The 115,343-nt window shown below is 57.0% G+C and carries 105 protein-coding genes (2 of these 105 running past the window's edge); 53 read left to right on the top strand and 52 right to left on the bottom strand.

The features are described from left to right. Positions 1-12 carry the 3' end of a YceI family protein gene (locus tag CDH48_RS02080; protein WP_100687209.1) on the top strand. The gene continues 570 nt to the left of window position 1, outside the view, so 12 of the gene's 582 nt are visible here — the last part of the coding sequence; its start codon lies off the left edge, out of view; it ends in the stop codon at positions 10-12. 134 nt (positions 13-146) lie between these two features. Here CDH48_RS02080 and CDH48_RS02085 read toward each other — a convergent pair whose 3' ends face one another. Continuing rightward, entirely contained in the window at positions 147-410 is a 264-nt protein-coding gene (locus CDH48_RS02085; protein WP_100687031.1) for a hypothetical protein, read from the bottom strand. A gap of 282 nt (positions 411-692) precedes the next feature. Between CDH48_RS02085 and parC the strand changes: the two genes are divergently transcribed. Together parC and serB are read left to right on the top strand one after the other, a co-directional pair. Beyond that, complete coding sequence (gene parC / locus CDH48_RS02090; protein WP_100687032.1) at positions 693-2,987, top strand: DNA topoisomerase IV subunit A; 2,295 nt, start codon at positions 693-695, stop codon at positions 2,985-2,987. Next, positions 2,980-4,212 (top strand): phosphoserine phosphatase SerB, encoded by a 1,233-nt coding sequence (gene serB, locus CDH48_RS02095; protein WP_100687033.1) that lies wholly within the window; start codon positions 2,980-2,982, stop codon positions 4,210-4,212. The genes parC and serB overlap by 8 nt, the downstream gene beginning before the upstream one ends. Before the next feature lie 22 nt (positions 4,213-4,234). On the opposite strand, the gene CDH48_RS02100 is transcribed toward serB, so the two are convergent. The 3 genes from CDH48_RS02100 to epmB all read right to left on the bottom strand — a co-directional run bounded on the left by CDH48_RS02100 (position 4,235) and on the right by epmB (position 9,596). Then, the gene (locus CDH48_RS02100) at positions 4,235-6,319 is read right to left on the bottom strand and encodes an EAL domain-containing response regulator (protein ID WP_100687034.1); all 2,085 of its coding nucleotides are present in this window, start codon (positions 6,317-6,319) and stop codon (positions 4,235-4,237) included. A gap of 193 nt (positions 6,320-6,512) precedes the next feature. Further along, positions 6,513-8,321, bottom strand: a complete 1,809-nt coding sequence (locus tag CDH48_RS02105) for a GTPase (protein ID WP_100687035.1) — start codon at positions 8,319-8,321, stop codon at positions 6,513-6,515. Positions 8,322-8,546: 225 nt separating this feature from the next. Then, positions 8,547-9,596 carry an EF-P beta-lysylation protein EpmB gene (gene epmB, locus CDH48_RS02110; protein ID WP_100687036.1) on the bottom strand — a complete coding sequence of 350 codons (1,050 nt, stop codon included), beginning with the start codon at positions 9,594-9,596 and terminating at the stop codon, positions 8,547-8,549. Positions 9,597-9,641: 45 nt separating this feature from the next. On the opposite strand from epmB, the gene efp reads away from it, so the two are divergent. Together efp and epmA are read left to right on the top strand one after the other, a co-directional pair. Next, a complete protein-coding gene (efp, locus tag CDH48_RS02115) occupies positions 9,642-10,217 on the top strand; it encodes an elongation factor P (protein WP_100687037.1) in 576 nt (191 codons plus the stop codon). A 7-nt stretch (positions 10,218-10,224) separates the two neighbouring features. Then, positions 10,225-11,193 carry an EF-P lysine aminoacylase EpmA gene (epmA, locus tag CDH48_RS02120; protein ID WP_100687038.1) on the top strand — a complete coding sequence of 323 codons (969 nt, stop codon included), beginning with the start codon at positions 10,225-10,227 and terminating at the stop codon, positions 11,191-11,193. A gap of 166 nt (positions 11,194-11,359) precedes the next feature. On the opposite strand, the gene asd is transcribed toward epmA, so the two are convergent. After that, entirely contained in the window at positions 11,360-12,217 is an 858-nt protein-coding gene (asd, locus tag CDH48_RS02125) for an archaetidylserine decarboxylase (RefSeq protein ID WP_100687039.1), read from the bottom strand. A 196-nt stretch (positions 12,218-12,413) separates the two neighbouring features. Here asd and motA point away from each other — a divergent pair, with 196 nt between their 5' ends. Together motA and motB are read left to right on the top strand one after the other, a co-directional pair. Next, positions 12,414-13,265, top strand: coding sequence for a flagellar motor stator protein MotA (motA, locus tag CDH48_RS02130; RefSeq protein WP_100687040.1), 852 nt, complete (start codon positions 12,414-12,416; stop codon positions 13,263-13,265). Positions 13,266-13,290: 25 nt separating this feature from the next. Next, the gene (gene motB, locus CDH48_RS02135) at positions 13,291-14,250 is read left to right on the top strand and encodes a flagellar motor protein MotB (RefSeq protein ID WP_100687041.1); all 960 of its coding nucleotides are present in this window, start codon (positions 13,291-13,293) and stop codon (positions 14,248-14,250) included. Positions 14,251-14,269: 19 nt separating this feature from the next. On the opposite strand, the gene rsgA is transcribed toward motB, so the two are convergent. Beyond that, positions 14,270-15,325, bottom strand: a complete 1,056-nt coding sequence (gene rsgA, locus CDH48_RS02140; protein ID WP_100687042.1) for a small ribosomal subunit biogenesis GTPase RsgA — start codon at positions 15,323-15,325, stop codon at positions 14,270-14,272. 323 nt (positions 15,326-15,648) lie between these two features. Between rsgA and orn the strand changes: the two genes are divergently transcribed. Then, entirely contained in the window at positions 15,649-16,191 is a 543-nt protein-coding gene (orn, locus tag CDH48_RS02145; protein WP_100687043.1) for an oligoribonuclease, read from the top strand. On the opposite strand, the gene queG is transcribed toward orn, so the two are convergent. Further along, positions 16,186-17,265 carry a tRNA epoxyqueuosine(34) reductase QueG gene (gene queG / locus CDH48_RS02150; protein ID WP_100687210.1) on the bottom strand — a complete coding sequence of 360 codons (1,080 nt, stop codon included), beginning with the start codon at positions 17,263-17,265 and terminating at the stop codon, positions 16,186-16,188. The two genes, orn and queG, sit on opposite strands and share 6 nt — an antisense overlap. 147 nt (positions 17,266-17,412) lie before the next feature. Here queG and CDH48_RS02155 point away from each other — a divergent pair, with 147 nt between their 5' ends. The 11 genes from CDH48_RS02155 to CDH48_RS02205 all read left to right on the top strand — a co-directional run bounded on the left by CDH48_RS02155 (position 17,413) and on the right by CDH48_RS02205 (position 30,492). After that, positions 17,413-18,993 (top strand): NAD(P)H-hydrate dehydratase, encoded by a 1,581-nt coding sequence (locus CDH48_RS02155; RefSeq protein WP_100687044.1) that lies wholly within the window; start codon positions 17,413-17,415, stop codon positions 18,991-18,993. Next, positions 18,990-19,487, top strand: coding sequence for a tRNA (adenosine(37)-N6)-threonylcarbamoyltransferase complex ATPase subunit type 1 TsaE (tsaE, locus tag CDH48_RS02160; protein WP_100687045.1), 498 nt, complete (start codon positions 18,990-18,992; stop codon positions 19,485-19,487). The genes CDH48_RS02155 and tsaE overlap by 4 nt, the downstream gene beginning before the upstream one ends. A gap of 56 nt (positions 19,488-19,543) precedes the next feature. Continuing rightward, positions 19,544-20,881 carry an N-acetylmuramoyl-L-alanine amidase gene (locus CDH48_RS02165; protein ID WP_227520890.1) on the top strand — a complete coding sequence of 446 codons (1,338 nt, stop codon included), beginning with the start codon at positions 19,544-19,546 and terminating at the stop codon, positions 20,879-20,881. Between the two features lie 33 nt (positions 20,882-20,914). Continuing rightward, on the top strand, positions 20,915-22,831 hold the full coding sequence (mutL, locus tag CDH48_RS02170; RefSeq protein ID WP_100687047.1) for a DNA mismatch repair endonuclease MutL: 1,917 nt from the start codon (positions 20,915-20,917) through the stop codon (positions 22,829-22,831). Between the two features lie 4 nt (positions 22,832-22,835). Beyond that, positions 22,836-23,900: a tRNA (adenosine(37)-N6)-dimethylallyltransferase MiaA gene (gene miaA, locus CDH48_RS02175; protein WP_100687048.1), complete on the top strand. Its 1,065-nt coding sequence runs from the start codon at positions 22,836-22,838 to the stop codon at positions 23,898-23,900. Between the two features lie 34 nt (positions 23,901-23,934). After that, on the top strand, positions 23,935-24,186 hold the full coding sequence (gene hfq / locus CDH48_RS02180; RefSeq protein ID WP_100687049.1) for an RNA chaperone Hfq: 252 nt from the start codon (positions 23,935-23,937) through the stop codon (positions 24,184-24,186). Between the two features lie 116 nt (positions 24,187-24,302). Continuing rightward, positions 24,303-25,601: a ribosome rescue GTPase HflX gene (gene hflX, locus CDH48_RS02185; RefSeq protein ID WP_100687050.1), complete on the top strand. Its 1,299-nt coding sequence runs from the start codon at positions 24,303-24,305 to the stop codon at positions 25,599-25,601. Positions 25,602-25,680: 79 nt separating this feature from the next. Then, positions 25,681-26,871: an FtsH protease activity modulator HflK gene (hflK, locus tag CDH48_RS02190; protein WP_100687051.1), complete on the top strand. Its 1,191-nt coding sequence runs from the start codon at positions 25,681-25,683 to the stop codon at positions 26,869-26,871. Between the two features lie 2 nt (positions 26,872-26,873). Next, entirely contained in the window at positions 26,874-27,749 is an 876-nt protein-coding gene (hflC, locus tag CDH48_RS02195; RefSeq protein WP_100687052.1) for a protease modulator HflC, read from the top strand. A gap of 178 nt (positions 27,750-27,927) precedes the next feature. After that, the gene (locus CDH48_RS02200) at positions 27,928-29,109 is read left to right on the top strand and encodes an ATP phosphoribosyltransferase regulatory subunit (protein WP_100687053.1); all 1,182 of its coding nucleotides are present in this window, start codon (positions 27,928-27,930) and stop codon (positions 29,107-29,109) included. A gap of 87 nt (positions 29,110-29,196) precedes the next feature. Continuing rightward, on the top strand, positions 29,197-30,492 hold the full coding sequence (locus CDH48_RS02205; protein ID WP_100687054.1) for an adenylosuccinate synthase: 1,296 nt from the start codon (positions 29,197-29,199) through the stop codon (positions 30,490-30,492). Positions 30,493-30,547: 55 nt separating this feature from the next. On the opposite strand, the gene cmoB is transcribed toward CDH48_RS02205, so the two are convergent. From cmoB to CDH48_RS02225, 4 genes are read right to left on the bottom strand one after another with little or no spacing between them, the layout of a single operon-like run. After that, entirely contained in the window at positions 30,548-31,540 is a 993-nt protein-coding gene (cmoB, locus tag CDH48_RS02210) for a tRNA 5-methoxyuridine(34)/uridine 5-oxyacetic acid(34) synthase CmoB (protein ID WP_100687055.1), read from the bottom strand. Positions 31,541-31,565: 25 nt separating this feature from the next. After that, entirely contained in the window at positions 31,566-32,321 is a 756-nt protein-coding gene (cmoA, locus tag CDH48_RS02215) for a carboxy-S-adenosyl-L-methionine synthase CmoA (protein WP_100687056.1), read from the bottom strand. After that, the gene (locus CDH48_RS02220; protein ID WP_100687057.1) at positions 32,314-32,700 is read right to left on the bottom strand and encodes a kinase; all 387 of its coding nucleotides are present in this window, start codon (positions 32,698-32,700) and stop codon (positions 32,314-32,316) included. Before CDH48_RS02220 ends, cmoA begins: the two co-directional genes overlap by 8 nt. Positions 32,701-32,730: 30 nt before the next feature. Continuing rightward, positions 32,731-33,732, bottom strand: coding sequence for a serine/threonine protein kinase (locus tag CDH48_RS02225; protein WP_100687058.1), 1,002 nt, complete (start codon positions 33,730-33,732; stop codon positions 32,731-32,733). A gap of 182 nt (positions 33,733-33,914) precedes the next feature. Between CDH48_RS02225 and CDH48_RS02230 the strand changes: the two genes are divergently transcribed. Continuing rightward, positions 33,915-35,024, top strand: a complete 1,110-nt coding sequence (locus CDH48_RS02230) for an NAD(P)/FAD-dependent oxidoreductase (protein WP_157807789.1) — start codon at positions 33,915-33,917, stop codon at positions 35,022-35,024. Between the two features lie 27 nt (positions 35,025-35,051). Here CDH48_RS02230 and CDH48_RS02235 read toward each other — a convergent pair whose 3' ends face one another. Further along, the gene (locus CDH48_RS02235; protein ID WP_227520891.1) at positions 35,052-35,549 is read right to left on the bottom strand and encodes a ComF family protein; all 498 of its coding nucleotides are present in this window, start codon (positions 35,547-35,549) and stop codon (positions 35,052-35,054) included. A gap of 287 nt (positions 35,550-35,836) precedes the next feature. Here CDH48_RS02235 and bioB point away from each other — a divergent pair, with 287 nt between their 5' ends. The 8 genes from bioB to CDH48_RS02275 all read left to right on the top strand — a co-directional run bounded on the left by bioB (position 35,837) and on the right by CDH48_RS02275 (position 45,033). Further along, the gene (gene bioB / locus CDH48_RS02240) at positions 35,837-36,895 is read left to right on the top strand and encodes a biotin synthase BioB (protein WP_100687060.1); all 1,059 of its coding nucleotides are present in this window, start codon (positions 35,837-35,839) and stop codon (positions 36,893-36,895) included. A gap of 202 nt (positions 36,896-37,097) precedes the next feature. Further along, entirely contained in the window at positions 37,098-38,270 is a 1,173-nt protein-coding gene (gene bioF / locus CDH48_RS02245) for an 8-amino-7-oxononanoate synthase (RefSeq protein WP_100687061.1), read from the top strand. Further along, complete coding sequence (locus tag CDH48_RS02250) at positions 38,270-39,019, top strand: alpha/beta fold hydrolase (RefSeq protein ID WP_227520892.1); 750 nt, start codon at positions 38,270-38,272, stop codon at positions 39,017-39,019. The genes bioF and CDH48_RS02250 overlap by 1 nt, the downstream gene beginning before the upstream one ends. Continuing rightward, on the top strand, positions 39,016-39,897 hold the full coding sequence (gene bioC, locus CDH48_RS02255; protein ID WP_100687062.1) for a malonyl-ACP O-methyltransferase BioC: 882 nt from the start codon (positions 39,016-39,018) through the stop codon (positions 39,895-39,897). Before CDH48_RS02250 ends, bioC begins: the two co-directional genes overlap by 4 nt. Beyond that, on the top strand, positions 39,890-40,582 hold the full coding sequence (gene bioD, locus CDH48_RS02260; RefSeq protein ID WP_100687063.1) for a dethiobiotin synthase: 693 nt from the start codon (positions 39,890-39,892) through the stop codon (positions 40,580-40,582). The genes bioC and bioD overlap by 8 nt, the downstream gene beginning before the upstream one ends. Positions 40,583-40,633: 51 nt before the next feature. Further along, positions 40,634-40,879 (top strand): flagellar biosynthesis protein FlgE, encoded by a 246-nt coding sequence (locus tag CDH48_RS02265; RefSeq protein WP_100687064.1) that lies wholly within the window; start codon positions 40,634-40,636, stop codon positions 40,877-40,879. Positions 40,880-41,197: 318 nt separating this feature from the next. After that, positions 41,198-42,997 (top strand): acyl-CoA dehydrogenase C-terminal domain-containing protein, encoded by a 1,800-nt coding sequence (locus CDH48_RS02270; RefSeq protein WP_100687065.1) that lies wholly within the window; start codon positions 41,198-41,200, stop codon positions 42,995-42,997. A gap of 239 nt (positions 42,998-43,236) precedes the next feature. After that, on the top strand, positions 43,237-45,033 hold the full coding sequence (locus CDH48_RS02275) for an acyl-CoA dehydrogenase C-terminal domain-containing protein (protein WP_100687066.1): 1,797 nt from the start codon (positions 43,237-43,239) through the stop codon (positions 45,031-45,033). A gap of 82 nt (positions 45,034-45,115) precedes the next feature. On the opposite strand, the gene CDH48_RS02280 is transcribed toward CDH48_RS02275, so the two are convergent. From CDH48_RS02280 to leuS, 5 genes are all read right to left on the bottom strand, one after another. Then, positions 45,116-45,751 carry an endonuclease gene (locus CDH48_RS02280; RefSeq protein ID WP_100687067.1) on the bottom strand — a complete coding sequence of 212 codons (636 nt, stop codon included), beginning with the start codon at positions 45,749-45,751 and terminating at the stop codon, positions 45,116-45,118. A gap of 200 nt (positions 45,752-45,951) precedes the next feature. Next, positions 45,952-46,215, bottom strand: coding sequence for a hypothetical protein (locus CDH48_RS02285; protein WP_100687068.1), 264 nt, complete (start codon positions 46,213-46,215; stop codon positions 45,952-45,954). 109 nt (positions 46,216-46,324) lie between these two features. Continuing rightward, positions 46,325-47,332: a DNA polymerase III subunit delta gene (gene holA / locus CDH48_RS02290; protein ID WP_100687069.1), complete on the bottom strand. Its 1,008-nt coding sequence runs from the start codon at positions 47,330-47,332 to the stop codon at positions 46,325-46,327. Then, positions 47,329-47,916 (bottom strand): LPS-assembly lipoprotein LptE, encoded by a 588-nt coding sequence (locus CDH48_RS02295; RefSeq protein WP_100687070.1) that lies wholly within the window; start codon positions 47,914-47,916, stop codon positions 47,329-47,331. The genes holA and CDH48_RS02295 overlap by 4 nt, the downstream gene beginning before the upstream one ends. 1 nt (position 47,917) lies before the next feature. Continuing rightward, the gene (gene leuS, locus CDH48_RS02300; protein WP_100687213.1) at positions 47,918-50,503 is read right to left on the bottom strand and encodes a leucine--tRNA ligase; all 2,586 of its coding nucleotides are present in this window, start codon (positions 50,501-50,503) and stop codon (positions 47,918-47,920) included. A gap of 261 nt (positions 50,504-50,764) precedes the next feature. Between leuS and CDH48_RS02305 the strand changes: the two genes are divergently transcribed. After that, positions 50,765-51,313 (top strand): zinc ribbon-containing protein, encoded by a 549-nt coding sequence (locus CDH48_RS02305; RefSeq protein WP_100687071.1) that lies wholly within the window; start codon positions 50,765-50,767, stop codon positions 51,311-51,313. A gap of 176 nt (positions 51,314-51,489) precedes the next feature. Here CDH48_RS02305 and lnt read toward each other — a convergent pair whose 3' ends face one another. The 5 genes from lnt to miaB form a co-directional block, all read right to left on the bottom strand. Continuing rightward, positions 51,490-53,040: an apolipoprotein N-acyltransferase gene (gene lnt, locus CDH48_RS02310; RefSeq protein ID WP_227520893.1), complete on the bottom strand. Its 1,551-nt coding sequence runs from the start codon at positions 53,038-53,040 to the stop codon at positions 51,490-51,492. After that, entirely contained in the window at positions 53,030-53,878 is an 849-nt protein-coding gene (locus CDH48_RS02315; RefSeq protein WP_100687072.1) for an HlyC/CorC family transporter, read from the bottom strand. Before CDH48_RS02315 ends, lnt begins: the two co-directional genes overlap by 11 nt. Next, positions 53,875-54,354 carry an rRNA maturation RNase YbeY gene (gene ybeY, locus CDH48_RS02320; RefSeq protein ID WP_100687073.1) on the bottom strand — a complete coding sequence of 160 codons (480 nt, stop codon included), beginning with the start codon at positions 54,352-54,354 and terminating at the stop codon, positions 53,875-53,877. Before ybeY ends, CDH48_RS02315 begins: the two co-directional genes overlap by 4 nt. Continuing rightward, positions 54,351-55,346: a PhoH family protein gene (locus tag CDH48_RS02325; RefSeq protein ID WP_100687074.1), complete on the bottom strand. Its 996-nt coding sequence runs from the start codon at positions 55,344-55,346 to the stop codon at positions 54,351-54,353. The genes ybeY and CDH48_RS02325 overlap by 4 nt, the downstream gene beginning before the upstream one ends. Positions 55,347-55,797: 451 nt before the next feature. Beyond that, entirely contained in the window at positions 55,798-57,144 is a 1,347-nt protein-coding gene (gene miaB, locus CDH48_RS02330) for a tRNA (N6-isopentenyl adenosine(37)-C2)-methylthiotransferase MiaB (protein WP_100687075.1), read from the bottom strand. 413 nt (positions 57,145-57,557) lie between these two features. Here miaB and trmH point away from each other — a divergent pair, with 413 nt between their 5' ends. Further along, the gene (gene trmH, locus CDH48_RS02335; protein WP_100687076.1) at positions 57,558-58,289 is read left to right on the top strand and encodes a tRNA (guanosine(18)-2'-O)-methyltransferase TrmH; all 732 of its coding nucleotides are present in this window, start codon (positions 57,558-57,560) and stop codon (positions 58,287-58,289) included. 163 nt (positions 58,290-58,452) lie between these two features. Here the strand turns inward: trmH and CDH48_RS02340 are convergent, their stop codons facing one another. From CDH48_RS02340 to CDH48_RS02365, 6 genes are all read right to left on the bottom strand, one after another. Beyond that, positions 58,453-59,469, bottom strand: a complete 1,017-nt coding sequence (locus CDH48_RS02340; protein ID WP_100687215.1) for a nucleoid-associated protein — start codon at positions 59,467-59,469, stop codon at positions 58,453-58,455. A gap of 249 nt (positions 59,470-59,718) precedes the next feature. Beyond that, positions 59,719-60,039, bottom strand: a complete 321-nt coding sequence (locus CDH48_RS02345; protein ID WP_100687077.1) for a helix-turn-helix domain-containing protein — start codon at positions 60,037-60,039, stop codon at positions 59,719-59,721. After that, on the bottom strand, positions 60,036-60,398 hold the full coding sequence (locus tag CDH48_RS02350) for a type II toxin-antitoxin system RelE/ParE family toxin (RefSeq protein WP_100687078.1): 363 nt from the start codon (positions 60,396-60,398) through the stop codon (positions 60,036-60,038). Before CDH48_RS02350 ends, CDH48_RS02345 begins: the two co-directional genes overlap by 4 nt. Positions 60,399-60,590: 192 nt before the next feature. After that, positions 60,591-62,249, bottom strand: a complete 1,659-nt coding sequence (gene cysN, locus CDH48_RS02355; RefSeq protein ID WP_100687079.1) for a sulfate adenylyltransferase subunit CysN — start codon at positions 62,247-62,249, stop codon at positions 60,591-60,593. Between the two features lies 1 nt (position 62,250). Beyond that, positions 62,251-63,159 (bottom strand): sulfate adenylyltransferase subunit CysD, encoded by a 909-nt coding sequence (gene cysD / locus CDH48_RS02360; protein ID WP_100687080.1) that lies wholly within the window; start codon positions 63,157-63,159, stop codon positions 62,251-62,253. 167 nt (positions 63,160-63,326) lie between these two features. Beyond that, a complete protein-coding gene (locus CDH48_RS02365) occupies positions 63,327-63,737 on the bottom strand; it encodes a PilZ domain-containing protein (RefSeq protein WP_100687081.1) in 411 nt (136 codons plus the stop codon). Positions 63,738-64,045: 308 nt separating this feature from the next. On the opposite strand from CDH48_RS02365, the gene rimO reads away from it, so the two are divergent. Beyond that, positions 64,046-65,389: a 30S ribosomal protein S12 methylthiotransferase RimO gene (rimO, locus tag CDH48_RS02370; RefSeq protein ID WP_100687082.1), complete on the top strand. Its 1,344-nt coding sequence runs from the start codon at positions 64,046-64,048 to the stop codon at positions 65,387-65,389. Positions 65,390-65,452: 63 nt separating this feature from the next. On the opposite strand, the gene oadA is transcribed toward rimO, so the two are convergent. Both oadA and CDH48_RS02380 read right to left on the bottom strand, forming a co-directional pair. Beyond that, positions 65,453-67,258 carry a sodium-extruding oxaloacetate decarboxylase subunit alpha gene (oadA, locus tag CDH48_RS02375; RefSeq protein ID WP_100687083.1) on the bottom strand — a complete coding sequence of 602 codons (1,806 nt, stop codon included), beginning with the start codon at positions 67,256-67,258 and terminating at the stop codon, positions 65,453-65,455. A gap of 18 nt (positions 67,259-67,276) precedes the next feature. Further along, on the bottom strand, positions 67,277-68,692 hold the full coding sequence (locus tag CDH48_RS02380; RefSeq protein ID WP_100687084.1) for an acetyl-CoA carboxylase biotin carboxylase subunit: 1,416 nt from the start codon (positions 68,690-68,692) through the stop codon (positions 67,277-67,279). A 152-nt stretch (positions 68,693-68,844) separates the two neighbouring features. On the opposite strand from CDH48_RS02380, the gene CDH48_RS02385 reads away from it, so the two are divergent. Further along, positions 68,845-69,825 (top strand): LysR family transcriptional regulator, encoded by a 981-nt coding sequence (locus CDH48_RS02385; RefSeq protein WP_100687085.1) that lies wholly within the window; start codon positions 68,845-68,847, stop codon positions 69,823-69,825. On the opposite strand, the gene CDH48_RS02390 is transcribed toward CDH48_RS02385, so the two are convergent. The 4 genes from CDH48_RS02390 to gatC all read right to left on the bottom strand — a co-directional run bounded on the left by CDH48_RS02390 (position 69,796) and on the right by gatC (position 74,598). Further along, positions 69,796-71,151 (bottom strand): MBL fold metallo-hydrolase, encoded by a 1,356-nt coding sequence (locus CDH48_RS02390; protein WP_100687086.1) that lies wholly within the window; start codon positions 71,149-71,151, stop codon positions 69,796-69,798. The two genes, CDH48_RS02385 and CDH48_RS02390, sit on opposite strands and share 30 nt — an antisense overlap. Positions 71,152-71,339: 188 nt before the next feature. After that, a complete protein-coding gene (gene gatB, locus CDH48_RS02395) occupies positions 71,340-72,791 on the bottom strand; it encodes an Asp-tRNA(Asn)/Glu-tRNA(Gln) amidotransferase subunit GatB (protein ID WP_100687087.1) in 1,452 nt (483 codons plus the stop codon). 21 nt (positions 72,792-72,812) lie between these two features. Next, entirely contained in the window at positions 72,813-74,270 is a 1,458-nt protein-coding gene (gene gatA / locus CDH48_RS02400) for an Asp-tRNA(Asn)/Glu-tRNA(Gln) amidotransferase subunit GatA (RefSeq protein ID WP_100687088.1), read from the bottom strand. Positions 74,271-74,310: 40 nt separating this feature from the next. Beyond that, positions 74,311-74,598 (bottom strand): Asp-tRNA(Asn)/Glu-tRNA(Gln) amidotransferase subunit GatC, encoded by a 288-nt coding sequence (gatC, locus tag CDH48_RS02405; protein WP_100687089.1) that lies wholly within the window; start codon positions 74,596-74,598, stop codon positions 74,311-74,313. 376 nt (positions 74,599-74,974) lie between these two features. On the opposite strand from gatC, the gene CDH48_RS02410 reads away from it, so the two are divergent. From CDH48_RS02410 to CDH48_RS02435, 6 genes are read left to right on the top strand one after another with little or no spacing between them, the layout of a single operon-like run. Next, the gene (locus CDH48_RS02410; RefSeq protein WP_100687216.1) at positions 74,975-76,015 is read left to right on the top strand and encodes a rod shape-determining protein; all 1,041 of its coding nucleotides are present in this window, start codon (positions 74,975-74,977) and stop codon (positions 76,013-76,015) included. Positions 76,016-76,062: 47 nt separating this feature from the next. Continuing rightward, positions 76,063-76,950, top strand: a complete 888-nt coding sequence (gene mreC / locus CDH48_RS02415; RefSeq protein ID WP_227520894.1) for a rod shape-determining protein MreC — start codon at positions 76,063-76,065, stop codon at positions 76,948-76,950. After that, positions 76,950-77,426 (top strand): rod shape-determining protein MreD, encoded by a 477-nt coding sequence (mreD, locus tag CDH48_RS02420; RefSeq protein WP_100687091.1) that lies wholly within the window; start codon positions 76,950-76,952, stop codon positions 77,424-77,426. Before mreC ends, mreD begins: the two co-directional genes overlap by 1 nt. Positions 77,427-77,428: 2 nt before the next feature. Continuing rightward, complete coding sequence (locus CDH48_RS02425; protein WP_100687092.1) at positions 77,429-78,031, top strand: Maf family protein; 603 nt, start codon at positions 77,429-77,431, stop codon at positions 78,029-78,031. Then, on the top strand, positions 78,028-79,509 hold the full coding sequence (gene rng / locus CDH48_RS02430; RefSeq protein ID WP_100687093.1) for a ribonuclease G: 1,482 nt from the start codon (positions 78,028-78,030) through the stop codon (positions 79,507-79,509). Before CDH48_RS02425 ends, rng begins: the two co-directional genes overlap by 4 nt. 49 nt (positions 79,510-79,558) lie before the next feature. Next, positions 79,559-83,380, top strand: a complete 3,822-nt coding sequence (locus tag CDH48_RS02435) for a YhdP family phospholipid transporter (protein ID WP_100687094.1) — start codon at positions 79,559-79,561, stop codon at positions 83,378-83,380. A 27-nt stretch (positions 83,381-83,407) separates the two neighbouring features. Here the strand turns inward: CDH48_RS02435 and yjgA are convergent, their stop codons facing one another. The 12 genes from yjgA to CDH48_RS02495 form a co-directional block, all read right to left on the bottom strand. Then, positions 83,408-83,932: a ribosome biogenesis factor YjgA gene (gene yjgA / locus CDH48_RS02440; RefSeq protein WP_100687095.1), complete on the bottom strand. Its 525-nt coding sequence runs from the start codon at positions 83,930-83,932 to the stop codon at positions 83,408-83,410. A 22-nt stretch (positions 83,933-83,954) separates the two neighbouring features. Continuing rightward, on the bottom strand, positions 83,955-85,316 hold the full coding sequence (gene mgtE / locus CDH48_RS02445; protein WP_100687096.1) for a magnesium transporter: 1,362 nt from the start codon (positions 85,314-85,316) through the stop codon (positions 83,955-83,957). Between the two features lie 105 nt (positions 85,317-85,421). Beyond that, positions 85,422-85,691: an HPr family phosphocarrier protein gene (locus CDH48_RS02450; protein ID WP_100687097.1), complete on the bottom strand. Its 270-nt coding sequence runs from the start codon at positions 85,689-85,691 to the stop codon at positions 85,422-85,424. Between the two features lie 6 nt (positions 85,692-85,697). Then, positions 85,698-86,582, bottom strand: coding sequence for an RNase adapter RapZ (gene rapZ / locus CDH48_RS02455; protein ID WP_100687098.1), 885 nt, complete (start codon positions 86,580-86,582; stop codon positions 85,698-85,700). 29 nt (positions 86,583-86,611) lie between these two features. After that, on the bottom strand, positions 86,612-87,082 hold the full coding sequence (ptsN, locus tag CDH48_RS02460; RefSeq protein ID WP_100687099.1) for a PTS IIA-like nitrogen regulatory protein PtsN: 471 nt from the start codon (positions 87,080-87,082) through the stop codon (positions 86,612-86,614). Positions 87,083-87,166: 84 nt separating this feature from the next. Further along, positions 87,167-87,475: a ribosome hibernation promoting factor gene (hpf, locus tag CDH48_RS02465; RefSeq protein ID WP_100687100.1), complete on the bottom strand. Its 309-nt coding sequence runs from the start codon at positions 87,473-87,475 to the stop codon at positions 87,167-87,169. A 101-nt stretch (positions 87,476-87,576) separates the two neighbouring features. Continuing rightward, positions 87,577-89,109, bottom strand: a complete 1,533-nt coding sequence (locus tag CDH48_RS02470; protein WP_188437610.1) for an RNA polymerase factor sigma-54 — start codon at positions 89,107-89,109, stop codon at positions 87,577-87,579. A 185-nt stretch (positions 89,110-89,294) separates the two neighbouring features. Beyond that, the gene (gene lptB, locus CDH48_RS02475; RefSeq protein ID WP_100687101.1) at positions 89,295-90,020 is read right to left on the bottom strand and encodes an LPS export ABC transporter ATP-binding protein; all 726 of its coding nucleotides are present in this window, start codon (positions 90,018-90,020) and stop codon (positions 89,295-89,297) included. Positions 90,021-90,047: 27 nt separating this feature from the next. Next, positions 90,048-90,575, bottom strand: coding sequence for a lipopolysaccharide transport periplasmic protein LptA (gene lptA / locus CDH48_RS02480; RefSeq protein WP_100687102.1), 528 nt, complete (start codon positions 90,573-90,575; stop codon positions 90,048-90,050). After that, entirely contained in the window at positions 90,559-91,179 is a 621-nt protein-coding gene (gene lptC / locus CDH48_RS02485) for an LPS export ABC transporter periplasmic protein LptC (protein WP_100687103.1), read from the bottom strand. Before lptC ends, lptA begins: the two co-directional genes overlap by 17 nt. A gap of 2 nt (positions 91,180-91,181) precedes the next feature. Further along, positions 91,182-91,757: a KdsC family phosphatase gene (locus CDH48_RS02490; RefSeq protein WP_100687104.1), complete on the bottom strand. Its 576-nt coding sequence runs from the start codon at positions 91,755-91,757 to the stop codon at positions 91,182-91,184. A gap of 47 nt (positions 91,758-91,804) precedes the next feature. Next, positions 91,805-92,785 carry a KpsF/GutQ family sugar-phosphate isomerase gene (locus CDH48_RS02495; protein WP_100687105.1) on the bottom strand — a complete coding sequence of 327 codons (981 nt, stop codon included), beginning with the start codon at positions 92,783-92,785 and terminating at the stop codon, positions 91,805-91,807. A gap of 267 nt (positions 92,786-93,052) precedes the next feature. Here CDH48_RS02495 and CDH48_RS02500 point away from each other — a divergent pair, with 267 nt between their 5' ends. The 11 genes from CDH48_RS02500 (at position 93,053) to CDH48_RS02550 (ending at position 102,001) form a co-directional block, all read left to right on the top strand. Then, entirely contained in the window at positions 93,053-93,865 is an 813-nt protein-coding gene (locus CDH48_RS02500) for an ABC transporter ATP-binding protein (protein WP_100687106.1), read from the top strand. Beyond that, complete coding sequence (gene mlaE / locus CDH48_RS02505) at positions 93,862-94,644, top strand: lipid asymmetry maintenance ABC transporter permease subunit MlaE (protein WP_100687107.1); 783 nt, start codon at positions 93,862-93,864, stop codon at positions 94,642-94,644. The genes CDH48_RS02500 and mlaE overlap by 4 nt, the downstream gene beginning before the upstream one ends. Before the next feature lie 34 nt (positions 94,645-94,678). Next, complete coding sequence (mlaD, locus tag CDH48_RS02510; RefSeq protein WP_100687108.1) at positions 94,679-95,128, top strand: outer membrane lipid asymmetry maintenance protein MlaD; 450 nt, start codon at positions 94,679-94,681, stop codon at positions 95,126-95,128. A 30-nt stretch (positions 95,129-95,158) separates the two neighbouring features. Then, positions 95,159-95,812 carry an MlaC/ttg2D family ABC transporter substrate-binding protein gene (locus tag CDH48_RS02515; protein ID WP_100687109.1) on the top strand — a complete coding sequence of 218 codons (654 nt, stop codon included), beginning with the start codon at positions 95,159-95,161 and terminating at the stop codon, positions 95,810-95,812. Beyond that, a complete protein-coding gene (locus CDH48_RS02520; RefSeq protein ID WP_100687110.1) occupies positions 95,809-96,117 on the top strand; it encodes an STAS domain-containing protein in 309 nt (102 codons plus the stop codon). Before CDH48_RS02515 ends, CDH48_RS02520 begins: the two co-directional genes overlap by 4 nt. Positions 96,118-96,142: 25 nt before the next feature. After that, a complete protein-coding gene (locus CDH48_RS02525; protein ID WP_100687111.1) occupies positions 96,143-96,385 on the top strand; it encodes a BolA family protein in 243 nt (80 codons plus the stop codon). Between the two features lie 28 nt (positions 96,386-96,413). After that, complete coding sequence (murA, locus tag CDH48_RS02530; protein ID WP_100687112.1) at positions 96,414-97,676, top strand: UDP-N-acetylglucosamine 1-carboxyvinyltransferase; 1,263 nt, start codon at positions 96,414-96,416, stop codon at positions 97,674-97,676. Between the two features lie 29 nt (positions 97,677-97,705). After that, on the top strand, positions 97,706-98,344 hold the full coding sequence (gene hisG, locus CDH48_RS02535; RefSeq protein ID WP_100687113.1) for an ATP phosphoribosyltransferase: 639 nt from the start codon (positions 97,706-97,708) through the stop codon (positions 98,342-98,344). Positions 98,345-98,503: 159 nt separating this feature from the next. After that, a complete protein-coding gene (gene hisD, locus CDH48_RS02540) occupies positions 98,504-99,811 on the top strand; it encodes a histidinol dehydrogenase (RefSeq protein ID WP_100687114.1) in 1,308 nt (435 codons plus the stop codon). Between the two features lie 224 nt (positions 99,812-100,035). Further along, on the top strand, positions 100,036-101,091 hold the full coding sequence (hisC, locus tag CDH48_RS02545) for a histidinol-phosphate transaminase (RefSeq protein ID WP_100687115.1): 1,056 nt from the start codon (positions 100,036-100,038) through the stop codon (positions 101,089-101,091). A 166-nt stretch (positions 101,092-101,257) separates the two neighbouring features. Continuing rightward, entirely contained in the window at positions 101,258-102,001 is a 744-nt protein-coding gene (locus CDH48_RS02550; protein ID WP_100687116.1) for a Nif3-like dinuclear metal center hexameric protein, read from the top strand. A gap of 59 nt (positions 102,002-102,060) precedes the next feature. On the opposite strand, the gene CDH48_RS02555 is transcribed toward CDH48_RS02550, so the two are convergent. After that, positions 102,061-102,489 carry a YhcB family protein gene (locus tag CDH48_RS02555; protein ID WP_100687117.1) on the bottom strand — a complete coding sequence of 143 codons (429 nt, stop codon included), beginning with the start codon at positions 102,487-102,489 and terminating at the stop codon, positions 102,061-102,063. 194 nt (positions 102,490-102,683) lie between these two features. Between CDH48_RS02555 and zapE the strand changes: the two genes are divergently transcribed. From zapE to CDH48_RS02575, 4 genes are all read left to right on the top strand, one after another. Further along, positions 102,684-103,817, top strand: a complete 1,134-nt coding sequence (gene zapE, locus CDH48_RS02560) for a cell division protein ZapE (RefSeq protein ID WP_100687118.1) — start codon at positions 102,684-102,686, stop codon at positions 103,815-103,817. Between the two features lie 267 nt (positions 103,818-104,084). Next, complete coding sequence (locus CDH48_RS02565) at positions 104,085-105,935, top strand: DUF1302 domain-containing protein (protein ID WP_100687119.1); 1,851 nt, start codon at positions 104,085-104,087, stop codon at positions 105,933-105,935. Positions 105,936-105,968: 33 nt separating this feature from the next. Next, positions 105,969-107,330 carry a DUF1329 domain-containing protein gene (locus tag CDH48_RS02570; protein WP_100687120.1) on the top strand — a complete coding sequence of 454 codons (1,362 nt, stop codon included), beginning with the start codon at positions 105,969-105,971 and terminating at the stop codon, positions 107,328-107,330. Between the two features lie 359 nt (positions 107,331-107,689). Beyond that, positions 107,690-110,194: a LuxR C-terminal-related transcriptional regulator gene (locus tag CDH48_RS02575; RefSeq protein ID WP_227520895.1), complete on the top strand. Its 2,505-nt coding sequence runs from the start codon at positions 107,690-107,692 to the stop codon at positions 110,192-110,194. Here CDH48_RS02575 and CDH48_RS02580 read toward each other — a convergent pair. From CDH48_RS02580 to yacG, 5 genes are all read right to left on the bottom strand, one after another. Further along, the gene (locus CDH48_RS02580) at positions 110,160-111,083 is read right to left on the bottom strand and encodes an acyltransferase (RefSeq protein WP_100687122.1); all 924 of its coding nucleotides are present in this window, start codon (positions 111,081-111,083) and stop codon (positions 110,160-110,162) included. The genes CDH48_RS02575 and CDH48_RS02580 overlap by 35 nt on opposite strands. A 38-nt stretch (positions 111,084-111,121) precedes the next feature. Further along, positions 111,122-112,045, bottom strand: a complete 924-nt coding sequence (locus CDH48_RS02585) for a glucosaminidase domain-containing protein (protein ID WP_100687123.1) — start codon at positions 112,043-112,045, stop codon at positions 111,122-111,124. Positions 112,046-112,146: 101 nt separating this feature from the next. Beyond that, a complete protein-coding gene (locus CDH48_RS02590) occupies positions 112,147-114,348 on the bottom strand; it encodes a hypothetical protein (RefSeq protein WP_100687124.1) in 2,202 nt (733 codons plus the stop codon). A gap of 163 nt (positions 114,349-114,511) precedes the next feature. Beyond that, positions 114,512-115,090, bottom strand: a complete 579-nt coding sequence (locus CDH48_RS02595) for a YfaZ family outer membrane protein (protein ID WP_100687125.1) — start codon at positions 115,088-115,090, stop codon at positions 114,512-114,514. A 139-nt stretch (positions 115,091-115,229) separates the two neighbouring features. Continuing rightward, positions 115,230-115,343: the 3' portion of a DNA gyrase inhibitor YacG gene (gene yacG / locus CDH48_RS02600; protein ID WP_100687126.1), read on the bottom strand. Its footprint extends 75 nt past the window's final position; only the last 114 of its 189 coding nucleotides appear in the window; its start codon lies beyond the right edge, outside the window — the gene reads right to left on this strand; the stop codon is at positions 115,230-115,232.

Below are 115,343 nucleotides of genomic sequence, written 5' to 3' on the forward strand. Positions count from 1 at the left end.
ATTCGCCAGTAACGTTTTCCAGTGCGGTGATTACAGGCCGCTTCCGGAGTTAGCTCCGGAAGCGGCCTGTAATTGTTTCCGGTTCTTGTGTATACCCGCAAAAAGCCGGGCTGGTCTGATTGCCGGGAAAAGATGAGGTGGGGGCGTCAGGCGTCGGGATGAAGGCCTTGGCGTGGCGGGGTTGCTGCTTCCCGATTGGTGTCGCAGGCGCGACAAAGGCGCCGTTGGCGCCAGAACTGGGCAGCAAAGATAACCAGCCATATCAGCAAGCCTGCACCGAGATAGGCTGCAGAAACCTGGAAGCTCCCACTGATTGCAAATTCCACAAGAAGCATCAGCGCCACGGCTAATGCCGCATTGACCATTGCTGTAGCCATCGCTTGCCAGCAGGCTTTCAAATTGGGTGTCATAGTGGTCCGCTTGTTTGAGAGGAAAACGCTGTTCTACTCGTTAACGACAATGAGCATACGGCGCACCTTACAGTCTCTCCATGCGGGAATTCCGCTATTGGAATTGCGGGTGGCAGGTTCCGAAGGGCAGTTTAACCCAATAAATCCTCAGGTTATTGGTGTATCCGCCCGCCGCTCCATATAATGTCCCACTGCGCCACGCCCGTGATTATCCGGGGTGCAAAAGGCAGCATCGCGAACTCCTTGTAAATTCAGGCAATTCAGGCAATAAAAGAGGCATCCATGCCAGAGTTTCAGACAACGGATGAAGGCTTTGAGCGGGTATCACTCAGGGACTACACGGAAAAAGCCTATCTCGACTACTCCATGTACGTCATTCTTGACCGCGCACTTCCCAATGTCGGGGACGGGCTGAAGCCGGTTCAGCGGCGGATCATCTATGCCATGTCAGAGCTGGGGCTCAAGTCCACCTCCAAGTACAAGAAGTCTGCCCGCACCGTGGGGGATGTTCTCGGCAAGTTTCACCCCCACGGCGACAGTGCCTGCTACGAAGCCATGGTACTTATGGCGCAGCCGTTTTCGTATCGCTACCCGCTTGTCGATGGCCAGGGTAACTGGGGTGCGCCCGACGATCCCAAATCCTTCGCCGCCATGCGTTACACGGAATCGCGGCTGGCGCGTTTCTCTGATGTTCTGCTCACAGAGCTTGGGCAGGGCACCGTAGACTGGGTGCCCAACTTTGATGGCACTATGGATGAACCCTCGGTGCTGCCTGCAAGGCTACCCCATGTGCTGCTTAACGGCACTACCGGTATTGCCGTGGGTATGGCAACGGATATTCCGCCCCATAACGTGCGGGAAGTCACCGCCGCCTGCATCCGGTTGCTGGACGACCCCGACGCAACGGTTGAGCAGTTGTGTGAGCACGTCAAAGGGCCGGATTTCCCGACATACGCAGAAGTCATTACGCCGCGAAAAGATCTGCGTCAGATGTACGAGACCGGTCGGGGTTCGCTGCGCATGCGCGCACGCTGGATTCGGGAAAGTGGCGAAATTGTGGTTACCGACCTGCCGCACCAGGTTTCCGGTAATCGTGTGCTGGAGCAGATTGCGCAGCAGATGCAAACCAAAAAGCTGCCCATGGTGGCAGACCTCCGGGACGAGTCCGACCATGAGAACCCGACCCGGCTGGTGATCGTACCGCGTTCCAACCGCGTTGATCTTGAGGGGCTGATGGCGCATCTGTTTGCCAGCACGGATCTTGAGAAGACCTACCGGGTGAACATCAACGTTATTGGCAATGATGGCCGCCCGGGGGTGAAAGGTCTGCGCCAGATGCTTACGGAATGGCTGGCGTTCCGGCGCACCACCGTGACCCGCCGTTTGCAGCACCGCCTCGATAAGGTACTGGCGCGCCTGCACATTCTGGAAGGCTTGCTGATTGCCTACCTGAATATCGATGAAGTCATCCATATCATCCGCACCGAAGACAAGCCCAAACCGGTGTTGATGGAGCGGTTCGGATTATCTCCGGATCAGGCCGAATCCATCCTTGAGCTGAAGCTGCGCCATCTGGCCAGGCTTGAGGAAATGAAAATCCGTGGTGAGCAGGACGAACTGGCCGCAGAGCGGGACGAACTCCAGGCAATACTCGGCTCCGAAGACCGCTTGCGTGAACTGATCAAGAGTGAACTGCAGGCCGATGCCGAAACCTACGGCGATGATCGTCGTTCGCCGATCGTTGAGCGTGAAGAGGCTCGCGCGTTCAGTGAGAACGATCTGGTGTCCAACGACCCGGTTACCGTGGTTCTGTCGGATAAAGGCTGGGTGCGCGCCGCCAAAGGCCACGATATTGACCCGCTTGGTCTGAACTACAAGGCCGGTGACAGTTTTGCCCTGGCAGCCCACGGTCGTAATAACCAGCAGGCGATCTTTCTCGACTCCACTGGCCGCGCCTACTCGCTGATGGCGCACAGCCTGCCTTCTGCCAGAGGGCAGGGGGAACCTTTGACCGGGCGGATCAACCCGCCCTCCGGTGCCGGCTTTTCCGGCCTGCTGATGGGAGACCCGGCCCGCAAGGCTCTGCTGGTGACCGATGGCGGCTATGGGTTCGTGACATCGCTGGGCGATATGATCAGTAAGAATCGCAACGGCAAAGCGGTGGTCAGTGTGCCGAAAGGGGCAAAGATCATGCAGCCCCTGTTGATTCCGGCGACTGAAAAAGCGCTTTACCTGGCTGCGATTTCCAATGAAGGCAGGATGCTCGTGTTCCCGCTGAATGAACTGCCGGAACTGAGCAAAGGTAAAGGTAACAAGATCATCAGCATCCCCTCTGCGCGGGTTCAGAACCGTGAGGAATATGTGGTTGCCGTGGCTGTCTTCGCAGAGGATGACCAGCTTGAGATACGCGCAGGCAAGCGCAAAATGGGGCTCCAGTTCGCCGATCTCGAGCATTATCTTGGTGAGCGCGGGCGTCGTGGACACAAGCTGCCCCGAGGCCTGCAGCGGGTTGACGCCGTTGATGTTATTCCTTCCGCTGCCCGTTTAAAGGAAGAGGAGAATCCCGACAGTGAGTGAACTTGTTCTGATCAATGTATCCGGGCGCGACAAGCCCGGGCTCACTTCGGAAATTACCGGCATCATGGGGCGGTACGATGTCCGGATTCTCGATATAGGCCAGGCGGTTATCCACGACCATCTAACCTGGGGAATACTGATCGAAATTCCGGATGAATCGAAATCCTCGCCGGTGATCCGTGATCTGCTGTTTCGTTTTCATGCGCTGGATCTGCAGGTCCGGTTTGCGCCCATCACCATCGAAGAATACGAACTCTGGGCTGAAGGCCGTAACCGGGCCTGTTATATCGTTACCCTGCTTTCCCGTGACATCAAGGCCGAACAGATTGCCCGGGTATCGGCGATTACCGCCCGTCATGGATTGAACATTGACAATATTTCCAGGCTGTCTGCCAGGCCATCGCTCAACACATCCAGTGATGGTATTGCCTGCGTGGAATTTTCAGTGCGGGGTACGCCATCGGACCTCGAACAGCTGAGAGCTGATTTTCTGCATATAGCGGGCGAGATGAATGTGGATATTGCGTTTCAGGAGGATTCCATTTTCCGCCGGAACCGCCGCCTGGTGGTTTTCGATATGGATTCCACCCTTATTGAAGCGGAGGTGATTGATGAACTGGCCCGGGAAGCCGGTGTTGGTGACCAGGTCGCGGAGATTACCGAGCGCGCCATGCAGGGAGAGCTGGATTTCAGCCAGAGTTTTGCCGAGCGGCTTGCACTGCTTAAAGGGCTGGATGAGTCTGTGCTTGAAAGCGTCGCCAGCCGGCTGAAGATGACAGAGGGCGCGGAACGCCTGATCCGGATCCTTAAGGCGCTGGGCTACCGTACCGCCATTCTCTCCGGTGGTTTCACGTATTTTGCGCGGCACCTTCAGAACAGGCTGGGTATTGATTATATTTATGCGAACGAGCTGGAAATACGTGATGGCAAGGTGACTGGCGAGGTTTCCGGCCAGATTGTAGATGGTAAACGCAAGGCGGAACTGCTGCTGGAGATTGCGGAGAAGGAGCACATAGCCCGTGAGCAGGTGATTGCTGTAGGTGATGGCGCCAATGACCTGCCAATGCTGAGCCAGGCGGGCCTGGGCGTTGCGTTCCGTGCAAAGCCCCTGGTCAAGGAGTCTGCCCGCCATGCCATTTCCACGCTTGGCCTGGATGCCATTCTGTATCTGATTGGTTTTCGCGAAAGTGAAACCAATCAGGGGTTGAAAAGCGCCGGTTTCTGAGCCCGCGTTTCCGTCCCGGGCCTCAGCTATCGCCGAAGTCGTAGTTCATTTCCGGAACCGGCGCCTGGAGATAGTAGCCCTGTATGTAATTCACACCGGCCTGCCAGAGTGTGGCAAGAACACCGGCATTCTCCACCAGTGGAATAATGGTGAGTTTGCCGGCGCTTTGCAGGCTCTTCACCATTTCCTTTACCTGCTCTTTGGCTTCGTCGCTCTTCTGGATTTCCTCCGTAAAGGAACCGTCGATTTTCACGTAATCCGTATCGATATGCTTCAGGGTGTTGAACGGATTCAGCGCGCACCCAAACTGGGCAATAGACACCTTGCAGTGCAACTGGTGCAGGGCTTTGGTGAATTCCCTGGCCTGTTTCATGTAGTTGTTCGCGTCGCCTTCGCGGATCTGGAAAATCAGTGAATCACCGGGCAGGCGAGCAGCTTTCAGCGCGACACTGAGCCAGGGAGTAAAGGTTTTATCCTGCAACGTCTCTGCCGTTACGTTCAGGAACATGCGGGTATCGTTGCCTCGGGAGCGGTGGCTGGAAAGCTGTTTTATGGTCTGCAGAATCACCCAGCGGTCGATCTTGATGGCGGTATCGCTCGGCCCCATGGGTGGCAGGAAGTCGTAGGGTGAGACTTCTTTGTCATCTTTATCGAGCATTCTTACGAAGGCTTCGTAATGCTCTTCACCCTCGCCCCGGAGGTTTATGATGGGCTGGAAGAGAAGCCGGAACCGGTTCTCATCCAGGGCCTTCAGTATTGCCTCGATGGAATTGCTTTCATCCAGTGTTTCGTAGTCCGCCGGATTATAAACACGGACACTGTTACCCTGGGAATGCCCCTCCAGCTTGCGGACCTCCGAAGAAGCAACGTGTGCCCGGGCCAGAAGCTCTTCCGCTTTCGGCGAGTTTTCAGTAATGGCTGCAATGCCGATACTGACTGTCAGTGGAACGGTACGGCCATTGATATCAAACAGGTATTCATCCACCGCTTTGCGGATTTGCTCACACCGGCTGGCCATGGATTTTTCATCGCAGGGCAGGCACATCAAGCCGAATGCGTCATCGCTGAGGCGCGCCAGCATCAGCTCATCTCCGGCCTCCTTTTTCAGCAGGCTTGCCAGGTCGCCCAACAGCAGATCCGCGCCGGCAATGCCCACCTGGCCCTTCATGGCCATAAAGTTGTCGAGAGCAACATAGGCCAGAACACCGGTCTGATTATTTCTGCCGGCCCTGGCGATCGCCTGTTCGAGCTCTTTCATCAGGTATTGGCGGTTATAGAGACCAGTAAGGAGGTCCTGGCTGCTGATCTCGCGAAGTTTCTCTTCCAGTTCTGCGTCGCCATGCTCCGGCTGAAGCACAATCTGGGTGCAGGCTTCGCCGTCGTAGGTGGCAGCGGATACCGACATGGTTACGTTCAGCTCATGGCCATCACTGCGCCTGGCAGTGCAGTTCATGGTCATGCCATCTTCACCTTTCTCGGCAAAGGTCTTCATAAAGGCTTTGTAGTCGTTCTGGCTTTCCGCAGTGAGGGTGTCCAGAACAGGAATGCAGATCAGGTCATCTATGTCGTCGTAACCAAGAAACTCCATGTAAGACTGGTTTGCATAGATATGCATGCCGTCATTGATGTAGGCAATGGCGTCTTTGGAGCTTTCCAGCAGCAACTGGCACCGCTGTTCTGCTTCGCGCAGATGGGACTCCAGCGCCCGTCGCCGGCGGCGATCCTCAAGCGCGGCAAGCTCACGTTTCACCTTGAGAATCAGTAGATCACTATGTTCGAATTGCACGGTTCCCTGTGCCCCGGCTTTCATGACAGCCACGGTTCTTTCCCGGCTTTCTGTCTCTGTCAGGAACAGGCAGGGGATGTCTTTGTCCATGCGACGAATCATGGCCAGGGCTGCATCCGCGGTAAATTCCTGTTCCACGTCGCGAGCCAGCAGCAGGTCCCAGTTGTTGTTTTTTAGCGCCTCTTCCAGGTCTTCTTCGGAGGTTATGCGGTGTGCCCGTGTGGCTTTGCCCGCGTTCCTCAGAAGGCTTATCAGGGATTCGGCATCATTCTGTGAGGGGTCGAGAATCAGGAGGTGTACGGTCGCGTTCTGTTTCTGCATTCCTAAGGCTTCTCGTCATACAGGTTGGCTGGGCCGGCCACAGCAAAGCTGCGCTCTGCATTGAATACAGTATGCTGCAGAAAACCGTGAGCAAGAACTGCAGGACCGGACTGTCACTAACGCTGAATGATGCAGGGGTTGAAGACTAATAACAAGTCTCCGGAGTTTTAACGCGGTACCCCGCAGGAGGTGGTTACAGAGACGGCCATAAGGAATCGAATTCGTCCTCACTGGCCCTGGATGACGATGAGGCATCGGTGCTCGACGCGGTTACGGCATTCTTCTGCAGTTTCAGCTCAAACTGGCTGATGCTGCCGGTGGAGGACACTTTTTTCGTAAGCTGGCCCTGCTCTTCGCGGCCATCGTACAACATGGAAACCCGGCTTCCGGGCTGGAAGGGCAGCCGCGGCGTAATCAGGGTCGCGGCCTGGTTGACAACACTGATCTCGGGAAGCAGGAGGCCCCGCAGATATTCGCTGCTGTTTCCAACTTTCTGGATCAGGCGTACACCACAGGGGGAGCCGCTGGGGGCCAATAGTTCGATGCCAATCTGGGTTCCCTGGTTGCGGATTTGCCGGATCCACCGAACCACAGCAACACTCCAGGGGTGTGAGCGATGTTCCCGCACTCCAAGCAATTCACCTGCCTGCATCGAAGGAGGGACGCTTGCCTCCCATGACACGCAATAACCACCCGGACTGGTGTTTACCAGTTGTGCATAGTGGGATCTGGGGCGGTTTTTACCGTTTGTTGATGCGGGTGTGTTTCCGAAGCTGCCACGAAAGTTGATTGGCGTGTCTGCAGCATGCAGGCGCTCGTCACTTGGCGCCACATCATGGGCGCTGGCCCAGGCATCTTTACGCTCCCGGGAAGACCGGATAAAAACGTTATCCTCTTCCTCCGGGCCATTGTCGTTGCCGGTTACAAACTCGGTGAAAGATTTTTCCCCGGCAATGAAATAGTGCGCGGCGGTGAGCCCGACACAGATCTCCAGTGTGCCCTGGCTGGCAATCCGGTTGAAATTCCTTTTGGCCAGAATGCCAAGGGCCTGGCTCAGGTGGGTGAGCAGGGTCTCATTGACGTTGCCGGGTATTTTCAGTGTTTCCGGCGCTGGTTGCTGGCGAAGCCTTGCATCCAGGTACTCGGAGACCAGGGACGCCAGGTCTCTGGTGTCAAATCCAAAGCTCTCTTCACCCGGCTTTTGCTCCAGAAGACTTCTGTAAACCGGAGAGTTGTCCCGCTCCAGGTTAACCACAAACAGGCTGTCGTCACCGATATCAGGGCCGCAGCGGGTGTGCTGCGTCCAGGATTCAAAAAGCTCGTAGGCCTGAAGCAGTTCTGACTGCCGTAACTGGTTTGGTCTTGCGCAGCCGAGAAGCAAAAGCCGTTTGTAGCTGTCTGCGACCGTGCTTGCCTGTCTTTGTTTGAGGGTGTTGTCCTCTATGGCCACACCGGACAGCTTATTGCGGTGCGCAAACCGGAACATGCGGTGACATTCCAGCCAGCTCTGGGCCGGGCTCGGGCAATAGAGCTGATGCGAGCGCAGAATGGTCAGGGCAAGTTCAGATGTGGCCCGATGCACGGCCATGGCAATCATCTTGCGGTTTTTATCCAGCCCTCCGTCGTCCAGTGCCTCCAGAATGCACAATTTGTAGCCGCTGGCCAGGTGCAGCTGGAGTGCCTGGGACAGATTGGCGATTTTGCGCTGTTTTTCCGGCAAGGCAACTGCCAGCCCGAGATAATGCCGTGATAGCTCACCACAAACGAAGTGAATCTTCTCTCTGATCAGTTCAAGAAACTGCAGGCGGTACTGGGGCGCAAGAAACAGGTGGTTGAGTTCAATAATCGCATGATAGAGCTGGCGCGACACTTCACCGATATTGGCCATGGGAAGCTGGTTGATCCAGGCCCTGAATGCTTTGGGTGTGGTATCGCAGAACGACAGGCTTGCCGTTTTCTGTTCGGGAACCCTGAGCTCTGGTTTGAGGATCATGCCTTCCATTAAAATGCGCCAATATCAAGACAAGGTGGGTATTACGGAACTTCCTGCACCGAGCAGTGAAAAGATGCTGAACGCCAGTCGATCAGGAAAAGTCCGCAAATACATATTTTTACAAAATAGACGTTACTGGAATTTAAAAACGCAAACCAGTGCACGAAAGCCAAAAATTCATCTATTGACAATGTTTGACATGTAAAAGCGGGCCAGATTTGCTCCAGTCTTTTTTTACCGGCCCCCTGCAAACAGGTCGATGGGCGTTTTCGCCGGCTCTCCCGGCACTTCGCGAACCAGTCGCGGCACCAGGAATCCCGGCAGCCGGGTCAGTAATTCACGAACAAGCAACCGGGCTTCCTCGTCCGTGACATCGAAATGCTGAGCACCTGCGACAGGATCAAATGCGTGCAGGTAGTAGGGGAGAACCCCGGCATCAAACATTACCTCACTCAACTCTTCCAGCACATCGGCATCATCATTGACCCCGCGGAGAATCACGCTTTGATTCAAAAGCGTGACGCCCGCTGACCGGAGATAACCCAGAGCCCGACGGGTTGGCAGGTCGATTTCCGCAGGGTGGTTGATGTGTAAAACCATCACAACCTGTGCCGGTGTCTCGCTGATCCATTTCAGCAGTGCGTCACACACACGCTGCGGAATCACCACCGGAAGCCGGGTGTGCAGGCGTATGCGCCGGATGTGCGGAATGCTGCTGATGGCCGAAGACCACTGGGAGAGCAACTGGTCATTAACCGCCAATGGGTCACCGCCACTGAAAATCACCTCATTGAGTTCAGGGCTTTCGGAAAGCGTATCCAACACCTTTCGCCGGTCTGCAGGGCTCAGGCGCTGTTCATCGTAGGGGAAGTGGCGGCGAAAGCAGTAGCGACAGTTGATGGCGCACTGGCCGGTCACCATCAGCAGGGCGCGACTGCGGTACTTGCGGATAAGGCCCGTAGTCTGGATAGCGCTGTCTTCCTGCAGCGGGTCGGTAACAAAACCCTTCGCTGTGTTCGACTCCAGGTCCACAGGAAGTACCTGTCGCAGCAACGGGTCTGCCGGGTTTCCATACTCCATTCGCGCCAGAAAAGGTTCAGGTACTCTTACCGGAAATAAGCGGTGTCCCGCCCTGGCTCCTGTCAGCCAGCGTGCAGCTGGCAGCCCCAGGCGTGTCAGCAATTCTTCCGGACAGGTAATCGAGTCGGAAAGCAGTTGCTGCCAGTTCCGGTTATCATCGCCCGAAAGCCGGACTTCTATACTGGCAGGGGTTCGCTGTATCATAGCGGCCTTTAAATTTTAAACAGTCTTTTGGCAGGTGGGCATTTCATGGCTTCATATTCTACCAACGAATTCCGCGGCGGTCTTAAAGTATTACTGGATGGCGATCCCTGTATTATTCTCGAGAACGAAATCGTAAAGCCCGGCAAAGGTCAGGCGTTCAACCGGGTCAAGCTGCGCAACCTGATGACCAACCGGGTATGGGAACGCACCTTCAAGTCCGGTGAAAGTCTTGAAGCGGCAGACGTAATGGACCACGACATGGAATACCTCTACACCGACGGGGAATTCTGGCACTTCATGCTGACCGATGGTTCTTTCGAGCAATACGCAGCAGACGCAAAAGCGGTGGGTGACACCGTTAAGTGGCTGAAAGAGCAGGATGTATACACTGTCACTTTGTATAACGGCGCGCCCCTGACAGTCACTCCGCCAAATTTTGTGGAACTGGAAGTGGTGGAAACCGACCCGGGCATGAAAGGTGACACAGCCCAGGGCGGTTCCAAACCGGCAACCCTGTCTACCGGCGCCGTGGTAAACGTGCCCCTGTTCATCACCATCGGCGAGGTCGTCAAAGTGGATACCCGCTCCGGTGAATATATGAACCGGGTGAAAAACAACTGATCTCCCTATGAAAAACCAGCCTGACTGGCAGCCTACTGCCTCCCGGGCAGCCCTGAAAAGCCGCGCACAGCAATCAGCCTTTGTGCGCGGCTTTTTTGCACAACGCAATGTGCTGGAGGTGGAAACCCCGGTGCTCGGCCGCTGCGGCGTCACCGAACCCAACCTCGACGGTATATCCGCACAAATAGATGCCCGGGGCATCAAGGGGGGCTGGTTGCAAACCTCCCCGGAATACCACATGAAGCGCCTGCTGGCGGCGGGATCCGGCTCCATCTACCAGATCTCGAAAGTCTTCCGAAACGGTGAACGCGGCAGCCGCCACAACCCCGAGTTTTCCATGCTGGAGTGGTATCGCACAGGCTTTGACGACACCGCCCTGATGGAAGAAGTCGCAGACCTGGCGTGCGGCTGGCTGCAATGCCCCCGGCCAAAGACGACAAGCTACCGCCAGGCAATGATCACCTGGGCCGGCATCGACCCCTTTGCGGTAACCGAAAACGACCTGCGCCAACGCTGCAGAGAGTGGCTCGAACCCGAACAACTGCAAGACCTCAGTCGCGACGGCTGCCTGGACTTGCTGATGAGCTTCGCCGTTGAACCCAACCTGGGCACCGAAACGCCGGTGTTCATCACCCAATACCCGGCCTCCCAGGCCTCGCTGGCCAGAATCTCCAGCGTCGACGGCTTCGACGTAGCTCACCGCTTTGAGCTCTACATAGATGGCTTAGAATTGTGCAACGGCTACTGGGAGCTCACTAATCCGGACGAACAGCGCGCCCGTTTCGAAGCCGACAACCGTTTGCGGAAAGCCGCCGGAAAACCCGAAATGGAGATAGATGAGGCCTTTCTGGCGGCTCTCGAAGAAGGTTTACCTGAATGTTCAGGCGTGGCTTTAGGGCTTGATCGTTTGTTAATGCTCAAGACGGGCACGCGCGACATCTCGGATGTGCTGGCATTCCCGTTAGAGCGAGCGTGAAGGCCACACAAAAGCTACGGGGCATTGCCGGGAACCCCACTCCAAAACCCTGCGGAGCCAGGGATGGCGGAGCGGAGCGTACAGGGACGTATTTACAGCGTGTTTTGGAGTGGGGTTCCCGGCAATGCCGGACTCAAGATAGTGCCTTAAGAGAGTCCGAATGCAATCAAGCCTCAACTCGCCCAAATGCCTCACCCATACGAACCCGCTTCCCCGCTACCTGCCCGGCATTCCAGCTAACACTGCCCCTGGGCATAACCATCACCACAGTAGAGCCCAGCCGGAACCGTCCCATCTCCTCACCTTTGGCAAACGAAACCGCACTCTCACCTTCATAAGTAAACGCCGTTATGCCACCGCTTTGGGGCGCCACAACCCCCGCCCAGGTGGTCTCAACACTGCCGACAATCATCGCACCCACAAGAACCAGCGCCATAGGCCCGGCCGCAGTGTCGAAAATACACACAACACGCTCATTGCGAGCAAACAGATTAGGCACATTCTCCACAGTGACCGGATTGACCGAAAACAGCTTGCCCGGCACATAAATCATCTCCCGGAGCGTGCCCGCCAAAGGCATATGGATGCGATGATAATCCTTGGGGGAAAGGTAGATGGTAGAAAACTCGCCGTCCCTGAACACCCTGGCCCGATCCTTGTTACCCCCGAGCAGCTCGACCAGACTGAACGACTGGCCCTTGGCCTGAAAAACCCGACCTCCGGCAACCTGCCCCAGCTGGCTTATCGCACCGTCTACCGGGCTGACAAAAGTATCATCGCCCTCAGCAACAGGACGAATGCCGGGCCTCAGCGACCGGGTAAAGAACGCGTTAAAGCTGGAATAGGCGGTTGGATCCGGTTCTGCGGCCTCACTCATATCCACGCCATAGCGCTTGATGAACCACTTGATGATCCGGTTTTTGAGCTCGGGGTTGCGGTCATTGTCTGCCAGGCGACCAGCCATACGGGAAACCGCAAGCTGCGGAGTAAGGTACTGGCTCAGAATGAACAGCTTGTCGAACATTAATCGGGATCCTCGGTGCTCAAAGGCGCGAAGTTTATCAAATAGTTCTGCAGGAGTGTTGCCGAAAGTAGTGAATGTATAGAAATTGTTTCATCGCTTCGCGGAAATGCAGTAGCTTGCTATGATCAGAGCAGAAAAAACGCGATTATGACAGGCACCAACCGAAAACCTTGATATAAAGGCCCGCATTCTTCCCATGCTACTTATTATTGGCGCAATTATTGTTATTGCCAGCGTGCTTGGTGGCTATATGCTCCATGGCGGCAATCTGCTGGTTTTATGGCAACCAACCGAATTGCTTATCATTCTTGGCGCTGCCGTTGGTGCTTTTATAATTGCCAACCCGCTTCATACCGTGAAAGAAGTGTTTTCCGGTGTCATGCGCCTGCTTACTGGCTCACCTTTCAACAAATCCTACTATATGGACCTGCTGAGCCTGCTGTACGAAATCTTTGATAAATCCCGGAAACAGGGCGTCATGTCCATAGAAGAAGATATAGATAATCCGGAAGCCAGCGAGATTTTCAGCCGCTATCCGGCAGTCATGAAATCAAAAGAGTTGCTTGCCTTTATTACCGATTATCTGAGGATTATCAGCGCCGGCAATATGGCTACCCATGAGCTGGAAGGCATGATGGAGAACGAAATTGACAGCCGCCAGCGCGAACTTGAAGAACCTGCCCATGCTGTGAATAAAATTGCCGATGCCTTGCCGGGGTTGGGCATCGTGGCCGCTGTGCTGGGCATTGTTATTACCATGAACTTCCTCACCGAAGGGCCTGAACGCATTGGTTTGAGCGTGGCAGCGGCGCTGGTGGGAACCTTCCTGGGTATCTGGATGGGGTATGGCTTCGTGGGCCCGACATCCATTGCCCTGGAACACGCAGCGAAATACGAACTTAAAGCTTACGAATGCGTCAAATCCGCCATCGTTGCGACAGTTTCCGGGCAGGCGCCCCAGATGGCCATCGAGTTCGGTCGCAAAGCGCTGCCTACGGACAAACGCCCTGGCTTTCAGGAACTGAACGACCATGTGCGTGGCAAATAGCGCAATCTGAGCCCGGAGTGAGCCCGTGGAACAGCAACCCATAATCATCAAGCGAAAAAAAGTGGTTGCCGCAGGCCATCATGGTGGCTCGTGGAAGGTGGCTTTTGCAGACTTCGCCACCGCGATGATGGCGTTCTTTCTGGTGCTCTGGCTGACGGCAACCGCCTCTCCGGAGCAGAAGAAGGCGGTGGAGGGTTATTTTCGCGACCCGGTGGGTTTTACCGAGGGCGGATCTCCCAATCCAGTAGATCTCGAGGGCAGTGCCTCGGTCATCAACCAGGCCAGCCCGGATGTTGAATCCAGCGATATTTCGCTCAGTGAAAACGTGGTGGACAGCCTCTCGGAAACTCTCGAACAGCGCCGCATGGAAGAACTGTTTCAGGAGCTCAAACAGCGCATTGAAGAGAACGAAACCCTGCAGGAGTTCAAAGACCAGCTGTTGATCGACATTACAAACGAGGGGCTGCGAATCCAGATCGTGGATCGCTCCGGTCGCCCCATGTTCGATAGCGGCAAGGCCGAGCTGAAATACTATTCCCAGGAAATCCTGTTCGAACTGGCAAAAACTCTCGGAGCCGTCGATAACAAGCTCAGCATCACCGGCCATACCGACGCCACCCCTTTCGGCGGGCGCCCCGGTTACACCAACTGGGAGCTGTCCGCAGATCGTGCCAATACCGCCCGCCGGGCTCTGGTGGCCGGTGGTGTGCGTCCCCAGCAGATTGCACGAGTGGTGGGGCTGAGCGATTCTGTACTGTTTAATCAAGACGAGCCCACGGCGCCGGTAAACCGCCGCATAGCCATAATCGTACTCAACAAAAAAACCGTAAGCAGCATTCACAGCAGCGCCAGTGCCAAAGGTGCGCCCCTGATCGATCTCACTGCCCCTTCGGAGGAAGAGCAAAAGAAAGCGATGGAAAAGCTGGAAAGTGGTGAATGGCTGGAGGAGAAAAAGACGCCTGCCCCGGGCGAGCTGGACTGGTAGATCTCCCGGCAATAACGTATCAGTCGACTTTCAGGCCCCGGGACTGCTGTTCCGCCATGTCCTGAAGTATCCGGTGAAAACTGCGCCGCCGCTCAGGGCTGAGCTTGCCCGACTCCACGGCCGCATCAATGGCACACCCCGGGTCCCCCATGTGCCGGCAGTTTCGGAACTTGCAGTAGCCCATCACCTCACGAATCTCGCGAAACCCGTACTCGATTTCCTGTGGCGTCATATGCCACAGACCGAACTCCCGGATACCTGGTGAATCAATTAGATCGCCGCCCATCGGCAAGTGGAACAGCTTGGCCGTTGTGGTGGTGTGCACCCCCTTGCCGGTGCTTTCAGAAACCGCACCCACACGAATCGCCTCATCCGGCATCAGGGTTTGAATAATTGATGACTTGCCAACCCCCGACTGACCCACAAAGGCACTGGTCTTGCCCTTCACCAGGGCCTCAACCTCCGGCGAAGGCCCGCCATCGAACTGCACCGCAGACGTGCGAACAATTTCATAACCCAGGGCCGCATAACGCGCCAGCAGCGCATCAATCTGCTCCCGGTTGTCATCCGTGATCAGATCCGTCTTATTCAGCAGAATCACCGCGGGAATATCCGTAACCTCGGAGGCCACCAGATACCGGTCAATGAGATTGTCGTGGGGCTCCGGCTCCGGCGCGATCACCAGAATTATATGATCAATATTCGCTGCAACCGGTTTCACCGCCCCGAAGTTATCTGGCCGCTGCAGCAGATTTTTACGTTCGCAGCGGGCCACAATCACCCCTGTCTCATTCTTGCCCGGTCGCCAGATAACCCGGTCACCTGTTACTAGGCTGTCGATATTCGCCCGAACAAAGCAGCGCACAACCTCACCCTTGTGTTCACCCTCCAGCGCTTCCACATCCAGCTGCTGCCCATAGTGGGCAATAATCAACCCTTCCTGCTCGGGCCCCAGCTCGCCGGCCTCCGCCTGCGCCTGCACGGCCTTCTCTTTACGAGCTGCCCGGGCTGCACGTTCCTCCTGAATCTTCTTGATCCGGAATTGCTGTTGCTTGTTCAGTTGCCGTTTTGCCATAGGGTCTCAGTTAACACGGATGTAAGTGGTGTGGTTGCTGTGCCATCATACTTTAATAAGCTTTGTGCGGCTTTAATCCAGCCGACTAACAGAAAACATATCACCGAATTTCCAAGCAGGGCAGCGTCTTGTGCCTGTAAGTCTGCTTGAGCCATACGGGATATATCACGGAATGTTGAAGTGGAGTGGTCGCTGGCTTTCCGGGAATGCCGGCGGCCATGGATGGCCGACGACAAGCGCACATGGATGTGCTCGTAGCGGTTCCCGGAAAGCCAGCGACCACTCCACCTACTCCAAAGCCCGAGAATTAAGAGGAAAAAAGAATGTCAGCAGGCACCCACCTGGTATGGATTGATCTGGAAATGACCGGCCTTGACCCGGAAAAAGAACGCATCATCGAAATGGCCACCATCATCACCGATTCCGAGCTGAATCTGATCGCCGAAGGCCCCGTCATCGCCATCCACCAACCCGACAGCCTGCTCGACGCCATGGACGAATGGTGCACCCGGACTCACGGCGAAAGCGGCCTCACCAACCGTGTGCGCGAAAGCAAAATTTCAGAAGCCGAAGCCGAGCAAAAAACCCTGGCCTTCCTCAAACAGTACCTGGAAAAAGGCCAGTCCCCCCTGTGCGGCAACAGCATCGGCCAGGACCGCCGCTTCCTCGTGAAATACATGCCCGAGCTTGAAGACTTCTTCCACTACCGCAACCTGGACGTCTCCACCGTCAAGGAACTGGCCCGCCGCTGGCGACCGGACGTACTCGAAGGCGTTAAAAAACAGGGCAGCCACCTGGCCCTGGATGACATCCGCGATTCCATTAACGAACTGCGCCACTACCGGGAACACTTCTTCAAACTATAAACCGTGCCGGGCCAAAGCCCATCGGACATGCTCGCGGACCATCTCTGAGGGATAGTCCGCGCGCTGCTTCAGAGCCTCAATCACCGGAATGGTTGAAGGCGCATTGCCCAGTCCAACCGCCAGATTGCGCAACCATCCCTCGTAACCTGTTCGGCGAATAGCCGAACCCTCCGTGCGCTTCAGAAACTGCTCTTCCGTCCACAAAAACAGCTCCGCCAGCGAACTGTTGTTCAGGCCGTGCCTGGGCTGGAAGTCGTCTTCACGGGTCGGCTTCTGAAACTTCTGCCAGGGGCACACAAGCTGGCAATCGTCACAACCAAAAACCCGGTTGCCCATTAACGGGCGCAATTCCTCCGGAATACTGCCTTTAAGTTCAATAGTGAGATAGCTGATGCAGCGCCGGGCGTCCAGTTCATGGGGGCCCACAAAAGCGTCTGTAGGGCACATGTCCAGGCAGGCAGAGCAACTGCCGCAATGGTCGGTTGCAAAAGCGGAGTCTACCGGCAAAGGCGCACTGGTGAATATTTCACCCAGAAAAAAGAAGGATCCCGCCTTCGGATGTATCAGCATGTTGTTCTTGCCGATCCAGCCCAGCCCAGCCCGCTGCGCGAGCGCTCGCTCCAGCACCGGAGCACTGTCCACAAAAGCCCGGTGATCATAGCCGCTCACCACATCGTCAATCTTCTTTGCCAGGGTGGCCAGCCGCTTCCGCATCAGCTTGTGATAGTCACGGCCAAGAGCGTAGCGGGTAATATAGGCGTTTTCCCGGTTAGTAAGCGCTTCTTTCGGGCTGTCCGGTGTTGGCATGTAATCCATGCGTACAGAGATGACGCGGGTCGTGCCGGGCACCAGGGATGTCGGCGTGTAGCGCTTGTCCCCGTGATGGCCCATATACTCCATCTCCCCCTGGTAGCCCTTGTCGAGCCAGTCTTGCAGGTGCCTGGCATGCTCACCGGTATCTGCCCTGGTGATGCCCGCATCCGAAAACCCGAGTTCTTTGGCCCATTGCCGGATAAGTGCAGGCAAATCAGCCAGTTCGGGTGTTGGAAAAATGTCTGTTTCAGTGGTGCTCATAAGTACCGTTAATGTGCCCGCCATGCCGGAGCCGGGGGTACAGATATTTAATTTGATTAAGTTATGACCTTTTCCATGGTTTTGCTATGCTTTACAGATAGCTGGCCAATTTTCTTAAACCGGTTTCTGTAACGGGAGCAAAGGCTCATGCCACAGCACGCTGGAGGCAGTTTATCAGATGCGCTGTTTTCCGCCGATTCTGTACGCCGCATAGATCAATATGTGATCGAAAAACAGGGCGTTGATGGTTTTGACCTCATGCAATCCGCAGCGCGGGCGGCATTTCGCCGGTTGCTGGTTCGCTGGCCCGGTGTCGAGCCCTTGCTGGTTCTCTGTGGGGCTGGGAATAACGGTGGTGACGGCTATCTGGTGGCAGCCAATGCTGTACGGCATGGATTGACCGTGCACTGTGTTGCCGTTGCGCCGGTGGAAAAGTTAACCGGTGATGCCCGCAAGGCCTGGCAGAAGGCCATTGCGAATGGCGTTGAAGTGCGGCAACTGGAAGACATCGACGAGCCGGAGCTGGCTTCCCTGTTCGAAGCCGCCGGGCTGATTGTTGATGCCATGCTCGGTACCGGCGTGTCGGGTGCACCCAGAGAGCCGTTTGCAGGCCTGATTGTGCGGTGCAACAACTCAGGGCTTCCGGTACTCGCCGTTGATCTGCCCTCCGGGCTGAATGCCACCACCGGCGCTGTGGAAGGTGACGTGGTGCAGGCAACCATGACGGTTACCTTTATAGGCCGCAAGGTTGGCCTGTACACCGGCCAGGGAGTGGCAGTGTGTGGCGATGTTATTTTTGAATCGCTGAAGGCTGAAACCGGTGTTGCCGGGAGTGGCGAAAACCCCGTCGCAAGGTTACAGCACTGGCAGGCTGTCCGGAACTGGTTGCCAGCCAGGCCAGCTAACGCCCATAAAGGGCGGTTCGGCCATGTTCTGATTGTAGCCGGCGACCGCGGATTCGGCGGCGCCGGCTTGCTGGCGGCAGAAGCGGCTGTGCGCTCCGGCGCCGGCCTGGTTTCACTGGCAACCCGGCCCGAACATGTCACTGCCGCTTTGGCACGGTGCCCGTCGGTGATGGTTCACGGCCTGATTCATGGCTCGGAATTACCGGCCTTGCTTGCGGCGGCAACCGTGGTCGTGTGCGGCCCTGGTCTGGGGCAGAGTTCCTGGGGGCAACAGATGTTGCAGCAGGTGGTCGAAAGCGGAAAACCCCGTGTGCTCGATGCCGATGCTCTGAACCTGTTGTCATCCCGTGTGGTGACGCCTGCCAGCAACCAGGTGCTGACGCCGCACCCGGGTGAAGCCGCAAGGCTGCTGGGTTGCCCGGTGCCGGAAGTGGAAGCGGATCGCATTTCCGCAGCCCGCAAATTGCAGTCCCGTTATGGCGGCGTGGTGTTGCTCAAGGGTGCCGGAACGATTATCGCCTCCCGCCCCGAAACTGTGGATATTGCCGGTGGCAGTAATCCGGGCATGGCGACCGGAGGCATGGGAGATGTGCTTTCCGGGATTATCGGTGCGCTTTATGCACAAATGCCGGATTGCACACGGGGTGCGGAAACGCCGGCCCGTGCCGCGATCCTCGGGGCGGTAGTGCATCTTGAGGCTGCCCGCAGAGCGTCTGCAAGCAAAGGGTATATGGGTCTGATACCTACTGATGTGATTGATGCATTACCACAGGTTTTCCGGGAGTCAGAGCCCGCCAGTAACAGCAGCGGGGAGGAGATATGAGCATTTTCGGGAACGAACGCAGGCTGTTTCTGGATACCGAAGCCGAGACAGAGAAGCTGGGCGGTGAGTTGGCGCGTCTGGCAAAGGAATCGGGCAAGGGCCTGACTGTTTTTCTCGAAGGTGAACTCGGGATGGGAAAAACCACACTCAGCCGGGGGATTGTCCAGGGTCTGGGGCATGCAGGGGCGGTGAAGAGCCCCACGTATACTCTGGTTGAACCATACGAGGATCTGGAGCCGCCCGTGTATCACTTTGATTTGTACAGGCTGGGCGACCCTGAAGAGCTGGAATATATGGGGATCAGGGATTACTTCAATGGCGAGAGCGTCTGTCTTGTTGAATGGCCTGAGCGTGGCGAAGGGCTGTTGCCTGAGCCGGATCTTGAAATTCATCTGGAGCCTCAGGGTGAGGGGCGCTCAGTAGTTGTCAGGGCCCGTACTGAACTGGGCGCATCGCTGTTGAACGAACTGGAACTGGTCGGGCCGGATCACTAACGGGCGGGCCGGCACGGGATAAACAGGCAATCGGTATGACAAAACGGAAGCTGGCAATGAAAATAACATCAGCCCTGGTGTCTGTGTGGTTACTCCTGGCTGCTTTGCCGGTGCTGGCCGGGACCCAGGTGGAGGGCGTCCGTATCTGGCCAGCCCCGGATCACACCCGCCTGGTACTGGATACCAAGGACAAGGTTGATCACAACATGTTCGCACTGAGTAATCCCTCGCGCCTGGTGATCGATCTTAAAAATACCCGGCTACGAGCAGATTTCGACAAGCTCGACCTGTCTGGCAGCCCGGTTCGCCGTATTCGCAGTGCACCCCGTAATGGCACGGATTTGAGAGTTGTTCTGGACCTCGCCAGCGACATCAAGCCCCGGAGTTTTCAGCTCGAACCGAATCAGCAGTATGGGCACCGCCTGGTGGTGGATCTGATTGATGAGAGTGGCAGTCGCCTGGAAAAGGCAACCAGGCCAACGGTAACCCACGATTCTAGCGGCAAGCGCGATGTCATTGTGGTTATTGATGCGGGCCACGGCGGTGAGGACCCGGGTGCTATAGGCCCCCGTGGAACCCGGGAAAAAGATGTGGTGCTGAAAATGGCACACATCCTTGCGGATTTGATTAATAAACAGCCAGGGTACACTGCCAAGCTCACGCGCACCGGAGATTACTACATCGGCTTGAGAAATCGCACCATTCTGGCTCGCAAGTACAATGCAGATCTGTTTGTATCTGTGCATGCCGATGCGTTCCGTACACCTCAGCCCAAAGGTGCCTCGGTGTTCGCGCTTTCCCAGCGCGGCGCCACCAGTGAGACCGCGCGCTGGCTGGCACAGAGTGAAAATCGTTCTGACCTTATCGGTGGCACCGGCGGCGTATCCCTGGACGGGCGGGATGACATGCTTGCAGGCGTGTTGCTCGATTTGTCCATGACAGCCAGCATCAATGCCAGTCTGGGCGTGGGCAGTTCTGTGCTGGGCAAGCTCGACGGTGTGGCTCGTCTGCACAAGCCCGGCGTTGAGCAGGCGGCATTTGCCGTGCTCAAGTCTCCGGATATCCCCTCGATTCTTGTGGAGGCAGGTTTTATCTCCAACCCGCAGGAAGAAAAGAACCTGGCTACCGACTGGTATCGCCGAAAGCTGGCGGGTGCCATCATGAGCGGCATTGATGAGTATTTCCGCAAAACGCCTCCGCCTGGCACTCTGCTGGCGTGGCAAAAACAGAATCAGGATGGCAACCGTGTAAGCCAGTACAAGGTGCGCAGTGGCGATACGCTGTCGGCCGTGGCTCGGGAAAACCAGACCACCGTAAGCGAATTGATGCAGTTTAACGGCCTGAGGGATGACCGTGTTATGGTAGGGCAAACGATTCGAATTCCCTCATCCTGATTATCGTTACTGAACAAGAGGTAGCCCCGAAACATGCCCTCCATCCGATTGCTCTCGCCGCGGCTGGCAAACCAGATTGCCGCGGGCGAGGTGGTTGAGCGCCCTGCATCCGTTGTCAAGGAACTGGTTGAAAACGCGCTCGATGCCGGCGCAGACCGTGTAGATGTTGAAGTGGAGCAGGGCGGTGTAAAACTGATCCGGGTGCGTGACGACGGCAGTGGTATTGCCGAGGATGACTTGCCGCTGGCGCTCAGCCGCCATGCCACCAGTAAAATATCCAGCCTCGACGATCTCGAATCCGTAGCGTCACTCGGATTCCGGGGTGAAGCGCTGGCCAGTATCAGCTCTGTATCGCGCCTTACCCTTACATCCCGCACCGACCAGCAGGAGGCCGCTTCCCGGGTGGAAGTGGAAGGCCGTGATATGGACGCGCGAATCTCCCCGGCGGCGCACCCGGTAGGCACCACCGTGGAAGTTCGTGATCTGTTTTTTAATACTCCCGCCCGGCGCAAGTTCCTGCGCACCGAAAAAACCGAATTCAATCATGTGGAAGAATGCGTGCGACGTCAGGCGCTGAGCCGGTTTAATGCGGGTTTTACCCTGCGCCACAATCAGCGTGTTGTTCAGAATCTCCGGCCGGCGCAGTCCGCACTGGACAGGGAGCGTCGCATTGGCGCCCTGTGTGGCCAGAAATTCGTAGATAATGCGGTGGTCATTGATGCGGAAGCCACAGGTTTGCGTCTTTGGGGGTGGGTAGCCCTGCCCACCTTTTCACGCAGCCAGGCTGATCTGCAGTATTTCTTTGTCAATGGCCGGGTTATCCGTGATCGGCTGGTTGCCCATGCTGTGCGTCAGGCCTTCCGCGATGTGTTGTACAACAACCGTCATCCGGCGTTCGTACTCTACCTTGAAGTCGACCCCGCCACAGTGGATGTGAACGTACACCCCACCAAGCACGAAGTGCGCTTCCGGGATGGCCGGCTGGTGCATGACTTTATTTTCCGCACCTTGCACAAAGCGCTGGCGGATGTGCGGCCAGACGATCATTTTCGGGGTGCAATGGCCCAGTCCTTCGGCGGGGAGGTCGCGGGGCAGGTGGAGGCCCCGGCTGATGCAGCCACACAATCCCAACCGCAAGCCTGGAGCAGCCAGTCGCATGCACCTTCGTTTGGCGGTCAGGCTGGAACAAGGGGGGTCGGAGGGCAGGCAGCACCCCGGCAGGAGTGGCGGGCCAGTGACCAGATGGCGTTTTACCGGTCCCTGGGGGGCGGTGGTGTCAGTGCCGGGCAAGAGCCGGTTTCGTTTGACGGCGGCGCCGCAAGGCCCTCCACCGCCGCAGACCTGCCAGCAGGAGGAGATACAGACGAGCCGCCACTGGGTTATGCCATTGCCCAGTTGCACGGTATATATGTCCTGGCCCAAAGCACCGCCGGCATGATTGTTGTGGACATGCACGCCGCCCACGAGCGCATCACCTATGAACGGATGAAGCGCGCGCTGGCGGAACAGGACCTCAAGAGCCAGCCGTTGCTGGTGCCCCTGTCCCTTGCCGTCAGCCAGAAAGAAGCAGCGCTGGCGGAAACCCATGGAGAAGAGTTGCAACAGCTAGGATTGCAGATTGAACGTATCGGGCCGGAGACCCTGGCGGTCAGGCAGGTGCCCGCATTACTCAGGGGCGCGGATACCGAACAGCTGGTGCGGGATGTACTGTCTGATCTGATTGAGCACGGCCAGAGCGACCGGGTAGAGGCTGTTACCCATGAGCTTCTGGGCACTATGGCGTGCCATGGTTCGGTGCGGGCAAATCGCCAGTTGACCATACCCGAAATGAACTCCTTGTTGCGGGACATGGAAGCCACGGAACGCAGCGGCCAGTGTAACCATGGGCGCCCAACCTGGACGCTGGTTACACTGGCGGAGCTGGATAAACTGTTTTTGCGAGGGCGCTAGGCTCATGCCCCGGACATCGAACGCCCCGGACACCCCTGATAAGCAGGCCGGGCCGCCAGCCATCTTCCTTATGGGGCCGACCGCCTCCGGCAAGACCGATCTGGCCATGGCACTTTGCGCGCGTCTGCCTTGCGACATCATCAGTGTGGATTCGGCCATGATCTACCGTGGCATGGATATTGGCACGGCCAAACCCACGGCGGACGAACTGGCGCGTGCTCCCCACCGGCTGATTGATATTTGCGATCCGGCGGAAATCTATTCGGCTGCGGATTTTCGCCGGGATGCCTTGATTGAAATGGATCGTATATCCCGTGCGGGTCGCATTCCGCTGCTGGTGGGCGGAACCATGATGTACTTCAAGGCGCTGTTGCATGGTATGTCCGGGCTACCCGCTGCCAGCCCCGGGCTGCGCAGGACTCTGGAAGCCGAGGCCGACAGTCTTGGCTGGAAAGCCCTGCACGATGAGCTGCAGGCGGTTGACCCGGTGGCGGCAAAACTGATCCACCCCAATAACCGCCAGCGCCTGTTGCGGGCGCTGGAAGTCGTGCGCCTGACCGGTCGGCCGATCTCGTCTTTCTGGGAGGCGAAAGATAATCCCTCGCCCCTGCAAGACACAGGCCGTGGGAGCATTGAGGATTACACGTATTTTACCCAATGGCAGGCAGACGAAACAGCATCCCTTCCGTATACTGTCACGCAGCTTGCCATGGCGCCTCCGGAGAGACGGGTGCTCCATGAAAGGATACATCAGCGCTTTATAAATATGCTGGAAGCAGGGTTTCTGGATGAAGTGCGGGCTCTGATGGCCAGAGGTGATCTGCACCCGGATCTCCCTTCCATGCGTTGTGTCGGTTATCGCCAGGCCTGGAGTTATCTGGCCGGTGCCGATGATTATGACGTATTTGTAAGCAAAGGCGTTGCGGCCACTCGTCAGCTGGCCAAACGGCAGCTCACATGGCTTCGCAAGTGGTCCGGCTTGAACTGGCTGAACAGCGAAGACGGGTTTATCGTTGACGCAGCCTTGAAAAAAGTCAGACTTCGCACCACATTTAGCTCTGAATACTGACGATTTGCATTTACTAATAAACAGGAGAACACACATGTCAAAAGGGCACTCGTTACAAGACCCTTACCTTAATGCCTTACGCAAGGAACGCATCCCGGTTTCCATCTTTCTGGTTAACGGCATCAAACTGCAAGGGCAGGTAGAGTCTTTTGACCAATTTGTGATTTTGCTGAAAAACACGGTCAGCCAGATGGTATACAAGCACGCAATCTCCACCGTAGTGCCTGCCCGGAATGTACGCATTCCACAGCAGAACCCGGCTGGTGAAGGTGAAGCCGAAGACTGATTGGCCCGGGTTTCCGGTATTGCCACCCGCGTTCCCGACGAACCTCTGGGTTCTGCCGGTCGCGGGTGTTTGTTTTTATGACGTTTACAAGCCAACTATAGTGGAGTTGATGCCCATTGTTTGATCGCCCGGATGTAGGTGAGCGAGCGATACTCGTCCACATCGATTTTTCCGCTCACGACGGCTCTGAAGATCCGGATGAGTTCCGGGAGCTGGTGGCCTCTGCCGGCGTTGAAGCTGTTGGAACGATCACCGGATCCCGCAAGCAACCCAGCCCCAGGTTGTTCGTAGGGGAAGGAAAGCTGGAAGAAATCCGCGATGCGGTAATCCTGCACGAAGCTGATGTTGTCCTGTTCAATCATGCTCTCAGCCCCAGCCAGGAACGCAATATTGAGCGTGAGCTCAAGTGTCGCGTGCTGGATCGTACCGGCGTTATACTGGATATCTTTGCGCAGCGTGCACGCACACACGAAGGCAAACTGCAGGTGGAGCTGGCCCAGCTTGATCACATGTCAACCCGCCTTGTGCGAGGCTGGACACACCTTGAGCGCCAGAAAGGCGGTATTGGCCTGCGTGGCCCCGGTGAAACCCAGCTGGAAACCGACCGCCGGCTGCTGCGGGAGCGCATCAAATCCATCCACAAGCGGCTTGAAAAGGTTCGCAGGCAGCGTAACCAGGGGCGCCGTGCACGCAAGCGAGCCGACATTCCCACAATATCGCTGGTGGGTTATACCAACGCTGGCAAATCCACCTTATTCAACCGAATGACCACATCTTCCGTATATGCTGCAGACCAGCTCTTTGCAACGCTGGACCCTACGCTGAGGCGCCTGGAACTTCCGGACATCGGGCCGGTCGTAATGGCGGATACCGTAGGCTTTATCCGGCATCTGCCGCACAAGCTGGTTGAGGCCTTCCGGGCAACCCTGGAAGAGACCACGGAAGCGACTCTTCTGCTACACATTGTTGACAGCCACGACAGCCGTCGCGATGAAAACATGGAGCAGGTTGAAAGCGTACTGGCCGAAATCGGAGCCGATGAGATACCGGTGCTGCAGGTGTTCAACAAAATAGACCTGCTGGACAATTTTGCACCACGGGTTGAGCGTAACGAAGATGGATTGCCGGTGCGGGCCTGGGTCTCGGCGGTTACGGGAGAGGGGCTGGATGGCCTTTACGATGCCATCGTCGAGCGGCTGGCGGAAGATGTTGTACACTACTTTGTTCTGCTCGGGCCTGCTGACGGCAAGCTACGAGCGCTCCTGCACGAGGCGGGCTCGGTGCTCAGCGAAGAGCATCGTGAAACCGGAGAAACAATTCTTGAAACCCGGTTGCAGCGCCGGGACTGGCTTCAGCTCCTGAGCCGTGCCGGCATGAGTGAAGAAACGGTGCGCCTGGAAGCCGGGCACGCCTGAAACCACAGCAGCTATTGCCGGGGCGATGATAAATCCCTAGTATTTGCAGCCATTCGACAAGTTAGGAACGGAGAGCACTATGGCCTGGAATGAACCGGGTGGAAACCGCAACGACAACGATCCCTGGGGAACCGGTGGCGGTCGGCGCGGTAATGATCAGGGACCACCAGACCTTGATGAGGCGCTGAAAAAGGGCCTGGACAAGCTCAACAAGATGCTGGGGGGGAAAGGCAAGAAGTCCGGCGGTGGCAGTGACGGCGGCGGTTCGGGAAGCGCGGGCAGTTTCGGAGCAGTGCTGGCACTGATTGCCATACTGGCCTTGGGCTACGTAATTTTCCAGTCTTTCTATACGGTAGACGAACAGGAGCGCGCGGTTGTTCTGCGTTTTGGTGAATACTCGAAAACAGAGAGCCCGGGCCTCAGGTTCAAGGTTCCGCTGATTGATGACGTTACCAAGGTGCGTGTTACCAATGTGAGAACCGCTGAATCCAGCGGTCAGATGCTGACCCAGGACGAAAACCTGGTCACAGTTGACCTGCAGGTTCAGTATCGCGTGGGCGATGCCCGCGATTACGTGTTGAACGTGCGGGACTCCAACCAGGCTTTAGCCTTCGCAACTGACAGCGCCCTGCGCCACGAGGTGGGCAGTTCCTCACTGGATGATGTGCTCACGGAAGGTCGTGCAGAACTGGCCGTTCGTGTTGAGCAGCGTCTCCAGGGTTTCCTTCAGGAATACGGAACCGGTCTTGAAATTGTCCGGGTTAACGTTGAAAGCACTCAGCCGCCGCCAGCCGTCCAGGACGCATTCCGTGAAGTTCAGCGTGCCCGTGAGGACGAGCAGCGGGTGAAGGAAGAGGCGGAAACCTACCGTAACAAGGTGGTTCCCGAAGCCCGTGGTCAGGCCCAGCGCATGATCGAAGAAGCGAGTGCATACAAGCAGGAAGTGATTGAGCGCGCCCGTGGTGAAACCGCCCGCTTCCTTGAGTTGCTGGCGGTATACCAGACCGCGCCAACAGTCACGCGCGAGCGTATGTACCTGCAAACACTGGAGACTGTTTTGTCTAACAGCAGCAAGATCCTTGTAGACACTGAAAGCAGCGGCAACATGATGTACCTGCCACTGGACCGGCTCACCCAGGGTGCACTGCCCCGGGGTGGAAACCAGTCATCCGGTGGAAGTGGCAGTCAGGCGGATATCCAGGCGCTGACGGATCGTGTTATCCAGGAGCTGCGAACCAGGCAGGACACTAATGTACGGAGGAGCAGATAATCATGGGACCTAAAGGTGTAGTGGGCCTTGCAGGCGCCCTGATTGTTGTCCTGCTTGTGTTGTCGAGTGTTTTCATCATCCCGGAAACCCACCGTGGGGTCATGCTCAGGTTTGGCGAGTTGGTTGAAACCGATATCCAGGCCGGCATTCACTTCAAGGTGCCGGTGATTGATCAGGTTCGGGAGTTTGATATCCGTGTGCTGACCATGGATCTGCCGTCGCGGCAGTACCTGACGGTCGAAAAGAAGCCCTTGGATGTAGACTCCTACATTGCCTGGAAGATCCGCGATGTGGATCAGTTCTATCGGGCGACAGGCGGCGATGAGTTTCGCGCCCAGTCACTGCTCCTGTCCCGGGTGGATAACGGGCTGCGTGACGAGTTCGGTATTCGTACCATGCACGAGGTTGTTTCGGGGCAGCGTGATGAGCTGATGCACACCCTGCGTGACCGTGTGAACGAAACCTCAACCACCGAGTTCGGTATTGAGGTCATGGATATCCGGGTCAAGGCAATTGAGTTCCCGGGGCAGGTCAGTGAGAACGTGTATCGCCGAATGGCCACAGAGCGCGAGAAGCTGGCCCAGGAATTCCGGTCCAGAGGCCGCGAGCTGGCTGAAGGTATTCGCGCCGATGCCGATCGCCAGAAAACGGTTACCCTCGCAGAAGCCTTTGCAGCTGCGGAGGAAACCCGTGGTGAAGGCGATGGTGAGGCCGCCCGTATCTACGCAGAAGCCTATGGCTCCAACCCCGAGTTCTACAGTTTCTACCGTAGCCTGCAGGCCTACCGGAATACCTTCTCAAGCAAAGACGACATCATGGTTATTGACTCCGACAGTGAATTCATGAAATTCCTCAAGGATTCAAAGGGCGGAAGCTGAACCCCGCTCTGCGCGCAAAAAACCGGAATGCCCAGGTATTCCGGTTTTTTTGTGTTCACCAACAGTGTAAAATCCCTCAGGTTTTGGTTCGGGTTTTTCTGCCCCGAATGTCACCTTAAAAACCTGCGCGCCTTCACAGCACCAAGAGTGGGGCTGGCAGGATGGACAACGGAATCTCATGACAGTATCTGATCGCTGGTTACTGCCGGACGGGGTGGAGGATATCTTGCCGCCACTGGCCGGGCAGATAGAATCCCTGCGCCGGGATGTAATGGATACCTGCCAACGCTGGGGCTACCAACTGGTAATCCCGCCGCTGATTGAATACCTCGAATCCCTGTTTACCGGAACCGGACACGATCTGGAGTTGCAGACCTTCAAGCTGACTGATCAACTGACCGGTCGCATGATGGGTGTGCGCGCGGATATGACTCCCCAGGCTGCACGGATTGATGCCCACACCCTGGGGCAGGACGGGATTACACGCCTTTGCTACGCCGGGCATGTGCTGCATACCCGCCCGAGGCACATGCTGACCGGGCGCACGCCGATTCAGGCGGGCTGTGAACTTTTTGGCAGTGCTTCCGAATCGGCGGATATGGAAGTGATCAGCCTGATGCTTGAAGCCCTTCGTGTGGCCGGACTGCCCAGTGTTCATCTGGATCTGGCGCATGTGTCCATCTACGAGAGCCTGATTGGCGAAGCCGAATTTGATCGCGACACAAGTGCTGCTATTTTCGATGCCATGGCGCGCAAGTCGGTACCCGAACTGGACGGATTGCTGGGCGATTGTCCGAGCGGATCAGCCGGTGCCCGCCTGCGGGAACTTGCCCGTGTCAGCGGTGGTCCGGAAGCACTGGCCGAGGCGCGCAGAATTCTGGAGGGCGCTTCCGAGAACCTTGGTGCGGCACTGGACCAACTGGGTCGGGTGGCCAGGATGCTCGAGAGTGACTTCCCGGAGGTCAGTTTCGGGTTCGATTTTTGTGAGCTGCGCGGTTACAACTATCACACGGGGCTGGTGTTTGCGGCCTATGTGCCGGGGCACGGCGATTCGGTTGCCAAGGGTGGTCGTTACGATGCCATTGGCAGCGATTTTGGGCGGGCCCGCCCGGCCACAGGGTTCAGCCTTGATATACGGGCGCTGGTGACCCTGGGTGATCGCCCGGTCAGGCCCGCCCGGGCGGTGTGGGCCCCTGCCGAGAGAGACGCAGTACTGGAGCAGAAGATTTCGGAGCTGAGGAAGACCGATACCGTCGTCCGGGCGTTGCCTGAAGACAACGGAGAAGATCCCGCAGCCCGGGGGTGTGACCGTAAACTGGTAAAACAGGGTGATCATTGGGTCGTTCAGGCGCTGGGCTGACAGCGGCGGGCTGTTGTGAACACATGAAGGTATATTTGCCAAATTTGCAAGACGCACGCCATGTTGCGGGCGCATTGAGAGAGAATCATGGGTAAAAACGTTGTTGTGCTGGGCACCCAGTGGGGTGATGAAGGCAAGGGTAAGATCGTCGATCTGCTGACTGAAAAAGTTGCGGCGGTGGTTCGTTTCCAGGGGGGGCACAACGCCGGCCATACCCTGGTTATTGACGGAAAGAAAACAGCCCTGCACCTGATTCCCTCCGGTATTCTCCGGCAGAATGTCCAGTGCCTGATTGGCAATGGTGTTGTGCTGTCGCCGGAAGCTCTGCTGAAAGAAGTCCGGGGCCTGGAAGCTTCCGGGGTAGCCGTAAGAGACCGGCTGCGAATCAGCCTCGCATGCCCGATTATTCTGCGCACTCATGTTCGTATTGACCAGGCTCGCGAGCGCGCCATGGGTAACGATAAAATCGGCACCACCGGGCGTGGTATTGGTCCTGCCTATGAAGACAAGGTATCCCGTCGCGGGGTTCGTCTTGGTGATTTGTGCAACCCGGCAGATTTCGAGATAAAACTGCGGGAGATCATGTCCTATCACAACTTTGTGTTGACCGAATACTTCAAGGAAGAAGCCGAGGATATTGACGCGGCTCTGGAAGAACTGAAGGAGATGGGCGAGGAAATCCTGCCAATGGCAGCCGATGTAACGGATTTGCTGCACGGCTACCGCAAACGCGGTGAAGACATTATGTTTGAAGGTGCCCAGGGCTCCCTTCTGGACATTGATCTGGGTACCTACCCGTTTGTAACCTCGTCCAACACGACGGCGGGCGGCACCGCCACCGGTTCGGGTTTCGGCCCTTTGTACCTCGATTATGTTCTGGGCATTACCAAAGCCTACACCACCCGCGTTGGTGCAGGTCCATTCCCCACCGAGCTTTTCGATGAGATGGGCGAACACCTGGCCGTCAAGGGCAACGAGGTTGGTACCACAACCGGCCGGGCCCGTCGCTGTGGCTGGTTCGATGCGGTTGCCGTGCACCATGCCATTGAAATCAATAGTGTGTCCGGTATATGCCTGACCAAGCTGGATGTGTTGGACGGGCTGGAAACCGTTAAGGTCTGCGTAGGCTATAAAACGCCCACTGGCGAAATGACCCGCCCGCCTATCGGGTGCCACAGCTACACAGACATAGAGCCGGTTTACGTCGAGCTGCCGGGCTGGAGTGAAAGCACCTTCGGCCTGACAAAGCTTGAGCAACTGCCGGAAAACGCCAGGGCTTACATCAGGTTCCTGGAAGAGCAGATTGAAGCGCCCATCGACATTATTTCCACCGGCCCGGACCGGATTGAAACCATTACCCTGCGTCACCCGTTTGGTGGCTAGCCGGTAACCAGTACAAAAACCGCCCTGCCTTGATCCGCACGGCGGTTTTTTGCTGTCAGGGCTTCTCGGCGACGATAGTGGCGCGTTTGGGTCCGGGGTAGCCTTCAATGGTTTTTGTCGGGTCTTCCGGGTCCAGAAAGTCCTGCAGGGAATTGAAGCGCATCCAGTCTGTGCTGCGCTGTTCATCGGTCGTGGTTTCCGAAACATCCACAACCCGGGCATTGCGAAAGCCTGTGCGATCCAGCCAGCGCAGCAGTGTGTCGCAGCTTGGCAGAAACCACACGTTGCGCATCTGCCCATAGCGGTCTTCCGGCGTCAGGCTGTAGCCTTCCGGGCCGTCTACAACCAGAGTCTCCAACACTAACTGGCCACCCCGGCGCAGCGTGCCTTTAAGTTCCAGGAGATGGTCCAGGGGCGATCGGCGGTGGTACAGGACGCCCATGGAAAAGGTGGTGTCAAAGCTTTCGAGCCCTTGTGGCAAGTCTTCCATGCGTATGGGCAGCAGGTCGATGGGCGCCGCACCCACGTAGCGCTTCACGCTGAGAAACTGGAACATGAACAGCAATCCGGGATCAATTCCGATCACGCGCCCGGCGCCTTCGCCCAGCATGCGCCAGCAGTGGTAACCGGAGCCGCAGCCTACGTCCAGAATACGTCGCTTGGAAAGATCGGCGATGTAGGGTGATACCCTGTCCCACTTCCAGTCCGAGCGCCACTCGCTGTCGATATAAGTACCGAAGAAGTCGAAAGGCCCTTTGCGCCAGGGCATCAGGCCACGCAGCCCGTTTTCAAGCGCTTGCTGCTGGCTGGCATCCAGGTTGGTGGGGGAGTGGAGGGTAACCGCCGACGTGTTGAGTTCCGAGGTTGCGTCAGGGATCTCCGGGAGGCTCTCCAGTGCTGACTGCCAGCGCCCCAGATCTCCGTGGGGGTTGTCGTCAAAACGCCGGGTCAGTTGGCTTTTGATGGCCTCTGCCCAATGGCTTTCGCCAGTGCTTTCCAGTTCTGCCAGCAAGGGTCCGAAACAGCTTTGCCAGTCAAAATGCGTCATGATCCGCCTGTTCCACGTCGGTTGCTCAGCCGGCCTTGAGGGCCAGCATGGATACGAAGTTGAAACACTGGTACCAGACCAGCACGCGATCAAAGCCAGAATCCTTCAGGCGCTGTGTGTGGGCAGCCAGCGTTTCGGGAATCAGCACCTGTTCGATGGCGCTGCGCTTCTGGCTTATTTCCAGATCGGAATAGCCATTGGCGCGCTTGAACTCGTGATGCAGGCGCGTCTGAATGTCCTGTTCATCCTCCGATTCAAAACGGATTTTCTCCGACAGTATCAGCACGCCACCGGGTCTTGTGGCCCCGGCGATCCTGCGTAACAGGCTGCTGCGCTGCCCGGGTGGCACAAACTGCAGCGTAAAGTTCAGAGTGGTGACCGAGGCATTGGAGAGTTCGGTTTTCTGAATGTCTTCACAGCGCAGGCTAACGGCAAGGGGGTGGTCGTCCAGCGCAATGTAGTGTTCGCAGCGCTCAATCATGGCGGCGGAATTGTCCACACCTACCAGCGTACAGTCGTTGTGGGAAATGCCATGGCGCATGGCCAGTGTTGATGCCCCCAGGGAACAGCCCAGGTCATAGCAGTTGGATCCCGCCTGGGCATACTGCTCGGTGATCACTTCAATCATTGGGATAATGGTGGTGTAGCCGGGTACAGAGCGCCGGATCATGTCCGGAAATACGCGCGCTACGGCGGCATCAAAGCGAAAATCTTCCGGCTCCCGCTCGGTGGCGAACAGGCGGTCGGTTACGGGTTCTGCAAAGCGATCGGACTTACTCACTACCGGCCTCCCTGGCAGGCTCAGCGGGTTGTTCAGGCTGGGGCAGGGCAGACGGAGCGGTCGGTGACGGGCGATAGCAGCGCACACCCCGGTTTTTGTAATCCACAAGAATGCCGCGGAACGACGGGTCTACATCTGCAGCGATGGCCAGATAACCGTTTTCGCAGGCTGCGTGCAGTTCAGAGGCCTTGGGCGACATGCGGAAGGTTTCCCCCGGCGTGATATGAATCGCCTGGAAATCCCCCACGGGCACATGATCCTTGTTGTCCGAGTGCTTGATGCTTCCGCTGAGTTCCAGCACCAGTACGGTGCCGACAATGGCGCCCAGTGCGGTCACAATAAGGCTGCGGATGGTGTAACGGGCCTCGTTCTGGCTCATGCCTACCTCGTTTTGGATGTGAATGGCCGGTCAGTACTGACCGGGTAATGTAATGGAGGGCGCCTGCAGCGCGGCCAGTTGCTCTCTCAGGGATAACACCTGATCCGACCAGAACCTGGGCTGGCCAAACCAGGGGAAAAAGCGCGGAAACGCCGGGTCATCCCAGCGCTTCGCCAGCCAGGCGCAATGGCTGATCTGGCGGTAGCAACGCAAAGGCTCAATCAGGTGTCGTTCGCGGCGATTGAAGTCGCGGAAGGTTTCATAGCCTTCCAGCAACTCCCCCAACTGGGCACCGCGTTCGTGATCATCGCCGTTCAGCAACAGCCACATATCCTGAATGGCCGGGCCGGAACGGCAGTCGTCCAGATCCACAAACAGCATCTGCTCGTCCCGGCACAAGATGTTACCGGCGTGGCAGTCACCGTGCAGCCGCAGGGTGTCAACTTCACCGGCATCGTCAATGCGTGCCCTGCAGTGGCGCAGCAGATCCGGAATCAGGCTGTCCCATGCAGGCCGGAGATCGCGGGGAACCCAGTCGCCTTCCAGCAGCAGATGATTGCTGGCTTCAATGCCCTCCAGAAGCGATAAGGTGCCGCGGTAGCGGAAAGGCTTCAGGGCGCCAATGTTATGAATTTGTCCCAGCCACTGGCCAAGCCGGTAGAGCGTGTCGGTAACGCTGGTGTCTGGTGCCTGGCCACCGCGCTGGTTAAAGGCGGCGAACATGAAGTCGCCATGCTTGCCAAGTGTGTCGCCGGACGGCATCACCAGTGGGGCGACAACCGGGATATCCGCCGCCAGTAACTCCCGGGTAAACTCATGCTCTTCGCGAATCTGTTCTTCGCTCCACCGACCGGGGCGATAGAACTTGGCGATAATCGGGGCGCCTTCGTCGAGTCCCACCTGGTACACCCGGTTTTCATAGCTGTTCAGGGCGAACAGGCGGCCACTTACCGCGAAACCGGCCTCTTCCATGGCATCCAGAATTGTGTCCGGCGTGAGGGCATCGTATGGATGGGCGGAAACGTTCATCATAAAGCGAAGCCAGGCTGGTAAATGTTGCGCCCAAGTATACCTGCTTGGCAGCGCTCCCGTAATGTGAGTACGGGATGTTTCCGTGGGTTCCGGCCTGTTCTGGATTGGGTTAACGTAAACATTTCCGGTTTGCGGTCACGCAAAGCTGTCAGTGAAAGGGCAACAGTGAGCAGGTTCAGCCAGTGATAAATGAGGTTCTGGAAGTTGATACTGTAGTGATCGGCGCAGGTGTTATCGGGCTCGCTGTGGCTCGCGCACTTGCCCGGGCCGGCCATGAGCTGATTGTACTGGAAGCGGGTGATCGTTTTGGTGAAGGTATTTCTTCACGTAACAGTGAGGTGATTCACGCCGGAATCTACTACCCCGGAAATTCCCTGAAAGCAAAGCTGTGCGTTGCGGGGCGCAGGCAGTTGTATCATTTCTGCGAAAGCCACAACCTGGGGCACCGCAAGTGTGGCAAATGGATTATCGCCACCAGCCATGCCCAGGATGCCGAACTGGAGAAGATTCAGGCGCAAGCGGCGCGCAATGGCGTCGATTTGTCCCTGGTAGATGGCGAGATCCTTGCCCGGCAACTGCCGGACGTTCGGGCAAGCTCAGCGCTCTGGTCGCCGGAAACCGGCATAGTGGATACCCATGGGTTAATGCTCGCGCTGCTTGGCGAGCTGGAAGACGCCGGGGGTTCACTGGCCTTGCGTTCACCGGTCGAGGGCCTTGCGTCCACTGGTGGCATGCACACGGTGCAGGTAGGTGGCAGCGCGCCCTGCAGGCTCAGAGCACGGAATCTTGTTAACGCGGCCGGGCTGGGTGCGGTGCCCCTGACCCGGAACTGGTCGGGGCTTCCCGAGACACAGAAACCGGCGCAATGGTTCGCACGGGGTGTCTATTTCAGTTACAGCGGCCGGCACCCATTCAGTCATCTGATCTACCCGGTGCCGGAGCCCGGCGGTCTTGGCGTTCATCTTACCCTCGATCTGGCCGGCCAGGCACGCTTTGGCCCGGATGTAGAGTGGGTTGATCGCGAAGACTATGGGGTTGACCCCGGGCGGGTACATGCGTTTGCTGAGGGCATCAGGCAGTGGTGGCCCGGTCTTGAGCCTGAACGCCTGCAGCCGGCTTATGCCGGTATCCGGCCAAAACTGAAAGACGCTCACGGCGGCTTTTTTGATTTCAGGATTGATGGCCCGAAAGAGCACGGTGTTGCGGGATTGGTCAATCTGTTCGGTATAGAGTCGCCGGGGCTGACATCCTGCCTGGCGATTGCCGACCTGGTGCAGGACAAGCTGGGCTAGTTTTTGCCTGGCTGAATCCCTGCAAATCTACCCCGGTGTCCGGGCCAGAGCCCATACCTGAATGTGCAGCGCACCCGCTTCTTGCAAGGCGGAAGCAAGCGCTCGCGTGGTTGCCCCGGTAGTTACCACATCGTCCACAATGGCGACCCTGTCGGGTACCGGGCCGCACGCTTTGAACACGCCTGTGAGGTTTGCCAGCCGGGCTTCTCTGCCCAGACCTCTTTGTGCCTGAACCTTTTTTGTACGGCGCAGAATGTCAGCGCCAACCGGAATGCTCAGCGCCACCCCCAGCCTCTCCGCAATGTCCCGGGCCTGATTGAAACCCCGGGCACGGCGGCGACTGGCCAGCATGGGTGAGGGGATCAGGATATCGGGTTTCTCATTGCTGCGTTCCTCAAGGGCAGACCCGAGATAGCGTGCGAAGTCTGCAATCAGTGGTCTCGCAAATTTGCGCTGGCCGCCGTATTTGTAGCGGCTGATCATGCTGTCGACGGGGTACTGGTAACGCCAGGGTATAAGGGACAAATCAAACGGCGGGGGCGACGCCAGGCAATCGCCGCAAAGCCGTTCGGCGCCTGAATAGGGCAACGGCAGTGCGCAACAGCGGCAGTGCCAAACGTTGACTGGAAGATCGGCCCGGCAAAGCCGGCACAGTCCGTCGATCGAATCCCGGGAAAGGCAGGCAACACACTGGCCTTTGTGTCTTTCGCTGTTAACCATTTTTGACTTTAAGGTTGACAGCCGGTTCAGTCCCTTTATCATCTGTTTCATCCGTAAACCCAGATACCGATAAAGGTTAACAGGACTTCCCCATGACTGCTACGCCACTACGTCACGACTGGACGCTTGAAGAAGCCCGGTCGCTTTTCCAGCTGCCTTTCAATGATTTGTTGTTTCGTGCCCAATCGGTACACCGGCAGCATTTCGATCCCAATGAAGTGCAGGTCAGCACGCTGTTATCAATAAAAACCGGTGCCTGCCCGGAAGACTGCAAATATTGCCCCCAGAGCGGTCACTACAACACCGGGCTGGAAAAGGAAAAGCTTCTGGAGCTTGAGAAGGTGGTCGCTGAAGCCCGTGCTGCGCGGGAAAAGGGCGCCTCACGTTTCTGCATGGGAGCCGCGTGGCGTAGCCCGGCTGAAAAAGACATGCCCTATGTTCTGGATATGGTCCGGCAGGTTAAATCCCTGGGCCTGGAGACCTGTATGACGCTCGGTATGCTGAAGCCGGAGCAGGCTGAGGAACTGGCTGCGGCCGGGCTTGATTACTACAACCACAACCTGGATACGTCCGAGAAGTATTACAGTAATATTATTACCACGCGTACTTACCAGGATCGCCTTGATACGCTCGATAACGTGCGCAAGGCGGGCATGAAGGTTTGCTGTGGTGGCATTATGGGGATGGGGGAAGACGAGGATGACCGGGTCGGGCTGCTGGTTCAGCTGGCGAACCTGCCACAGCATCCGGAAAGCGTGCCGGTGAATATGCTGGTGAAGGTGAAGGGTACGCCCATGGAGAATGTGGGGGATCTGGATCCCTTCGAGTTTATTCGTATCATTGCGGTGGCCCGTATCATGATGCCGGCTTCCCATGTGCGTTTGTCTGCCGGTCGGGAGGCCATGAATGAGCAGTTGCAGGCGTTGTGTTTTCTGGCGGGGGCCAATTCCATTTTCTATGGCGAGAAGCTGCTGACCACAGCGAATCCGGAGGCGGATGCGGATATGGCGTTGTTCCGGCGTCTGGGTATTCGGCCTGAGCAGCGGGAGCAGTGTGCTTCTGAGGCGCAGGAGGAAGAGGCGATTGTTGGCGCTTTGGAGCATGAGGCTAACCGTCATCTCTTTTATGACGCCACTCTTGAGTCGGCCTGATTCTATTGGTGCAAGCGCCGAGCGGGCGGTGGTTTCCGGGATACGCTACAAGCACTTCCCTGTGCGCTTGTTTCGGGCCATCCCTGGCCCTCTACAATCCCGGAAACCACCGCCCGCTCGGCGCCCATAAATCGCAGTTGCCCTCGCAAATACGTCAACAGTCGAAAACATAACCACCTGTCATTTCTCTGGATACTTATTCGTGCGCAACTTTACCGCTGAACTGGAACAACGAAAACAGGCAGGTCTGTACCGAACGCGCCGGCATATTTCCGGGCCTCAGCAGCCGGTTTTGACCTCTGATGGCAAGCGTTTGCTTTCGTTTTGCAGCAACGATTACCTTGGCCTGGCCAATCATCCCTCCAATATTGACGCTCTCAGGAATGCCCTCCCGGAAACGGGGCTGGGTGGTGCGGCTTCCCATCTTGTTTGCGGGCACCACGAGGCGCATCACTTGCTTGAGGAGCGTCTTGCGGCGTTCACCGGGCGCAGTTCGGCGTTGTATTTCTCCACCGGCTATATGGCCAATCTGGGTGTGATTTCTGCGTTGGCGGGGCGTGGAGATACGGTTTTCTCGGATCGGCTGAACCACGCCTCCATTATTGATGGCTGTATTCTGAGCCGGGCCAGGGTGCGTCGCTACGCCCATGGGGATGTTGCGTCACTGGCCGCCATGCTCGCTGAGACCGGGGGGCACAAACTGGTGGTGACAGACGGTGTGTTCAGTATGGACGGCGATGTGGCGCCCCTGCGTGAGCTGGTGGCAGTTTGTCGGCGTTACGATGCCCTGCTTGTGGTTGACGATGCCCATGGCTTTGGGGTGCTTGGCCCCGGGGGGCGGGGCAGTGTGGCGGAGCTGGGGCTGAGTGAGGAAGATGTGCCGGTTCTGGTGGGGACGCTCGGAAAAGCCGTGGGCACCAGCGGGGCATTTGTGGCAGGGCCGGCAGGGCTGATGGATTATCTGGTGCAGAAGGCCCGGACCTATATTTACACCACAGCGATGCCTCCGGCGCTGGCGCTGGCAACCTGCGCCAGTCTGGATCTGGTTGAGGGTGGTGAGGGGCTGCGCACGCATTTGCAGGGCCTGGTTGAACGGTTTCGGGGGCAGGCTGTGGCTTTGGGTTACCGGCTCATGGAGTCCCGCACGCCCATTCAACCCATTATGATCGGTGACAACCGGGCGGCGCTGGCGCTGAGTCAGGCGCTGGAAGAGCGCGGGCTCCTGGTAACGGCGATCCGGCCACCAACGGTGCCTGCTGGTGAGGCGCGTTTACGGGTTACGTTCAGTGCGGCCCATTCCCATGGGGATCTGGATTGTCTGATTCGGGCTCTGGCGGAGTGTCGGTATTCGCTGGATGCCGGGAGTGTTGCATAGTGGGCTCGCCGGAAAAGACCGAACGGCTTGTGGTGGTCGGTGGCTGGGGGGTGCGTGTCGATATGCTGGCGGAGCTTTACCGGCACTGGCCTGGCCCCGTTGAACTGGTATCTCTGGACGACTTCCTCCTGGCGCGCTGCGACTCGGTAGTGGAGGTCGCCGATGAGTTGTTGTCGCTGTATAGCGGGCCGTCCGTGTGGATGGGGTGGTCTCTGGGGGCTCAGGTGGTTATGGAAGCAGCATCCCGGGATGCATGGGCGGTTTCTGCGGTTATCACTCTGGCGGGTTTTCCCCGGTTTATTGCAGACGAATCCTGGCCCTACGGTATGGATGCTGATCTGTTCGAGTCCTTCAGTTGCGGCCTGAGGCGTGGGAGCGAGCGCTACTGGCAGCACTTTCTGCTGTTGATGATCAGCGGTGCTGATGGCGGCAGTAATGAGCGCCGGCGCATGAAGGAGTGGCTTGCCAAGGGGCCGCATGTGTCGCCGGATAATCTGGTTAAAAGTCTGGAATGGCTGCGGCACGCAGATCAGTGCTCATTATGGGCTGATGCTCGCGTTCCCGTGCTCCATGTTACAGGTGCCTGCGACCAGATAGTTGCGAACTGGAACGGCGGCCTGAAAATGCAGCCGTCGGCGATGCAGGTTCGTATTCCCGGCATGGCCCACTGGCCGGGCGGCGGGTTTGCGGAAGACTGTCGTGGTGCAATCGAAACATTTCTGCAGTGGAGAAGGGGCGTGAAATCATGAATGCCATGAGTGCCGCGAATGTGATCGGGACATCCCCGGCCAGCAAGGCGGACATAGCGCGCGGGTTTGGCAGGGCGCGAACCTCCTACGAGAGCGCGTCGCGGTTGCAGCGACTGATGGGCGACATTTTATTGGAAACGCTGAAACAGCGGTCGCATCCGAACGGTGTCTCTGGCCGGGTTCTGGATCTCGGCTGCGGAACCGGTTGGTATAGCCGCAGGCTGGCAGAGCCAGGTGCTGAGGTGACCGTAACGGGGCTGGATCTTTCGGCTGACATGATTCGGCACGCCCGGGCCAATAGTTCGTCAGATATTGCCTGGCTGGTTGCGGATGCTGAGGCCATCCCCTTGCCCGATCAGAGCTGCGAGCTGATCTTCAGCAATCTCATGATTCAATGGTGCGCTGATCCGGGGCAGGTTCTTCGGGAGTGTCGGCGCCTGCTCAGGCCGGGAGGCCGGCTGGTGATTTCAACGCTCCTTGACGGGACTCTCAGGGAGCTTGATGAGGCGTGGCAGCGGGCAGATCCGGGCCGGCGCCACATAAACCGCTTTGCGCCGGAGGCAGCATTCCGGTCCATGGTTCTGGGTGAGTTGCCTTCAGCAGAAATTGATACAAGAACCCTTCGGTTGCCTTATACCTCGCCGCTTGCCCTGGCTGCAGAACTCAAACAACTGGGCGCCGGCTACAAAGGCGCCGGGAGGCGTCGTACGGCCACCGCGCCCGGTCGGGTGCGGGCTATGTGCCAGCATTATCCCCGTGAGCCGGATGGTCGTGTAATGGCCAGTTATGAAGCCGCCTGGGTGCACTGGACGTGCCCTGGCACTGGCGGTAAGAGCCAGGTTGATGAACGTGGGGTGGAAAACTGTCGGTATGGCTAAAAAAACATTTTTCGTAACCGGCACAGATACGGGGGTTGGCAAGACCCTGGTGTCTGCCGCCATTCTGGAGGCCGCCAAAGCAGCAGGTAAGTGGTCACTGGGTATGAAGCCTGTTGCCTCGGGTTGCGACGAGACACCTGATGGACTGCGCAATGAGGACGCTCTGATTCTCCAGAGTGCCGCCAGTGAATGGCTTGCCTACGATCTAGTGAATCCGGTTGCTCTGGCGCCTGCCATTGCACCGCATGTTGCCGCAGCGCAAGCAGGGCGCGTTATTTCCGCTGACCGGCTGACAGGTTTTTGCCGGGGTATGCAAATGCGCCCGGCAGATCTTTTGCTGATTGAAGGTGCCGGTGGCTGGCGAGTTCCTTTGAATGACCGGGAAACCTATTCGGCGGTACCCCGTGAACTGGGTGTGCCGGTGATTCTTGTGGTTGCTCTCAAGCTGGGCTGCATAAACCATGCACTGCTGACGGCGGAGGCAATCCGCGGCGATGGGCTTTTGCTGACCGGGTGGGTGGCTAATCGAGCCGAGCCGGAGCCCATGAGCTGCGAACAGGAAACCCTGAGTTACCTTCTCGAGCATATCGGCGCTCCCTGTCTTGGCGTTGTACCCTGGCTTGAGGGCGCTGTGCCGGAAAGCCTGGGGAGCTATCTCGATATTCAAATGTTGTTTGAAAATTGAACAAAAGTATGACCTAATGGTGTCAGTTTATGGTCATCGGAAGCAGCTGTTATGATCAGTAATACGCTTGCAACAGGCATTCAAGGTATTCAGGACGGCATGTACGGCATGGAAAATGCCGCCCGCAAAATTGCCCGTGCCGGTATTGACGGCCCGCAAGGCAGCGCCGACAGCGGAAACAGCCTTATTGAGCCAATCGTGGATCTCAAGCTTTATGAGCGCAGCGTGCAAGCTTCTGCACAGGTCGTTAAAACTGCTGACGAAACTCTTGGTACCTTGCTGGATATCATGATCTGATTGCCGGTCTGATGAGCCCGCTTTTTTAGTCCTGCCCCGTATCCTTTTACAAAGCCTTCCGGATGTTCCTGATTTCACGTCAATATGTGTTGGCGCGCCCTTGTTCCAGTTTTTTTAAGCTCTCCTGAAACCTGTCCCAGTGACCAATTGCTACAGAAATTGTGTTTGCGCCTATTGACAATTCTGTGCCTCTAAACGTATGTTTCAAACAAGTGTTTAATTAATGCTGCAGCGCATGATGCTGCAGTGTCAGAGTAAACCCAAGGCCGCGAGCTGTTATTACTTTTTCAGCCAAGACCGAAAACCGAGGTGGTTGACATGCCTGAGTACAAAGCGCCCCTGCGTGATATCAAATTCGTAATGAACGAGCTGCTCGACAGCGAGACCCACTACGCCAATCTGGAAGGCGCCGAAGACGCAACTCCGGATATGGTTGATGCTATTATCCAGGAAGGTGCGAAGTTTGCTGAGCAGGTGTTGTCGCCGCTGAATGCGGTTGGCGACAGGGAAGGCTGTACCTGGAGCGAAGACGGTGTAACAACGCCGACAGGTTTCAAGGAAGCCTACAACCAGTTTGTGGAAGGTGGCTGGCCATCGCTGGCGGCTGATCCCAACTACGGGGGTCAGGGCCTGCCCAACTCATTGGGTATCGTAATGAGTGAAATGAATGGCACAGCCAACTGGTCCTGGGGCATGTACCCGGGGTTGAGCCATGGCGCCATCAACACTCTGGAAGCCCATGGCACCGAGGAGCAGAAGCAGACCTACCTCACCAAGATGATCAGTGGCGAGTGGACGGGCACCATGTGCCTGACAGAAGCCCACTGTGGCTCTGATCTGGGTACCCTGCGCACCAAAGCGGAGCCCAATGCAGACGGCTCTTACAGCATTACCGGTACCAAGATTTTCATCTCTGCCGGTGAGCATGATATGACCGAGAACATCGTCCATATCGTTCTGGCGCGCCTGCCGGGTGCGCCCGAAGGCACCAAGGGGATCTCCCTGTTTATTGTACCCAAGCGCCTGCCGGCTCAAGACGGCTCCGCCGGAGAGCGTAACGCGGTATCCTGTGGCTCTATCGAGCACAAAATGGGCATCCACGGTAACGCGACCTGTGTGATGAACTTCGACGGCGCCAAAGGTTGGCTGATCGGGCCGGAGAACCGGGGCCTGAACTGCATGTTCACCTTCATGAACGTGGCTCGCATCGGTACCGCTATCCAGGGTCTGGGTGCGGCAGAGCTGGGCTTCCAGGGTTCACTGGCCTACGCCAAGGATCGTCTGGCCATGCGCTCACTGAGCGGTGCCAAAAATCCTGAAGGTTATGCCGATCCGATTATTGTACACCCGGATGTTCGCCGTATGCTGCTGACGCAGAAAGCCGTAGCGGAAGGTGCGCGTGCACTGATTTACCTGACTGCACAGAAGGCGGATCTGGTAGAGCGCGGCAAGTCCGAAGAACAGCGCAAAGAAGCTGATGAACTGCTTGGCTTCCTGACGCCGATTGCCAAGGCCTTCCTGACCGAGATCGGATACGAAGCAGCCAACCTCGGCATGCAGGTTTTTGGTGGCCATGGCTTCATCTCCGAGTGGGGCATGGAACAGAACGTGCGGGACTCCCGTATTGGCATGATCTATGAGGGCACTACCGGCATTCAGGCGCTCGATCTTCTGGGTCGCAAGGTGCTGATGACCCAGGGCGAGTCCCTCAAGGGCTTCACCAAGCAGGTACACAAGTTCTGCAAAGAGAATGCCGATGACGAGCAGATGAAGCCATTTGTCGAGCCTCTGGCGGCGATCAATAAAGAGTGGGGCGATCTGACCATGAAAGTGGGCATGATGGCCATGAAGAACCGCGAAGAAGTTGGCGCAGCCTCTGTGGATTACCTGATGTATTCCGGATACGCCGTGTTTGCATACCTGTGGGCCCGCATGGCCAAAATCGCACAGAATAAGCTGGCTGAGGGCACCAGTGAAGAGCTGTTCTACAACGCTAAGTTGCAGACTGCACGCTTCTACTTCACCCGCATGCTGCCGCGTACCAAAACTCATGCCGCAGCCATGCTGGCAGGTGCGGACACCCTGCTGGATATGCCGGAAGAAGCTTTCGCACTCTGATCACACAGAGTATTGACGGCTGACCGGCAGATAAAAGCCCGTGCTCTCTGGAGCCGGGCTTTTTTCATGAGTTGAGGGCAGGTTTGAGTTAGAATATCCGGCAATAAAATAATACATACCACGACACACAGCGTAAGCAGGTTAGAGGGCTTTACATTAAGGAGCCGCCTGCGCGGGCAGATTATTCTGGAATCTGGATCGTTTTGAAATTGAACTGTTTTTGAGATTGGAGAGAATTGATGGCTGATTATCAGGCACCCCTGCGTGACATGCGCTTTGTACTGAACGAAGTTTTTGATGCGCCAGCACTCTGGGCGTCACTGCCCAAAGTCGCGGAGAACGTGGATCCGGACACCGCTGACGCGATTCTTGAAGAGGCCGGTAAAATTTCCAGCGGCGTTCTGGCACCCCTGAGCCGTGAGGCGGACGAACAGGGCTGTCAATGGAACCAGGGCGAAGTAACCACGCCGGATGGCTTTAAGGAGGCCTACCAGACGATTGTTGAGGGTGGCTGGAATGGCCTTGGTGGCAACCCTGAGTTCGGCGGTATGGGCATGCCCAAAACCCTGGTGGCGCAGTTTGAAGAGATGATGCAGGGCGCCAACATGGCGTTTGGCCTGGCGCCGATGCTGACGGCTGGTGCCTGCCTTGCGCTGGATGCCCATGGCAGCCAGGAACTGAAAGAAAAGTACCTGCCCAACATGTACTCAGGCGTCTGGGCCGGGGCTATGGATCTGACAGAGCCCCACGCCGGAACCGATCTGGGCATTATTCGCACCAAGGCCGAGCCCAATGATGATGGCTCTTTTAACGTGACAGGCACCAAGATCTTTATCACTTGGGGCGAGCACGATATGGCGGAAAATATCATCCATCTGGTCCTGGCCAAACTGCCGGGCGCGCCGAAAGGCCCCAAAGGTATCTCCCTGCTGCTGGTTCCGAAATTCCTGGTGAATGATGACGGATCACTGGGGGAGCGTAACAGCTTCAGTTGTGGCTCCATTGAGAAAAAAATGGGCATCAAGGGTTCTGCTACCTGTGTGATGAACTTTGACGGCGCCAAAGGCTGGCTTGTGGGTGAAGAGAACAAAGGCCTCAACGCCATGTTCACCATGATGAACTACGAGCGCCTGGGTGTGGGTATCCAGGGTCTTGGTGCCGCTGAAGCGTCCCTGCAAAGCGCCCGTGAATATGCCATGGAGCGTATCCAGAGCCGCGCGCCGACGGGAGCACAGCAGCCAGAAAAAGCCGCAGACCCGATTCTGGTTCACCCGGACGTGCGCCGTATGCTGCTGACCATGAAAGGCTATGTAGAGGGCGGTCGTGCCTTCTCCACCTATGTGGCACAGTGGCTGGACATATCCAAGTATGCGGATCCCGCAGAAGAAGAGCGCCGCAAGCACGCCGAAGGTATGGTTGCTTTGCTGACCCCGGTTGCCAAGGCATTTCTGACCGACCGCGGCCTGGAGGCCTGTATCATGGGGCAGCAGGTATTCGGAGGCCACGGCTATATCCGTGAATGGGGGCAGGAGCAACTGGTTCGCGACTGCCGGATTACCCAGATCTACGAGGGCACCAACGGCATTCAGGCTCTGGATCTGATGGGGCGCAAGGTGGTTGGCAGCCAGGGCAAGCTGTATGAGCTGTTTGCAGAAGATGTGGCGGGCTTTATCGAAGAAAACCGTGGTGAAGAAAGCCTGCGCCCTTATCTGGAGCCGCTTGCGGCTGCATTTGAACGCTTGTCAGATGTTACCGAGCATGTGATCGAGCAGGCTTCTGACAACCCCAATGCCATTGGCGCAGCGTCCGTGGACTACCTGGACCTGTTCGGCCTGACAGCCTTGGGTTACATGTGGGCGCGTATTGTGAAGGCAGCGGCACCAAAGGCGGGCGATGACAGCTCCGGCTTTTACAGTGGCAAGCTGAAAACCGCACGCTTCTTCTACGATCGCCTGTTGCCAAAAACGGTTTCTCTGGCGGAGGGGATCCGCAGCGGCAGCGATTCCATGATGGCGCTCACCGCCGAAGAGTTCTGATCGGTTTTCGCAATGAAAATAGCAGCAAACCCCGGTTTCCCCGGGGTTTTCTGCTATTTGACTGATTGAAACATGTTTGGGACTACAGACGCTCAACCCGCGACGGATCGGTAATGTAGGGATTTTCGTTGCCCTGGATCTCTGCAATCCGCTTGTGGCGGGAGAGCTCCCTGTCATCAGGCGGGTCTGCGCGATTCCAGTTCTGGAACACCGGGGCGGATCCAAGCCAGGGGAGATCGTAGGTGCTGACCATATAGCTCATAGTGCGGGCGACGTCGCCTTTCACTTTTGCAGGGGGCTCGAAGAAGGGGCCGCTTTCACGAATCCCGCAATCGTCTTCCTTGACCGTTGCACCCAGTTCTTCATAACGGGCATTGCGCCGCCGCAGTTCAGTGCGATTCCGCACCGGTATCATGTTATGAAGGTCGGATGCGATCTGGCGATAGCGGTTATCCTGTTCGCACTGGCGTGAGGTTCCGCATGAGAGGGCATCACGCACATCTGCAAGAGGATAGATGTAACCTTCTGTGAGCATGAATCCTTTGCTGGAAAAATGCAGGTCACAGAAAAATGACTGGCCGCCATCGGCGTACAAATTGCCCCAGAAATGCTCTTTAATAACGGACTTCGGGTCACTGAAGCGGGTGTTCTGGCCGATAACAAAGGTCGTGGTCAGCAGAAGCAGCAGGGTAGTGGAAATAAGACACAGCTTTTTCATATGCCATTTATACCTCTCAGTGTCTGCAAGCGCCTTGGCCAAACGGGCCCAAATAATCGCCAACTGGTGCGATGCTGGGCCCATCTGCCGGGCAAATTCGTGACGCTCGGTTCACCTACAAGAGGAGTATGGCATAAAGGCTCCTGATGCAAGAGCCTTTATGGTAGCTATTTGAAGCCTTGTGTTAACGGGTTAACATTTTATCTGATTTTGTCGCGAATTCTCTGATAGCCCGACTTCAGGTCTTCACCCAGTTTTTTTGCCGTCTGGCGGGCTTCCTGGGTTGTCTCGCTGGCATCGTCCATTACCTGATCGAAGCGGGCTTTGAACTTGTCCCACTCCTGCTCAAGATCATCGAACTCATCTTTTACGTCCTGACGGGCGAGATGAAGCTGTACCCGGGCTTCGTCCCGGTACTGTTTGATTTTATCTGACAGGTTTTTGAGCTCTTCTTGAAGACCCATACCAGGTACCTCCTTAAATTGATCGAGCGCCTACAATGCCTACAGTTGTGAAAAACTGTCAAGCGATAAGGGGCCTGATTGGTGCTAAATGAGAAGGGTTTGATTCAGATCAGTGATTTTGGGCCAGGAGAACTGACAAATCCCGCAGATAATGCCAGGGGGAGAGCTCTTCGAAGCCTTTTGCTGCACGGTCAACCTGGCTGCAGAGTTTTACCGCTGCGTGCAGTTGCTGCGGCTTCAGCCGTCGGGCCGCCTGTTCCAGTACCCGGGCTCGTTGTGGCTGGAAGACGCCGCGCTTTTTAAAGAAAGCGGATGGATTTGCGGTTCTGTTTTCACCGGTTTTAAGCTCAAGAAGCAGGTTGAGATCGCGGTTCAGCACCGTCAAAAGGCCGAGCGGGTTTTCGCCCTCCTGCTGCAGCACGCCAATAATCTTTCCGGCGTGGGGGGCTCGACCGGCAAGCAGTTCGGTCACCAGTTCAAAACCGTTGAAGCGGGAGCTGTCCTGCACCGCCTGTTCGATGACTTCTTCGTCAATGGTGCTGCCATTGGTTAGAAGCGACAAGCGATCGAGTTCCTGGCTGGCAGCCAGAAGATTGCCTTCAAGCCGTTCCGCCAGCATGGCCAGGGCGCCGCGGGTGAGGCTAAGACCCTGTTTGCCGGCCCGTTGCTGGAGCCAGGCGGGGAACTTGTCCGCATCCACAGGCCAGACGGGCACGTGCACACCCTTTGATTGCAGTTCCTTGTACCATTTGCGCCGGGTTTCGGCTGCGTCCAGGCGGGTGCTGATCAGCAGCACAACGATATCTTCCGGAGGCTGTGCGAGAACCCGCTCCATTACCGCGCGACCATCACCGAGTTTACCCGTTGGCAAACGAATCTCTATCCGGCGCCGCTCAGCGAACAAAGACATGGCACTGAATTCATCCGCCACCGTATTCCAGTCAAGCTGCTGGTCGGCGTGAAACGTCAGCCGATCCTCGAAGCCTGCTTCTCTGGCAGCGCTGCGGATCTGATCACAACACTCCTGCACCAGCAGCGGCTCGTCCCCGGAAACAAGGTAGACGGGCGCAAGGCCTTTGCGGAGCAGTTGCGACAGTTGGCCCGGATTGGTTTTCATGGCTTGCCGGATTGCGCGTCGACCGGGTTACGGGTTGCCTGGTAGTTGTCCCGGATTTCCTGCAGCCGTTCTTTGGTGAGGGGCGCAAGCCGGAAGATGATCTGCTGAGCCAGGCGGCTGTTCAGTTGCTGCTGCAGGCTGTCTTCCTCACGCTGTTTGGCCAGCACGTTGGTTTCGTCGTACCTGTAACTCTCACTGGTTGTGAGTCGGGTATCTGCGATCACCGGAATCCCGTCCGCGCTGACCAGCTCAATGCTGGCAGAATGTCGGAGTGTATACTCGGCCGCGGCAGCCTGAACGGTAATCGCACTCGCCCTGCGATCCCGTTCAAAGTTCCGGATTCTGAGGTGATAACTTGCGTTCTCCTCGGAAGCAAGCTGAACTCCGCCCAGCTCAAGCTGCTCGCGAACCGACAGGCACAGCGGGGTGACCTCAGGCCCCTGGCAATCCACATTCAGTGGTTCGAGTGCGGACGACACCGGTGGTGCGCCCCGCAACTGGAAACCACAGGCACCCAGGCCTAAAGCCAGAGCAATCACAGCAATTGATCGAACCTTGGGTGTGTGCGGAGTGCCGGGTTTCATATCAGTTGGCAACCACGTTAACCAGTTTTCCGGGTACAACGATGATCTTGCGAACAGTAACATCGTCGATGAAGCGCCGGACGTTTTCGTTTTCCAGGGCCAGCGCTTCCAGATCGGCTTTGCTGATGTCCGCGGGAACGTCTGTCTTGGCGCGTACCTTGCCGTTGACCTGAAGAACCACCTGAATCTCGCTACGGACCATGGCAGATTCGTCGGCCACCGGCCAGGGTGCGTCCACCACCGGATCATCGTGGCCCAGGGCCTGCCACAAGGTGTGGCAGATGTGCGGCACAATCGGTGACAGCATCAAAACGGCAGCTTCCAGTGCCTCCTGGCGCACGGCGCGGGTCTGGGGCTCATCGTTATTCAGGCGGCTGACCTCGTTCAACAGCTCCATCACTGCAGCAATGGCGGTGTTGAAGGTCAGACGACGACTGATGTCGTCACTTACTTTCGCAATGGTTTCATGGGTTTTGCGCCGCAGGTCTTTCTGCGCATCGTTCAGGGCACCCACATCCAGGGCTGGCGCAGTTCCGCCTGCCACCTGATCATGCACCAGGCGCCACAGGCGCTTGAGGAAGCGGTGGGCGCCTTCCACAGCGCTGTCTGACCACTCCAGTGACTGTTCGGGTGGGGCCGCAAACATCATGAACAGACGCACTGTGTCGGCGCCATGGGCATCGATGATGGACTGCGGGTCGATACCGTTGTTCTTTGATTTGGACATCTTGGTCACGCCACCGGCCATAACCGGCTGACCGTCGTCCTTGTGGACCGCACCGATGGCGTGGCCTTTTTCGTCCCGTTCAACCACAACATCTGATGGTGAAATCCAGACCTTGCCGCCTTTTCCATCATCACGGTAATAAGTGTCTGCCAGCACCATGCCCTGGGTGAGTAGCCGCTTGAAAGGCTCGGAACTGTTCACCAGGCCCACGTCGCGCAAGAGCTTGTGGAAGAAACGCGCATACAGCAGATGCAAAATAGCGTGTTCAATGCCACCGATATACTGATCGACCGGCAGCCAGTAGTTTGCCGCAGCCGGGTCCAGCATGCCCTTGTCGTAGTTGGGGCTGCAGAAACGGGCGTAATACCAGGACGACTCCATGAAGGTGTCGAAAGTATCCGTTTCCAGGGTTGCAGGCTGGCCGTTGAACGAGGTTTTCGCCCACTCGGGATCGGCTTTGATGGGGGACTGGACGCCGTCCATCTCAACATCTTCCGGCAGACGAACCGGCAGCTGATCGTCGGGCACCGGGCGCTGGGTGCCATCTTCCATGGTCATCATGGGGATGGGCGCGCCCCAGTAACGCTGCCGGGATACGCCCCAGTCGCGCAGGCGGTAGTTGACCGTGCGCTTGCCGATATTGTTCTGCTCAAGGTAATCCGCAATGGCATCAAACGCTTCATCGCTGGTCAGACCGCTGTATTTGCCAGAGGAAACCAGTACGCCTTTTTCTGTGAACGCCTCTTCCTGTACGTCAATTTCTCGACCGTCGGTGCTGGCAATAACCTGTTTGATGGGTAAACGGTACTTGAGTGCAAATTCGTGATCGCGCTCATCGTGGCCGGGCACTGCCATCAGAGCGCCGGTGCCATAGTCTGTGAGTACAAAGTTGGCAATCCAGACCGGAATTTCTTCCTGGGTAAGCGGGTGGATGGCCTTGAATCCCGTATCCACACCCTTCTTTTCCATGGTGGCCATTTCCGCCTCGGCCACCTTGCTGTTGCGACACTCCTCCACAAAGGCTTCAACGTCCTTATGGCGCTCAGCCGCTGCTTTGGCGAGCGGGTGTTCTGCAGCCACAGCCATATAGCTCACGCCCATCAGGGTGTCCGGGCGGGTGGTATAAACTGTCAGTCCTTCGTCGCTGTCCTTGATGGGGAAGGAGAGTTCGGTACCCACAGATTTGCCGATCCAGTTGCGCTGCATGGTTTTGACCTGCTCTGGCCAGCCATCCAGATCATCCATGTCGTTCAGCAATTCTTCGGCATAATCGGTAATGCGGATAAACCACTGGGGAATCTTTTTCTGCTCCACCAGCGCCCCGGAGCGCCAGCCACGCCCGTCTACCACCTGCTCGTTAGCAAGCACGGTCTGATCCACAGGGTCCCAGTTAACCGTGGACATTTTCTTGTAAACCAGGCCTTTTTCGTAAAGGCGCGCAAAAAACCACTGCTCCCAGCGGTAGTAATCCGGCTTGCAGGTGGCCAGCTCCCGGCTCCAGTCATAACCGAACCCCAGCTGCTTGAGCTGGTTTTTCATGTATTCGATGTTCGCGTAGGTCCACTTCGCCGGCGCCGTTTTGTTGGCAATGGCGGCGTTCTCGGCGGGCAGGCCAAACGCATCCCAGCCCATGGGCTGCAAAACGTTTTTACCCTGCATGCGCTGGTAGCGGGAGATCACATCCCCGATGGTGTAGTTCCGCACATGCCCCATGTGCAGCTTGCCGCTGGGGTAGGGGAACATGGACAGGCAGTAGTATTTCGGCTTACCCGGATCTTCCCGGACCTCAAAGGTTTTATTCTCTTCCCAGAAGGTGCGCGCAATGTATTCTACGTCACGGGGATTGTACTGCTCGTCCATACCTGCCATTACCAAAGTTACCCTGTATCAAAATGATGTGCGGAGCGGCCGGACATTCTAACGCACACAAGGCGTAACAGGTAGCCTGCCAAAAACCGAATACTGTGCCATGATGACAGTTATGGTGAAGGTTGGCGGCAGGCGGGGCTCTCCGGGACACGCTGTAAATACATCCCTGTACGCTTGACGGCAGCATCCCTGCTGCCGACAGTCCCGGAGAGCCCCGCCTGCCGCCGCCCCGCAAATTACGAGGAGCCCTTAATGACAAAGCCAGAACGCAGCCATCTCTCAGGCAAGGCGCTCGACGCCTATGATCGCATGCTTGAACAGGTACAGAATCGCCTGCGCACAGTGCAGGAAACCACGCTGGAAACTCTGGAAGAAGAGATCGATAAAGCGATAGAGGCGGAACAAGAACTGGAGGAAATGACCAGGGACGAACTGAGCCTGCTTGGTACCTACCTGCAAAGGGATCTGGAACACCTCATTCATTTTGTGGATGAAACGGGTGAAGGGCTTGCAGAATGGCTTCAGATCGATCTGTCACTGCTGGAAAACAGCCTTACAGAACGGTTGCTCTCGGTTGCCGACCAGACGCTGGTTGACACCCTGGCACTTCAGCAAAAGCTCGAAAGCCACGATGCCGGCCAGTATATCGCTGGCGAAGTCGCAACGGCGGGTATGTTCCAGTGCCTGAACTGTGAGCACATGCTGTGTCTCACCTCGACCAGTCATCTGGAGCCCTGTGAGGCCTGTGGTTCGCAATATTACAAGCGGGTGACCAGCCGTTGGCCACGAAAGGAAAGCTGATTTGTAGCTATTTTAAGAGCCGATGGTAATAGGTGACTCCAAAGCTTGGGCGGCCGTGGCAGGGACGGTTTTCAAAACTGTGCGGAGCCAGGGATGGCGGAGCCAAGCGTACATGGACGTATTCACAGCGTGTTTTGAAAACCGTCCCTGCCACGGCCGCTTTCACCAAGGTCTGATCAGCTTTTAGGAATAACCCGCTCACGAACAAACACAATCAAAATCAACGCCAACGTCAGAACCGGCCACGATGCTGTCTTCATATAAGGTGTGCTGCCACTGGCCTTGAACACCTCGCCAGTCAGAACCGCCCGCTCAAACTGCGGAATACGCGTTGTGATCTGCCCCTTGTGATCAATGATCGCCGTCACCCCGTTATTGGTACCGCGAATCATATAACGCCCCGTCTCCAGAGCCCGCATACGCGCAATCTGCAAATGCTGCAACGGCCCCACAGAATCCCCGAACCAGCCATCGTTACTGATCGTCAGTAGCAAATCCGAATTCACAGCATTGCGGGCCAGAAAGTCCGGATACGCCACCTCATAACAGATAAACGGCATCACCTTCGCGTTATTTGCGGTTAAAGGTGACTGATTCTCCGGCCCCCGGGTAAAACTCGACATGGGCAAATCGAAAAAACCGATCAGCCCCCGCAGAACGCCCTCAAGAGGAACATATTCCCCGAATGGCACCAGCTTCTGCTTATGGTAGATACCTTCGCCATGGCCTATAGCCATAATGCTGTTGTGATAGGTAAAGCCACCGGCGCGCTCACTGAAACCGTACCAGGGAATGCCGGTTATGAGCGTGCTCTCGTCTCCGAGGTTCTCCTTGATGTGATCAATGATCTTGCCCGCCTGGTCCTGGGGAATGGGAATCGCTGTCTCCGGCCAGAGAATCAGATCGGTGTCCCAGTAGGGTTCCGTCATGCCCAGATAAGCCACAATCTGATCTTTCAGAAACTCCGGGTCCCATTTGATAAGTTGCGGGATATTGCCCTGCATGGCGGCCACAGAAGTGGGTTCCGTGGTGATGTCAGTCCAGTTAACCCGGTTCAGTGCCGGCGCCGCCAGCCAGGGAACCAGAGTTGCCACGGCCACAATACCGGCAATGGCATGGCGCTTTCTGGTGAAAAGCCACGCTGTTGCAAAGATCGCTGCGCCGCTGGCCGCAACCAGAAACGTGATGCCATGAACACCAACAACCGGAGCCAGGCCCGCCAGGGGCCCGTCGGTGTGAGCTGTGCCCAGATACAACCAGGGAAAGCCGGTCAGCAGCCAGCCCCGGAGCCAGTCCCCCAGAATCCAGATGGCGGGGAAGAGAATCAGCCTTCGCACTGCACTGCCTTTCGCAAGCTTGCTCCAGAACCAGAAAGCGAGGGCAGGGAAGAGCGCCAGCCCCGCCACAAAAGCAACCGTGAGCAGAACCGAAACCGGGATGGAGGTATTACCGAACTCACTGATACTGACATAAACCCAGCTCGCTCCTGAGCCAAACAGTCCAAGCCCCGTCAGCCAGCCAGCCGCAAAGAGTTTCGATGCCTTGAGGGGGATCGTAACCAGCAGAACAAGCAGGATTGATATCGGCCCCAGCCACCACAGATGGAATGGCGAAAATGTCAGGGTTTGCAGGGCACCGGCAACCACAAGGGTTGCCGAGCTCAGCCAGCGATTGGAGAAAAACGTATGGGCCGGGGCAATCGGGGGAGCAGAATCATCATGACTCACTACGGGTTACCTGTAACAGACGGATGACACGGTTATCGGCATTGGCAATGGTAAAGCGCAGGCCACCAAATTCAACCGTTTCACCCCGTCTGGGCAGGTGCCCGAACTCCTTGAGTACAACTCCGCCAATAGTGTCGAATTCTTCCTCATCCAGTCCCGTTTTGAAAAACTCGTTGAAATCATCAACAGGCGTGACCGCTTTTACTGCGTAAGAGCCATCGCCCCGGGCCTTGATGTGGGTTTCCTCGTCGAAATCGTGCTCATCCTCGATTTCCCCGACAATCTGCTCCAGTACGTCTTCAATGGTTACAAGACCGGCCGTTCCACCGTATTCATCCACCACAATCGCCATGTGGTTACGGTTTTCCTTGAACTGCTTGAGTAGCTGGTTCAGACGCTTGCTCTCGGGAACAAAGGTGGGCGGGCGCAGAAGCTCCCGTACATGAGACCAGTCCATATCGCCATCAAGGGCCAGTGGCAGGAGATCCTTGGCGAGCAGAATGCCAATTACGTCATCCTGGCTGTCGCCAATAACCGGGAACCGGCTGTGCGCAGACGCAATGATCTCATCGAGATACTCTTTGGGGTCCTGCGAAGCACGAACGGTGACCATCTGGGAACGTGGGATCATGATTTCATCCACACGCATGTCAATAACCTGCATGGCGCCTTCGATGATGCTCATGGCATCGGCATCGATGATCGATTGGGATTCGGCGCTCCGCAGAACTTCCAGCACGTCCTCAACAGATTCCGGCCCGCTGGAAAAAGCATGTGATATACGCTCCAGCCAGGACTTGTTGGAGCCCTGACTGCGACTCGACTGATCGTCGCTCATGAGTCTTTGTCCGTTTCCTCTTCTGCTTCTGCGTAAGGGTTGCTGATCCCGAGTTGTGCCAGCAACCGTATTTCGAGAGCCTCCATGGCCTCTGCGTCTTTATCGTTTATATGGTCATAGCCCTGAAGATGCAGCATACCGTGAACCACCATATGCGCCCAGTGGGCCAGTGGCGATTTGGCCTGTTCCCTGGCCTCATCTTCTACAACCGGAGCGCAAATAACGAGATCTCCGGCCAATGGAACCGTTATACCGGCTGGCGCTTCAAATGGGAAGGACAACACATTGGTGGGTTTGTCCTGCCCCCGGAATTGGTGATTCAGTGCCCGGCTTTCGTCAATATCGACGATGCGAATGGTCACCTCGGATGGATCCTGCTCCAGCCAGGCAGCCCGGGCCCAGTCTTGAAACCGGGATTCCGAAGGCACACCCGGCCCATCAAACACCTTCTGGAAATCAACCGTCAGCTGGTTCACGGGTTACGGTCGCTCCCTTTAATGCTTTTTTCATCAAACGAATCGTAGGCTTCCACAATGCGCTGAACCAGAGGATGACGGACAACGTCCTTGGCCTCGAAACGGGTAAAGCCGATGCCCGTGACTTTGCTGAGCACGCTCGCGGCATGCACCAATCCGGAGTTCTGCCCCCGTGGCAAATCCACCTGAGTGGTATCGCCGGTAATCACGGCAGTGGAACCAAAGCCGATCCGGGTCAGGAACATTTTCATCTGCTCGCGGGTGGTGTTCTGGCTTTCATCCAGAATAATAAACGAGTTATTCAGGGTACGGCCACGCATGAATGCCAGCGGCGCAATCTCTATCACGCTTTTTTCGATGAGCCGCGTAACCTGCTCGAACCCGAGCATTTCATACAGGGCGTCGTAAAGCGGTCGCAGATACGGATCCACCTTCTGCGCCAGATCTCCGGGCAGGAAGCCGAGTTTCTCACCCGCCTCAACCGCCGGGCGCACCAGCAGAATCCGCTTGACCTGCTCGTCTTTCAGCGCTTCCACTGCGCATGCCACCGCCAGCCAGGTTTTCCCGGTGCCAGCCGGGCCAATACCAAAGTTGATGTCGTGGGAGCGAATGTTGTGCACATATTTCTGCTGATTCGCACCCCGGGGCTTGGCGGTGAGCTTCGGGGTTTTGATGAGGGTAACGGAGCCGTCAAACGGTATATCTTCCGGGAGCCTCTCAAACCCGGTTTCCCGGATGTACAGGTGCACGGTATCCGGTGATATGTCCTCCATGGCTTCGGTTTCCCGATACAGGTGCCGGATTACTTCCACTGCAGCGGCAACGTGTTCGGTTTCACCGTCTACCCGGAAGTGATGGCCACGGCGGGTGATGGAAACCTGCAAGCGCCGTTCGATGTGCTTCAAATTCTCATCAAACTGCCCGCAGAGGGTGGTGAGCCTGCGCTGGTCTGCCGGGTGTAGGTCGAATTGTCTGGAATCGTTGGTGTTCAATATTGCTCCGGTTCTGGTGGCTCCCCTTTTCGGGAGAAGGCATATCTGACTTTGGTGCAAAGGACCGGAGTGTGGGCCTGCCTCCCAAAAAACGCCCGTGAATACGTCCCTGTAGGGCTCGGTCGCGCCATCCCTGGCGCTCCACGTTTTTGGGAGGCAGGCCCACACTCCGGCCCTTTTTAAACTATGTGCAGGCCCGCAACGGGAAAACAAGTGCCAGGAACGCTCTCGTCGGTTTTATGGCTATAAGTTTGTGCATACATGTTGCTTGGTTGAGCGTTTTTGACATGCCAGTTTGAAGCTTGCAGAGAGTGGTGGGAAGGCCCTCCCAAAAATGTTGGAGGCCATGGATGGCCGGAAACAAGCGCACATGGACGTGCTCGTAGCGGTTTTTGGGAGGGTGGCTCCACCGCTCTCTAACATCAAACCTTGAAAACATGGGAGCCCAAGCTCAATACAACTCCGAATCCACAGGCACACCCCGCAAAGAGTTCGTGTAGGCCTCAACAATCTCAACGTCGATGAAGTGACCGACAACTTGGGGATTCTCATGCCGGAAGTTCACAATCCGGTTGTTCTCGGTGCGCCCGGAATACTCCCCCGGATCCTTTTTCGATAACCCGGTCACCAGAATACGCTGAGTCGAACCCACCATCTTGCGGCTGATATCCATCACCGTCTGGTTGATCCGATCCTGCAGGATTTTCAGGCGCTGCTTCTTCACTTCCATGGGCGTATCATCCGGCAGGTCTGATGCCGGCGTTCCCGGGCGGGCGCTGTAAACGAAGCTGAAGGACATATCGAAACCGATATCGTTGATCAGCTTCATGGTGTCTTCAAAGTCTTTCTCGGTTTCCCCCGGGAAGCCAATGATAAAGTCGGAAGAGAAACTGATATCCGGGCGAATCTTGCGCAGGCGGCGCAGTTTGGATTTGTACTCCAGAGCCGTGTGGCCACGCTTCATGGCGGCCAGAATGCGATCCGAGCCGCTTTGTACCGGCAGGTGCAAGTGGCTGACCAGCTCGGGAACCTGCTCGTAAACCTCAATCATCGCATCGGTAAATTCAACCGGGTGCGAGGTGGTGTAGCGGATGCGATCTATGCCGTCGATGGTGGCAATCAGGGTAATAAGCTCCGCCAGATCCATCACGTCACCATCGTGAGTCTCGCCACGGTAGGCGTTTACGTTCTGGCCCAGAAGGTTCACTTCCCGCACGCCCTGGCTGGCCAGGTGAGCGACTTCTGCAATCACATCGTCCGCCGGACGGCTGACTTCCTCGCCGCGGGTGTAGGGCACCACACAGAAAGTGCAGTATTTGCTGCAGCCTTCCATGATGGACACAAACGCAGAGGGGCCATCGGCACCAGGCTCCGGCAGGTTGTCGAACTTTTCGATTTCCGGAAAGCTCACATCCACCACGCCCACGCCGTTACCTTTCATACGCACTTCGGTAATCATATCCGGCAGGCGGTGCAGGGTTTGCGGGCCGAAGACCATATCCACATAAGGCGCGCGGTCAAGAATGGCCTGGCCTTCCTGGCTGGCGACACAGCCGCCCACGCCAATGATGAGTTCCGGTTTGTTGGCCTTGAGTTTTTTCCAGCGACCCAGCTGGTGGAAGACTTTTTCCTGGGCTTTTTCACGGATGGAACAGGTGTTCAGCAGCAGGATGTCGGCGTCATCCGGCGATTCGGTCATTTCAACCGCTTCGCCGGTTTTAAGCAGGTCGGCCATGCGGGATGAATCGTATTCGTTCATCTGGCAACCGTGGGTCTTGATGTACAGCTTCTTGGCCATGGGTCTCAACACAACTGGATGTATTTGGCGCCCGGAGTTTTGAAATGTCCGGAGTGGGCGCGCTGAAAAGGAGAACTGGGCATTATAACGGGGTGATCATTCTGCAACCAGCGTTGTCTCGGTAATCTGCCAGTTTTGCTGTGGTACTATTTTGGTTCGTTGAACTTCGGAGTTTGAATCGATTGGTGCAGGGCTCTCCAAAAAGCGCCCGTGAATACCCCTCCGGGGTCCGGCCAGCAATCACAGATTGCTGTCGTTCGGCTGCGCATGAAGCTTTGCTTCATAAACGCTTGCCTCACCCATGTAGGGCTCGGTCGCGCCATCCTTGGCGCTCCACGTTTTTGGAGAGCCCTGCACCAATCGCTTCGTCGAGCTTCGGTGGATTAATCGCTTATTACATACTTCACAAGACTATGACGCCAGAGCGCCTTGCCCGCATCAAACAGGTTTTGAATACCCGCCAGCCAGACTTGAGTGTTCTGACCGATCAGGTTCACAAGCCAAGAAACCTCTCCGCCATACTGCGATCCTGCGATGCCTTCGGGCTAGCTAACATGCACGTGGTGTGGCCAAAAGAAGGTTTCCGGGCCTTTCGGAAAACGGCGGGTGGCAGCTTCAAGTGGGTAACGCCCCATACCCACCGCACCATGGACGAGGCCATAGAAAACCTTAAAGGGCAGGGGCACAAGCTCTACGCGGCGCAGTTGTCTGACCGGGCCATCGATTACCATTCTGCAGACTTCACCGTACCCTGTACCGTAATCATGGGTAACGAAGTCGACGGCGTAAGCGCCGGGGCAGCGGAGCAGGCAGATGAACACATCGTTATCCCCATGATGGGCATGGTGGAATCCCTCAACGTATCCGCCGCCTGCGCCATCATCCTCGCGGAAGCCCAGCGGCAGCGCAAAGAGGCTGGCTTGTTCGATAGCCGCCGCATTCCGGATGAAGAATACAACCGCCTCTTGTTCAGCTGGTGCCAGCCCGTCGTCAAGCGCTACTGCGACGACCGAAACCTGCCATACCCACCCATTGATCACGAAACCGGTGAGTTAATCGACGGGGTAGGCTGGATGCGGGAAGTAAGGGTGCAGCGGGCAAACCGCGTCCGTTGGAACGACAGCAATTCGGTAGAAGTCAGCTAGCTCGATATACCCGAAACGTCCGATCGGCCCGTGGTGTGGTAAGGCTTTTCTGCCGGAAAAAGATGTCTGAGCGCAGCGAGTTGTTTTTCCAGAAGAAAAGCCTTACCACGCCGCGGAGCCAGCCACCAAAGTGGCAGGCCAACCCGAGGTCTGCACCAAACTATCAGTCCTCGCGATTCTCCAGATACCGCTCCAACTGCTCCCGCAATGCTTTAGGAAGGCGAGTAATCGTCAGCGCATCCTTGTCGCGGTCATAATAAATCGCCTGATTCACCAAATCCGAAGAAAACGAAACACTCATACCACCACCAGAGCCCGCAATCCGCACCAGCTTCTTCACCTTCCGATGATCCGGGTGCAAAACACCGCTCTCCGGCAACTCAGCCGTTTTGCTGGCAAACTCCTTGAACCGCTCCGGCTGATCCTCATCCAGATAGCCAGACAGCGCCTCAATGGCAACCGGCTCACCCAAAGCATGCTGTTCCTTACAGAACTCATAGGCCCGCGTGCGCACCTCACCAGCCTTCTCAGGCTCTGAAGACTTGGCAAACGCCTCCACAGCGTCCAGAAACGTCAGAGTTTCCTTCTCAACATCCACCTGATTAGTAAAGCCACACAGCCGGATAAACAGCTCCCCCGGCTCGCCCGTGCCCCGGGCATGCACCAGCGTAAGATAGTTCTCCGCAGCGTTATCCCCAAGCCAGTCATCCAGCTCAACACGCATGGCAAGGTTCAGACGGGACGTGCTCAGCACATCCGTTGTATCCAGTGCCTGATTGCCATCAAAGCGCAGAGCGCCATCGCTCTCCAGAATCATCACATAAACCACATCCGAATCTGCCAGTGCTTCATGCACAACCGTCAGGTGCCCCACAAACTCCTCCTGGCAGCTCGTCAGCAACTCCTGCCACTGCCCAAACACCCGATCCGTCAAAGACGCGAAACTCTGCTTGTCTTCCAGATAGTCTTTCAGCCAGCTTTTAAATGGGCTCTCGCCAATATCATCTGAAAACCGCCCGTACTTCTTACCCGGCTTGCTGTTGAAGAGCCGCTTCATCTGCTTGTGTAGCCCCTCATAATCGCCACCGGGCTCCTGCAGCGCCTCACCACTTTGCAGGCGGGCAGGCAGCCCCGGCTGGTACTGACTGGAAAACGCAGTGCGCAGATGTTTAATGGCCATAAAAAGAAAATCCCAAGATGAAGAACCAAAAAAGCCCCAAAGCGTCCGCTTCAGGGCCGATGATTCTGCCACGGACACCAAATACATTCACGAATAATAGGGAGAATTACTCTCAAGCCTGATAGCCGTGGGGCGGGGTGTCTTTATCTGGCGGGAAAAAGATGTCTGAGCGCAGCGAGTTGTTTTTCCCAGAAGAAAAGCCACCCCGCCTCGCGGCAAACACCAGAGCACCCAGGCCAGTCGCAGCCCTCAGGCCTCCACCACAGAAACACGCCCCGGGGAAGCAGAACGTCGCTCAGCACCGATCACTATCTGCACATCCCGGCCCAGACGAGTCAGGCAATCAAGCATCTTTGTTTCACTGATGCCGCGAAACTTGCCGTTCAGCAGGTTGGACAGCTTCGGCTGGGTCAAATCCAGAATCTTGCAAGCCTCTGCCTGTGTCCACTGATTGGCGCTGATGATATTGCGGATCTGTGCTGCCAGCTGTGCCTTGACCAGCATCTTGTCGGCATCGCGAAAACCAACATCCTCATAGACGTTAGAACTACCTTCTTCAATACTGATCACTTGCTACCCCCTTCAGCGTGCATTTTCGCTGCTTTCAGGCGCTCATTGATTACATCCATCTCCGGCTTCGGAGTCGCAATGCCCCGCGTTGATTTTTTCTGAAAACAGTGCAAAACGTACACAGCATCACCATATTTAACGGTATACACGGCCCGGTAAGTGCCGTCGCTGTCGCGCTCCACCACTTCCAGGACGCCCGCTCCCCCAATGCCTTTCAGGGGCTTGGCTTTGTCGTGTTTCTCTCCGGTTTGAGCCAGGTGCAACGCAAAGCCAAAGACATCTTTCACATCATCCGGCATGGCAATCAGGTCTTTTTTCGCCGACCCCATCCAGAATAGTGTTTTTGTTCTCGAGTCCATGAGTAACATATACCTATTTGGGTATAAATAATAGCAAAAAATTGAGCAATGGCGAATGGCTACCAACCCTGGTAGCCGTGGGGCGGGGTGTCTTTTATGGCGGGAAAAAGATGTCTGAGCGCAGCGAGTTGTTTTTCCCAGAAGAAAAGACACCCCGCCCCGCGGCAAACACCTTTTTAACCAGTCCTGTCCTTAAACCCGCTTGTTGCGAACCAGTTCCTGCACCAGCGCTGCAGCAACACCTGTCACTTCGTCAGTGCTATCAGCTGTTATGGATACGCTGGCTATGTCAGTGCCCAGGTCTACGGCAATTGCTACCAGGCCGTAAGCTGTCAACAGTTGCGCGGTGCGGCGGCGATCATCCGCGTCACCGGCATTATCCTCGCTCAGAATCACCGATGTTTTGCCCTGATCGAATAATGCGCGCTCAACGGCCAGGGCAAGGGTGTGAGCCTGCTTACCGGAGCAGCCAATAATCATCGGCTTCTGTGCCAGGCGGCGCTCGCGCTCTTCGGGGCTTACCGGCTCCAGAGTGCCTGCGGTATCTGCCAGGCCATCAATCATACCGGCACCAACCGTCACGTTGGTGAGCCGATCGATCACAATAAAGCTACCGGTAGCATGATTACGCTGATAGGCGTCAAAGGCGATGGGCTGGCTCAGGGTCAGATCACACAGACCGATTTCATTGACCTGCAGCGAACTTGGATTGGGATGTTGCTCCAGCGTGTTCACGTCGGTCTGATAATGGATCTTCCGAACCGTGCCTGATGTAAATGTGGGGCCCAGTTTGATGTCGTACAGGCGTCCGGTATGCAAAGGCGCATCAGCCATCCACACGATATTGGCTTTGAAGCGGTTGCCCACTTCCGGCTCGTCTTCCGGTTTTACCAGCATGTCGCCACGGCTGATATCAATCTCATCTTCCAGGGTCAGGGTAACCGCCTGGTCAATGTAGGCCTCTTCAAGGTTACCGTCGAAAGTCACGATCTCCTTGATGGTGCTGGTGCGCCGCGAGGGCAGGGCCATAACCTTGTCCCCCGGGCAGATGACGCCGGAGGCAATGGTGCCGCAGAAACCGCGGAAGTTCAGGTTGGGGCGGATGACGTATTGCACGGGGAACCGGAAGTGCTCCAGGTTCTTGTCGCGGTTTAGTTCCACCGTTTCCAGAATATCCATCAGTGGCTGGCCGTTAAACCAGGGGGTGTTCTCGCTGCGGTTGACAACGTTGTCGCCTTCCAGGGCCGAGATGGGTACGAAGCGGATGTCTTTCAGCCCGAGCTTTGCCGCAAAGGAGAGGTAATCTTCCCGGATTTCATTGAAGCGGTCTTCGCTGAAATCCACCAGATCCATCTTGTTCACCGCCACCACGATATGCCGGATACCGAGCAGCGAGGCAATAAAGGAATGCCTGCGGGTCTGGGTCAGCACGCCACGGCGGGCGTCGATCATCAGAATGGCGACCTGGGCGGTAGAGGCTCCGGTGGCCATGTTGCGGGTGTACTGCTCGTGCCCCGGCGTATCTGCAATGATGAACTTGCGCTTGTCGGTAGAGAAATAGCGATAGGCAACATCAATGGTAATGCCTTGCTCCCGTTCTGCCTGCAAACCATCCACCAGCAGGGCAAGATCCAGCTTTTCGCCGGTGGTGCCCATTTTGGCACTGTCGGTTTTCAGGCTGGCCATGTGATCTTCATAGATCATTTTTGTGTCGTGGAGCAGGCGACCGATGAGGGTGCTTTTGCCGTCGTCCACGCTGCCGCAGGTGAGCAGGCGCAGCAGTTCCTTGTTCTCGTGCTGCTTCAGGTAAGCCTGAATATCGTCGGCAATAAGATCAGATTGGTGTGACATATCAGAAGTACCCTTCGCGCTTTTTCTGTTCCATGGAGCCAGCCGAGTCGTGATCAATCACGCGGCCCTGACGTTCCGAGCTGGTGGCCAGCAGCATTTCCTGAATGATTTCAGGCAGGGTGTCTGCCTTGGATTCAATCGCGCCAGTCAACGGGTAACACCCCAGAGTGCGGAAGCGGATGGACTTCATCATCGGCTTTTCACCCTCTTTCAGGGGCATGCGGTCGTCGTCCACCATGATCAGTGAGCCGTCGCGCTCAACTACCGGGCGCACGGCTGAGTAGTAAAGCGGAACAATCTCGATGTTTTCCAGATAGATGTACTGCCAGATATCCAGCTCGGTCCAGTTGGACAGGGGAAACACGCGAATGCTTTCGCCCTTGTTTACCTTGCCGTTGTAGGTGTTCCAGAGTTCCGGGCGTTGATTTTTCGGGTCCCAGCGGTGGTATTCGTCACGGAAGGAGTACACCCGTTCCTTGGCCCGGGATTTTTCTTCGTCCCGGCGGGCGCCACCGAAGGCGGCATCGAAACCGTGCTTGTCCAGAGCCTGCTTCAGGGCCTGGGTTTTCATGATGTCGGTGTGTTTTGCACTGCCGTGGGTAAAGGGCCCAATACCCTGTTCTACGCCGTCCTGATTGGTGTGCACAATCAGGTCCAGGCCATATTCCTTTATCTTGCGATCCCGGAACTCGATCATGTCCCGGAACTTCCAGGTGGTGTCCACATGCATCAGCGGAAAGGGCAGCTTGCCGGGAAAAAAGGCTTTGCGGGCCAGGTGCAGCATAACCGCGGAGTCTTTGCCGATGGAGTAGAGCATCACCGGGTTGTCAAACTCCGCGGCCACTTCACGGATGATATGGATGCTTTCCGTTTCCAGCTGTTTCAGATGCGTAAGGTTGTATGTGGTCATGATGATCCGTAGCCGCAATAGGCTTGAGGGCTGGCAAATTGAGAAAGACAACTATATCAGAGGCGATATTGCTATAAGAAGAGTTTGGTTTAGAGTTTTAAGTTATAGCAATATAGCGCCCGAAAAATCCGGGCCCGGAAAACTGTGTGTGGGTACGGGGATGGGTATCAGGCCGGTTTACGGGATTCGGCGAGCAGTTTGCGAACGTAATTATCTACGTAATCAAACCCGTTGCCCTCAAAATCGGTAAATTGAATGCCCAGTTGAAATTCGTCCCTTGCCATCCGCCGAAGATGAACAATGTTGCCGTTAACCACAACAGACACTGGCTGAGCGGCGATGACCGGAACAGAAAACCGTGCTTTGACCGAAATCCAGTTGCCCGGGGCAGGTGCTTTAAACCGTGGAATGAGTTGGCCTGCAGTTTCCTGATTGCAGCAAACCATAACGCCTGTGCGGGAAAGATTGGACATTCTGCAGATGAGTTGGCAACCATCCGGTTTCTCGATAACGATGTCGGTTTCGATATCCACACGTTGCTGGTTGCGCAGGTTAGGCTTCATTGTGGCAGCTTTCATGGGGGCTCTTGTTGGCATGCTCGGATTAAAATGGTGTTTCAGAACAACGTGTAACCGTCGAAAAGTGTAGTTGTTTATTTTCTGATCAGCAACTTGAGTGTCGTAGATTGTGGCAGATTTATTGTATTTTTCTGAACAGGAATTCACAGTTTTGACTCAGATCAGAAACGGACTGGTGGTTCTGGCCGCCCGGCTTTTGCTGCAGAGGGGTGCTTTACTGGTGTAAAATTTCCGGCTCCAATCCATTCGTATGCTCCCGCCGGTCATTCGCGTGCTCCCGCCGGGCGCCAGGAATCCTGAAACCTTTTATGACAGAGAAAACCGAAAACACAGTGGCTGGCAACGGCAAAGTTGGCTTTATCAGCCTTGGCTGCCCCAAGGCGCTGGTAGATTCTGAGCGTATCCTTACACAGCTGCGGCTGGATGGTTACGATGTGGTGCCCACCTACAACGACGCGGATATTGTGGTGGTCAACACCTGCGGCTTTATTGATGCGGCCAAGCAGGAGTCTCTGGATGCCATTGGCGAGGCGATCAATGAAAACGGCAAGGTGATCGTTACCGGTTGCATGGGCGTGGAAGCGGACAGAATCCGGGAAACACACCCGGGCGTTCTGGCAGTTTCCGGCCCCCATGCCTATGAAGAGGTGGTGGGCGCGGTTCATCAGTTTGTTCCGCAAACCCGTGAGCACGACCCGTTTACCGATCTGGTGCCACCCCAGGGTATCAAGCTGACACCCCGGCACTACGCGTATCTCAAGATTTCAGAGGGCTGCAACCATCGTTGTACCTTCTGCATTATTCCCTCCATGCGTGGTGATCTGGTGAGCCGCCCCATAGGCGATGTTATGGACGAAGCTCAGCGCCTGGTTGATGCGGGGGTAAAAGAGCTTCTGGTAATTTCCCAGGACACCTCGGCCTATGGCGTAGATACCAAATACCGCACCGGCTTCTGGCAGGGCCGCCCACTGAAAACAAAGATGCAGTCGCTGTGCGAGGCCCTGGGTGAACTGGGCGTTTGGGTGCGCCTGCATTATGTCTATCCCTACCCCCATGTGGACGACATTATTCCGCTGATGGCGGAGGGCAAAATCCTGCCGTACCTGGATATTCCGTTCCAGCATGCCAGCCCCAAAGTGCTGAAGGCCATGAAGCGCCCGGCACACGACAGCAAAACCCTGGAGCGAATTTGCAAGTGGCGGGAAATCTGCCCGGAACTCACCATTCGTTCCACGTTTATTGTCGGCTTCCCCGGTGAAACCGAAGAAGACTTTCAATACCTGCTGGACTGGCTGGAGGAGGCGCAGCTGGATCGCGTGGGTGCCTTTACCTACAGCGCGGTTGAAGGTGCCAGGGCCAATGAGCTTGAAGGTGCCGTACCTGAGGAGGTCAAAGAAGAGCGCCTGGCCCGGTTTATGGAAAAACAGGCAGGGATTTCAGCGGCTCGTTTGCAGGCGAAGATCGGCACGACCATTGATGTACTGATCGACGAAGTGGACGAAGAAGGCGCCATAGGCCGCTCCAGGGCCGATGCGCCAGAGATTGACGGCATGGTGTATCTGAACGGCGTTACCGATCTCGAACCCGGCCAGATTGTGAGTGTTGTGGTGGAGCACGCCGACGAACACGACCTATGGGCCGTTCTGGCCTGAGGTGCTACGAAAGCCTGCAGGCCGCCTCTGCTAACAAGAGGCGGCCTGCAGGGTTGCTTGCGATCAGACGATATCAATCAGCAGTTCACCCGGGGTGACCCGGTCGCCTTTGGTAACGTAAATGGCCTCCACCTTGCCGTCGATATCGGCATGCACCTCGGTTTCCATCTTCATTGCCTCGGTTATCAGGACGGCCTGGCCGGCGGTAACCGTGTCGCCTTCCTGCACCAGAACCTCCACCACGTTGCCCGGCATGGCGGTGCTGACGTGGCCGGGTGTTGAGGCTTTTTTACGCCCATTGCCACTTTCGGCGACGTATTCGTTAAGGGGTTCGAACACCACCTCTTCCGGCATGCCGTCCAGCGACAGGTACAGCTTGCGCTTGCCGGCACCTGAATCGCCCGAACCGGTAATCGCCACGTCGTAGCTTTCGCCATGCACTTCAATTTTGAATTCAGTGGCAACGCCAGTGCCGAGGCGCTCCTGGGGCTTGGTCTCTGCAGGCAGCAAAGGTTCCGGTGCCAGGGTGCCGTCTTTGCGTTGCTGCAGGAATTCCCGGCCCAGGTCCGGGAACATCGCGTAGGTGAGCACATCTTCTTCATTGAGGGCGAGTTCGCCGATGTCTTTGCGCAGCCTGTTCATTTCCGGGCTGAGCTGGTCCGCGGGGCGGCCTTCGTCGACCGATTCGTTGCCGATGGCCTTGCTGCGTACTTTGGCGTTAACCGGGGCTGGCGGCTGGCCGTAGCCTCCCTGCAGGTAGCGCTTTACTTCGTTGGTGATGGTTTTGTAGCGCTGGCCGGCGAGAACGTTGTACACCGCCTGGGTTCCGACGATCTGGGAAGTAGGGGTTACCAGTGGCGGGAAGCCCAGGTCTTCCCGCACCCGCGGTATCTCATCGAACACTTCGCGAATACGCTCCAGCGCATTCTGTTCTTTGAGCTGGTTCGCCAGGTTGGACATCATGCCACCGGGCACCTGGTTGATCTGTACCGACACGTCCTCGCGGGTAAATTCGCTTTCAAACTGCCGGTACTTTTTGCGTACTTCCCGGAAGTAATCCGCAATCTCGCTCAGCAGCGTCAAATCCAGGCCGGTGTCGTAGTCGGTGCCTTTGAGTGCGGCCACCTGGGATTCCGTGGCCGGGTGGCTGGTGCCTGAAGAAAATGAAGAAATGGCGGTGTCTATGCGGTCGGCGCCGGCTTCAATGGCTTTTAACTGGCACAGGGGGGCCAGGCCGGAGGTGGAATGGCTGTGAATAACCAGGGGCAGATCCACTTCCGCCTTGATGGCCTTCACCAGATCATAAGTGGCGTAAGGTGTCAGCAGCCCTGCCATGTCCTTGATGGCAATGGAGTCAGCACCCATGGCCTGAATGTCTTTGGCCTGTTGCACAAACAGTTCCAGTGTATGCACAGGGCTGGTGGTGTAGCAGATAGTGCCCTGGGCATGCTTGCCGGCCTTTTTCACCGCCTTCATGGCGGTTTCGATGTTGCGCAGGTCGTTCAGGGCATCGAACACCCGGAATACATCAATGCCGTTGTCTGCCGCTTTTTGCACAAAGGCTTCCACAACATCGTCGGCGTAATGGCGATAGCCCAGCAGGTTCTGCCCCCGTAGCAGCATTTGCAGGCGGGTGTTGGGTAGCGCTTCGCGCAACTGGCGCAGGCGCTCCCAGGGATCTTCCTTCAGAAAGCGAACACAGGCGTCAAAGGTGGCGCCGCCCCAGACCTCCAGCGACCAGTAGCCTGCCTGATCCAGCTTGCCGCAGATGGGTAGCATGTCTTCGGTGCGCATGCGCGTGGCAATCAATGACTGGTGCGCATCGCGTAGCACAAGGTCGGTTACTTCAATCTTTTTTGCTTGGTTCATGATTCGGTCTCCTGCGGGTTACCAGCCTGCGTGTGCGGCGATGGTGGCGGCGATAGCCAGCGCGGTCTGGCTGGGGTGGCGCTTGGTTGAATAGTTCAGCAGTTCCGGGTGTTCGGGCACAAAGCTGGTGTTGAATGTCCCCTCGCTGAAATCCGGATGATCCAGAATCTGCTGGTAATAGTTGGCGGTGGTTGTGATCCCGTGCAGGCGCATGTCGTCCAGCGCACGCTTGCCCCGGGCGATCACCTCATCCCAGGTCAGTGCCCAAACCACCAGTTTCAGGCACATGGAGTCGTAGTAGGGCGGGATGTCATAACCGGTATAAATGGCGGTATCCACCCGCACACCCGGGCCGCCGGGCGCGTAGTAATGGGTTACCCTGCCAAAGCTGGGCAGGAAGTCGTTTTTGGGGTCTTCGGCGTTAATACGGAACTGCAGGGCGTAGCCCCGGAACTGGATGTCTTCCTGGCGGTAGCTCAGGGGCAGCCCCGCGGCAATGCGCAATTGCTCACGCACAATGTCCACCCCGGTAATGGCTTCGGTAATGGTGTGCTCCACTTGCACGCGGGTGTTCATTTCCATGAAATACACTTCGTTGCCGGTGAGCAGGAACTCCACCGTACCAGCGTTTTCATAGCCTACGGCTTTGGCGGCGCGTACCGCCAGGTCACCCACATACTGGCGCTGTTCCGGCGTCAGTTGAGGGCTGGGGGCAATCTCGATCAGTTTCTGGTTGCGCCGTTGTATGGAGCAGTCGCGCTCGAACAGGTGAATGGCATTGCCCTGGCTGTCTGCCAGTATCTGCACTTCAATATGGCGCGGGTTCACAATGCACTTTTCCATGAACACTTCGGCAGAACCGAACGCCTTGGTGGCTTCGGAGATAACCCGCGGATACTGCACTTTCAATTCCTGTGCGGTATCACAGCGCCGGATACCGCGACCGCCGCCACCGGAAGTGGCTTTGAGCATGACCGGGTAGCCGATGTCGTTGGCAAGCTCCAGAGCCTCCTCAAGGCTGTTCAGGTTGCCCTCCGAGCCGGGCGTGATGGGTACACCGGCGGCGCGCATGCTGTCACGGGCCTGGGTTTTATCGCCCATACCGTGGATGACGCTGGATTTGGGGCCAATAAACGCCACGCCTTTCTGCTCGCACAGGCGGGCAAGGTTGGCGTTTTCCGACAGAAATCCGTAGCCCGGGTGAATGGCATCGCAGCCGGTTTCCACCGCCAGGTTTACGATGCGTGCAGGGTCCAGGTAGCCCGCCAATGGGTCTTCGCCCAGCGAGTAGGATTCATCAGCCCGCTTGACATGCAACCCGTAGCGATCCGGCTCGGTGTATATGGCCACCGACCGTATCCCCATTTCTGCGCAGGCACGCACGATGCGGACAGCAATCTCCCCGCGGTTGGCGATCAACACTTTCCTCAGCATGGGAGGTTCCTCGCTTTTTTTCGTCCCGAATGGAAGTGACAGCGTTCGTAATAACGCCAAAAAGAATAATCGGATAGAATCTTCACGAAAAATTGATATTATTTTGTTTATATATAAGAGATAACTTATACATTAAGGAAGAAATTGCATTTATGCCCCTGAGCATCCAGAAACTGGCCAGCCGGCTGACCTTTCGGCAGCTCCAGGTTTTCAAGGCGGTAAACGACCTGAAAAGCTACAGCAAGGCAGGGGAGTTACTCGGCCTGACGCAACCCGCTGTCAGCAGCCAGGTACGTCATCTGGAACAAGCGCTGGGCATGCCCATGTTCGAGTATGTCGGGCGCAAGCTATACTGCACCGCTGCCGGCGAGGAGATGGCCCGCTGCGTGCGCTCCGTATTCCGCGAGCTGGAGCGGGTGCAGAACAGCCTGGCGGCCCTGGAAGGGCAGGTGGCAGGAGAACTCCGGCTGGTGGCCGTGAATACCGCGCAGTACGTGGTGCCCTACATGCTGAGTGCGTTTTTGCAGCTGAACCCGCAGGTGACCGTGTCAGTAGCGGTTGTTAACCGGGCAGCGGCATTGCAGCGGCTGAACGACAATGCCGATGACCTGGTGATTATGGGCATGGTGCCCGCCGAGCGGCCTCTGGCATCTCTGCCGTTTCTCGATAACGAACTGGTACCGGTGGTGCCCAGTGGTCACCCGTTACTCCGACAACAAACGGTGACCCCCCAGGAGTTTCTGGACAGCGGTCTGCTGCTGCGGGAAAGTGGCTCAGGCAGTCGTCTGGCACTGGAGTTGCACTGCCAGGCCCAGCGCTTGCGGGCAACGCCAACTATAGAACTGGGCTCTAACGATGCCGTAAAGCACGCGGTACTGGCTGGTTTGGGGGTGGCTGTTCTGCCGAAACTGGGCGTTTTGTCAGAGCTCGCCCTGGGCAGATTGCATGTGCTGGATATCAGAGGCTTTCCACTGAGGCGCAGCTGGTGTGTGGTCTACCCGCAGGCTCGGCACCCTACGCCGGCCATGCGGGCATTTATTGACTACGTGCAGCAGAACATCCGACAGTTCGAGCGGATGTTCCTGCGGCACCGGGAATTGAACTCAGCCGTCGGCCATCAAGGCACCGACTGACCCAAGAAATACATCAACGTTTCTGAAACCCCTGCGCATCAATACCGACGCAGCAATTGCCGCCCGTGCGCCGCTGCCGCACAGGATGGTGTAATGTCTCTCGGGGTCCAGCTCACTGGCCTCCTCCGCGAGGTGTCCTGTGTAGTGGTGTATGGCCTGGTCAACCGGTGTTTCCTCCACCTCCCCTTTTCCGCGAACATCCAGCAGGCTCCAGTTCTCCGGCGGCGAGGCTCTGCGTTTTTTGAACTCCTCCAGATCAATCACCGTAATGGCCCTGAACGGTTCTGCCATGGCCGCCCATTGGGGCATGTCCGGAGCCAGGTAGCCGAGCACCCTGTCAAAGCCGATACGGGCCAGGTGTCGTGCGGCCAGTTCGGCTTCTGAAGCGCTGGCAGCGACCAGAACCAGCTTGTCATCGGGGTTCAGGAACCAGCCGGCAAAGGCCGGAATCATGGGTGTCGGCAGCGCCAGGCTGTCCGGTATATGAGCTCCGAGAAAGCTGCTGATTCCGCGCACGTCAATGGTCACAGTCTGGTCTGGCAAGTCCTTGAAGGCTGCGGGTGAAAGCGCCGCCGGTGTCAGCAAAGGGCTCGCCGCCGGGCTGCCTACCAGGTTCAGGCGCTCCATTTCGCGGAAATAGGGTGGCTGGTAATGGTGTTCCTGCACCTTACGGCTGATGAATTCCTGGCGTGACCGGATTTTCAGCATGGGGTTATTGCGGCGTTCGTAACCGATACTTGAGAATTCCCGGTCGGCCATGTTGTCGCCACATACAGAGCCGGCGCCATGGGCCGGGTAAATAAGCGTCTGGTCGCCCAGGTCGAGCAGTTTCTGCAGACTGTCGTAGAGCAGGCCGGCGACTTCTTCAGCGCGCTCCGGGTAGAAGTCGGTGCGCCCGACATCGCCAATGAACAGGGTGTCGCCGGTGAATACGGCCACCGCGTCATCGCCGAATTCCGTATCGTAGAGCACAAATGACAGGCTGTCGTCAGTGTGGCCGGGCGTTTCCAGTACACGCAGTTGCAGATTGCCGAAGCGGAACTCGTCGTTTTCACGGGTGGTTTTTGCATAGCGCACGTCTGCCGCGGCATTCGGCCCGTGGAAAACCGTAGCGCCGGTCAGTTGCGCGAGTATGGGCGCGCCGGAGACAAGATCTTCGTTGCGGTGCGTTTCAAAAATATGGGTTATCCGGCAGCCCTCCACGGCAGCCGCTTCGGCATAGACTTCACAGTCGCGGCGGGGATCAATAACTGCGGCCTGGCCGTTGTTACCAATCAGGTACGACAGATGCGACAAGCCTTCGGATTTGAATGTCTGAATAAACATGAAACCTCCTTCTCAAACAGAATCGAGGACCATGTATTATGTTTAGCACAACACTGGGGGGCTTAGGGGCGCCAGCGGATTACCGTCTTAAGGCTGCAGGATTAAGGTTGCTTAACGCAGGCAACCAGCCAGGCGCCAGTGAATGGCCTGAGCGCTCTGGCTGGCAGTCTGATCGCCATGCCGAACGATTAGTTGTTCAGTTTTTTAAGCAGAATTTCATTGAACAGCTTCGGATTGCCCTGTCCCTTCGAGGCCTTCATCAGTGGCCCCATAAAGCCACCCAGCATCTTCTTCTGCTTCTTCGGGTCGGTTTCCCGCTGGTACTGGGCAACCTGATCCGGCATGCCGGCCAGGACCTCATCCACCATCTGCTCCAGCGCGCCGGTGTCCGAAACCTGTTTCAGGCCCCGGGCTTCAATGATGGCATCGGCGTTGTCTCCGTCACCCTTCCAGAGCGCCTCGAATACTTTCTTGGCCCCGGATGAGGACACGGTGTTATCCGCAATGCGTGCCACCAGTTGACCCAGTTGAGCGCCGGTGATGGGCGCCTGGGTCACGGTTTTGTCTTCCGCATTCAGGCGCGCGGAGAATTCACCCAATACCCAGTTGGCTGCCAGTTTTGCGTCTTTGCCGTGGCTGGCGGTTTCTTCAAAGAATGCGGCCATGGAGGCATCCTCGCTGAGCAAACGGGCATCGTAATTGTTGAGGCCGTATTGCTCCCTGAAGCGGGCCTTGCGCTCGTCCGGCAGTTCCGGCAATAAATCCCGGGCGCTCTGGATAAACGCATCGTCGATCACCACCGGCAGCAGGTCCGGGCAGGGGAAGTAGCGGTAATCGTTGGCTTCTTCCTTGCTGCGCATGGAGCGGGATTCGTTGCGCTCCCCATTGTACAGACGGGTTTCCTGAATCACACGGCCGCCGTCTTCCAGAATGTCCATCTGCCGCTCCACTTCGTGGGCGATGGCCTGCTCCATGAAGCGGAAGGAGTTCAGGTTCTTGGTTTCCGTGCGGGTGCCCAGTTCTTCCGAGCCTTTGGGCTTCAGGGAAATGTTCACGTCAAAACGCAAAGAGCCCTGGCTCATATCGCCATCGCAGATACCCAGCGACGTCACCAGGCTGTGCAGTTTTCTGGCGAAGGCTACCGCTTCTTCCGCACTGTTCATATCCGGTTCGGTGACCACTTCAATCAGCGGTGTGCCGGCGCGGTTCAGGTCGATGCCCGTCATGCCGTGGAAGTCCTCGTGGAGTGACTTGCCGGCGTCTTCCTCCAGATGCGCGTGGTGAATGCGCACCCGCTTGCTGCTGCCGTCTGCCAGATCAATATCCACAAAGCCGGGGCCAATAATGGGGTGATCCAGTTGTGTGGTCTGATAGCCCTTGGGCAAATCCGGGTAGAAGTAGTTTTTACGGTCGAACACCGAACGCCGGCCAATCTCGGCATTCACCGCCAGGCCGAACATGACTGCGTAGCGGAATGCCTGCTCATTCGGAACAGGCAGAGTGCCCGGCATGGCCAGGTCAACGGCGCTGGCCTGGGTGTTTGGCTCGGCACCAAAGGCGGTGCTGGAGCCGGAAAAAATCTTGGTTTTGGTGGCAAGCTGAACGTGAATTTCCAGCCCGATCACAATATCCCACTGCATATACGTTCTCCTGGTTCGGGCTTACTGGGGAAGCTTCTGGTGCCAGTCGGTAACCTGCTGGAACTGGTGGGCTGTGTTCAGCAAACGGGCTTCTTCAAAATAGTTCCCGATAATCTGCAATCCCACCGGCAGGCCGTCGACAAAACCCGCCGGTACCGACATGGCCGGCACGCCCGCAAGGTTAACGGCGATGGTGAAAACATCTTCCAGGTACATGGTCACCGGGTCACTGGTTTTCTCACCCTGCACAAACGCAGGCGAGGGCGTTACCGGGCTCATCAAAACATCCACGTCCTTGAAGGCGTTGATAAAATCCTGCTGAATCAGGCGGCGAACCTTCTGCGCCTTCAGGTAATAAGCATCAAAATATCCGGCTGAAAGTGCATAAGTGCCCACCAGGATGCGGCGCTTCACCTCTCCTCCGAAGCCTTCGGCACGTGTGCGGGTATAGAGATCGTTCAGGTCCTTGGGATCTTCGCAGCGGTAGCCGTAACGCACGCCGTCAAAACGCGACAGGTTGGCGGAGGCTTCTGCAGGCGCAATCACGTAATAGGCGGCAATGGCCAGCTTGGCATGGGGCAGGGACACTTCAGTTACCGTGGCACCCAGCTTTTCGTATTCCTTAACCGCATTGCGAACCTGCTGCTCCATCGCGGGGCTGAGCTGGTCGGAGAAATACTCTTTTGGAAGACCAACACGCAGGCCCTTTAATGGCTCGTTTAACGTGGCGGTGTAATCCGGCACGGCGCGATCAACGCAGGTGGAATCCTTCGGGTCGAACCCGGCCATCACATTCAGCATCAGCGCGTTGTCTTCTGCCGTGCGCGCCATGGTGCCGCCTTGATCCAGGCTGGAGGCAAAAGCAATCATCCCGTAGCGGGACACCCTGCCATAAGTTGGCTTCAAACCGGTGATGCCGCACAGGGCGGCGGGCTGGCGGATGGAGCCGCCGGTATCTGTGGCCGTCGCTGCCGGAACCAAACGAGCGGCAATGGCTGCGGCGGAACCGCCGGAAGACCCACCGGGTACACGCTTGTCGCCACTGCTCAATCCCCAGGGGTTAGTCACCGGGCCGAAAAAACTGGATTCGTTGGACGAACCCATGGCGAACTCGTCCATATTGGTTTTGCCGAGGCACACCGCACCGGCAGTGCGAAAGTTGGCGGTAACCGTGGCGTCATAGGGTGGCACAAAATTGGCGAGCATTTTTGAACCGGCAGTGGTGGCTACGCCATTGGTGCAGAAAATGTCTTTGTGGGCGAAGGGCACGCCTGTCCACACGCTGGCTTTACCGGCTGCGCGTTGTTCGTCGGCGGCTTTGGCATCGGCCATGGCCTGGTCTTCGGTAACTGTAATAAAACTGTTGTACTGGCCGTCTTCAGCCTTGATGCGGTCGAGGAACTCACGGGTCAGTTCCACGCTTGAAATCTTGCCGCTTTCCAGTTCACGGGAAAGCTCTGCTACGGATTTGTTATGCATGTTCAATCCTGGTAGTGGGCTGATAGTGGGATTCGTCAGATCACTCGATAACCCGGGGTACGAGATAAAGGCCGTCTTCGGTAGCCGGCGCGATGGCCTGAAAGGCTTCCCGTTGATTGGTCTCGGTCACTTCGTCGGCGCGCAAACGCTGCACGGCATCCAGCGGGTGAGCCAGGGGCTCGACATTGGAGGTGTCTGCGGCGCTGAGTTGGTCGACAAGATTCAGGATATTGCCCAGATCGCTTTCCAGTGCCGATATCTGCGCTTCGTCCACGCGGATGCGGGCAAGAACAGCGACTTTTTCTATGTCTTCACGGGAAATGGACACAAATTGCCTCCCAGATAAATGAAATGTCGGTAATATAAAGGACACTCTCTGCAAAAGAGTGTTGCACCGAGTTATGGGGCCGTTCGGGGAAGGCTTTTCAAAACTGTAGAGGGCCATGGATGGCCCGAAACAAGCGCACATGGATGTGCTCATAGCGTGTTTTGAAAAGCCTTCCCCGAATGGCCTTGCACTCCTGCAAAAAAACAAGCCAGGTATAGTAACAGATTAGAACACTGGCGGGAGAGGCCAACCGGTCGGGAAAATGCGAGAATAACAAGGCGCAAGGCCCGATGCTGCCTTGCCTGCCGGGGTGCTCACTGCTAAAGTTGCCGCATCTTTCCGCAACCGCAACTTTCAGGTTGAAACTACACGAATGTTGATTAAAAGACTCCGAGGCTTATTCTCCAGCGACCTGTCCATTGACCTGGGCACCGCCAACACCCTTATTTTTGTGCGTGACCGCGGAATTGTGCTGAACGAGCCTTCCGTCGTAGCTATTCGTACCAGTAACTCCCAGAAGATGGTGGCTGCTGTTGGCTCCGAGGCCAAGCGCATGCTGGGCCGTACCCCGGGGAATATTACCGCCATTCGCCCCATGAAAGACGGCGTAATCGCCGATTTTGTGGTTACCGAAAAAATGCTTCAGCACTTTATTCACAAAGTGCATGAAAACAGCTTCATCACCCCCAGCCCCCGGGTTCTGGTATGCGTGCCCAGCAAATCGACCCAGGTAGAGCGCAAGGCCATTCGCGAATCGGCCTTAGGGGCCGGTGCCCGCGAAGTGTTCCTCATTGAAGAACCCATGGCCGCCGCCATCGGTGCCGGCCTGCCAGTGGAAGAAGCCAGCGGCTCCATGATTGTGGACATTGGTGGCGGTACCTCCGAAATTGCCATTATATCCCTGAATGGAATTGTCTATGCAGACTCTGTGCGAGTAGGTGGTGACAAGTTTGATGAAGCCATCGTCACCTACGTGCGCCGCAACTACGGCAGCCTGATTGGCGACACCACTGCCGAGCGTATCAAGCATGAAATTGGCTGCGCCTACGAAGGTCTCGAAATTCTCGAAATCGATGTACGCGGTCGTAACCTGGCCGAAGGCGTGCCCCGTGCTTTCACTCTTAACAGCGAAGAAATCCTGGACGCACTCCAGGAATCACTGGCGCAGATCGTACAAACGGTAAAAAGCGCACTGGAGCAGTCGCCGCCCGAGCTGGCATCGGATATTGCCGAGCGTGGCATAGTGCTGACCGGTGGGGGTGCATTGCTGCGCGGTCTCGACAAACTGATCAGTGAAGAAACCGGCCTGCCGGTGATCATTGCCGAGGATCCGCTGACCTGTGTTGCCCGCGGCGGCGGCAAGGCGCTGGAAGTTATTGACCGGGGTGGCATCGGAATGTTCTCCCAGGAGGGATAATCCTTTGGGGAGGGATCGCCATTAAAACCATTTTTGTCCAGGGGCAGGTGCCAGGCCTCCGGCTTTTGCTTGTTATTATCGTATCGTTGGGGTTGATCGTTGCCGATCAGCAGTTTGAGCGTGTTACCCCGGTTCGCAGCACCCTGGCAACTGTTCTCACACCGGTTTACTGGCTGGGCAACGCCCCCTACGAGTTCAGCGACTGGGTATCGGGCCTGTTTACCACCCGCGAAGACCTGAAACAGGAAAATGAAGACCTGAAAGCCCGGCTGCTCATCCTCGAGCGCAGGGCTCTCAAGTATGCTGCCCTGGCCTCTGAAAACAACGAACTCCGTCGCCTGATGAACTCATCCGAGCTTCTTGATGACCGGGTTATTGTCAGTGAGGTGGTGGGCGTATCGCCGGACCCCTATTCCCATGAAATCATCATCAACAAAGGTCGCAGTGACGGCGTGCAGCCAGGGCAGGCGATACTGGATGCCCATGGCCTGATGGGCCAGGTAGTGCAGACCAGCCAGGTAACCTCCCGTGTACTGCTCGTCTCCGATAGCAGCCACGCTGTGCCGGTTGAAGTGGTGCGTAACGGGCTCCGGGCGATTCTGCTTGGCACCGGCGATTCCGGAACACTCGATCTCGTACACGTGCCGGATACGGCGGACATTCGCGAGGGGGATTTGCTGGTGAGCTCCGGCCTTGCCGGGCGCTTTCCAAGGGGTTACCCGGTTGCGGAAGTCAGCCTGATCAACAAGGAGCCCGGCGAACCATTTGTATCCATACGGGCCCGGCCCAAGGCAGAGCTTAACCAGAGCCGCCTTGTACTGGTGGTTTTCCCGCCGGAAAACGGGCCCCACGCCGAACCCGGTGCCGATCAGCGCCAACCGCAACCGGAACAACAGCCCCCCGCCACTGATTCGTCGCAGGAGGCGCAAGGCTGATGCTGTCTGTAATCAGTTACCCGGTATTTGTGCTTTCAGTGATCGTATCGCTGGTGCTGAGCATCTCCCTGTTCCCCGTAGGCTGGTTCGAGTTCCGGCCTGAATGGCTCGGCCTGGTGGTATTCTACTGGACCTTCCGGGCCCCGGCGCAGTTCGGCGTCCTGCTCGCATGGTGCCTGGGGCTTCTGCTGGATGTGCTTGAGGCAACGCCCCTGGGCGTGAACGCTCTGGCCATGGGGGTTATTGCCTTCCTGGTGCTCACGGTACACCAGCGCCTACGCATGTATCCCTTGCCGCAACAGTGCCTGATGGCCTTTCTGCTGCTGGGTATCAATCAGATGCTGGTGCACTTTATCAAACAGATGTTCGGAGGCGAGGATGCCGGCTTCAGCTACCTGTGGCCGGCACTGACCAGCGCCCTGATATGGCCCGTGTTCTCCATATTGATGGACAACATCAACCGGAAGCTGGGGTAGCCATGGCGGCCATTATTCTTGCCTCTGCATCGCCCCGTCGCTCAGAGCTGCTGGCGCAGATCGGCGTTCCTTTTTCGGTTCAGCCAGCACACATTGACGAGACTCCGCGCACAGCAGAGCGGCCCGCAGCCTATGTTGAGCGCCTGGCGCGGGAGAAAGCTCTGGCGGTGGCGGCAGCTTTTGCCGGCGATCTGGTCCTGGGCTCAGATACCTCAGTTGTGCTGAACGGGGTCATTCTGGGCAAGCCGGTTGATGGCAAGGAGGCCATGGCGACTCTCGGTGCCCTCTCCGGCACAACACACCAGGTAATGACAGCGGTTGCACTGGCCCGGGGCAATCACTGCGAGTCCCGGCTGGTCACCACCGAAGTCACCTTCCGTGGGCTGACGAAGCAGGAGATCGCGGCTTATGTGGCATCAGGAGAACCCATGGACAAGGCCGGGAGTTATGGAATCCAGGGTCTTGGTGGTATTTTTGTGAAGGAACTGAAAGGGAGCTACAGTGCGGTTGTCGGCCTGCCGTTGCAGGAAACAGCCACCCTGCTGGCTGAGGCCGGTTGCCCTGTATGGAAACACTGGCCGAGTAGTCGGGAGAGCCAATCATGAGCGAAGAAATTCTGATCAACGTAACACCGGTTGAAACCCGGGTTGCGCTGGTCGAGAACGGTATGCTGCAGGAAGCCTATATAGAACGCGCCAGCCGTAAAGGTATTGTCGGTAATATCTACAAAGGCAAGGTTGTTCGGGTGCTTCCGGGCATGGAAGCAGCCTTTGTGGATATAGGCCTGGAAAGGGCTGCCTTTATTCATGCCTCCGATGTGGTTTCCAGCCATGCGGGCGCAACCGAGCCGGCTGAAGGGCCAAAAACCGTGCCGGATATACGTACCCTGCTGCGTGAAGGCCAGTCCCTGGTGGTGCAGGTCACCAAGGATCCTATCGGCACCAAGGGCGCTCGCCTTACAACCCAGCTTTCCATTCCGTCCCGCTATCTGGTCTTTATGCCGGAGGTCAGCCATGTGGGTATTTCCCAGCGCATTGAGGATGAAGCGGAACGCACCCGCCTGAAAAGTCTCGTGGAGGAAGGTGCCGCGGCGCATCCTGAAGTGCAGGGCGGCTATATAATTCGCACGGCGGCCGAGGCTGCGTCGCCGGAAGAACTGATGGGGGATATGAATTATCTGCACCATCTCAGCCAGTCCATACAAGAGCGCATTGAAAAGGTGGAGGCACCGGCAGCCGTATACAAGGATCTGCCACTGTTTATCCGCACCATCCGTGATCTGATCCGGCCACAAACCGAGAAGGTGCGCATCGACAGCCGCGAAAGCCACCAGCGGGTCATGGAGTTTGTCAACGAGTTCGTGACTGAATTTGCCGACAAGGTGGAATACTACCCGGGTGAGCGGCCAATTTTTGATCTTTACTCGGTAGAAGACGAGATCCAGAAGGCGCTCAGCCGAAAGGTTCAGCTCAAGTCCGGTGGTTATGTGATCATTGATCAGACCGAGGCCATGACCACCATCGACATCAACACCGGTGCCTTTGTGGGCCACCGCAATCTTGAAGAAACGATTTTCAAGACCAACCTGGAAGCGGCCCGTGCCATAAGCCGGCAACTGCGTCTGCGTAACCTGGGTGGCATCATCATCATCGACTTTATCGACATGGAAGACCCCGAGCACCAGCGCCAGGTGCACCGTATGCTGGAAAAAATGCTCGAGCGGGATCACGCCAAAACCAAGATTACCGGCGTGTCCGAACTGGGGCTGGTTGAAATGACCCGCAAGCGCACCACCGAGAGCCTGGGCCAGGTGCTGTGCGAGCCGTGCCCCATATGCGATGGCAGAGGCTTCCTGAAAACCAGCGAAACCGTGTGCTTCGAGATTTTCCGGGAAATCCTGCGCATCAACCGGGCTTACGACGCAGAAAGCTATCTGGTTATGGCTTCCCAGAGTGTGGTTGATCGCCTCCTGGACGAAGAAGCCGACAATGTTGCGGATCTGGAGACCTTTATCGCCAAAACCATCCGGTTCCAGGTAGAGCCGTTCTACAGCCAGGAGCAGTACGATGTTGTTCTGCTCTGACTCCGGGGCGACTCGCCGGCCCCCGGCCTGATACAGAGAGACGCGCCGGATGCCCGCCTCCGAACGCCATTCACCTTTGCCGGACAAGCGCCGGGCGAACCCGCCTGTGCGCTTGATGGCGTGGTTTACCAGCACCGTGTGGTGGCTGCTTCTCATTGTTCTGGTGCTGTTTGCGCTGTATGCCGGCATTGGCCGGCAACTTACCCAGAACGTGGATGCCTTCCGGGATGACCTCGCCCGTGAGCTCTCCACCCGCCTGGGGCACGACGTGCACATTGGCAGCCTTTCGTCCCGCTGGTTCTGGCTGGATCCCTCCTTCACTGCGCAGGATATAGAAATAACCAACCCGGATTCCGGGGTGCAGGTGTTGAGCCTGCAGCATCTGACCATCCGCTTCGATGCCCTGGCATCGCTGATGCGTTTCAGGATTGTGTTTGCAGATTTCGAGGGCGACGGACTCGAGCTCACGCTGAACCAGAAGAGCAGTGGTGATGTGACTGTTCGGGGTGCGGAGTTTCCCGAGCCCCTCAATAATCGCCTCCGGTACTGGCTGGACCTGGCCGGCAAATGGCTGTCCGACCCCTACATCAAGGTGACCCGCGTAAATCTTGGAATCCGGGATAACCAGGGCCAGCTTCGTCACATTGATATTCCCCAGCTTGATCTGGTTTACCGGAAAGGCCTGTTCAGGGCCTCGGGGCGCGCCATGCAATCCGCCACCACCCAGCAGCTTGCCAGCTTCGTACTGGTGGGAAAACGGTTCTTCCGGGGCGATTTCAGTGGCCAGCTCTACCTGGATGTGGATTCCGGGCGACTGTTTGACGGGCTGATTGATGAGTACCAGTGGCGGGACATCCGGGTTGAAGGCTTTGATCTGGGCGGCGAAGCCTGGCTCACCTTCCGCGAAGGCATTTTACAGCAGGTCAGTGGAACCTTGAGGACGCCGTACCTGCAGCTGGGTGTTGACGGTGAGTCCCTGGCGCCACTGGAGGATATCAGTGCACGATTCGGCTGGCGTCGTCACCGCTCGGTGATGGAAGCGCAGGAGATGGCAGGCACAGACGGAAAGCCTGATAAAGCCCGGGAGACGATTGGTGAGTGGCATCTCAAACAGCTCGCCTGGACCTGGGACGGGGATGAAGTGTCGCCATTCAGTCTGAAACTGGTCCCCGGGCCGGAAGGCATCACCCTGACGGCCGATGCCATGCCACTGCGCCCTTTAAGGCGCCTGGCCGGCACGCTACCGCTTTTGCCAGCCGTCGCCGGTGATGCGCTCGAAGACTATCGGCCAACGGGTTTTCTCGACGATGTAACAGTCCGCATTCCGGGAAGCGGGGAAAACACGTTTGAGTTCTCCGGCCGGCTCCGGGATGTCGGTGCCGCCGCCCATGCCGGGGCGCCTGCAGCAGATGGCGTCTACGGGTTCATATACGTGGACCAGAATGCCGGCTATGTTCGTGCCCGCAACGGTTTGCGGCCGGTCACCCTGTCATTCCCGGAACTGTTCAGCAGTGAGTGGTCGTTTCCGGAACTCTCGGCCACGGTGGCCTGGCGTCTGGAGGATGATGTTACCCGGGTTTATGCCGACGACATACGCCTGAGCTACGGTGAGGGCACACGCCTGGAGGGCGCCTTTGACCTGAAACTGGACCAGCAGGGTGAAGACAACCTTGGCCTCCGCGTCGCGGTAGCCAATGGTGAGGCCTCCATGCTGGCCGCCTTCGTTCCCCGAAAGATTGTGGATGCAGATCTTTACGGCTGGTTGACCACGGCAATCACCGAAGCCCGGGTTCCATCCGGTGTGTATTATGGCCATGGCCCGATCGGTGAAGGTGTGGCGGCGGGCTCCTTTGTGTCCTCCATGTGGTACGAGTTTGAGAACGCACGGGTGCGCTACGATGACCAGTGGCCGGAGGTAACCGATGCGCGCGGGCGCGTTGCGATTCACAATGGTGATACGCGCGTATCGCTGGAGGCCGGAACGACCGGGGGGCTGTCGCTTGACCCAAGTGTGATTACCGTGACCCCCGGCGACGAGGGGGCACTCGTACATGTAGACGTATCGGCGCCTGTGCCGGCTTCTTCCATAGCTTACTGGATGGATAACAGTCCGTTCGGGGATATGGCGGGGCCCGAAGCCGCCCGCCTGACCTACGGCGGCGATTACCAGCTCGATCTTGCGCTGGACCTGCCACTGCAGAATATGGATGCGTCCGTGGTGGAGATCGGTGTCCGTACCACGAACGGATCAGTAGAGTACCCCGAAGCCGGCTTGCGGTGGCACAGTATTTCCGGTGCCCTGACTTACCATTCGCGCAGTGGGTTTTCCGGCCCCCCTCTGGAGGCTGTATTTCTGGGGGAGCCTGTGACAGTGGCGTTCAGCCAGCCCTCCCCGGATCAGTCCGCCAGTGCAGACGCCTTCCGAATCCGGCAAACCGGCACTTTGCACATACCGGATGCGTATCGACAGGCTGACATTATCCCTGCGCAACAGGAGGAAAACGGCGGCGGCTCCGACCAGAGCTGGTTCGGGCTCAAGGGTAAGGTTGACTATGCGGCTCAGCTGGATGTCGGAGCAGAAGGCGTGTCCGGAATCGTCATCAGCTCCAGCCTGGAGGGACTAACCATTGACTGGCCGGGACCCTTCGCCAAAGAAGCAGGCGAGGCTGCCCCGCTGGTCGCAGAACTGGATACCCGGAATGAAGCCGGCCTGGGGATTTCCGCTACCTGGGAAAATCGCGCAATCTTTGATCTGCTGCGAAAGGATACCGGGGTGGAGATGACCTTCGAGGAGCTCTATCTGGGCGGGCAGACCCTGACGAATATCGATCTTGAGGCCCTTGATCTTGGCGATCGCTGGGTGGTAACGACTCGCTCGGAGCGTGCTGTGGGCCGGCTTGTCCTGCCCGATGACGGCGACCTTGTAACAGCCGATTTCGAGGTATTGCGCCTGATGCGCGATGAAAACGGCGGCAGTGATGCGCCTGACCTGCTAACCATAGAGCAGCAGCTTGAAGCCTTCCGCGCCATGGATATGGCGAGCTGGCCAGACGTGGATATCACGATATCGGACCTGCAACTGAATGACGACAGCCTGGGGCGCTGGTCGTTCCATCTGCGGCCAGAACACCAGAAGCTCAATATCACCGGCATAGAAGGGCGCCTGAAAACACTTACGCTGCTGGGGGATATGACCTGGAGCGTTGTGAACAACAGGGAAACCACCCGGTTTTCCGGTTCGGTGAATGGTGGTGCACTGGCAGACCTGGGTGATCTCTGGGGTACGGAGATTCCGTTGTCCAACAAGCAAACCAGCATTGAGTTTCAACTGGACTGGCCCGGGCGCCCTGACGAGTTCGAACTGGCAAGCCTGGATGGCGACGTCAGCCTCCGGCTGGACGACGGGGTGATTCTGGAGCGCAACAACAGCGCACAGATATTCCGTATTTTCAACCTGCTCAACGCCGACACCCTCTGGCGCCGGCTCAAGCTGGACTTTTCAGATCTTTATGAGCGCGGCGTTGCCTTCGATGCGATCTCCGGCAAGGCGCATCTTGATGATGGCTTGTTGACAATGGACCCGGAACTTCAGGTGGTGGGGCCTTCAGGTGCTTTCAAGATCAGCGGCAGCACCCATCTGGTGAGTGAGGTTCTGGATATGCGTCTGGTGGTTGTTCTGCCACTGACACAGAACCTGCCACTGGCCGCTTTGCTGATGGGAGCGAGTGCCCCCATCGGCGGCGCCCTCTTTGTGCTGGACAAGGTGCTTGGCGACCCCCTGAGCAAACTCACCAGCGCCAGCTACACCGTCAGCGGCACCTGGGATGATCCGAAAGTGGATCTGCGCAAGGTGTTTGATAACGGAAATTAGCCGGTCGCCCGGATTGCGGGATCGCGGTCAGGCTTCCGCTTCATCAATGCACTCCCGCAGGTAGCGGAACAGCTTGCGGGCCTGCCCGGTATTTTTCTGTTTATCCACATCCTTGCGGGCATTTCGCACAAGATTACGCAAATGCTGAATGTCTGCACCGGGGCAATACGAGTAAAATTCACCGGCTACCGAATCGCCTTCCTCTATCATGCGGTCACGCCAGCGTTCAGCCAGGTGGTGGCGGCGGGTATGTTCCTCGCTGCCTGAGTCGAAGGCCTCAATAGCCCGCTTCAGAGCTTGCGGGTCCTCTTCCTGCCGGAGAATCTTGCCGATATATTGAAGATGCCGGCGTTTGGCTTCGTTCTGCCGGATTCTGCGGGATTCCTCAATGGCGCTTCTCAGGGTGTCGCTTATGGTGAGTGTGTCCAGCTGCTCGTTGCTCAGCTCCAGCATGCTCTTGCCGATATCCTGAAGCGCGTGCATTTCCCGCTTCAGTTGGGATTTGCTTGGCCCGGCGTATTCCGGGGCCTCGTCTTGATTGCTGTCGATCATGAATACATCCGGAATGTTGGGTTCAGGCGTAAAAAATAGTGGCAAGGCCAAGGAATGACATAAAGCCAACCACATCAGTAACGGTTGTCAGTATAACGCTGCCCGCCAGGGCCGGGTCGATATTACGGGATTTCAGGAATAACGGCAGTACCGTGCCGGCCAGGGCTGCGGCAACCAGATTGATGATCAGGGCCGCTGCAATGATTGCACCTATCAAAACGTCCTGAAACCAGGCCATGGCTGCTGCCGCTACAACGGCGGCCCAGAGTATGCCGTTGAGAATACCCGAGAGAAACTCCCGGTTCAGCAGCCAGCCCACATTGGCGCCGGTGATCTGCCCCACGGCCATACCCCGGATAACCAGCGTAAGGGTCTGGCTGCCGGCGATACCACCCATGCTGGCCACAATGGGCATGAGCACGGCCAGGGCAACCACCTTGGCTATGGTGTCCTCAAACAGACCAATGACGGCCGAAGCCGTGAAAGCCGTGAGAAGGTTCACACCAAGCCAGATCGCCCGGCGTCGGGTGGTCTTCCAGACCGGGGCAAAGGTATCCTCGTCGTCATCAAGGCCCGCCATACTCATTAACGAGTGGTCTGCATCTTCCCGGATCACATCCACCACGTCATCGATGGTGATGCGCCCGAGCAGGCGGCCCTCCTCATTTACCACCGGCGCGGAAATCAGGTCGTAGCGCTCAAACAGCGTGGCCACCTTGGTGTCGGAGAGGGCCACCGGTACCGGCTCGATGTCGGTATCCATAACTTCCCTGACCGTTGCCGCCTGGTTGGAGACGAGCATCTTGGTTATCGGCAACATGCCGATAAACTCGTCGCGCCGGTTCACCACAATCAGGCTGTCTGTCATCGGCGGCAGTGCACGGTGCCGGCGCAGATAGCGCAACACCACATCAATGCTGATCTCCGGGCGCACAGTAATGGTGTCCGTGTTCATCAGGCCACCGGCTGTGTCCTCCGGATAGGACAGAACCTCTTCAACCCGCTGCCGGTCCTGCTCGTCCATGGCGTCCAGAACTTCCTGGATGACCTTGTCCGGCAGCTGCTGCAGAAGGTCGGCAAGATCGTCGGATTCAAAGTCCTCGACGATATCGGCCAGTTCCTGAGCGTTCAGCCGGCTCAGGTATTCGGCCCGGATGTCCTCGTTGAGGTACTGGAGAACATCGCCTTCCAGCTGTTTGTCCACCAGGTTCCAGAGCAGGGCACGCTGGCGTGGTGGCGAGGATTCAAGCAGGTGGGCAATATCACTGGGGCTGAGGCCGCCGTTGAGAATACGGGAAACCTGCTTCAGCGCACCCGTGTCCAGCGCTTCACTCAGTGAGCGTAAGCGTTGGCGGGCCTGGCTTTTTTCCGGCATATCGGACATGAATCACCTGCAGTCAGAAAACTGCCGTATTATAACGGAGTTAGCCGGCGCACGTGAGAATGAGTTGAAAGAGCGTGCGGTAAAAACGCGCTGAGGGCTGAATGCCTATTCGCCTTCGCCGAAATAATCGTTGATCAGGGCGGCGAGGGCTTCGACAGCCTCTTGTTCATCCGGCCCATCGGCCACAAGCTCCACTTCAGTACCCTTGCTGGCGGCGAGCATCATAACCTGCATGATGTTCTTGGCATCCACTTCACGGCCTTTGCTGCGGACTTTTACCGAGCTGTCGTACTCCGAAGCGGTGGCAACCAGCTTTGCCGTAGCCCGGGCGTGCAGGCCAAGCTTGTTAACAATAACAATGGGGCGTCGTATCACGGCAGGTCAGATCTCTTTCCGGGCCTGTAAATGCGGCAATTCGCTATGGCGAACCTGAACGTTGCTGCTTTGCTTGCCAAAATGCTTGCCCAGCTGTTCGCATACATAGACTGAGCGGTGCTGGCCGCCAGTGCAGCCAATGGAGATCGTCATGTAGCTGCGGTTACTGTCGGCAAACGAGGGGATCCAGGTTTCCAGAAAGGCGATAAGGTCATTCACCATTCTGCGGCTTGCCGGCTCTTTTTCGAGAAACTCGATAACCGGCTGGTCTGTGCCGGTAAACTTCCGCAGGCTGGTATCCCAGTAGGGGTTGGGCAGGCAGCGCACATCGAATACAAAATCGGAATCCAGCGGCACGCCGTGCTTGAAGCCGAACGACTGGAACAGAAGCGCCAGCTCCTGATCCTTGCGGCCGGCAATACGCTGCTTCACCATATCCCGAAGCTCGTACATCGACAGCCCTTTGGTGTTGATGTACAGATCAGCCAGCTTGGACAGTGGTTCCAACAGATCTTTCTCGCTGGCGATGGCCTCCCTGAGTGAGGTTTTGCTGTTACTGAGCGGATGTTTGCGGCGCGTAGCGTGAAATCTCTGCAGCAGTGACTGCTCGTCGGCATCCAGATAAATGATTTCCACCTGGATATCTGCCTTTCGCAGCTTGCGGTATATTTCTTCAAAATTGGCCAGTTCGGCAGACAGGTTACGGGCATCTATGCTCACCGCCATCTTGTCGAGCCGCCCCGGCGCACTCTGGTCAGCCGCCTCCCGCGTCAGGGGGAACAGAAGCCCGATAGGCAGGTTATCAATGCAGTAAAACCCCAGGTCTTCCAGTACGTGAAGGGCGGTACTCTTGCCGGATCCGGACCGGCCACTGACGATGATCAGCTTCATGGTGAAACAGCCTGTTGCCAGAGTGGGTGTCAGCCGCTTGCGGCGGTCATACTTCGGTAAAGCGCTTGCGCATCCTCGCACTGCCGGAGGCGGTCGCAGAACGAACGTTCGTTGAATTTTTCAGCCAGCTGGCTCAGTAACTCAAGGTGCTCACTGGTGGCTTCTTTCGGGACAACAAGTGCAAATACCAGATCCACCGGCTGATTGTCTATCGCGTCGAACTCTACCGCCTCTTCCAGCGTCATCAGTACGCCAATAACCCGTTCAAGCCCTTCCAGGCGACAGTGTGGAATAGCAATTCCCTGGCCGATTCCGGTGCTGCCGAGCCGCTCCCGTGCAATCAGGTTATTGAAGATCTGGTTTTCGCTGACAGTCTGGTAATGCTCCCGGATCTGCTCGGCAATGAACTCCAGAGCCCGCTTTTTGCTTGACGCTGGCACCTTGCACAGCGTGAGTTCCGGTGCAAGGATGTTGTCTATTGTCAGGGTTGTGTCGCTCATGAATCGACCGTGCTTCCGTTAAAAAAGCTGCGACACGTCGCCCGTGCCGCAGCCTGATTAGATGACATGCCTGAAAACAGTCGCCTAGCGGGCGATGTTTCCCTGCATCCTGTCCACATTCTTCTCTTTATGCTTGATGATCTGTCGGTCAAGCTTGTCCACGAGGCCATCGATAGCCGCGTACATGTCTTCATTTTCCGCCTTTGCGTGAATCTCACCACCCACCACGTGAAGTGTAGCATCCGCGATCTGACGAACTTTATCCACTTCCAGAGTGACCTGACAGTTACTGATGTGGTCGAAGTGCCGTTCCAGTCTCTCGAATTTTTCGGACACATAGTCCTTCAGGGCGGGAGTCAGTTCTACGTGATGGCCTGAAATGTTGAGTTGCATAGACGTCTCCTGTTGTCATCCGTTCCGGCTGCATCAGCCGGCCTGAGTGCTGACGCATGACTGCGCCCGCGAATTTCATGTATAGCTGAACAGCCTGTGTTTCAAACCAGGCGCTTACGCTCGTTCGAGGGCGGAATGTGCATCGCCTCGCGGTATTTTGCAACCGTGCGCCGCGCCACTTTGATTCCCTGTTCCCCCAGCATGGCCGCAATCTTGCTGTCACTCAATGGCTTTCTGGGCGTTTCTGCCGCCACCAGTTTTTTGATCATGGCGCGGATAGCCGTTGAGGAGCATTCGCCGCCTTCGTCGGTGCTTACATGGCTGGAAAAAAAGTACTTCAGCTCAAAAATGCCCCTGGGTGTGTGCATGTATTTCTGCGTGGTTACACGGGAAATGGTGGATTCGTGCATTTCCACAAGCTGCGCAATGTCCGAGAGAATCAACGGCTTCATCGCCTCTTCCCCGTGGTCAAGAAAACCCTGCTGGTATTCCACAATACGGGTTGCAACCTTCAGCAGTGTCTCATTGCGGCTCTGCAGGCTCTTGATAAACCACTTGGCTTCCTGAAGCTGGTCCCGTAAATAGGTGTTGTCAGCGCTGCTGTCGGCCCGCCTTATTAATGAAGCATAGCTGGCATTGACGCGAATGCGCGGGGCAATTTCCGGGTTGAGCTCCACACGCCAGCGGCCATTATGTTTGCGCACGATCACGTCGGGTATCACGTAATCCGGTTCGGTGCGATCAATGATATCGCCCGGTTGCGGGTTGAGCCCGGTAATCAGCGCAAGCACATGCCGGAGCTGGTCCTCTTTCAGGCGGCTGCGGCGCAACAGCTGGGCATAATCACGGTTGCCCAGCAGGTTTATGTAGTGGGTAATAACAAGCCGGGCCTGCGCCAGCCAGGGGGTTTCCGGCGGCAGCTGGTTGAGCTGGATCAGCAGGCAATCCTGAAGGTCCCGGGCAAACACCCCGGGCGGATCAAAATGCTGTAACCGCCGCAACACGGCCTCTACTTCGTCCAGTTCCAGGGGGTCTTCATCAGAATCGTCTGCCAGCCCGGCGTAGATGTCTTCAACGGGGCTGGTCAGGTAGCCACGCTCATCCACGGCATCCAGCAACGCGTGGGCAATGGCCTGGTCACGTTCGCTCAGGGGGGTGAGGTTCAGTTGCCATTCGAGATGATCACGCAGGGTTTCGCTGGGCGAATTGCGGGTCTCGAAATCGTGATCGCTTTCGTCGTCGTTGCGCGTGGCAGGAGCCGGGGCAGACTGGTAAACGTCTTCCCAGGCGGTATCAACCGGCAGATCGTCAGGCAGAGTGTCGGGAATTTCGTTTTCAGACTGCCAGTCCGGGCCGTTTTCATTTTCGTCCCAGTCGGCAGCAGAAGAATCCGTGACTGTATCTGCAGAGGTCTCGTCTGGCGCAGTGTCCTGATTCTGCTCGGCGTCTGGTGTTGCCGATTCTGCCTGGTCGTCCTCGGCAGTTTCCAGCAGAGGGTTGGAGTCGAGCGCCTCCTGGATTTCCTGTTGAAGGTCGAGGGTCGATAACTGCAGAAGCCTGATCGCCTGTTGCAGCTGGGGCGTCATTGTCAGGCTCTGACCCAGCTTTAATTGTAATGAGGCTTTCATAACCATCGCTCAGGATCCGTCATTCATACCTGCTTTGAGTTGCTTGCGTCGGCCAAAAAATCTTTATATGCCGGCTACTTGCTGACAATCAGCAATAGCCTAGCAAGTTCTTTGCCGAGTTTACTTGCTCCGGGTCAGCAAAACAATCGCGCGGGTAGCCGGGCGGCTCGAAAACCGGCTGTGGCGAGTGGTTACATGTGAAACTCATTGCCAAGATACACCTCTTTGACCTGCTGGTTGGCAAGAATGAGTTCCGGCTTCCCGGACGCGATAATGTGCCCGCCGGATACGATGTAGGCGTTCTCGCAGATATCCAGGGTTTCGCGTACGTTGTGATCGGTAATCAGCACGCCAATGCCCTTGTCCCGCAGATGGCGGATAATCTGTTTGATATCACTGACAGAAATAGGATCTACGCCGGCAAACGGCTCGTCCAGCAGAATAAAAGCCGGCTCCATCGCCAGGGCCCGGGCTATTTCCACCCGCCGCCGTTCACCGCCGGAGAGCGCCATACCCATGCTGTCCCTTATATGGGTAATGTGAAACTCTTCCAGCAGTTGCTCGAGTTTTTTCAGGCGCTCCGCACGGCTCAGGTTCTTGCGGGTTTCCAGAATCGCCATGATGTTATCCCGCACCGAGAGCTTGCGGAACACAGAGGCTTCCTGCGGCAGGTAACCTATGCCTTTGCGGGCGCGGCCATGCATGGGAAGCGACGTGATGTCCTGGCTGTCGATGGTTACGCGGCCGTTATCTGCATTGACCAGCCCTACAATCATGTAAAAGCAGGTTGTTTTGCCGGCCCCGTTTGGCCCGAGCAGGCCGACGATTTCACCACTGCGGATTTCCAGCGAGACATCAATAACCACTTTTTTCTGCTTGTAGCTTTTCGCCAGGTTGCTCGCTCTGAGAACTGCCATCGGATTCCTGTGTGCTGTAATCAGCTGTTATTTGGAGGAGGTGCCACGGGGCTGGATAACCATTTCCACCCGGCCTGTGCCGTCACCGGTATCTTTGCCGCCTTCCGCCGTAACCACCCGTTGTTCGGTGTCGTAATGAATGATATCGCCGCGGAACACGTTACCATTCTGCTCAATCACCGCGTCCCGTTCAAAGGTGAGCTGTTTGTCCGTTGCCGACCAGGTAATATTCCGGGCTTTGGCATCGGTCTCACCTTCGCCGCTGGTAACCGGCTGTTGATAGTGGGCAGGGGAGCCGGTGGCTTCAATGCGGCTGAGGCCGTCGGCGCTCCGGTACAGAACCACCTTGTCTGCCGTCAGCCGCGTTTTCCCCTGCACCAGTTCTACCGAACCTGTATAGGTGGCAATGCCCTGGCCGTCGTCCAGGCGAGCGCTGTCGGCGCCGACCGTTATGGGTATGTCGGAGTCCAGATCAAAAGCCAGAGCCTGGCCGCCGGAGCCGGCAGCCAGAATCAGGGCCAGTACCCTGGGAATCATGTTATCTGACGGTTTCATAGCGTCCTTCTACCTGGGAGTTAAGTTCCAGAATGCGGTCGTCGATCCATGCTTTCATGCCCTTTGCCCGGGTTGTACCAACACTGTCGGTAATTTCCACCCGGTCATCGGTGTATACCGTACCCTTGTTGTTGTCGAGGGTCAGGCTTTCGGTCTTCAGCGTTGCTTCCCGTTCACCAATGGTTCGCACCACCCGGACATTACCGGTGAGGTAAAGCAGGTCGTCATCCTGTTGCAGGCTGCCGTTCTCGGCATTGAGAATCCACGGCCCCTCGCCGGTGTCGCTGAACAGTTCTGCCCGGGGTGATTGCATATTGGCAATATTGCCTTCTTCGAACTGTTCGATGCGCGGGCTGGTAAAAACAATCTTGCGCTGGCCGTTTTCATCGTAAGACGTGTAGCGGCCATTGACTACAAAGCCGTCCGGCTCTGCATCCCCCCGCAGTTGCCTGGCATCGCTGTAACTGGTAACGGCCGGCTCGTTGCTCTGCCACAGCAGGAACAGGGTGGCGGCGACAGTAACAGCCAGTGCCAGCATGCGAACCCGGGGTTTGTTTGTAAGCGTCAGCGTCGATACCCAGCTGCTTTTTGTACTTTCCGCCATGGTCATGGCTCCAGGTAGGGCATCAGCGTGGCGTTCAGGTGGCCGCCGGCGGTCAGCAGCAGGTCGCACAACTCGCGCACCGCGCCGGCGCCGCCGCTGGCCCGTGTGCAGTAATCAGCATGCTTGTGCACCAGCCAGTATCCGTTGGGAACCGTAACCCCGAGGCCTGCGTAGCGAATGGCGGGTAAGTCGGGCAGATCATCGCCCATGTAGGCGATGGCGTCCGGCGCAACACCCAGTGTGCTGACCAGTTCCTGGAGGGCAACTTTCTTGTCTTCCCGCCCTTGCATCAGATGCGGGATTTTAAGGTCTTTCATGCGTTTTTCAGTCAGCGGCGAATTGCGCCCGGTAATGACCGCCACGGTGATTCCCGCTGCCATAATCTGCTTCAGCCCAAGCCCGTCCAGAATATTGAAGCCTTTCAGTTCATCACCCAGGGCGCTGAAGTAGATTTTGCCATCGCTCATAATGCCGTCGACATCCAGGGCCACGAGTTTGATGCGCGCGGCTTTTGCCAGCAACACTTCTGGCCAGGTATCTGCCAAAGGGCTGCGTAACCCGGCCTTTACATCCGCCATAAGATCATTCTTCCTGTCACCCCGTGTATCGCACCCTGGACCGCACCTTATATCACTCCGGCGCGAAGCAGATCATGCATGTTGATGGCGCCAACCAGGGCGTTGTTATGATCAACCACCGGGAGTGCGCTGATTTTTAGGCCTTCCATCACGTTGAGGGCTTCTGCTGCCAGCTGGTCCGGTTGAATGGATCGGCCATTGCGGGTCATGACATCCCTTATGGGGGTATTATGCACATCAATGGACTTGTCCATGGTGCGGCGCAGGTCACCGTCTGTGAAAATGCCGGTCATGGTGCCACTGGCGTCCACCACCGTGGTCATACCCAGCCCCTTGCGTGATATCTCCAGCAGGGCACCACTGAGGGGCGTATCTTCTTTTACAATGGGGATGCGCTCACCGGTGTGCATGATATCCGAGACCCGCAGCAGCAACCTGCGCCCCAGGCTGCCGCCGGGATGGGAAAATGCAAAGTCTTCTGCGCTGAAGCCCCGGGCTTCCAGCAGGGCCACTGCCAGGGCGTCACCCATAACCAGAGTTGCCGTGGTGCTCGAGGTGGGTGCAAGGCCCAGCGGGCAGGCCTCGGTTTCAACGCTCACATCGAGATTGGCCGTGGCTTCTTTTGCCAGTGTGGACGCGGGATTGCCGGTCATACTGATCAGCGGTGCACCCATGCGTTTTATAAGGGGCAGAATGGTGACCACCTCGCTGGTGTTGCCGCTGTTCGAAATCGCAATAACCACATCCTGGCTGGTGATCATGCCCATATCGCCATGGCTGGCTTCCCCCGGGTGAACAAAAAAGGAGGGGGTTCCGGTGCTGGCAAGTGTGGCGGCAATCTTGTGGCCTATGTGGCCGGATTTGCCCATGCCGGTTACTACAACCCGGCCCTTGCATGCCATGATAACCTCACAGGCACGTATAAAATGATGGTCGATACGGCCTTCCAGGGCACTGATTGCGTCACGTTCAATGCGAATGGCCTGAAGAGCGGAGGTTTGGAAGTCGTATGCTTTGTGTTCAGTCATTGGGCAGAGAGCCTGTTTTCTCGCTGTAGATTGCTGTGTAAAAAGACGGGATTGCCATCAGGTGAGGGGAGTATATCATTTCCCGCCAGCACAGCAGTCTGGTTACGGCAAGTTAAGCACAGTGATCGTTGAAACTGATCATTGCTATCAATTCATTTTGGGAACCTTTGATTGAGCTTCAGGGCTCCTTGGCATAATGTAGCCGCTCTCTGGAAGCCAAGTGCCAGACGATGAAAGCTTGAGGCTGTGGGCTTAAAGGTAAGGACTATGGGTTTGCGCTCGTACATTTCGTTGAAGGATGTTGTATTTTCCCGTTCCGGGCGTCGTATTTTTAACGGTGTCACCATGGATATTCCCCGCGGGAAAATTACCGCCGTCATGGGGCCCAGTGGCAGCGGGAAAACCACGTTACTGCGGCTGATTGGTGGTCAGCTGAAGCCGGACTCCGGCAGTATACTGGTGGATGGTCATTCAGTTCCGGATCTGCGCCGCAAGGAGCTTTATTCCCTGCGGGAAAAAATGGGCATGCTGTTCCAGAGTGGTGCTCTGTTTACTGATCTGAGCGTCTACGAGAACGTTGCTTTCCCCATGCGAGTGCACACCAAACTGCCGGAAGACATGATTCGTGACATCGTGCTGATGAAACTCGAGGCTGTTGGCCTGCGTGGCGCCCGCAAACTGATGCCATCGGAGCTTTCCGGCGGCATGAACCGGCGTGTCGCCCTGGCCCGCAGTATTGCGCTGGATCCGGAACTGATCATGTACGATGAGCCCTTTGCCGGGCAGGATCCGATAGGTATGGGTGTGCTGGTGAAACTGATTCGTGACCTCAACAGTTCCATGGGGCTGACCAGTGTTCTGGTGTCCCACGATGTTAAAGAATCCCTGAGCATCTGCCATTACGCCTGCATCATCGCAGACGGCAAAGTGATCGGCACGGGTACGCCCGCCGAATTGCAGGATCATCCTTCCGAGCAGGTACAGCAGTTTCTGCAGGGGCTCCCGGATGGGCCTGTGCCATTCCATTATCCGTCCTCCAGGGCCGGCGAGGACTTCGGGCTTGCGGGAGACGCCTCATGATCGACAGAATTGCCTCCCTCGGGCGCACCGGGATAGATCTGGTTCTGTCCTTCGGCCGCGCCGGTCGCTTCCTGGCGGGTGTGCTGTCCGGTGTTCCGCGCCCGGTAACCGGTTTCCCTCTGTTAATGAAGCAGCTGTACTCGGTTGGTGTACTATCGCTGGCGATTATCGTGGTTTCCGGGTTGTTCATTGGCATGGTTCTGGGCCTTCAGGGCTACACCATTCTCAGTGATTTTGGCTCCGAGGCCGCTATCGGGCAGATGATCGCCCTGACTCTGGTGCGCGAGCTTGGGCCCGTTGTGACCGCACTGCTGTTTGCCGGGCGTGCAGGCTCGGCTTTGACTGCCGAAATTGGCCTGATGAAGGCAACCGAGCAGCTCTCCAGCATGGAAATGATGGGTGTGGACCCCCTGCGCCGGGTTATTGCCCCCAGACTCTGGGCCGGCTTTATAGCCATGCCGGTGCTGGCTGTTATCTTTTCCATGGTGGGTATCTGGGGCGGTATGCTGGTAGGCGTGGAATGGCTCGGGGTTTTTGAAGGTTCCTACTGGGGCAATATGCAGGCCTCCGTGGATTTCCGGGACGACGTGATAAACGGCGTAATCAAGAGCGTGGTCTTCGGTTTTGTCTGTGCCTGGATCGCGGTTTATCAGGGTTATGACTGTGTCCCTACCTCTGCAGGCATCAGCTCGGCCACCACAAAAACAGTGGTGTACTCTTCGCTGGCTGTACTGGGGCTGGATTTTGTGTTGACTGCCGTAATGTTCGGCAACTTCTGATTAACGATTGGCGAAATAATACCGGGAGCCGGAAATGAACCAAAGAACGACGGATATTACAGTTGGCCTGTTTATGCTTGCCGGGTTGGCTGCGCTGCTGTTTCTGGCGCTGCAGGTAAGCGGGCTGTCGCCGAAATCCGCCGAGAGCACCTACGTTGTTTATGCGGATTTTAACGATACCGGGGGGCTTACTCCCCGTGGCAGGGTGTCCATGGCCGGTGTCACCATAGGCAGTATTGATTCCATCCGCCTGAACAAGGAAACCTTTCAGGCCCGTGTTGCCATGTCAATTCATTCCGACGTGGACAACATACCTGCAGACAGCGCCGCAGTGATACGTACATCCGGCCTGCTGGGTGAGCAGTATATTGATATATCCATTGGTGGAGAAATGGAATCCCTGAAACCGGGCGATACCTTCTATTCCACCCAGTCCGCCATGAACATTGAGCGGCTGATCAGTAATTTCGCTTCTGGCAAGTAAGCCAGCGGCAAACGGAACAGGAGAAGCCAGATGAGCGCATTAACGCAGCGATTGTTTCTTGCCCTGGTAGTAATGGCCCTGAGCGTGACCTCCGTTCAGGCGGGCGAGGCAGAAGATCTGCAACGGTACGTTGATGATAATACCCAGCGGCTGGTAGACAGGCTCAATGCCGAGCGTGGGCTGTATGAGCGTGATCCGGAGGCCTTCTACCGGAAAATGGACGAGGCCCTGGAAGGTTTCGTCGACTTTCGCCGCATTGCAGCCCGGGTCATGGGCCGCTATGCCCGCCAGACAACCCCTGAACAGCGGGACGAGTTTGTGGTCAGGTTCAAGCGCAGCCTGTTTGACAGCTACGCCCAGGCGTTGGTCAGCGCCGACGATTTCACCATCAGGGTTAACGATGCCACGATAAATCCCCGGGATGACAACCGCGCCTCCGTAACCATGGAAGTGATTACCGCAACGGGCAACCGCCATTCCGTCACCTATTCCATGTACCGCAAGGAAGACAGTGACTGGATGATGGAAAACATAATTGTTGAAGGTGTGAATATAGGTCTGTCCTTCCGGGACCGCTTTGCCCAGGAAATGGAAGCCAACCGCGGGCAGATCCAGGCGGTGATTGACGGGTGGAGCGACGCTGTGAAATCCCTCAATCTGGAAGATGAACTAAATAAATCATGAACACTGAAACTCCCCGGGCGCAGCTGGAGGCGGGCGTGTTGTCCGTCTCCGGTGCAATCGATGCCCACAATGTCGTTCCCTTGCGCGCAGAGGGTGAACGGCTGATCAGGACCGCCGGTGACAGCCTGACAGTGGATCTTGCAGGCTTGTCCACAACGCACAGCGTCATTTTGTCCATGCTCCTTTGTTGGAGCCGGCTGGCAGAAAAACAGGGCGTTTCCCTGACATTTAAAGGCGCGCCGGAACGGCTCGTTTCCCTTGCCGCTTTGAGCAATCTCGAGGATTGGTTACAATCCCGCCCCTGATTTACAAAATACCCGAGGATTTATTATGGATGCCGCCCAAGTCACCGAACTGGTCAAAGAAGCACTGCCCGATTGCGAAGTGCAGGTACAGATCGACGGTAATCATTATATGGTGGTAGCCATAGGTGACGTTTTTGAAGGCCTGTCGACCATTAAGCGGCAGCAGCTGATTAACAAGGCGCTGTTCGAGAAAATCATGGATGGCACCATTCACGCCCTTCACCCCAAAGCCTTTACACCGGCTGAATGGGCTGCGCGCCAGGGCTGAACTGCTCCCACACGACAGGATTATTATTGTGGACAAACTTTTGATCCGGGGCCGCAAACCCCTGGACGGCGAAATCCGTATTTCCGGTGCAAAAAACGCCGCGCTGCCCATTCTTGCCGCAACCCTGCTGGCGGATGAGCCCGTGACGGTTGGCAACCTGCCGCACCTGCATGACGTGACCACCATGATCGAGCTGCTGGGCCGCATGGGCGTGGAGCTGATGGTTGATGAGAAAATGAGCGTGGAAATACACGCCAACACCATCAAGCACTTTCACGCGCCCTACGAACTGGTTAAAACCATGCGCGCCTCCATTCTGGTGCTGGGCCCTCTTGTGGCGCATTTTGGCGAAGCCGAAGTGTCCCTGCCCGGAGGCTGTGCGATCGGTAGCCGGCCAGTAAACCTTCATATCCAGGGCCTTGAGCAGATGGGCGCGGATATCAAAGTGGAAAATGGCTACATCAAGGCCAAAACCAACGGCCGCCTGAAAGGCGCCCACATCTTTATGGATACGGTAACGGTAACGGGTACCGAAAACCTGTTAATGGCAGCAACCCTGGCTGAAGGCAAAACCATTCTGGAAAACGCAGCCCGCGAACCGGAAGTGGTGGATCTGGCCGAATGCCTGATCGCCATGGGGGCAAAGATTACCGGGCACGGCAGTGCAACCATCGAAATTGAAGGCGTTGAGCGCCTGCACGGCTGCCACTACGACGTACTCCCAGACCGTATCGAAACCGGTACCTACCTGGTGGCTGCCGCTGCAACCGGGGGGCGGGTGAAGCTGAAAGACACCCGTGCGGACCTTCTGGATGCCGTGTTGCTCAAGCTGGAAGAAGCCGGCGCCCATATAACCTCCGGCCCCGACTGGATTGAGCTGGACATGAAAGGCCAGCGCCCGAAAGCCGTCAACCTGCGCACAGCACCGTACCCGGCATTCCCGACCGATATGCAGGCCCAGTTTGCGGCCATGAACGCGGTAGCAGAGGGTACAGGCACCATCGTCGAAACCGTATTCGAAAACCGCTTCATGCACTTGCAGGAGCTGATCCGCATGGGCGCGGATATTACGCTGGAAGGCAATGCCGCCATTATCAAAGGGGTTGATCACCTGACCGGCGCGCCGGTTATGGCCACCGACCTGCGGGCCTCCGCCAGCCTGGTTATCGCCGGCCTCATGGCCGAAGGCGATACCATTGTCGACCGCATTTATCATATCGACCGTGGTTACGAGTGTATTGAAGAAAAACTGCAGCTGCTCGGCGCCAGCATCCGCCGCCTGCCGGCGTGACAGACACAAACGGGGAACCGCAAAGACCCATGACAGATTCCATTACCATCGCTTTGTCGAAGGGGCGAATCCTGGAAGAAACCCTGCCATTGCTGGCGGAAGCCGGCATTGAGCTGATTGACGATATCAAAAAATCCCGCAAACTGGTGTTTTCCACCACGGACCCGAATGTGCGGGTGCTTGTTATCCGCGCCACCGATGTGCCCACCTATGTGCAGTACGGTGGTGCCGATCTGGGCGTAACCGGTAAAGACGTGCTGATGGAGCATGGCGGTGATGGGCTCTATGAACCCCTGGATCTGAACATTTCCCGCTGCCGTTTGATGACGGCGGGCCCCAAGGGGAAGACCCCGCCTGCCGGGCGCATCCGGGTGGCAACCAAGTTCGTGGATATCGCCCGTCGTTATTACGCAGCCCAGGGCCGGCAGGCCGATATCATCAAGCTTTATGGTGCGATGGAGCTGGCGCCGATTCTCGGGTTGGCCGACGAGATCGTTGATATTGTGGATACCGGGAATACTCTGAAAGCCAATGGCCTGGAGGCGCGGGAGCTGATTGATAATATCAGCACCCGGTTGGTGGTGAACCGTGCGTCCATGAAGATGAAACATCAGCAGATTAACCCCATCATTGAGAAGATGGCGGCGGCTGTGGATAAGCGCCGCTAGGGTTAAATCAAGCATTGTGCAGGAAGAGCTTTGAGCGTTAACTCTTGCGTATGTAGCAGTTGGTGTTTGAACGCTCTTCGTGAACACTTCCACGGGCCCGGGAGTAGCCACGTACAGCGTCTAAATAGTAAATCTATAATCCAAAGCAGGATTTAAGCAATGACCCTGAACATCAAAAGGTTGAACGCTTCCCAAAGTGACTTCGACAGTGAACTGGCCACGCTGTTGGCTTGGGATGACAGTGTTGATCATCAGGTGAACGAGTCGGTGCGTCATATCCTGCATGAGGTGAAAACCCGTGGTGATCAGGCGGTTCTGGAATTCACTGAGAAATTCGACCGGCTGAATGTTGGCAGTGTTGCAGAGCTGGAAATGAGTCAGAGTCGCCTGCAGCAGGCTCTGGAAGCCATTCCTCAGGATCAGCGCGTGGCGCTGGAGCAGGCTGCGGATCGGGTTCGGGATTATCACGAGCGTCAGAACCAGAAGTCCTGGCAGTACAAAGATGAAGACGGCACGGTGCTGGGGCAGAAGGTGACGCCTCTGGATCGGGCGGGGCTGTATGTGCCGGGTGGCAAGGCGGCTTATCCTTCTTCTGTGCTGATGAACGCCATTCCTGCGAAAGTGGCTGGTGTGAGCGAGGTCATCATGGTGGTTCCCACTCCGGATGGCGTAGTGAATGATCTGGTGCTGGCCGCCGCGGCCATTGCTGGCGTTGATCGGGTATTCACGGTAGGCGGAGCCCAGGCCGTTGGCGCGCTGGCCTATGGTACGGAAACCATCCCGGCTGTGGATAAAATCGTAGGCCCCGGCAATATTTTTGTAGCCACCGCAAAACGGGAAGTGTTTGGCACCGTAGGCATCGACATGATCGCCGGGCCCTCGGAAATACTGGTGATCTGCGACGGCAAAACCGACCCCGACTGGATCGCCATGGACCTGTTCTCCCAGGCCGAACACGACGAGCAAGCCCAGTCCATCCTCATCAGCCCGGATGCAGGCTTCCTCGATGCGGTAGAGGCGAGCATCAACAAACTGCTGCCCACCATGGAGCGCGCCGACATTATCCGCACGTCCATGGCCGACCGCGCGGCTCTCATACAGGTTGCAGACCTCAGCGAAGCAGCAAAGGTATCCAACCGGATAGCGCCCGAACACCTGGAGCTGTCTGTGGAAGATCCGGAAACCCTGCTGCAAGAAATCCGCCACGCCGGCGCCATCTTCATGGGTAGGTACACAGCCGAAGCTCTGGGCGACTACTGCGCCGGCCCGAACCACGTGCTGCCCACCAGCGGCACGGCCCGGTTCTCTTCGCCGTTGGGTGTTTACGACTTCCAGAAGCGCTCATCGATCATCGGTTTCAGCGCCAAAGGTGCTGACCGGATGGGGCGGGTCGCTTCGGTTTTGGCGAGAGGTGAGGGGTTGACTGCCCACGCACGCTCCGCTGAGTATCGGGTTAAAAACGATTAGTCTTACAGTCAGTTTGTGCATGGTTAGTTCTGGTTTTTGTACCTCATATGGGGTTTTAACCGGAAGCTAAGAATATATCACCGTAGCCTGCAGGCAGTTGGGGCGGGGTGTCGTCCGGGAATGTAGAGGGCCAGGGATGGCCCGAAACAAGCGCACATGGATGTGCTCGTAGCGTTTCCCGGACGACACCCCGCCCCAGCTGCCGTCTCCTCGGAGCAAAAAAGATGAGCAAGTTCTGGAGCCCGGCGGTAAAAAATCTGGTCCCCTACGTACCAGGTGAACAACCAAAAATGGCCAACCTGGTAAAACTGAACACCAACGAAAACCCCTATGGCCCCTCACCAAAAGTCATAGAAGCCATACAAGCCGAACTCAATGACAGCCTGCGCCTCTATCCGGACCCGGAAGGCGAAAGCCTGCGCCAAACCATCGCCGGCTACCACAACATAAAGCCCGAACAAGTCTTCCTCGGCAACGGCTCCGACGAAGTACTGGCCCACATATTTTACGCTCTGTTCCAGCACGGCCAGCCCATCCTGTTCCCGGATGTAACCTACAGCTTTTACCCGGTGTACTGCGGCCTCTATAACATCGAAGGCAAAACCGTACCCCTCACAGACAGCTTCGAAATCAATCCCGAAGACTACAGGCAGCCCAACGGTGGCATCATCTTCCCAAATCCCAATGCGCCAACGGGTTGTTACCTTGGTCTTGAACACGTAGAAACCATTCTTCAGACTAATCCGGAGCGGGTTGTTGTTGTTGACGAAGCCTACATTGACTTCGGTGGTGAAACCGCCATAACACTGGTAGACAAGTACCCCAATCTCCTGGTTTGCCAGACGCTTTCCAAGGCCCGCTCACTGGCAGGGCTGCGGGTTGGCTTCGCCATTGGTAATCCGGATCTGATTGAAGCTTTGAATCGCGTCAAAAACAGTTTCAACAGCTATCCTCTGGACAGGTTGGCATTGGCTGGTGCCAAAGCGGCCTATGAAGATCACGATTGGTTCCGGAAGTCCTGCGAGGGTGTTATTTCCGAGCGGGAGCGTATGACCAGGAGCCTGGAGGGTCTGAACTTTGAGGTTCTACCTTCCAAAGCCAACTTCGTTTTCGCCCGTCACAAAGAGAAATCCGGCGAAAGCCTGTCCAGGGGTCTGAGGGAGCAGGGCATTATTGTCCGCCACTTCAACAAGCCGAGAATCAGCGAGTTTTTGAGAATCACCATCGGCACCCCAGAGCAGAATGATGCGTTGATTTCAGGGCTCCAGTCCTGCGCCTAGCCTGCGATATCGGGCATAGAGCGGAGCGCGAAGGGGGCTTCCGGGAACCGCTACGAGCACGTCCATGTGCGCTTGTCTCCGGCCATCCTTGGCCTACGACATTCCCGGAAGCCCCCTTCGCGCTCCGCTCATCGACATTTAGTGATATAGCGAATGGGGGATAAACATGGTCACGAGTGATAGTGTTCTTGCCAAACTCAACGAGTGGCTGCAGCCTGGAGAATTCCAGGACTACTGCCCCAACGGCCTGCAAGTGGAAGGCAAAAGCGACATAAACACCATTGTCACCGGCGTAACCGCTTCACGTGAATTAATCGAAGCCGCAATCGCCGCAAACGCCGATATGGTAATCGTTCACCACGGCTACTTCTGGAAAGGCGAAGACCAAAGCATCCGGGGCATGAAACGCGAACGTTTAAAGCGCTTGCTGGATAACGACATCAACCTGGTTGCCTATCATTTGCCGCTGGATGATCACCCGGAACACGGTAACAACCGACAGCTAGCCGATATCCTCGGCATCAAGAACCCTCGTCCGCTAAGCGGTCTGGTGTGGGAAGGTGAGCTACCGGAAGCCATGTCTCCCGAAAAGTTCGGGCTACACATTGCCAGAGCACTCCACCGCGACCCACTGCGAGTTGGCGACGGCAAAGCCGCAATCAAACGGGTAGGGTGGTGCACAGGTGCCGCTCAAGGATATATCAACACGGCTGTTGACGCCGGTCTCGACGCCTACATCAGTGGCGAAATCTCTGAACCGACCACCCATACGGCGAGAGAGTGCGGTATCCACTATTACGCCGCCGGCCATCACGCAACAGAGCGATACGGCGTAAAAGCGCTGGGAGTGGCACTCGAGAAAGAATTCGGAATCAAGCACCGTTTCATCGACTGCGATAATCCGGTTTGAAAGTCGCGTACGAGTGTCTGATCAGTCCTGTTTACCACTGACTCCAGGTCCATAAACAATCAGGCATCAGCCGCTCTGTCGCCCTTCTTGAGCCCGAAGTCTTCAGACAAAGTTCCGGAGGTCTTGGGTGCATAATCCCGCGGTGGCTCAACGCCGTCCTCGCTAACCTCTTCTAGCCGCTTGCGGGAAGTTTCCTCAGCCAGCTCGGCCATCCACTCTTCATCATTGCACAAGCGGTTCGCCCCGCGCGCCATATGCTGGTTTACATCCCGATAAGCATCGTTAAACTGGCGCAGCAGATGGGCCGACTCCATAAAATGCTCATTCACCTGAGCCTGGTAGCGCAGGTATTCGTTGCGCACTTCCTCAGCCTGCTGTTCCGCGCGACGTTGCCGCAGCGAAGAACCCTGCCCCGAGCGGCCAATCAAGGCTCCGATGACAATGCCAACAATCAATGCGGCAATCGCTGCCAGAATCAGGTTTGTCATATGCAGTATCGTCCTGTTGCCTGAAAAAAGAACCAATTCCTGTAAGCCAGTATAACCCCCGCAGCCTTGTCAGCCCATGCCTGTGTGCTGCGCCAATCGTCGTATTGCCCGAATGGCCCCCGGCGTGGCGAAAAAACCGCGAATACGTAATAATACGCCGCCCAAAATCAACGACCAGACACCGGGATTTTCTGATGACAGCGTCCACGCCTTCTGAAACCACTGTTAACCAGACACCCTGGCAGCGTTACCAGGAAGACCTCAAGCGCCCGGAGTTTCACAAAGACCCTGCCCAGGCCGATGCCGTCAAGCGACTCCAGTCACTCTACGATAAACTGGTAGAGGCGGAAAGCGAACGCGGTAAAGCAATCACCAAATTGCGGCGCAAGTTGAAAAAAGGCAGGGAAGAGCCCGTTAAAGGCCTGTACTTCTGGGGTGGTGTGGGTCGCGGTAAAACCTACCTGATGGACACCTTTTTTGAGTCGTTGCCGTTCAAACGCAAAATGCGGGTGCACTTTCACCGCTTTATGCAGCGTGTTCACAAGGAACTCAGAGCACTCAAGGGTGAAAAAAATCCGCTGGATCTGGTGGCGAAACAATTTGCCGCTGAAGCCCGGGTTATCTGTTTTGACGAGTTTTTTGTATCCGATATCGGTGATGCCATGATTCTGGCAACCCTCATGGATGGCTTGTTCAAGCGCGGCGTTACCCTGGTGTGCACCTCCAACATTGCCCCCGATGGCCTGTACAAGGACGGGCTGCAGCGGGCGCGCTTTCTGCCAGCCATAGCGTTGGTAAAAAAGTACACTGACGTGGTGAACGTCGACGGTGGGGTTGATTACCGTCTGCGGACTCTGGAGCAGGCCGAACTCTACCATTCGCCGCTGGGTGACGAGGCAGATGCCAGCCTGCGCCGGAGTTTTGATGCCCTGGCGGTTGAGGCCGGCAAGCACAGCAAGACCATGGAAATAAACGGTCGCAAGATTCCGGCCCAGGCCCATGCTGATGATGTGGTCTGGTTCGATTTCAAGGATGTGTGCGATGGCCCTCGCAGCCAGAACGACTACATTGAAATGGCGCGCCAGTTCCACGCCATTATCATCAGCAATGTTCCCGTGCTGGGCGGGGACAAAGACGATCAGTCCCGCCGTTTTGTAAACATGATTGATGAGTTCTACGACCGCAACGTGAAAGTCATTATTTCCGCCGCCGCTCCCATTACCAAACTCTATTCCGGCGGGCGCCTGAGTTTTGAGTTCGAGCGCACCGAATCCCGCCTTCTGGAAATGCAGTCACAGGAATATCTGGAAGCCCCCCACAAGCCTTGAAAACCGCAAAAAAACCATCGAAAGCAAAGTGGTTGCATTCCGGATTCTTGTCTATAGTGAATCTGTGCGAGTAAACCCGGCGCCGATCGGGGTTGTGAATGGGTGGTGAGCGGCCATGGGAGCAAAATCATACTTTTGACTGATCAAAGCACTGGACAGCGTTAGCTATAGTGCTTACATCACGAGCACTGTGCATGAAGCCTCCAATACTTCGTGAATACCAATAATCAGAGCAGCGACTCAGAACAACAATGGAGTAGCCTTCCAATGACAAGAAAAACACACCAATGGCAGCGTTGGTCAAAATTACCGCTTGCCGTGGCCGTTGCAGCCGGATTTTCCGGCCAGGCATCCGCTTACTCTTTCTATGTTGGGGATGTGGAAGCCCAGTTCAACACCACGCTTTCGGCAGGGGCTGGCTGGCGGGTTTCGGATCGCGACAAGCGCCTTATTGCCCAGGGCAACCTTGGTCCCCAGTACGCAAATACAACTGTAGGCGCCTCCACGAACAACTACGACGACGGTAACCTTAACTTCGATAAGGGTGATACTTACTCCAAAATCGTCAAAGGTAACAGTGAGTTGTTCCTGAATTATGACATGAATGGAGATTACCTGACCCGGGTGGGCGGCCTGCTTCGTGGTCGTTACTGGTACGATTTCGAGCTGAAAGACGAGGGCCGTGCAACGGATTATGTCGGCCAGCAACGCGAACTGAACAGCGAAGCAAAAGACAACGCATCCGGCGGTGAAATACTGGACGCTTACGTGTTTTCTGACTGGTACCTTGGGGCTGTACCTCTGAGTGTCCGTTACGGCAAGCAGGTGCTCAGCTGGGGTGAGAGCACCTTTATCCAGGGCGGTATCAATACCATTAACCCTATCGACGTTCCCGCCTTCCGGGCGCCCGGCTCAGAGCTGAAAGACGCGCTGTTGCCGGTTGAAATGTTCTACATGTCGGCGGGCGTAACAGAGAACGTCACGCTGGAGACCTTTGTTCAGACAGACTGGGCACCTGTGCGCCCCGATGACTGCGGCACTTTCTTCTCCACCAATGACTTTGCGTCAGACGGTTGCGGCCCGGTTCTGCTTGCCGGTCAGTTGCCTGATTCCCAGGCCCTGGCCCAGGGCTTTGTGGCGCCGCGCCTGGGTGATGTGGAGGCAGATTCGAAAGACCAGTTTGGTGTGGCCATGCGCTGGTATGTGCCGGCACTGAATGATTCCGAGCTTGGCTTTTATTACATCAAGTACAACAGCCGCCTGCCCTATGTAAGCGGTACCATCAAGGACAGCAGCGGTCCTTTCCCGTCATACTTTATCGAGTATCCGGAAAACATTAATCTGTATGGCATAAGCATCAACACCAATACCCCGGGAGGCTGGTCGCTGGGTGCAGAGTACTCCTATCGCGACAAAATGCCCTTGCAGTGGAACGCCTTCGAACTTATCTACGGTGGTATCCAGCTTCGTAATCCCATTGATGGCAGTATCGTCAGTAAGCTGGAGCAGCAGCGCACCGAGGAGTTGGGCACGCTGGTTCCCGGTTCGAGAGTTTCGGGGTACGACCGGTTTGGTGTTTCCCAGGCCCAGTTTACCCTGATCAAATTCTTCGATCAGGTAATGGGCGCGAGCCGCGTCTCTCTCATCACTGAGTTTGGTGCCACCTACGTTCACGATTTGCCGGGTCTTGATGAAGCCCGCTACGGTCGCTCCGGCACATTTGGTGTGGGTACGCTTCCCACAGACGATGGGAGTGGCAATATTGTTGACGTTTGTGCAGCGGGCGTAAACATCAACGCCAGCTACTGTACTAACGAAGGGTTCACAACATCCTTCTCCTGGGGTTATCGCTCCCGTCTGGTCTGGAATTACCCGAACGCCATTGCGGGTATCAACCTGTCACCCCAACTGGCCTGGAGTCATGATGTCAAGGGCTATAGCCCGCAGCCCGGCGGTAACTTCAATGAAGGTAATAAGGCAATCGGTCTGTCGCTTGAGGCTGTGTATCAAAACAAGATTACCGGTGAAATCGGTTACACAAACTTTTTCGGTGGCAAGCCGTATAACGAGTTGACTGACCGGGATTTCGTGAGTGCCAGCGTTTCCTACTCATTCTGAACCGTCACGAATTCGTTTAACGAGGTAATTTAAATGAAACTGAACAAGAAACTACTGGCCACTGGCGTATTGGCTGCGAGCCTGTTTGCTGGCCAGGCATGGGGCGCGGTTTCTGCCGAAGAAGCAGCCAAACTTGGCGACTCCCTGACGCGGATGGGCGCCGAAAAAGCAGGTAATGGCGGTGCCATTCCGGCCTGGGACGGTGGTCTGACCACGCCTCCGGCTGGCTACAAGGGTGACGGTATCTATGTGAATCCGTTTCCTGATGAAACGCCAAAATTCACCATTGATCAGAGCAACGTTGCAGAGTACGAAGACAAGCTGTCACCCGGGCAGGTGGCAATGATCAAGCAGTACCCGGACTACGTGCTGCCGGTTTATGAAACCCACCGTACCGCTGCGTATCCTGAAGATGTCATGGAGGAAACGGTCAAAAACGCCACCCGAAGCGAAATGATCAAGAATGGTAACGGCCTGGCAAATTACCAGAGTGCGACGCCGTTCCCGATTCCCCAGAATGGTCTGGAAATCATCTGGAACCACATCACCCGTTATCGCGGGGGGTCCGTTCAGCGTAACGTGGGGCAGGCAACACCCACCCCCAACGGCGCCTACTCGATTGTAAAGTTTCAGGATGAGTTGACCTGGAGAACCTACCTGGAAGACTACAGCCCCGATAAAGATGCCAACGTGCTGTTTTATTTCAAGCAGGCAATCACCGCACCGGCCCGTCTGGCGGGTAACGTGCTGCTGGTACACGAGACACTGGACCAGGTAAGCGAGCCTCGCCGCGCGTGGGTATACAACGCCGGCCAGCGTCGCGTTCGCCGTGCGCCCCAGGTGGCCTACGATGGCCCGGGTACAGCCGCTGACGGCATGCGTACGTCTGACAACTTCGATATGTTCAACGGTGCTCCGGATCGCTACAACTGGGAACTGATTGGCAAGAAGGAAATGTACATTCCGTACAACTCCTACAAGCTGGTTGACCGCGACCTGACCTATGATGAAATCATCAAGCCCGGCCATATCAATCAGGACCTGACCCGTTACGAGCTGCATCGCGTCTGGCACGTGCGGGCCACCCTGAAAGAGGGCGAGCGCCACATCTATGCACAGCGTGATTTTTACGTTGATGAGGATACCTGGCAGGCTTCGGTTATCGACCATTACGATGGCCGTGGCGAGCTATGGCGCGTAGCAGAAGCCCATTCCATGCAGTTCTACGATCAGGTAGTGCCCTGGTATGCGGTTGAAACCCTTTACGACCTGCTGTCTGGCCGCTACCTGGTTCTGGGCCTGACCAATGAGGAGGTCAATCCCTACCAGTTTGGCGTTAAGCGCCAGTCCAGGGATTACACCCCCGCAGCTCTGCGCCGCGCGGGAACCCGTTAAAGGGTTGTGTTGATCGTGCAAAAACGGCGGGCTCTGGCTCGCCGTTTTTGTTACCGCGATAAAAAACTGCCGCAAGATGAATACCTTTCACGTCAAAACTTTGCAGCCAGCCCCTCAATTAGTTTAACCTTCTTGTCATACTAAAGGCGTACCTGAGGCAGCGTGTGAAATCATTCCCTGATAGCTATGCAGCCAATGACGAATTTCAGTCGGCGAACAGCGGGCTCCAGCGAGGTGAGCTCGTACGGGACATGCTGAAACAAAGGCTGCAGGCTCCCACAGTGCCCGCACACTCGTTAATGCGTCCTCATCTGGCTGCGTTGGTCAGCGATGCTTTAAAACCCCGCGGTGTGCTTTTTATGGACGCACCCTGCGGCTACGGTAAATCCCTCACGGTTGCCATGGGCCTGCAGGCTGCCGGGGTGCGTGATGAACAGGTACAGTGGCTGCCCCTGACGTCCCAGGACAACGCCCCAACCCGTTTTCTCAGCCTGCTGTCTGTAGCGCTGGATATTCCCGAATCCTGCGAAAGCAGTCTGCAGGGTGGAAGCACCTTCTCCGATGCGCTTGCTATCATGCTGCTGGCTTTGAAGAAAACGCCCGCTGAGGACCGCTCCGTTCTGGTCCTGGATGGATTGCATCACATCACGAACCCGGCTGTCGTAGCCCTTCTGCAGCAGTTGGTGGCGGATATGCCGTCGCACTATTCTGTTGCCATGCTTTCTCGACAAGCCTTGCCCTGCGAAACACATGCGCTGGAACTGGAGAACCGGTTTACTGCTATAGGCATGGACAAGCTCGAGTTCAGCCGCAGTGAAACCTTTGAGTTCTTTCGCGACCTTCTGAGCGATCATCAGCTCACCAGCGTGGCGATTGATCATCTCTACGATCTGACCGAAGGCTGGCCCACCCCCCTTGCACTCTACCGCCGCGACATTCTGCAAAGCTCTGACAGGCATGCGGTTCATGAAACCCCCGGGGTAGAGCGCTTTCTGAAAGAGTCTGTACTGGGCAGCCTTACACCCGGCCAGCTACGCTCCCTGAGAGCTGTCGCGGAACTTGGGCTCTGCTCGGATGAGCTGCTTCTGGCACTGGAGCCCTTGATACCGGACGGTTTCCTGTTGCCGTCTGACGCCTGTGAACGAGGCCTGCCGGTAAAAACCATGCCGGGCTGGGGCCGTTGGTATCGCCTCAATCCATTATTGATGCAGTGGCTGAAAACACCTGTGATGGCGGGTTATACAGACAGAATGCTTGCGGCGAGCCGATGGTTCGGTAGCCGGGACCAGTTTCCGGAAGCCCTGAAATACTCATTGCTGGCCGGGGACGCAGAAGAAATTATCCGCATTGCGTCGGAAGGCTCCGAAGCCCTGCTGCTCGGGCAGGATACCGCCTCCCTGTTGCGCTTGCGTAAAAGCCTTCCGGCGCCTTTGCTCGAGCGCAGCCCAAGACTGCGAATCGTGTATAGCTGGGTGCATGCTATCGGGGGCCAGTTCAGGCAGGCGCGGGCGCTGATCGATGGCATGTGTGAATCGGGTTCTGATGGGCGCTGCCAGGAGTACAAAGCGCGAATCTGCGCCCTCAAAGCCTTTATCCTCCGGGGCGAGGGCCAGGTGGCGCCGGCCCTCGAAATGGCTGATCGTGCCCTGGCCGGCGGCGGATTTTCACCCCAGGGGCAGCTGGTTACCCAAATGGTTCGTGCCAGTGCCCTGTGCGCTTCCGGGCGCTTCCAGGAAGCCAGGGACGCCAACCGGGCTGCCTCCCGCCTGGCCAGGGAAGCGGGGGATTCTGGTTCGGAAGCGCTGGCGGTGTATTCCCACGCCAGGATCGAGCTGGGGAAGGGCGCGCTTCGGTATGCAGAACAACTGCTGCGAACCGGCCTGGATACCGTTATACAGGAACAGGCCCGCCCCGCCCGCATCGGCGAAACACGCCTGCAGTTGAACCTGGTGCTCGTACTCTGGCATCAGGGGCGGGAAGCGGAAGCTGATCGCTTGCTGGTAACCTGCGGTCGCCACGCAGAGCAAACCCGCGATCTCGGCCTGCTGCTTGCCATGGCCATACGGGTTCTGATGTGTCGTGCCCAGGGGCGCCTGGAAGACGCCTTTGTATGGATCGGAAGAGCGGAGCGAACCATGCACACCTGGCAGGTTGATGAAGCACTGTATGTGCCTGTCCTTGAGGCGCTGAAAGCCAGCTGCTGGCTGGCCCAGAATCAGCTGGAGAGCGCTGCCCAGGCCCTTGCCAGGTTGCAGCCGTACCGCGAAGCCGGCTGTGTGCCGGAGCTCTTTCCCATGATGCCGGGTTTGCTTGACTGCCTGCAGGTGCGTCTGGATCTTGCCAGGGGTGAAACCGTCAGGGCCCGCGAAACTCTGCTGGCCACGCGCAAGCGATACGGCGACGCCATTCCCTGGGGTGTGGACCTCCACATGCGGTTACTGGAAGCGGTACTTGTGAGCGAAGAAAAAGGCCTGCCAGCGGCGCAGAAAATACTCACGGTGGTGGTTCGGGAAGCGGAGAAAGAACATTTCATAAGCCCGTTTGCAGAGCTGAAGCTGGAACTGGCCGAGCTGATGGGCAAAGTATACAGCCAGCTCCCGGAGACCCGTTTCCGGGAGGCGCTGGGCCGGCTGTTTGGCATAGCCGGGGGTAAGTTGCCGGCGGCGCTGGCCGAGCCTGTGAGCGAGCGCGAGCAGGGCGTTCTGGAGCTTATCGCCAAAGGGCTGTCTAATCAGGAAATCGCAGACAAACTGCACATTTCACTGCACACGGTTAAAACCCACGCTCGGCGTATAAACGCCAAGCTGGAAGTGCGCTCCCGCACCCAGGCTATTGTCCGTGCCCGGGAGCTGGGGCTTCTGTAGCTTTCAGAGCCTCAATGCGCGCATCTTTTTCCGCCCAGAGCTCACTCACCCAGCGCTGGAACGCTACCCGGATCTCGCGGTTATTTTCATAATCCATGCCCAGGAATTGCGGCGGAATTTCCCGCACCCGGATATCAATCACAATTCGCCGCACACGCCCGCTGAAATAATCCCAGATTCCCACCTGGTCCTGCCCGGGGTACACAATAGTGACATCCAGCATGGTATGCAGCATTTCCCCCATGGCGCCAAGAACAAAGGCTGTGCCGCCGGCCCGGGGCTTGAGCAGGTGCTTGTAGGGTGAGTTCTGGCGCTTGTGCTTCTCCGGGGTAAAGCGGGTGCCTTCCATAAAATTGAAAATGGTGACCGGCGTATAACGGAATTTCTCACAGGCCGCTTGCGTGGCGGCTATGTCCTTACCTTTAAGCTCCGGCTTCCGGGCGATCTGCTCTTTGGTATGGCGGTGCATAAAGGGAAAATCCAGCGCCCACCAGGCAAAACCCAGCAAGGGCACCCAGATAAGCTCTTTTTTCAGGAAAAACTTGAGCAATGGAATCCTGCTGTTGAGTACGTACTGTATAGCCGTTATATCGGCCCAGCTTTGATGGTTGCAGGTTACAAAATACCAGTGCTGCCGGCTGAGGTTTTCTGCGCCGCGCACGTCCCATTCCACCTTGTTCAGAATGTCCATCACCAGGTTGTTAAACCCGATCCATACCCGGGCAATGGTATTTAATACAACCGTACAGGCCTTGCGCACCGGGGTAATCGGGAGCAGCAGTTTGAGCAGTGCAAACAGCATCAGGAACGGGAACAGTACAAGGGTGTTCAGCGCAATCAGCAGGGCCGCCAGGGTTCCCTTCAGCGGCGCAGGCAGAAAATCAAGCATGCGGGAAAATCTCAGGTTATCATCGGGTTAATCGGAAGTCAGCCTTCGGCAGACATATCACTGCCCTGGCCGGGAAGCAAAACATTTTCAGCGCTTGCGGAAGCCAGGCTTTTCAGATGCGACGGGCTGCGATCGCTCAGGATGCTCTGGAACGCAGTGTCATAGAACTCCAGGTTGTTGTAACGGATCATCGAGCGGATTTCATCAACATACTCTTCGCCGCGTTCCGAGTAACTGACCAGGCCGCGGGCAAGCGTAAGCCCGGAGAGGGGGTCGTCAGCTTCTCTGTCATCTATGCGGGTGTCCCGTAACATCTGATAGCTCGGGTGCCTGTTCAGGTTTTGAATGTAGGCCCGAACGGAATGATACGGCGAGGGGAACGACGCCACCTCATGGCTGGCACCTTCAGCGCGGCTCAAAGGCACCAGGCCGCAGCCATTGCTGAAGCACCACTGGCCGAACAGATTGTTACCGCGCCGGGCAAAGCGTGATGTGCCCCAGGCTGATTCATTGGCGGCCTGGGCCAGTATCAACGAAGGCGGGATAATATCCAGCCGCTTATTCAGCAGGGCGAGCTGTTCCGGGCTGCCGGGCTCTGCATCCACCCGTAAACGCCTGGCCTGCGCTGATAGCCAGGCCAGCTCCTGCTTTGACAGGCTGTCTTTGAGCGCCAGGCTTTGCAGGTAGTCCCGTTCGATCAGAATGCGGGAGTTGGCAAGTACAATGCGCGGGTACAGAAATGAGAAAAAAGCGGCTTTCTTCTCGGTGGTATCGCGGTAGCCAGAGAAATCGGGCAAGCTGGCGCGGGCCCAGGAGGGCAGGGGGGGCAGCGAGCTCAGAGCAGGCTCAGAGCCGTCGTTGTTATGGCTCGTTGATGATTCCGGTGGAACGTAAAGCCCGCCTCCGATGGCAAAGGCGACCAGCGGAACAAACAGCATCAGTGAGCGTACTGGCAGAAACATAAAACCTCTCGTCACAATATGATCCAGAGCCTGTGAGGCCCTGCACCCTGGCGATGTGTTCACGATTATAACAGGTTGTACGCGAAGGGTTAGCCGAAGGCTCACCGGGTTTTGGTGGCAATCAACAGGCCGGACCGTTCTTCCCCGTTAATGCTATCCCTGTACACAAGGAAAAACTGGCTGGCATCCGCCGTTACAAAACCGTTCAGCGAGAGATTGCCGGCACTGAAACTCACCTGCCCGTTGCCATTGCCCGTGTACGCCAGGCTACTCATCAACTGCCCGGAAACCGGCGCCGAGACAGTGCCGGCGTCAACATCATGCAGTACTTCCAGCGTATCGCTTTCGAGGCTTGCGGTGGCGCCGGAAAGATCCAGTGTGCCGTTATCCAGGTGAAGCAGCCGGTTTAAACCGTCTTTCATGCCTACTGCAAAGCCCTGAACACGGTAGCGCCCTGAGTCGGGTTTTGGCGCGGAGGCCTGCTCAGCGGCAATCAGCAGGCCGTCACCGATCACGCCACCGGTGGAGGCTGCACCGGCCAGGTTGAAAGCCAGCAGCGAGCCGTCTGGCACGCTGGCGCCCACGCCCAGGTCCGGTTGCTCAAACTGGCCGGCGGAATTCTCCACATCAAGATTAAGCCGCCCGATGTTTTCGTTCCCGGTGCTCAGCAGTGCGGCGCGTTGAGAGAGTGTCCAGCTATCGGAGCGATTACCGGTGTTGTCGGATGAAACGCTGCCTGATGCGTGGCGACTCACTGTGGTAAACGCCTGAGCCTGGGTGATGGTGGCGGTTTCTGAATTCCCGTTGATTTGCCAGGTGCCGGAGCCCGCCTCAACCTGCATGGGTTCTGCAGACCCGGCAAACCGCGCGGCCAGGTACACGGTGTTGTAGTTACGACCGTTCAGAATGCCGGTGTCAAACCCCTTCTCCCGCAGCAGGTTGAGCTCCAGTACTGAGAGGTAGTGGGCCTCCAGTTCGTCCTTGCGCTTGAGCTTGCCCTGCACTGATTCCAGCTCTATGGCCTTGCCTGCGCTGAAGTAACCCGAGAGCACCCGGTCCGGGCCGGTCTCCGAGTTGCCCGCGCCTCCGGTATAGGCGTCCATGTAGTAGGGGTTGCGAGTCCAGCCAATGGTTCTGGCGCTGTTCAACCCGGTAATGCTCTGCAGCAGGGCACGGCTGGCCAGAAGGCGGGTATTGCTGTCCAGGGTGGCGGCTCCGGGGGAGGTTGAATGGGTGTTGAGGGCCCAGGTGTCCGGGCCCCGTGCAAAGAATTCGTAGCCTTGGCTGCCGCGTTTATGGGTCAGCGTTTTGCGATCATAGGGAATCTGTGTTGCCAGCGACGTTACCCGGATGTCGAAGATATCAAAACTGGCCAGGGTCAGCCCCGGGTATAAATACGCCGGGTCGTCCTGGGTGCCGGTGGGTTCTGCACAGGCCATGCGCACGCCCCACTGGCCGGCCCCGGCATAACTGCTCTCCAGAAACGTCTGCCCCAGCTCCAGGCCCATAAAAACCGGGTTGTAGTCGGCAGAGCTTGCGGAAACGTTCCCCGAAGCCTGCTCCTGCAGCAGGGCATAGTCCGCCATGGCGTCAACATAGCTGGCAAAATCCGGCCGCGCCGCAAGTACATCCAGTGCACTGGCAATACTGGCGCCCGCTGGAATGTCGATTTCGAAATCGTGCACCTGGTCAGCAAGGGCCGACCAGGCAAACTTGTTGAGGCACAGAGTCGCGTCGGTGTCCTTGGCGCAGTCCAGAAGTTGCTGGAACTCACTGGCGGTGTAGCTCGGAATGGTGTTTGCCACCAGATATTCCGAAAAGGGGTTGATCTTGATGTTGCGGTCGGCATCAGCGGCCACCGCCCGCAGGATGCCAGCACCGTATCTCGCCTCAATAACCACATCGGGTGTCAGGGGCAATCCGTTTTCAAACCGGATCACGGTGGAGCCGCTCTCATCCTTGCGGGTACTGATAGTCGGCTCGCCCAGATCCTGCAGGCTGTGATTGGTCCTGAACACACGGATGGAATCCGGCTGAACAATGCGAAGGTTTCGCCGCGTCGGTTCGCCATCGGGCGCCAGGCTGGCCGGCACCTCCAGGGTGATGCTGACCTCGTTCGCGGCCAGTCCGCTATTATTGCCTGAATCACCCGTGCTCCCCGGGGTGAAATCATCCACGGGGTTTTTAGCGCCGGCAAAGCTGTTGGGTTGTTTGCGGACATTGTCAATCGCATCATCGCCAGTGCCGCAGGCAGCTACCAGCAAGGAAATGGGCAGGATAAATAACCCGGGGTTCAGTCGCATATCTGGCCGTCCGTGCTAAAGCGTTGTTGGTTCTGCGATGATAAACACAGCAAACAAGTCTAGCAGCGCCGGTTGCGGTAAAGCGTGAGGGAGGGCACGAAACAGTAGGGCGGGAACGAAACAGGCGCCCGGGAAAGGCGCCTGCAGCAGAGAACGGGTCGCGTCAGAAGAAAATCTTCATGCCCGCCAGAACGCCTTCGTCCAGGTTGATATCGGGCTCGGTAGGAAAGTCCAGCTCGGTATTCAGGTAGCGGTAGCCAACGAACAGTTCCGCGTTGCGGATAACCCGGTAGTTGCCGCGCAGTTCAAAGCTGGTCATATCGTCCGAATCACCAAACGACAGAATCCGGGGCGCATAATGCAGGCTGCCGGTAAAGGACAGGCCGGGCACCTCCGGAATGTTAACGGTGGCAAAACCGCCCAGCCCCACGGCGCCGCCATCAGCATCCCTGCGGTTCCAGATGTTGTCGTCGTCCCAGAGAATGCCGCGCAGGCCTATGCCGGCGGTTGTGGGCAGGTTGCCCAGCGCAGTGCGGCCCTGAGCGTGAAAGTCAATATTGCCAATGTGGCGGCTGCCTTCATGGTAGGTATAGCCGGCACCCAGTTGAAGGTCGTCGTTGTTGCCGAAAAAGTTAACCTGGCCTTTTACGGAATCGTTCGTCAGGCTCAGGTCCAGATCGCTGGCAAATGCCGGAGCAGCGGCCAGCGAAAGAACCAACACAGAAATACGGGATGCTCTCATTCTTTTACCTTCATGATTGCGGTGTAAATCGGTAGTGCAGATGGTAACGGGCTGCTCCGGGTACCACAACTTACAGCCCTGTAAGACCGATGTAAGATTGTGACCGCAAAGCAGGACAAAAGGGGGCGAACCCTAAAGATCAGTGATGCGTGGTTTCGCCACCCTGGTCAAGATCGTCTGGCGATGCATTCTCTGCCGGAACCCGGTACTCCTCATTGGCCCAGGCGCCAAGATCAATCAGTTTACAGCGTTC

The organism is Marinobacter aromaticivorans (genome assembly GCF_002806975.1).
GTDB classification, from domain to species: Bacteria; Pseudomonadota; Gammaproteobacteria; order Pseudomonadales; family Oleiphilaceae; genus Marinobacter; species Marinobacter aromaticivorans.

What these genes read in the sequence shown, in the direction of transcription:
- CDH48_RS02575 (WP_227520895.1), top strand. Translation starts at nt 107,690, where the DNA reads ATGGACGCACCCTGCGGCTACGGTAAATCCCTCACGGTTGCCATGGGC.
- cysN (WP_100687079.1), bottom strand. Translation starts at nt 62,249, where the DNA reads ATGTCACACCAATCTGATCTTATTGCCGACGATATTCAGGCTTACCTG.
- CDH48_RS02580 (WP_100687122.1), bottom strand. Translation starts at nt 111,083, where the DNA reads ATGCTTGATTTTCTGCCTGCGCCGCTGAAGGGAACCCTGGCGGCCCTG.
- CDH48_RS02220 (WP_100687057.1), bottom strand. Translation starts at nt 32,700, where the DNA reads ATGAGCCAGAACGAGGCCCGTTACACCATCCGCAGCCTTATTGTGACC.
- hisG (WP_100687113.1), top strand. Translation starts at nt 97,706, where the DNA reads ATGACAGATTCCATTACCATCGCTTTGTCGAAGGGGCGAATCCTGGAA.
- hfq (WP_100687049.1), top strand. Translation starts at nt 23,935, where the DNA reads ATGTCAAAAGGGCACTCGTTACAAGACCCTTACCTTAATGCCTTACGC.
- CDH48_RS02495 (WP_100687105.1), bottom strand. Translation starts at nt 92,785, where the DNA reads ATGACTGAACACAAAGCATACGACTTCCAAACCTCCGCTCTTCAGGCC.
- cysD (WP_100687080.1), bottom strand. Translation starts at nt 63,159, where the DNA reads ATGACCACATACAACCTTACGCATCTGAAACAGCTGGAAACGGAAAGC.
- CDH48_RS02565 (WP_100687119.1), top strand. Translation starts at nt 104,085, where the DNA reads ATGACAAGAAAAACACACCAATGGCAGCGTTGGTCAAAATTACCGCTT.
- tsaE (WP_100687045.1), top strand. Translation starts at nt 18,990, where the DNA reads ATGAGCATTTTCGGGAACGAACGCAGGCTGTTTCTGGATACCGAAGCC.
- CDH48_RS02555 (WP_100687117.1), bottom strand. Translation starts at nt 102,489, where the DNA reads ATGACAAACCTGATTCTGGCAGCGATTGCCGCATTGATTGTTGGCATT.
- CDH48_RS02305 (WP_100687071.1), top strand. Translation starts at nt 50,765, where the DNA reads ATGACAAAGCCAGAACGCAGCCATCTCTCAGGCAAGGCGCTCGACGCC.
- miaB (WP_100687075.1), bottom strand. Translation starts at nt 57,144, where the DNA reads ATGGCCAAGAAGCTGTACATCAAGACCCACGGTTGCCAGATGAACGAA.
- orn (WP_100687043.1), top strand. Translation starts at nt 15,649, where the DNA reads ATGTCAGCAGGCACCCACCTGGTATGGATTGATCTGGAAATGACCGGC.
- trmH (WP_100687076.1), top strand. Translation starts at nt 57,558, where the DNA reads ATGACGCCAGAGCGCCTTGCCCGCATCAAACAGGTTTTGAATACCCGC.
- epmA (WP_100687038.1), top strand. Translation starts at nt 10,225, where the DNA reads ATGAAAAACCAGCCTGACTGGCAGCCTACTGCCTCCCGGGCAGCCCTG.
- zapE (WP_100687118.1), top strand. Translation starts at nt 102,684, where the DNA reads ATGACAGCGTCCACGCCTTCTGAAACCACTGTTAACCAGACACCCTGG.
- CDH48_RS02365 (WP_100687081.1), bottom strand. Translation starts at nt 63,737, where the DNA reads ATGAAAGCTGCCACAATGAAGCCTAACCTGCGCAACCAGCAACGTGTG.
- CDH48_RS02200 (WP_100687053.1), top strand. Translation starts at nt 27,928, where the DNA reads ATGACAGTATCTGATCGCTGGTTACTGCCGGACGGGGTGGAGGATATC.
- CDH48_RS02350 (WP_100687078.1), bottom strand. Translation starts at nt 60,398, where the DNA reads ATGGACTCGAGAACAAAAACACTATTCTGGATGGGGTCGGCGAAAAAA.
- hflK (WP_100687051.1), top strand. Translation starts at nt 25,681, where the DNA reads ATGGCCTGGAATGAACCGGGTGGAAACCGCAACGACAACGATCCCTGG.
- CDH48_RS02470 (WP_188437610.1), bottom strand. Translation starts at nt 89,109, where the DNA reads ATGGTTATGAAAGCCTCATTACAATTAAAGCTGGGTCAGAGCCTGACA.
- CDH48_RS02590 (WP_100687124.1), bottom strand. Translation starts at nt 114,348, where the DNA reads ATGCGACTGAACCCCGGGTTATTTATCCTGCCCATTTCCTTGCTGGTA.
- hflC (WP_100687052.1), top strand. Translation starts at nt 26,874, where the DNA reads ATGGGACCTAAAGGTGTAGTGGGCCTTGCAGGCGCCCTGATTGTTGTC.
- motA (WP_100687040.1), top strand. Translation starts at nt 12,414, where the DNA reads ATGCTACTTATTATTGGCGCAATTATTGTTATTGCCAGCGTGCTTGGT.
- CDH48_RS02225 (WP_100687058.1), bottom strand. Translation starts at nt 33,732, where the DNA reads ATGATGAACGTTTCCGCCCATCCATACGATGCCCTCACGCCGGACACA.
- CDH48_RS02585 (WP_100687123.1), bottom strand. Translation starts at nt 112,045, where the DNA reads ATGTTTCTGCCAGTACGCTCACTGATGCTGTTTGTTCCGCTGGTCGCC.
- bioB (WP_100687060.1), top strand. Translation starts at nt 35,837, where the DNA reads ATGACTGCTACGCCACTACGTCACGACTGGACGCTTGAAGAAGCCCGG.
- leuS (WP_100687213.1), bottom strand. Translation starts at nt 50,503, where the DNA reads ATGGACGAGCAGTACAATCCCCGTGACGTAGAATACATTGCGCGCACC.
- yjgA (WP_100687095.1), bottom strand. Translation starts at nt 83,932, where the DNA reads ATGATCGACAGCAATCAAGACGAGGCCCCGGAATACGCCGGGCCAAGC.
- CDH48_RS02205 (WP_100687054.1), top strand. Translation starts at nt 29,197, where the DNA reads ATGGGTAAAAACGTTGTTGTGCTGGGCACCCAGTGGGGTGATGAAGGC.
- CDH48_RS02490 (WP_100687104.1), bottom strand. Translation starts at nt 91,757, where the DNA reads ATGGCGGATGTAAAGGCCGGGTTACGCAGCCCTTTGGCAGATACCTGG.
- queG (WP_100687210.1), bottom strand. Translation starts at nt 17,265, where the DNA reads ATGAGCACCACTGAAACAGACATTTTTCCAACACCCGAACTGGCTGAT.
- mutL (WP_100687047.1), top strand. Translation starts at nt 20,915, where the DNA reads ATGCCCTCCATCCGATTGCTCTCGCCGCGGCTGGCAAACCAGATTGCC.
- mlaD (WP_100687108.1), top strand. Translation starts at nt 94,679, where the DNA reads ATGAACCAAAGAACGACGGATATTACAGTTGGCCTGTTTATGCTTGCC.
- CDH48_RS02500 (WP_100687106.1), top strand. Translation starts at nt 93,053, where the DNA reads ATGGGTTTGCGCTCGTACATTTCGTTGAAGGATGTTGTATTTTCCCGT.
- holA (WP_100687069.1), bottom strand. Translation starts at nt 47,332, where the DNA reads ATGAAAACCAATCCGGGCCAACTGTCGCAACTGCTCCGCAAAGGCCTT.
- CDH48_RS02165 (WP_227520890.1), top strand. Translation starts at nt 19,544, where the DNA reads ATGAAAATAACATCAGCCCTGGTGTCTGTGTGGTTACTCCTGGCTGCT.
- gatB (WP_100687087.1), bottom strand. Translation starts at nt 72,791, where the DNA reads ATGCAGTGGGATATTGTGATCGGGCTGGAAATTCACGTTCAGCTTGCC.
- lptA (WP_100687102.1), bottom strand. Translation starts at nt 90,575, where the DNA reads ATGAAACCGTCAGATAACATGATTCCCAGGGTACTGGCCCTGATTCTG.
- mgtE (WP_100687096.1), bottom strand. Translation starts at nt 85,316, where the DNA reads ATGTCCGATATGCCGGAAAAAAGCCAGGCCCGCCAACGCTTACGCTCA.
- CDH48_RS02155 (WP_100687044.1), top strand. Translation starts at nt 17,413, where the DNA reads ATGCCACAGCACGCTGGAGGCAGTTTATCAGATGCGCTGTTTTCCGCC.
- mlaE (WP_100687107.1), top strand. Translation starts at nt 93,862, where the DNA reads ATGATCGACAGAATTGCCTCCCTCGGGCGCACCGGGATAGATCTGGTT.
- CDH48_RS02275 (WP_100687066.1), top strand. Translation starts at nt 43,237, where the DNA reads ATGGCTGATTATCAGGCACCCCTGCGTGACATGCGCTTTGTACTGAAC.
- rng (WP_100687093.1), top strand. Translation starts at nt 78,028, where the DNA reads ATGAGCGAAGAAATTCTGATCAACGTAACACCGGTTGAAACCCGGGTT.
- hisD (WP_100687114.1), top strand. Translation starts at nt 98,504, where the DNA reads ATGACCCTGAACATCAAAAGGTTGAACGCTTCCCAAAGTGACTTCGAC.
- CDH48_RS02340 (WP_100687215.1), bottom strand. Translation starts at nt 59,469, where the DNA reads ATGGCCATTAAACATCTGCGCACTGCGTTTTCCAGTCAGTACCAGCCG.
- bioD (WP_100687063.1), top strand. Translation starts at nt 39,890, where the DNA reads ATGGCTAAAAAAACATTTTTCGTAACCGGCACAGATACGGGGGTTGGC.
- cmoB (WP_100687055.1), bottom strand. Translation starts at nt 31,540, where the DNA reads ATGACGCATTTTGACTGGCAAAGCTGTTTCGGACCCTTGCTGGCAGAA.
- CDH48_RS02380 (WP_100687084.1), bottom strand. Translation starts at nt 68,692, where the DNA reads ATGCTGAGGAAAGTGTTGATCGCCAACCGCGGGGAGATTGCTGTCCGC.
- CDH48_RS02525 (WP_100687111.1), top strand. Translation starts at nt 96,143, where the DNA reads ATGGATGCCGCCCAAGTCACCGAACTGGTCAAAGAAGCACTGCCCGAT.
- CDH48_RS02295 (WP_100687070.1), bottom strand. Translation starts at nt 47,916, where the DNA reads ATGAAACCCGGCACTCCGCACACACCCAAGGTTCGATCAATTGCTGTG.
- epmB (WP_100687036.1), bottom strand. Translation starts at nt 9,596, where the DNA reads ATGATACAGCGAACCCCTGCCAGTATAGAAGTCCGGCTTTCGGGCGAT.
- gatA (WP_100687088.1), bottom strand. Translation starts at nt 74,270, where the DNA reads ATGCATAACAAATCCGTAGCAGAGCTTTCCCGTGAACTGGAAAGCGGC.
- CDH48_RS02515 (WP_100687109.1), top strand. Translation starts at nt 95,159, where the DNA reads ATGAGCGCATTAACGCAGCGATTGTTTCTTGCCCTGGTAGTAATGGCC.
- mreD (WP_100687091.1), top strand. Translation starts at nt 76,950, where the DNA reads ATGCTGTCTGTAATCAGTTACCCGGTATTTGTGCTTTCAGTGATCGTA.
- CDH48_RS02595 (WP_100687125.1), bottom strand. Translation starts at nt 115,090, where the DNA reads ATGAGAGCATCCCGTATTTCTGTGTTGGTTCTTTCGCTGGCCGCTGCT.
- hisC (WP_100687115.1), top strand. Translation starts at nt 100,036, where the DNA reads ATGAGCAAGTTCTGGAGCCCGGCGGTAAAAAATCTGGTCCCCTACGTA.
- CDH48_RS02570 (WP_100687120.1), top strand. Translation starts at nt 105,969, where the DNA reads ATGAAACTGAACAAGAAACTACTGGCCACTGGCGTATTGGCTGCGAGC.
- CDH48_RS02385 (WP_100687085.1), top strand. Translation starts at nt 68,845, where the DNA reads ATGCCCCTGAGCATCCAGAAACTGGCCAGCCGGCTGACCTTTCGGCAG.
- miaA (WP_100687048.1), top strand. Translation starts at nt 22,836, where the DNA reads ATGCCCCGGACATCGAACGCCCCGGACACCCCTGATAAGCAGGCCGGG.
- CDH48_RS02100 (WP_100687034.1), bottom strand. Translation starts at nt 6,319, where the DNA reads ATGCAGAAACAGAACGCGACCGTACACCTCCTGATTCTCGACCCCTCA.
- hpf (WP_100687100.1), bottom strand. Translation starts at nt 87,475, where the DNA reads ATGCAACTCAACATTTCAGGCCATCACGTAGAACTGACTCCCGCCCTG.
- bioC (WP_100687062.1), top strand. Translation starts at nt 39,016, where the DNA reads ATGAATGCCATGAGTGCCGCGAATGTGATCGGGACATCCCCGGCCAGC.
- CDH48_RS02435 (WP_100687094.1), top strand. Translation starts at nt 79,559, where the DNA reads ATGCCCGCCTCCGAACGCCATTCACCTTTGCCGGACAAGCGCCGGGCG.
- CDH48_RS02085 (WP_100687031.1), bottom strand. Translation starts at nt 410, where the DNA reads ATGACACCCAATTTGAAAGCCTGCTGGCAAGCGATGGCTACAGCAATG.
- CDH48_RS02520 (WP_100687110.1), top strand. Translation starts at nt 95,809, where the DNA reads ATGAACACTGAAACTCCCCGGGCGCAGCTGGAGGCGGGCGTGTTGTCC.
- oadA (WP_100687083.1), bottom strand. Translation starts at nt 67,258, where the DNA reads ATGAACCAAGCAAAAAAGATTGAAGTAACCGACCTTGTGCTACGCGAT.
- ptsN (WP_100687099.1), bottom strand. Translation starts at nt 87,082, where the DNA reads ATGAGCGACACAACCCTGACAATAGACAACATCCTTGCACCGGAACTC.
- CDH48_RS02390 (WP_100687086.1), bottom strand. Translation starts at nt 71,151, where the DNA reads ATGTTTATTCAGACATTCAAATCCGAAGGCTTGTCGCATCTGTCGTAC.
- CDH48_RS02105 (WP_100687035.1), bottom strand. Translation starts at nt 8,321, where the DNA reads ATGGAAGGCATGATCCTCAAACCAGAGCTCAGGGTTCCCGAACAGAAA.
- rapZ (WP_100687098.1), bottom strand. Translation starts at nt 86,582, where the DNA reads ATGAAGCTGATCATCGTCAGTGGCCGGTCCGGATCCGGCAAGAGTACC.
- asd (WP_100687039.1), bottom strand. Translation starts at nt 12,217, where the DNA reads ATGTTCGACAAGCTGTTCATTCTGAGCCAGTACCTTACTCCGCAGCTT.
- CDH48_RS02280 (WP_100687067.1), bottom strand. Translation starts at nt 45,751, where the DNA reads ATGAAAAAGCTGTGTCTTATTTCCACTACCCTGCTGCTTCTGCTGACC.
- lptC (WP_100687103.1), bottom strand. Translation starts at nt 91,179, where the DNA reads ATGGCGGAAAGTACAAAAAGCAGCTGGGTATCGACGCTGACGCTTACA.
- rsgA (WP_100687042.1), bottom strand. Translation starts at nt 15,325, where the DNA reads ATGGCAAAACGGCAACTGAACAAGCAACAGCAATTCCGGATCAAGAAG.
- lptB (WP_100687101.1), bottom strand. Translation starts at nt 90,020, where the DNA reads ATGGCAGTTCTCAGAGCGAGCAACCTGGCGAAAAGCTACAAGCAGAAA.
- CDH48_RS02285 (WP_100687068.1), bottom strand. Translation starts at nt 46,215, where the DNA reads ATGGGTCTTCAAGAAGAGCTCAAAAACCTGTCAGATAAAATCAAACAG.
- parC (WP_100687032.1), top strand. Translation starts at nt 693, where the DNA reads ATGCCAGAGTTTCAGACAACGGATGAAGGCTTTGAGCGGGTATCACTC.
- efp (WP_100687037.1), top strand. Translation starts at nt 9,642, where the DNA reads ATGGCTTCATATTCTACCAACGAATTCCGCGGCGGTCTTAAAGTATTA.
- CDH48_RS02550 (WP_100687116.1), top strand. Translation starts at nt 101,258, where the DNA reads ATGGTCACGAGTGATAGTGTTCTTGCCAAACTCAACGAGTGGCTGCAG.
- CDH48_RS02265 (WP_100687064.1), top strand. Translation starts at nt 40,634, where the DNA reads ATGATCAGTAATACGCTTGCAACAGGCATTCAAGGTATTCAGGACGGC.
- CDH48_RS02425 (WP_100687092.1), top strand. Translation starts at nt 77,429, where the DNA reads ATGGCGGCCATTATTCTTGCCTCTGCATCGCCCCGTCGCTCAGAGCTG.
- CDH48_RS02315 (WP_100687072.1), bottom strand. Translation starts at nt 53,878, where the DNA reads ATGAGCGACGATCAGTCGAGTCGCAGTCAGGGCTCCAACAAGTCCTGG.
- CDH48_RS02270 (WP_100687065.1), top strand. Translation starts at nt 41,198, where the DNA reads ATGCCTGAGTACAAAGCGCCCCTGCGTGATATCAAATTCGTAATGAAC.
- rimO (WP_100687082.1), top strand. Translation starts at nt 64,046, where the DNA reads ATGACAGAGAAAACCGAAAACACAGTGGCTGGCAACGGCAAAGTTGGC.